Annotated in this window: 108 protein-coding genes and 1 tRNA gene (2 of these 109 running past the window's edge); 62 read left to right on the top strand and 47 right to left on the bottom strand. The window is 66.2% G+C overall.

The window, feature by feature from the left end; all coding sequences use genetic code 11:
* Positions 1-405 carry the 3' portion of an HTH-type transcriptional regulator XacR gene (gene xacR, locus EP28_RS07645; RefSeq protein ID WP_049983388.1) on the top strand. Its footprint begins 351 nt before the window's first position, so the window shows 405 of its 756 coding nt (coding positions 352-756); its start codon lies off the left edge, out of view; it ends in the stop codon at positions 403-405.
* Between the two features lie 489 nt (positions 406-894).
* On the opposite strand, the gene EP28_RS07650 is transcribed toward xacR, so the two are convergent.
* Positions 895-2,070, bottom strand: a complete 1,176-nt coding sequence (locus EP28_RS07650) for a mandelate racemase/muconate lactonizing enzyme family protein (protein WP_049983389.1) — start codon at positions 2,068-2,070, stop codon at positions 895-897.
* Between the two features lie 114 nt (positions 2,071-2,184).
* Between EP28_RS07650 and EP28_RS07655 the strand changes: the two genes are divergently transcribed.
* The 6 genes from EP28_RS07655 to gfo6 (EP28_RS07680) all read left to right on the top strand — a co-directional run bounded on the left by EP28_RS07655 (position 2,185) and on the right by gfo6 (EP28_RS07680) (position 8,529).
* A complete protein-coding gene (locus EP28_RS07655) occupies positions 2,185-3,333 on the top strand; it encodes an ABC transporter ATP-binding protein (protein WP_049983390.1) in 1,149 nt (382 codons plus the stop codon).
* A gap of 128 nt (positions 3,334-3,461) precedes the next feature.
* On the top strand, positions 3,462-4,844 hold the full coding sequence (locus EP28_RS07660; RefSeq protein WP_155118442.1) for an ABC transporter substrate-binding protein: 1,383 nt from the start codon (positions 3,462-3,464) through the stop codon (positions 4,842-4,844).
* Positions 4,845-4,874: 30 nt separating this feature from the next.
* Positions 4,875-5,840, top strand: a complete 966-nt coding sequence (locus tag EP28_RS07665) for a carbohydrate ABC transporter permease (protein ID WP_049983392.1) — start codon at positions 4,875-4,877, stop codon at positions 5,838-5,840.
* Position 5,841: 1 nt separating this feature from the next.
* Positions 5,842-6,774, top strand: a complete 933-nt coding sequence (locus tag EP28_RS07670; protein WP_049983393.1) for a carbohydrate ABC transporter permease — start codon at positions 5,842-5,844, stop codon at positions 6,772-6,774.
* A gap of 143 nt (positions 6,775-6,917) precedes the next feature.
* Positions 6,918-7,328, top strand: a complete 411-nt coding sequence (locus tag EP28_RS07675; protein ID WP_049983394.1) for a hypothetical protein — start codon at positions 6,918-6,920, stop codon at positions 7,326-7,328.
* 112 nt (positions 7,329-7,440) lie between these two features.
* Positions 7,441-8,529, top strand: coding sequence for a D-xylose 1-dehydrogenase Gfo6 (gene gfo6, locus EP28_RS07680; protein WP_049983395.1), 1,089 nt, complete (start codon positions 7,441-7,443; stop codon positions 8,527-8,529).
* A gap of 55 nt (positions 8,530-8,584) precedes the next feature.
* On the opposite strand, the gene EP28_RS07685 is transcribed toward gfo6 (EP28_RS07680), so the two are convergent.
* The gene (locus EP28_RS07685; RefSeq protein WP_049983396.1) at positions 8,585-9,421 is read right to left on the bottom strand and encodes an aldo/keto reductase; all 837 of its coding nucleotides are present in this window, start codon (positions 9,419-9,421) and stop codon (positions 8,585-8,587) included.
* Positions 9,422-9,668: 247 nt separating this feature from the next.
* Between EP28_RS07685 and EP28_RS07690 the strand changes: the two genes are divergently transcribed.
* Together EP28_RS07690 and EP28_RS07695 are read left to right on the top strand one after the other, a co-directional pair.
* A complete protein-coding gene (locus EP28_RS07690) occupies positions 9,669-10,535 on the top strand; it encodes a fumarylacetoacetate hydrolase family protein (RefSeq protein ID WP_049983397.1) in 867 nt (288 codons plus the stop codon).
* A gap of 60 nt (positions 10,536-10,595) precedes the next feature.
* Positions 10,596-11,585 carry an aldo/keto reductase gene (locus EP28_RS07695; protein WP_049983398.1) on the top strand — a complete coding sequence of 330 codons (990 nt, stop codon included), beginning with the start codon at positions 10,596-10,598 and terminating at the stop codon, positions 11,583-11,585.
* Between the two features lie 40 nt (positions 11,586-11,625).
* On the opposite strand, the gene EP28_RS07700 is transcribed toward EP28_RS07695, so the two are convergent.
* Entirely contained in the window at positions 11,626-12,498 is an 873-nt protein-coding gene (locus EP28_RS07700; RefSeq protein ID WP_049983399.1) for a DMT family transporter, read from the bottom strand.
* Between the two features lie 105 nt (positions 12,499-12,603).
* Here EP28_RS07700 and EP28_RS07705 point away from each other — a divergent pair, with 105 nt between their 5' ends.
* Entirely contained in the window at positions 12,604-13,068 is a 465-nt protein-coding gene (locus tag EP28_RS07705; RefSeq protein WP_049983400.1) for a universal stress protein, read from the top strand.
* 239 nt (positions 13,069-13,307) lie between these two features.
* On the opposite strand, the gene EP28_RS07710 is transcribed toward EP28_RS07705, so the two are convergent.
* Positions 13,308-14,543: a mandelate racemase/muconate lactonizing enzyme family protein gene (locus tag EP28_RS07710; RefSeq protein ID WP_049983402.1), complete on the bottom strand. Its 1,236-nt coding sequence runs from the start codon at positions 14,541-14,543 to the stop codon at positions 13,308-13,310.
* A gap of 246 nt (positions 14,544-14,789) precedes the next feature.
* Here EP28_RS07710 and gfo6 (EP28_RS07715) point away from each other — a divergent pair, with 246 nt between their 5' ends.
* Positions 14,790-15,863 (top strand): D-xylose 1-dehydrogenase Gfo6, encoded by a 1,074-nt coding sequence (gene gfo6, locus EP28_RS07715; protein ID WP_049983404.1) that lies wholly within the window; start codon positions 14,790-14,792, stop codon positions 15,861-15,863.
* Between the two features lie 46 nt (positions 15,864-15,909).
* On the opposite strand, the gene EP28_RS07720 is transcribed toward gfo6 (EP28_RS07715), so the two are convergent.
* From EP28_RS07720 to EP28_RS07745, 6 genes are all read right to left on the bottom strand, one after another.
* Entirely contained in the window at positions 15,910-16,671 is a 762-nt protein-coding gene (locus tag EP28_RS07720; RefSeq protein WP_049983406.1) for an HpcH/HpaI aldolase family protein, read from the bottom strand.
* A gap of 71 nt (positions 16,672-16,742) precedes the next feature.
* Complete coding sequence (gene kdgK1 / locus EP28_RS07725) at positions 16,743-17,699, bottom strand: bifunctional 2-dehydro-3-deoxygluconokinase/2-dehydro-3-deoxygalactonokinase (RefSeq protein ID WP_049983407.1); 957 nt, start codon at positions 17,697-17,699, stop codon at positions 16,743-16,745.
* Positions 17,696-18,334, bottom strand: coding sequence for a bifunctional 4-hydroxy-2-oxoglutarate aldolase/2-dehydro-3-deoxy-phosphogluconate aldolase (locus EP28_RS07730; RefSeq protein ID WP_049983408.1), 639 nt, complete (start codon positions 18,332-18,334; stop codon positions 17,696-17,698). Before EP28_RS07730 ends, kdgK1 begins: the two co-directional genes overlap by 4 nt.
* Positions 18,335-18,487: 153 nt before the next feature.
* On the bottom strand, positions 18,488-18,745 hold the full coding sequence (locus EP28_RS07735; protein WP_049983409.1) for a DUF7968 family protein: 258 nt from the start codon (positions 18,743-18,745) through the stop codon (positions 18,488-18,490).
* A gap of 60 nt (positions 18,746-18,805) precedes the next feature.
* Positions 18,806-19,903: a Gfo/Idh/MocA family protein gene (locus EP28_RS07740; RefSeq protein WP_049983410.1), complete on the bottom strand. Its 1,098-nt coding sequence runs from the start codon at positions 19,901-19,903 to the stop codon at positions 18,806-18,808.
* A gap of 1 nt (position 19,904) precedes the next feature.
* The gene (locus tag EP28_RS07745) at positions 19,905-21,080 is read right to left on the bottom strand and encodes a mandelate racemase family protein (protein ID WP_049983411.1); all 1,176 of its coding nucleotides are present in this window, start codon (positions 21,078-21,080) and stop codon (positions 19,905-19,907) included.
* A gap of 83 nt (positions 21,081-21,163) precedes the next feature.
* Between EP28_RS07745 and EP28_RS07750 the strand changes: the two genes are divergently transcribed.
* From EP28_RS07750 to EP28_RS07760, 3 genes are all read left to right on the top strand, one after another.
* Complete coding sequence (locus tag EP28_RS07750) at positions 21,164-21,970, top strand: SDR family NAD(P)-dependent oxidoreductase (protein ID WP_049983412.1); 807 nt, start codon at positions 21,164-21,166, stop codon at positions 21,968-21,970.
* A 2-nt stretch (positions 21,971-21,972) separates the two neighbouring features.
* Positions 21,973-22,842, top strand: coding sequence for an amidohydrolase family protein (locus EP28_RS07755; RefSeq protein ID WP_049983413.1), 870 nt, complete (start codon positions 21,973-21,975; stop codon positions 22,840-22,842).
* 175 nt (positions 22,843-23,017) lie between these two features.
* Positions 23,018-23,473: a universal stress protein gene (locus tag EP28_RS07760; protein ID WP_049983414.1), complete on the top strand. Its 456-nt coding sequence runs from the start codon at positions 23,018-23,020 to the stop codon at positions 23,471-23,473.
* 238 nt (positions 23,474-23,711) lie between these two features.
* Here the strand turns inward: EP28_RS07760 and EP28_RS07765 are convergent, their stop codons facing one another.
* From EP28_RS07765 to EP28_RS07775, 3 genes are all read right to left on the bottom strand, one after another.
* On the bottom strand, positions 23,712-24,473 hold the full coding sequence (locus EP28_RS07765; protein ID WP_049983415.1) for an IclR family transcriptional regulator: 762 nt from the start codon (positions 24,471-24,473) through the stop codon (positions 23,712-23,714).
* A gap of 67 nt (positions 24,474-24,540) precedes the next feature.
* Complete coding sequence (locus EP28_RS07770) at positions 24,541-25,512, bottom strand: carbohydrate kinase family protein (RefSeq protein ID WP_049983416.1); 972 nt, start codon at positions 25,510-25,512, stop codon at positions 24,541-24,543.
* Positions 25,513-25,563: 51 nt separating this feature from the next.
* A complete protein-coding gene (locus tag EP28_RS07775; RefSeq protein WP_196219618.1) occupies positions 25,564-26,220 on the bottom strand; it encodes a transaldolase family protein in 657 nt (218 codons plus the stop codon).
* A 213-nt stretch (positions 26,221-26,433) separates the two neighbouring features.
* On the opposite strand from EP28_RS07775, the gene EP28_RS07780 reads away from it, so the two are divergent.
* The 4 genes from EP28_RS07780 to EP28_RS07795 all read left to right on the top strand — a co-directional run bounded on the left by EP28_RS07780 (position 26,434) and on the right by EP28_RS07795 (position 30,516).
* Positions 26,434-27,642 carry a sugar ABC transporter substrate-binding protein gene (locus EP28_RS07780; protein ID WP_049983418.1) on the top strand — a complete coding sequence of 403 codons (1,209 nt, stop codon included), beginning with the start codon at positions 26,434-26,436 and terminating at the stop codon, positions 27,640-27,642.
* Positions 27,643-27,649: 7 nt separating this feature from the next.
* Positions 27,650-28,657, top strand: coding sequence for an ABC transporter permease (locus EP28_RS07785; protein ID WP_049983419.1), 1,008 nt, complete (start codon positions 27,650-27,652; stop codon positions 28,655-28,657).
* Positions 28,654-29,481 (top strand): ATP-binding cassette domain-containing protein, encoded by an 828-nt coding sequence (locus EP28_RS07790; RefSeq protein WP_049983420.1) that lies wholly within the window; start codon positions 28,654-28,656, stop codon positions 29,479-29,481. The genes EP28_RS07785 and EP28_RS07790 overlap by 4 nt, the downstream gene beginning before the upstream one ends.
* 138 nt (positions 29,482-29,619) lie before the next feature.
* A complete protein-coding gene (locus EP28_RS07795) occupies positions 29,620-30,516 on the top strand; it encodes an SMP-30/gluconolactonase/LRE family protein (RefSeq protein ID WP_049983422.1) in 897 nt (298 codons plus the stop codon).
* A 6-nt stretch (positions 30,517-30,522) separates the two neighbouring features.
* Here the strand turns inward: EP28_RS07795 and EP28_RS07800 are convergent, their stop codons facing one another.
* Positions 30,523-31,488, bottom strand: a complete 966-nt coding sequence (locus tag EP28_RS07800; protein ID WP_049983423.1) for a mannonate dehydratase — start codon at positions 31,486-31,488, stop codon at positions 30,523-30,525.
* A gap of 83 nt (positions 31,489-31,571) precedes the next feature.
* Between EP28_RS07800 and EP28_RS07805 the strand changes: the two genes are divergently transcribed.
* Positions 31,572-31,916 carry an L-rhamnose mutarotase gene (locus EP28_RS07805; RefSeq protein ID WP_049983424.1) on the top strand — a complete coding sequence of 115 codons (345 nt, stop codon included), beginning with the start codon at positions 31,572-31,574 and terminating at the stop codon, positions 31,914-31,916.
* A 27-nt stretch (positions 31,917-31,943) separates the two neighbouring features.
* On the opposite strand, the gene EP28_RS07810 is transcribed toward EP28_RS07805, so the two are convergent.
* The 6 genes from EP28_RS07810 to EP28_RS07835 form a co-directional block, all read right to left on the bottom strand.
* Positions 31,944-32,969 (bottom strand): aldo/keto reductase, encoded by a 1,026-nt coding sequence (locus EP28_RS07810; protein ID WP_049983426.1) that lies wholly within the window; start codon positions 32,967-32,969, stop codon positions 31,944-31,946.
* Positions 32,970-33,015: 46 nt separating this feature from the next.
* Complete coding sequence (locus EP28_RS07815) at positions 33,016-33,804, bottom strand: SDR family NAD(P)-dependent oxidoreductase (RefSeq protein WP_049983428.1); 789 nt, start codon at positions 33,802-33,804, stop codon at positions 33,016-33,018.
* A 20-nt stretch (positions 33,805-33,824) separates the two neighbouring features.
* Complete coding sequence (gene rhcF / locus EP28_RS07820) at positions 33,825-34,673, bottom strand: 2,4-diketo-3-deoxy-L-rhamnonate hydrolase (protein WP_049983429.1); 849 nt, start codon at positions 34,671-34,673, stop codon at positions 33,825-33,827.
* 764 nt (positions 34,674-35,437) lie between these two features.
* The gene (locus EP28_RS07825; RefSeq protein WP_196219619.1) at positions 35,438-36,424 is read right to left on the bottom strand and encodes a sensor histidine kinase; all 987 of its coding nucleotides are present in this window, start codon (positions 36,422-36,424) and stop codon (positions 35,438-35,440) included.
* 316 nt (positions 36,425-36,740) lie between these two features.
* Positions 36,741-38,528, bottom strand: coding sequence for a PAS domain S-box protein (locus tag EP28_RS07830; protein ID WP_049983431.1), 1,788 nt, complete (start codon positions 38,526-38,528; stop codon positions 36,741-36,743).
* Positions 38,529-38,714: 186 nt separating this feature from the next.
* Positions 38,715-40,889 (bottom strand): methyl-accepting chemotaxis protein, encoded by a 2,175-nt coding sequence (locus tag EP28_RS07835; protein ID WP_049983433.1) that lies wholly within the window; start codon positions 40,887-40,889, stop codon positions 38,715-38,717.
* 455 nt (positions 40,890-41,344) lie between these two features.
* Here EP28_RS07835 and EP28_RS07840 point away from each other — a divergent pair, with 455 nt between their 5' ends.
* The 3 genes from EP28_RS07840 to EP28_RS07850 all read left to right on the top strand — a co-directional run bounded on the left by EP28_RS07840 (position 41,345) and on the right by EP28_RS07850 (position 45,199).
* Positions 41,345-42,841 carry an ATPase domain-containing protein gene (locus tag EP28_RS07840; RefSeq protein WP_049983435.1) on the top strand — a complete coding sequence of 499 codons (1,497 nt, stop codon included), beginning with the start codon at positions 41,345-41,347 and terminating at the stop codon, positions 42,839-42,841.
* A 10-nt stretch (positions 42,842-42,851) separates the two neighbouring features.
* Positions 42,852-44,261: an ATP-binding protein gene (locus tag EP28_RS07845; protein WP_049983436.1), complete on the top strand. Its 1,410-nt coding sequence runs from the start codon at positions 42,852-42,854 to the stop codon at positions 44,259-44,261.
* A gap of 326 nt (positions 44,262-44,587) precedes the next feature.
* Positions 44,588-45,199, top strand: a complete 612-nt coding sequence (locus EP28_RS07850; RefSeq protein ID WP_049983437.1) for a class I SAM-dependent methyltransferase — start codon at positions 44,588-44,590, stop codon at positions 45,197-45,199.
* Between the two features lie 343 nt (positions 45,200-45,542).
* Here EP28_RS07850 and EP28_RS14565 read toward each other — a convergent pair whose 3' ends face one another.
* Positions 45,543-47,120 (bottom strand): GAF domain-containing sensor histidine kinase, encoded by a 1,578-nt coding sequence (locus EP28_RS14565; RefSeq protein ID WP_049983438.1) that lies wholly within the window; start codon positions 47,118-47,120, stop codon positions 45,543-45,545.
* 266 nt (positions 47,121-47,386) lie between these two features.
* Between EP28_RS14565 and EP28_RS07860 the strand changes: the two genes are divergently transcribed.
* From EP28_RS07860 to EP28_RS07890, 7 genes are all read left to right on the top strand, one after another.
* Entirely contained in the window at positions 47,387-48,457 is a 1,071-nt protein-coding gene (locus EP28_RS07860; protein WP_049983439.1) for a beta-ribofuranosylaminobenzene 5'-phosphate synthase family protein, read from the top strand.
* A 25-nt stretch (positions 48,458-48,482) separates the two neighbouring features.
* A complete protein-coding gene (locus EP28_RS07865) occupies positions 48,483-49,319 on the top strand; it encodes an RAD55 family ATPase (RefSeq protein ID WP_049983440.1) in 837 nt (278 codons plus the stop codon).
* A gap of 85 nt (positions 49,320-49,404) precedes the next feature.
* Complete coding sequence (locus EP28_RS07870) at positions 49,405-50,325, top strand: hypothetical protein (protein ID WP_049983441.1); 921 nt, start codon at positions 49,405-49,407, stop codon at positions 50,323-50,325.
* Positions 50,322-50,894 (top strand): DUF8135 domain-containing protein, encoded by a 573-nt coding sequence (locus EP28_RS07875; RefSeq protein WP_049983442.1) that lies wholly within the window; start codon positions 50,322-50,324, stop codon positions 50,892-50,894. The genes EP28_RS07870 and EP28_RS07875 overlap by 4 nt, the downstream gene beginning before the upstream one ends.
* Positions 50,895-51,013: 119 nt before the next feature.
* Positions 51,014-52,117, top strand: coding sequence for a putative sulfate/molybdate transporter (locus tag EP28_RS07880; protein WP_049983443.1), 1,104 nt, complete (start codon positions 51,014-51,016; stop codon positions 52,115-52,117).
* Positions 52,118-52,552: 435 nt separating this feature from the next.
* Positions 52,553-52,882, top strand: coding sequence for a transcription factor S (locus EP28_RS07885; RefSeq protein ID WP_049983444.1), 330 nt, complete (start codon positions 52,553-52,555; stop codon positions 52,880-52,882).
* Positions 52,883-53,306: 424 nt separating this feature from the next.
* Positions 53,307-54,551 carry a glycosyltransferase family 2 protein gene (locus EP28_RS07890; RefSeq protein WP_049983445.1) on the top strand — a complete coding sequence of 415 codons (1,245 nt, stop codon included), beginning with the start codon at positions 53,307-53,309 and terminating at the stop codon, positions 54,549-54,551.
* A gap of 114 nt (positions 54,552-54,665) precedes the next feature.
* Here the strand turns inward: EP28_RS07890 and EP28_RS07895 are convergent, their stop codons facing one another.
* Both EP28_RS07895 and EP28_RS07900 read right to left on the bottom strand, forming a co-directional pair.
* On the bottom strand, positions 54,666-55,292 hold the full coding sequence (locus tag EP28_RS07895; protein ID WP_049983447.1) for a CocE/NonD family hydrolase: 627 nt from the start codon (positions 55,290-55,292) through the stop codon (positions 54,666-54,668).
* A gap of 25 nt (positions 55,293-55,317) precedes the next feature.
* Positions 55,318-55,716 carry a DUF5778 family protein gene (locus tag EP28_RS07900; protein ID WP_049983448.1) on the bottom strand — a complete coding sequence of 133 codons (399 nt, stop codon included), beginning with the start codon at positions 55,714-55,716 and terminating at the stop codon, positions 55,318-55,320.
* Positions 55,717-55,947: 231 nt separating this feature from the next.
* Here EP28_RS07900 and EP28_RS07905 point away from each other — a divergent pair, with 231 nt between their 5' ends.
* From EP28_RS07905 to EP28_RS07930, 6 genes are all read left to right on the top strand, one after another.
* The gene (locus EP28_RS07905; protein ID WP_049983449.1) at positions 55,948-57,021 is read left to right on the top strand and encodes an MBL fold metallo-hydrolase; all 1,074 of its coding nucleotides are present in this window, start codon (positions 55,948-55,950) and stop codon (positions 57,019-57,021) included.
* Positions 57,022-57,109: 88 nt separating this feature from the next.
* On the top strand, positions 57,110-57,451 hold the full coding sequence (trxA, locus tag EP28_RS07910; protein ID WP_049983641.1) for a thioredoxin: 342 nt from the start codon (positions 57,110-57,112) through the stop codon (positions 57,449-57,451).
* A gap of 30 nt (positions 57,452-57,481) precedes the next feature.
* Positions 57,482-58,594, top strand: coding sequence for an aminotransferase class V-fold PLP-dependent enzyme (locus tag EP28_RS07915; protein WP_155118443.1), 1,113 nt, complete (start codon positions 57,482-57,484; stop codon positions 58,592-58,594).
* A gap of 107 nt (positions 58,595-58,701) precedes the next feature.
* The gene (locus EP28_RS07920; RefSeq protein WP_049983451.1) at positions 58,702-59,262 is read left to right on the top strand and encodes a class I SAM-dependent methyltransferase; all 561 of its coding nucleotides are present in this window, start codon (positions 58,702-58,704) and stop codon (positions 59,260-59,262) included.
* A 77-nt stretch (positions 59,263-59,339) separates the two neighbouring features.
* A complete protein-coding gene (locus tag EP28_RS07925) occupies positions 59,340-59,852 on the top strand; it encodes a DUF5813 family protein (RefSeq protein ID WP_049983453.1) in 513 nt (170 codons plus the stop codon).
* Entirely contained in the window at positions 59,849-61,117 is a 1,269-nt protein-coding gene (locus EP28_RS07930; RefSeq protein ID WP_049983454.1) for an AGE family epimerase/isomerase, read from the top strand. Before EP28_RS07925 ends, EP28_RS07930 begins: the two co-directional genes overlap by 4 nt.
* Positions 61,118-61,157: 40 nt before the next feature.
* On the opposite strand, the gene EP28_RS07935 is transcribed toward EP28_RS07930, so the two are convergent.
* The 3 genes from EP28_RS07935 to EP28_RS07940 all read right to left on the bottom strand — a co-directional run bounded on the left by EP28_RS07935 (position 61,158) and on the right by EP28_RS07940 (position 63,186).
* A complete protein-coding gene (locus EP28_RS07935; RefSeq protein ID WP_049983455.1) occupies positions 61,158-62,201 on the bottom strand; it encodes a sulfite exporter TauE/SafE family protein in 1,044 nt (347 codons plus the stop codon).
* The gene (locus EP28_RS14395; RefSeq protein WP_196219620.1) at positions 62,202-62,360 is read right to left on the bottom strand and encodes a DUF7512 family protein; all 159 of its coding nucleotides are present in this window, start codon (positions 62,358-62,360) and stop codon (positions 62,202-62,204) included.
* 229 nt (positions 62,361-62,589) lie between these two features.
* Positions 62,590-63,186 (bottom strand): DNA-3-methyladenine glycosylase family protein, encoded by a 597-nt coding sequence (locus EP28_RS07940; protein ID WP_049983456.1) that lies wholly within the window; start codon positions 63,184-63,186, stop codon positions 62,590-62,592.
* 73 nt (positions 63,187-63,259) lie between these two features.
* On the opposite strand from EP28_RS07940, the gene EP28_RS07945 reads away from it, so the two are divergent.
* Positions 63,260-64,036, top strand: a complete 777-nt coding sequence (locus EP28_RS07945; RefSeq protein ID WP_049983457.1) for a Nif3-like dinuclear metal center hexameric protein — start codon at positions 63,260-63,262, stop codon at positions 64,034-64,036.
* Positions 64,037-64,122: 86 nt separating this feature from the next.
* Positions 64,123-65,604: a tRNA guanosine(15) transglycosylase TgtA gene (tgtA, locus tag EP28_RS07950; protein ID WP_049983458.1), complete on the top strand. Its 1,482-nt coding sequence runs from the start codon at positions 64,123-64,125 to the stop codon at positions 65,602-65,604.
* A gap of 29 nt (positions 65,605-65,633) precedes the next feature.
* On the opposite strand, the gene EP28_RS07955 is transcribed toward tgtA, so the two are convergent.
* Together EP28_RS07955 and EP28_RS07960 are read right to left on the bottom strand one after the other, a co-directional pair.
* Positions 65,634-66,083, bottom strand: coding sequence for a pyridoxamine 5'-phosphate oxidase family protein (locus EP28_RS07955; RefSeq protein ID WP_049983460.1), 450 nt, complete (start codon positions 66,081-66,083; stop codon positions 65,634-65,636).
* A gap of 100 nt (positions 66,084-66,183) precedes the next feature.
* Positions 66,184-67,353, bottom strand: coding sequence for a sensor histidine kinase (locus EP28_RS07960; protein WP_049983462.1), 1,170 nt, complete (start codon positions 67,351-67,353; stop codon positions 66,184-66,186).
* 181 nt (positions 67,354-67,534) lie between these two features.
* On the opposite strand from EP28_RS07960, the gene arcS reads away from it, so the two are divergent.
* A complete protein-coding gene (gene arcS, locus EP28_RS07965; protein ID WP_049983464.1) occupies positions 67,535-69,370 on the top strand; it encodes an archaeosine synthase subunit alpha in 1,836 nt (611 codons plus the stop codon).
* Positions 69,371-69,383: 13 nt separating this feature from the next.
* On the opposite strand, the gene EP28_RS07970 is transcribed toward arcS, so the two are convergent.
* Positions 69,384-70,466 (bottom strand): pyridoxal-phosphate-dependent aminotransferase family protein, encoded by a 1,083-nt coding sequence (locus EP28_RS07970; protein ID WP_049983465.1) that lies wholly within the window; start codon positions 70,464-70,466, stop codon positions 69,384-69,386.
* A 133-nt stretch (positions 70,467-70,599) separates the two neighbouring features.
* Here EP28_RS07970 and EP28_RS07975 point away from each other — a divergent pair, with 133 nt between their 5' ends.
* Complete coding sequence (locus EP28_RS07975) at positions 70,600-71,217, top strand: metal-dependent hydrolase (protein WP_049983466.1); 618 nt, start codon at positions 70,600-70,602, stop codon at positions 71,215-71,217.
* Between the two features lie 39 nt (positions 71,218-71,256).
* On the opposite strand, the gene EP28_RS07980 is transcribed toward EP28_RS07975, so the two are convergent.
* From EP28_RS07980 to EP28_RS07995, 4 genes are all read right to left on the bottom strand, one after another.
* Positions 71,257-72,219 carry a carbohydrate kinase family protein gene (locus EP28_RS07980; RefSeq protein ID WP_049983467.1) on the bottom strand — a complete coding sequence of 321 codons (963 nt, stop codon included), beginning with the start codon at positions 72,217-72,219 and terminating at the stop codon, positions 71,257-71,259.
* A 111-nt stretch (positions 72,220-72,330) separates the two neighbouring features.
* Positions 72,331-73,674: a DHH family phosphoesterase gene (locus tag EP28_RS07985; protein ID WP_049983468.1), complete on the bottom strand. Its 1,344-nt coding sequence runs from the start codon at positions 73,672-73,674 to the stop codon at positions 72,331-72,333.
* Between the two features lie 89 nt (positions 73,675-73,763).
* Complete coding sequence (locus EP28_RS07990; protein ID WP_049983469.1) at positions 73,764-74,228, bottom strand: universal stress protein; 465 nt, start codon at positions 74,226-74,228, stop codon at positions 73,764-73,766.
* Between the two features lie 51 nt (positions 74,229-74,279).
* Complete coding sequence (locus EP28_RS07995) at positions 74,280-75,887, bottom strand: heme-binding protein (RefSeq protein WP_049983470.1); 1,608 nt, start codon at positions 75,885-75,887, stop codon at positions 74,280-74,282.
* 196 nt (positions 75,888-76,083) lie between these two features.
* Here EP28_RS07995 and EP28_RS08000 point away from each other — a divergent pair, with 196 nt between their 5' ends.
* Entirely contained in the window at positions 76,084-76,293 is a 210-nt protein-coding gene (locus tag EP28_RS08000; protein WP_049983471.1) for a DUF8149 family protein, read from the top strand.
* Between the two features lie 51 nt (positions 76,294-76,344).
* Here the strand turns inward: EP28_RS08000 and EP28_RS08005 are convergent, their stop codons facing one another.
* The 3 genes from EP28_RS08005 to EP28_RS08015 form a co-directional block, all read right to left on the bottom strand.
* Positions 76,345-76,575, bottom strand: a complete 231-nt coding sequence (locus EP28_RS08005; protein WP_049983472.1) for a hypothetical protein — start codon at positions 76,573-76,575, stop codon at positions 76,345-76,347.
* Between the two features lie 117 nt (positions 76,576-76,692).
* Positions 76,693-77,466 (bottom strand): GTP cyclohydrolase III, encoded by a 774-nt coding sequence (locus EP28_RS08010; protein WP_049983473.1) that lies wholly within the window; start codon positions 77,464-77,466, stop codon positions 76,693-76,695.
* A 94-nt stretch (positions 77,467-77,560) separates the two neighbouring features.
* Entirely contained in the window at positions 77,561-77,995 is a 435-nt protein-coding gene (locus EP28_RS08015) for a pyridoxamine 5'-phosphate oxidase family protein (protein ID WP_049983474.1), read from the bottom strand.
* A gap of 54 nt (positions 77,996-78,049) precedes the next feature.
* On the opposite strand from EP28_RS08015, the gene EP28_RS08020 reads away from it, so the two are divergent.
* From EP28_RS08020 to EP28_RS08045, 6 genes are all read left to right on the top strand, one after another.
* The gene (locus EP28_RS08020; protein WP_049983475.1) at positions 78,050-78,829 is read left to right on the top strand and encodes an HAD-IIA family hydrolase; all 780 of its coding nucleotides are present in this window, start codon (positions 78,050-78,052) and stop codon (positions 78,827-78,829) included.
* Between the two features lie 465 nt (positions 78,830-79,294).
* A complete protein-coding gene (locus EP28_RS08025) occupies positions 79,295-80,644 on the top strand; it encodes a DUF92 domain-containing protein (RefSeq protein ID WP_049983476.1) in 1,350 nt (449 codons plus the stop codon).
* The gene (locus EP28_RS08030) at positions 80,641-81,177 is read left to right on the top strand and encodes a GNAT family N-acetyltransferase (protein WP_049983477.1); all 537 of its coding nucleotides are present in this window, start codon (positions 80,641-80,643) and stop codon (positions 81,175-81,177) included. Before EP28_RS08025 ends, EP28_RS08030 begins: the two co-directional genes overlap by 4 nt.
* A gap of 67 nt (positions 81,178-81,244) precedes the next feature.
* Positions 81,245-81,691 carry a phosphoribosyl-AMP cyclohydrolase gene (hisI, locus tag EP28_RS08035; RefSeq protein ID WP_230455276.1) on the top strand — a complete coding sequence of 149 codons (447 nt, stop codon included), beginning with the start codon at positions 81,245-81,247 and terminating at the stop codon, positions 81,689-81,691.
* Positions 81,692-82,897, top strand: coding sequence for a DUF7118 family protein (locus EP28_RS08040; RefSeq protein WP_049983478.1), 1,206 nt, complete (start codon positions 81,692-81,694; stop codon positions 82,895-82,897).
* A 73-nt stretch (positions 82,898-82,970) separates the two neighbouring features.
* Positions 82,971-83,369 carry a DUF7975 family protein gene (locus EP28_RS08045; RefSeq protein WP_049983479.1) on the top strand — a complete coding sequence of 133 codons (399 nt, stop codon included), beginning with the start codon at positions 82,971-82,973 and terminating at the stop codon, positions 83,367-83,369.
* Positions 83,370-83,456: 87 nt separating this feature from the next.
* Here the strand turns inward: EP28_RS08045 and EP28_RS08050 are convergent.
* Positions 83,457-83,529: transfer RNA gene (locus tag EP28_RS08050), tRNA-Arg, on the bottom strand.
* A 219-nt stretch (positions 83,530-83,748) separates the two neighbouring features.
* On the opposite strand from EP28_RS08050, the gene EP28_RS08055 reads away from it, so the two are divergent.
* Entirely contained in the window at positions 83,749-85,344 is a 1,596-nt protein-coding gene (locus tag EP28_RS08055) for a PAS domain-containing protein (protein WP_049983480.1), read from the top strand.
* Positions 85,345-85,423: 79 nt separating this feature from the next.
* Here the strand turns inward: EP28_RS08055 and mutL are convergent, their stop codons facing one another.
* Complete coding sequence (gene mutL / locus EP28_RS08060) at positions 85,424-87,166, bottom strand: DNA mismatch repair endonuclease MutL (RefSeq protein WP_049983481.1); 1,743 nt, start codon at positions 87,164-87,166, stop codon at positions 85,424-85,426.
* On the bottom strand, positions 87,156-90,032 hold the full coding sequence (gene mutS / locus EP28_RS08065) for a DNA mismatch repair protein MutS (protein ID WP_049983482.1): 2,877 nt from the start codon (positions 90,030-90,032) through the stop codon (positions 87,156-87,158). Before mutS ends, mutL begins: the two co-directional genes overlap by 11 nt.
* A gap of 120 nt (positions 90,033-90,152) precedes the next feature.
* On the opposite strand from mutS, the gene EP28_RS08070 reads away from it, so the two are divergent.
* The gene (locus tag EP28_RS08070) at positions 90,153-90,710 is read left to right on the top strand and encodes a J domain-containing protein (protein ID WP_049983483.1); all 558 of its coding nucleotides are present in this window, start codon (positions 90,153-90,155) and stop codon (positions 90,708-90,710) included.
* 141 nt (positions 90,711-90,851) lie between these two features.
* Entirely contained in the window at positions 90,852-91,760 is a 909-nt protein-coding gene (gene pdxS, locus EP28_RS08075; RefSeq protein ID WP_049983484.1) for a pyridoxal 5'-phosphate synthase lyase subunit PdxS, read from the top strand.
* A gap of 4 nt (positions 91,761-91,764) precedes the next feature.
* On the opposite strand, the gene EP28_RS08080 is transcribed toward pdxS, so the two are convergent.
* On the bottom strand, positions 91,765-94,227 hold the full coding sequence (locus EP28_RS08080; RefSeq protein WP_049983485.1) for a heavy metal translocating P-type ATPase: 2,463 nt from the start codon (positions 94,225-94,227) through the stop codon (positions 91,765-91,767).
* A 100-nt stretch (positions 94,228-94,327) separates the two neighbouring features.
* Positions 94,328-94,525, bottom strand: coding sequence for a DUF8131 family protein (locus EP28_RS08085; RefSeq protein WP_049983486.1), 198 nt, complete (start codon positions 94,523-94,525; stop codon positions 94,328-94,330).
* Between the two features lie 97 nt (positions 94,526-94,622).
* On the opposite strand from EP28_RS08085, the gene EP28_RS14400 reads away from it, so the two are divergent.
* From EP28_RS14400 to EP28_RS08105, 5 genes are all read left to right on the top strand, one after another.
* Positions 94,623-94,796: a hypothetical protein gene (locus EP28_RS14400; protein ID WP_196219621.1), complete on the top strand. Its 174-nt coding sequence runs from the start codon at positions 94,623-94,625 to the stop codon at positions 94,794-94,796.
* Positions 94,797-94,802: 6 nt separating this feature from the next.
* A complete protein-coding gene (locus EP28_RS08090; RefSeq protein WP_049983487.1) occupies positions 94,803-95,315 on the top strand; it encodes a cytochrome c oxidase subunit II in 513 nt (170 codons plus the stop codon).
* Positions 95,312-97,105 carry a b(o/a)3-type cytochrome-c oxidase subunit 1 gene (locus EP28_RS08095; RefSeq protein WP_049983488.1) on the top strand — a complete coding sequence of 598 codons (1,794 nt, stop codon included), beginning with the start codon at positions 95,312-95,314 and terminating at the stop codon, positions 97,103-97,105. The genes EP28_RS08090 and EP28_RS08095 overlap by 4 nt, the downstream gene beginning before the upstream one ends.
* The gene (locus EP28_RS08100) at positions 97,102-97,317 is read left to right on the top strand and encodes a hypothetical protein (RefSeq protein ID WP_049983489.1); all 216 of its coding nucleotides are present in this window, start codon (positions 97,102-97,104) and stop codon (positions 97,315-97,317) included. Before EP28_RS08095 ends, EP28_RS08100 begins: the two co-directional genes overlap by 4 nt.
* Before the next feature lie 87 nt (positions 97,318-97,404).
* Complete coding sequence (locus tag EP28_RS08105; RefSeq protein ID WP_049983490.1) at positions 97,405-97,668, top strand: DUF7542 family protein; 264 nt, start codon at positions 97,405-97,407, stop codon at positions 97,666-97,668.
* A gap of 15 nt (positions 97,669-97,683) precedes the next feature.
* On the opposite strand, the gene glmM is transcribed toward EP28_RS08105, so the two are convergent.
* Positions 97,684-99,048, bottom strand: coding sequence for a phosphoglucosamine mutase (gene glmM / locus EP28_RS08110; protein ID WP_049983491.1), 1,365 nt, complete (start codon positions 99,046-99,048; stop codon positions 97,684-97,686).
* Between the two features lie 118 nt (positions 99,049-99,166).
* On the opposite strand from glmM, the gene EP28_RS08115 reads away from it, so the two are divergent.
* Positions 99,167-99,763, top strand: a complete 597-nt coding sequence (locus EP28_RS08115) for a hypothetical protein (RefSeq protein ID WP_049983492.1) — start codon at positions 99,167-99,169, stop codon at positions 99,761-99,763.
* Between the two features lie 24 nt (positions 99,764-99,787).
* Here EP28_RS08115 and EP28_RS08120 read toward each other — a convergent pair whose 3' ends face one another.
* The 4 genes from EP28_RS08120 to EP28_RS08135 form a co-directional block, all read right to left on the bottom strand.
* Positions 99,788-100,396: a DUF7504 family protein gene (locus EP28_RS08120; protein WP_049983493.1), complete on the bottom strand. Its 609-nt coding sequence runs from the start codon at positions 100,394-100,396 to the stop codon at positions 99,788-99,790.
* 43 nt (positions 100,397-100,439) lie between these two features.
* Entirely contained in the window at positions 100,440-100,832 is a 393-nt protein-coding gene (locus EP28_RS08125) for a DUF8057 family protein (RefSeq protein WP_049983494.1), read from the bottom strand.
* A complete protein-coding gene (locus EP28_RS08130; RefSeq protein WP_049983495.1) occupies positions 100,832-101,527 on the bottom strand; it encodes an RAD55 family ATPase in 696 nt (231 codons plus the stop codon). The genes EP28_RS08125 and EP28_RS08130 overlap by 1 nt, the downstream gene beginning before the upstream one ends.
* A 173-nt stretch (positions 101,528-101,700) precedes the next feature.
* Positions 101,701-102,195, bottom strand: coding sequence for a chemotaxis protein CheW (locus tag EP28_RS08135; RefSeq protein WP_049983496.1), 495 nt, complete (start codon positions 102,193-102,195; stop codon positions 101,701-101,703).
* Positions 102,196-102,297: 102 nt separating this feature from the next.
* Here EP28_RS08135 and cheB point away from each other — a divergent pair, with 102 nt between their 5' ends.
* The 5 genes from cheB to EP28_RS08160 are packed head-to-tail and all read left to right on the top strand — an operon-like array spanning position 102,298 to position 108,603.
* Positions 102,298-103,431, top strand: a complete 1,134-nt coding sequence (gene cheB / locus EP28_RS08140) for a chemotaxis-specific protein-glutamate methyltransferase CheB (RefSeq protein ID WP_196219622.1) — start codon at positions 102,298-102,300, stop codon at positions 103,429-103,431.
* Positions 103,431-105,728: a chemotaxis protein CheA gene (locus EP28_RS08145; RefSeq protein ID WP_049983498.1), complete on the top strand. Its 2,298-nt coding sequence runs from the start codon at positions 103,431-103,433 to the stop codon at positions 105,726-105,728. The genes cheB and EP28_RS08145 overlap by 1 nt, the downstream gene beginning before the upstream one ends.
* Positions 105,725-106,528 carry a CheR family methyltransferase gene (locus EP28_RS08150; RefSeq protein ID WP_049983499.1) on the top strand — a complete coding sequence of 268 codons (804 nt, stop codon included), beginning with the start codon at positions 105,725-105,727 and terminating at the stop codon, positions 106,526-106,528. Before EP28_RS08145 ends, EP28_RS08150 begins: the two co-directional genes overlap by 4 nt.
* Positions 106,528-107,736, top strand: coding sequence for a HEAT repeat domain-containing protein (locus EP28_RS08155; RefSeq protein WP_049983500.1), 1,209 nt, complete (start codon positions 106,528-106,530; stop codon positions 107,734-107,736). The genes EP28_RS08150 and EP28_RS08155 overlap by 1 nt, the downstream gene beginning before the upstream one ends.
* Entirely contained in the window at positions 107,737-108,603 is an 867-nt protein-coding gene (locus tag EP28_RS08160) for a CheF family chemotaxis protein (protein WP_049983501.1), read from the top strand. It abuts the gene before it with no gap.
* A 32-nt stretch (positions 108,604-108,635) separates the two neighbouring features.
* Here EP28_RS08160 and EP28_RS08165 read toward each other — a convergent pair whose 3' ends face one another.
* On the bottom strand, positions 108,636-110,039 hold the full coding sequence (locus tag EP28_RS08165) for a PAS domain-containing sensor histidine kinase (protein ID WP_049983502.1): 1,404 nt from the start codon (positions 110,037-110,039) through the stop codon (positions 108,636-108,638).
* Between the two features lie 274 nt (positions 110,040-110,313).
* On the opposite strand from EP28_RS08165, the gene EP28_RS08170 reads away from it, so the two are divergent.
* Positions 110,314-112,368 carry a hydantoinase/oxoprolinase family protein gene (locus EP28_RS08170; protein WP_049983503.1) on the top strand — a complete coding sequence of 685 codons (2,055 nt, stop codon included), beginning with the start codon at positions 110,314-110,316 and terminating at the stop codon, positions 112,366-112,368.
* On the top strand, positions 112,365-112,430 hold the start of the coding sequence (locus tag EP28_RS08175) for a hydantoinase B/oxoprolinase family protein (protein WP_049983504.1). The gene runs 1,548 nt beyond the window's last position; 66 of the gene's 1,614 nt are visible here — the first part of the coding sequence; its start codon is at positions 112,365-112,367; its stop codon lies beyond the right edge, outside the window. The genes EP28_RS08170 and EP28_RS08175 overlap by 4 nt, the downstream gene beginning before the upstream one ends.

Genomic DNA, 112,430 nt, shown 5'->3' on the forward strand with positions numbered 1-112,430 from the left:
GGAGAAGATGCGGTCGACCTCGACACGTATGCCGGTCTCAGAACCCACCTTCACACGACTGCGCTGGGGAAAGCGGTTCTCGCTCATCTCCCCGAGTCGCGGGTCGAAGCGATCATCGAGCGGCACGGACTCGAACCGAAGACGCCCCGCAGTATCGGCTCCCGCGAGGAACTGTTCGACGCGTTGGAGTCAGTTCGAGACCGGGGATACGCGATCGACGACGGCGAACGCCTCGAAGGACTGCGGTGTATCGGAGCTCCCGTCAAGTCCTCATCGGACGAAGTGCTCGGCGCAGTGAGCATCTCTGCCCCTACGAGCCGCGTCAGCGACGAGGAACTTCACGGCGAACTCTCCGAGCGGGTTCTCAGCGCGGCCAACGTCATCGAACTCAACATCAACTACTAGCACAGTGTTCTGTCTTCCAGAACAGTCGTTCGCGATCAGAGATACGCTCATCTCAACTCGACCGACCCACCCGCCGAATCGTTCCCGTGGCTCGCCTCTTCTCTCATAAGCGTTCAGTGTATAGTACGCTGGCAACCGGTGTCCCGCAAAATAGTGGTTCACGTCTCGCATCGTATTACAATCGTACTATTGTAATTCTTAGTGACCGCGCGTTAGACAATGTTCTCTAAATCAGAACGTTGTGTGGGTGAGGGACGACCGCTTCGGTCATCGGATCGGGGGCTGCGGGGTCGCGACCGCCGACGGGATGGACGGACGCCGAGGACACGTTCAGCGGAGCCGTTGTGGATAGCCAGAGGCCGCCGTGTCCCGACGATTCGGGGGACGTGTGGGTAGCGGATCGAGTGAGTTAGATAGACGCGAAAGGGCGGGGAGCCGAAAACGAAGCGGAACGCGGAATCGTCGAGGCGGAGGGCAGAACGCCGTATCTTACCGCCGCTGGACCTCGCGTTTCTCCCAGTCTTTCTCGAAGAGGTTGATCGTGTGGACGCTGTCTTCGGTGTACTCGTGTTCCCTGACGACGTCGTGGTTCAGTTCGATGCCGTACCCCGGCCCCTCGGGCATCTGGACGTAGCCGTCCTCGACCTCCAGGGGATCGACCAGTAGATCGTCGACCCAGTCGACGTCGTACGTCTGGAACATCTCTTGGATCCGGAAGTTCGGGATAGACGTACAGAAGTGCGAGTAGATCGCGCCTGCAACGGGGCCTTGCGGGTTGTGCGGGGCGATATCGACGTGGTCGGCCTCCGCGAGGCCGGCGATCTTTTTGCCTTCGGTTATCCCTCCCGTGTTCATGAGGTCGGGCTGGAACACGTCGATGTCCGTCCGAGTGACCAGTTCGAAGAAGTCATGTTTGGTCATGTGGCGCTCGCCGGTCGCGACGGGGATCGGGGACTTCCGTGCGACCTCCGCGAGGCTGTTGATCGAGTCGGGCGGACACGGCTCTTCGAACCACGTCGGATCGAACTCGTCCAACTCGCGCGCGATTTCGACGGCCTGTCCGGCGGAGAAGCGGCCGTGGCACTCGATGAGCAGGTCGACGTCGGGGCCGACGGCCTCGCGGACCGCACGCACGATGTCGACCGCCTTGTTCTGTTCTTTGCGGCTCATGGACTGCCAGGCGGTGCCGAACGGATCGAACTTCATCGCGTCGTAGCCGTCGTCGACGACGCGTTCGGCGGCACGGGCGAACCCCTCGGGCTCGCCCCCCGTGTCGGTGTACCAGCCGTTGGCGTACGCGCGGAGTTCGTCGCCGTGGACCGATCCCCCGAGGAGGTCGTAGACGGGCTTGTCGAGGAGTTTTCCTTTGATATCCCAACAGGCCATGTCGACCGCGGAGCAGACGGTGGTGTTGATGACGTTTTTCGAGAACCACTCGTCGCGGTACATTTCGAGCCAGAGTTTCTCGGTGTCGAAGGGGTCCTTGCCGATGAAGAAGTCGGACATCTCTTCGATGGCGGCCGCGACGGTCCGCGGTTTGTCGTGTGTGGTGGCCTCGGCGATTCCGGTCACGCCGGCGTCCGTCTCCAGTTCGACGAACACCCACGGCTTCCACGGATTCGCGACGAGGTACGTCTCTACACCGGTGATTTTTGCGTCAGTCATACGGTTACATCGCCGATACTAGGATATTAAACCTATCGGAACCCATCGTCTCGCCGTCCCCTCTGCCCGGATCAGATCAAATAAATATATGAAGGGAAAGAACCATGAGTTACCATGTCAAACCTCTCGTTGCGAGACGCGACGAAGACATTCAACGACGACGGCGACGAGATCGTCGCGGTGGACAACCTGAACCTAGAGATCGAAGACGGTGAGTTCCTCGTCCTCGTCGGCCCATCAGGCTGTGGGAAGTCGACGACGCTTCGAATGGTCGCTGGATTGGAGACGCCGACCAGCGGGTCGATAAACCTCGGCGACGAGCCCATCCATCGGAAGACGCCCCAGGAACGCGACATTGCGATGGTGTTCCAGTCGTACGCGCTGTACCCGCATATGACCGTATACGAGAACATGGCGTTCGGCCTCGAGGAGTCGAGCGATCTCCCGGACGACGAGATCGACGAGCGGGTCCACACGGCAGCGGAAATGCTCGGTATCACTGACCTCCTCGACCGCAAACCCGGTGAACTCTCGGGCGGGCAACAACAGCGCGTCGCGCTGGGTCGAGCGATCGTCCGCGATCCGAAGGTGTTCCTGCTCGACGAACCGCTCGCGAACCTCGATGCGAAGCTTCGAGCGGAGATGCGGACGGAACTCCAACAGCTTCAGGAGGACTTGGGAACGACCACAATTTACGTCACTCACGACCAGACCGAGGCGATGACGATGTCCGACCGGATCGCGATCCTGGACGGCGGAACGCTCCAGCAGGTCGGGACGCCGATGCAATGTTACCACGAACCCGCGAACGTGTTCGTCGCCGGGTTCATCGGGGAACCGTCGATGAACTTCTTCGACGTGACACTGGAGGACGGCGTCCTCGTCGGGGACGGGTTCGAGTATCCGCTTTCCGAGGAGGCGCTCGCGAGCGTCGAGGGAACGACCGAGTTGGTGTTGGGAATTCGCCCGGAGAACGTCGAGATCGGCGATGACGCCTCCGATCTGAAGGAGTTCCCGGGAGTCATCGACGTGATCGAACCGCACGGCAACGAGAATGCCGTCCACCTGCGATTCACCGAGGCCTCCAATGACGAGACGTTCACGTCGACCGTTGACGGGATGCGACACCTCACCGGGGGACAAGACGTCGGCGTCTCGTTCCCCGAGGACGCGATCCACCTGTTCGACGCCGCGACCGGCGAGGCGCTTCGGAACCGTATCGTCGAGGAAGTCGAGCAGGTCCAAGAAATCGGGACAAAGTAGGACTACCGACCGTTCGGACGCCGGCAAGGGAGTGAAAAGTGGCACGTCGAGTCGGATCGAACGTTTCTCACACGGTTTTTGGTGCGAAAACAAAATCATTATATATGAGGAATACAAGGAGCTATGGTATGCCTAATCAAGGTAATTCGGGCAGGAACGGTGACTACCTGACACGGCGGAAAGTACTCGGTACCGGAGCGGCTGGCGTCGGCGTGATGCTCGCCGGCTGTAGCGGGGGCGACGGCGGCGACGGGTCAAGCGGTGACGGATCGAGCGGCGATGGGTCGAGCGGTGACGGGTCGAGCGGCGACGGGTCGAGCGGCGACGGACAGGAGCTGACGGACAACCCGATGGAAGCGCTCCACGGGTGGACCGGCGGCGACGGTGCCGAGGCCGCCGCGGAGATCGTCGCGATGTACGAGGAGCGGTACCCCGACTACGAACACCAGATCGAGCCGATCGGCGGCGACGCGAACGAGAACCTCAACGCGACGGTCGCTCGACGGCTCGCGAACCGCAACCCGCCGGACGCGTTTGCCGGCTGGCCCGGCCTCAACATGACCCAGTACGGCGGTACGCTGGACAGTCTGACGGACATCTTCGAGGAGAAAGGCTGGGAAGACGTGATGGCTCCCAAAGCGCTCGATGCCTGCGAAATGAACGGCGAGTACCGTGCCGTTCCGCTCGGCTCCCACCGGCTGAACAACCTCTTTTACAACGTCAACGTCTTAGAGGAAGCCGGTGTTAACCCCGACGACATCACCGATTGGGACTCCTTTACCACCGCCCGTCAGACTATCGCCGACGAGACGGACTACATCCCGGTGACGACGACGTCGATCGCGCCGTGGACGGTCCTCCAGTACTGGGCGCAGATCATGCTGGGCACCGAGGGTCAGGAGGCGTACGAGGCGTGGCTCGCGGGGGACGGCGATAGAGCGGCGATCGCCCGAGCGCTGGAGAAGACGCAGGACTTCGTCGAGACCCATACGAACGAGGACCGGGCGACCCTCAGCTTCCCGGAGGCCAACGACAAACTCATCAACGGCGAGGCTGGCTTCTTCACGATGGGTAACTGGGCCGCCGGGATGTATCGGAACGCGGATAACTTCGAGTTCGAGGAGGACTGGGGATGGCTTCCGTTCCCGGGCACAGAGGGCATGTACGTGTTCCATCTCGACTCGTTCATGTTCCCCCAAGACGGGAATGCGCCGGTCAAGGCGCAGGCCTTCGCCGAACTGATCGGCGACGCCGAACTGCAAGTCAGGTTCAACAACCTCAAAGGGTCTATCCCGCTCCGGACGGACATCGACGACAGCCAACTGGATGACTTCCTCACGATGAACGTCGAGCACCTCAACAACCACGACCAGTTCCCGCGGACGCTGGCTCACGGGCTCGCGTGTACCCCGGAAGAACTCGACGAGTGTAAGGGCGCGATCTCGGCCAACTTCATGGGTCCCTTCAACGTGGACGATGCGGCGGACGCCCTGATGGCCGTGTTCGAGTAACCTCGGGATCTCACCCTTCAAAATATATTCATGGCACGTTCAGAAGACACAGTTTCTGGGTCTCAGTCCGTCTCCGCGAGCGCGACTCCGGAGGACTGGCGAGACCGGTTACGACGATTCTCGAAGAGCGACTTCGTTCGGAGTTTCCCCTACTGGTTCATCCCGTTCAGCATCATGGGGCTCGGTGTCTACGGTGGGATCGGCTGGAACACGCTGATCTCTCTTACCGACTACGAAGGGTTCCTCGAGCGCCCGGACTTCACGAACCTCGATCTGGAGATGTACGTCCAGGCGATACAGGATCCAGCGGTGATCCTCACCACCAAGAACACGTTCATGTTGATGATCGTCTTCACGACGGTCACCATGCTGTTGGGGCTGTTCCTCGCGATCCTGCTCGACCGAGAGATCCGGTATAAAGAGAAAATACAGACGATCTACCTGCTCCCGATGGCGCTGTCGTTCGTCGTCACCGCGCAGTTCTGGCTCTGGATGTACAACGTCAACAACGGGATGGTAAACGCCATTGTGGGGCTATTTGGGTTGGGACCATACAACTGGATCGGCAATCCCGACCTTGTTTTGGGGTCCGTGATCTTCGCGCTTATCTGGCAGTTCAGCGGCTACGCTATGGTCGTGTTTCTCGCCGGACTCCAGTCGCTTCCGGACGACCAGTTTGAGGCCGCGCGAATCGACGGCGCGAGCACGTTCAAGACCTACTGGCGCGTGATCATCCCACAGCTGAAGTCGTCGTCGGTCAGCGCGGCGGTCATCCTGTTGATCTTCGCGTTGAAGGCGTTCACCTTCCTCTACTCGATGTTCGGGCAGTACCGTGTGCCGCAGGCCACGGACATCCTCGCGACCCTGATGGTTCGCGAGGCGTTCCAGCTACAGAACTGGGCGTACTCGGCGGCGATCGCGACGATACTGCTCGTCATGTCGCTCGCCATCATCGCACCGTATCTCCACTACCAGCACAAACAGGGGAGCCTCTGATATGAGCAAACCAACCCACTCCCGGGCGGAAAGCATCGCGCGGATACTGCCGGCGCTCAACTACACGAAGATCGGGATCGCGCTCGTGGTCATGTTCTTTTTTGTCTTCTTCATCTCGCCGATCTGGACCGGGTTCGTGACCGCCTTCAAGACCACCAGCGCGGTCACGTCGACGACGCCGTTCATCCCGCCGGGGCCCAGCGGATTCACGTTAGAGAAGTGGACCGTGGCGTTCGATTACCTCTCAAGAGGGATGGTGAACAGCCTCATCATGTCGGTCCCGTCGACGATAGCCAGCGTGTTCCTCGGGAGCATCGCGGCGTACGGGCTCACCCTGGTCGACTGGAACGAGCGCCTTCAGTTCTCGATCCTCGTGTTGTTCTTGGTCGGCATCTTCATCCCGTATCAGGCGGTGTTGGTCCCGCTCTCCGACTTCTGGATCAACATGGTCGGGGTCGACGGCCTGCTGGAGCCGCTGGGGAACCTTCCGTTCTTCACCGCTCGACACTCGCGGCTGTTCGCAGTGACGGTCACCCACGTCGTCTACGCGATCCCGATCTGCATGCTGCTGTTCCGGGGGTACTACATGTCCCTCTCGGACGAACTCATCGAGGCCGCCAAGATCGACGGGGCGAGCATCACCAACATCTACCGACGGATCGTGCTCCCGCTGTCGAAGCCGATGATCGGCGTTGTGTTCATCTACCAGTTCACGATGATCTGGAACGAGTTCCTGTTCTCGTTGACGCTCATCGGGAGTTCGAGCAGTCCGGCCGCGACCGTGACGCTCGTGTTGTCCGGACTCGGAAGCGACCTTTCCGGCGTCGACTTCGGGCTCCGGATGGCGGGAGCGTTCGTCGCCGCGCTTCCGACGCTCATCATCTACGTCCTCTTCGCGGAGCAGTTCGCAGAGGGGCTCGCCTCCGAAAACTAATCCCGGTTCCGTTTTTTTAGCGGCTCACCCCGAACGCTCCCGAAAGGGTTACACGGATGCCGCCGATGTGCCGTTACCATGCTGACCGACCCGAGCCGGCGTGACCGACCGATGAGCCACCGGGGCAACGAGCAGCGAGGACGATGAACCGGGGACTGGCGACCTCGTGGGCGATCGGTCTGGGGCTGTTCACCGGTGCGCTCGTGGGGACGATCGTTCCCTCCGAAACCGGTGTCCAAGAGGTCAGACAGATGGCCGGATTCACGCTCGTGTTCATCCCGGTCCTGTACGCGGTTGTCACGAGTCGCTGGAGCTACTGGCGGCGGACGAATTCGTACATCCGGTTTGCCGTCTATCAGCTGTCGCTTCTGCCCGCCGCGTACGTCCTCGTTCGGATCGCTGGCCTCGTCTTCGGCTCCACCGGGGCACTCGGTCAGGTCGCGGAAGTGGTCGCTGCGCTGGCGGCGTTCGCCGTCGCCACATGGATGACTTTCTACGGCGGTGCCGACCGAGCGTGGGAGGAACTGATCGATCGAACCGACATCGAGTGGTGACGAGAGTCGCCTTCGGCGGATCTCACAACCGACGGCTGCGCGAGCCACCGGAGTCAGCCTCTGGCCATCCGAGTCGGCAAGATATTATAACACGGTCTCAACAGGGATCCGTATGGGAGATCTGACCGAATACGTCGACGGCTTCACCAACCGAGACTGGCAAACCCGGGACCCGACCGCTGTCGACGGCCCGGTCCGAATCGCGGTGGTCGGGCTCGGGTGGTTCACCCGCGATTGGGCCCTTCCGGGGATCGCCCGGTCGTCGTTCACCGAGGCGACCGTGGTGACGGACATCGACTCGGACGCCACCGAGGCGGTCGCCGATGAACACGACCTGATCGGCGTGGCTCCCGAGGAGTTCCGCTCGGGGAGCGTCGCCGACGAGTACGACGCGGTGTACATCGCGACGCCGAACGCGACCCACTTCGAGTACGTCGCGGCCGCGGCCGACCAGGGGAAAGCCGTTCTCTGTGAGAAGCCCGTGGCGGCGACCGTCGAGCGCGCAGAGCGGATCGTCTCCGTCTGTGAGGACGCGAACGTCTCGTTGATGGTGGGGTATCGGATGCAGACAGACCCCGCCGTTCGGCGGCTTAGAGACCTCCTTGCGGACGGGTTCATCGGGGACGTGACTCACGTCCATGCCACAATGTCGCAGACAATGCTCTCCGAACTCACCGAGGCGGCCGACCAGTGGCGGCTGGACCCGGAACTCTCCGGTGGCGGTGCGCTCATGGACATCGGAATCTACCCGATTAACACCGCGCGGTTCGTCCTCGGGACGGATCCGGTCCGCGTCTCTGGGCGAACCCGCACGGAGCACGAGGCGTTCGCCGGCGTTGACGAGCACGCGTCCTTCCGACTCGAGTTCCCGGGCGGCGTCGACGCGATGTGTACGGTCAGCCAAAACGCTCACCACGCCAGCCGGCTCGAACTCACCGGCACCGAGGGGCGGTTGATTCTCGACCCGGCGTTCTACGAGCGCGAGGACCGAGCGGTCGCGGTCGTCCGCGGCGGGACGCGGCTTGACGTGGAGTTCGAGGCGGTCCATCAGCTCGAAGAAGAGTTCGCATACTTCGGCCATCAGCTGCTCACCGACGGCGACATCTACCCCGACGGCAGCCACGCGCTGACGGACATGCAAGTGTTGGACGCGATCTACGAGTCTGCGGAGACCGCGGACGAAGTCGTTCTCACGGAGTGAGGCGATCGGCGGGGCGCAGGGAAGCGCCCCCGCCGGTAGCGGTTTCGGGGTCGCGTTACTGCTCGATCCCGTAGACGTCGGTCGTCCAATCTCGTGTCGGGGTGTCGTACACGGGGTGGTTGCGGTCACGCTCGTCGAGCCGTCGCAGGTCGTCTTCCTCGATCTGCCAGTCGAGGTCAGCGTTCTGACGGATGTGATCGGGGGTCCCGGAGCGCGGGAGAGCGACCACGTCGCGTTCGATCGCCCACTTGATGACGATCTGCGCGGGCGACTTGTCGTAGGTTTCGGCCAGCTCTCGGACGGCCTCGTCGTCGAAGATCTCGGTCCGCGCCAGCGGTGCGGAGGCCTCAACGACGGTGTCGGTGTCACGGCAGTACTCTACCAGCTCGGACCGCTGGAACCAGGGGTGGTACTCGATCTGGTTGACGGCGATGGGAACGTCGCTGATATGCTGGGCACAGCTCAGCTGATAGCCACTGAAGTTGGACACGCCGACGTTTCGGACGAGCCCCCGATCGTGAAGCTCCGCCATCGCGTGGAGGGACTCCCGCAGGGAGATCGCCGGGTTCGGCCAGTGGATCAAGTAGAGGTCGAGATAGTCCGTTCCCAATCGTTCCAGAGACCCTTCACACGCATCGATAAGCGACTCGTAATTAAGATTCTTTGCGAGTACCTTCGACGTGAGGAAGAGATCGTCGCGGTCGTACTCGGCGATCACTTCGCCGATCTCCCGCTCGTTTCGATACCCCTCGGCGGTATCGATGTGGGTGTAGCCGGCGTCGAGCGCGGCTCGAACGCTTCGTTTGACCGTTCCGCTACCGAGGTTCCACGTCCCGAATCCCAGTGCGGGGAGTTCGTCTCCGCTCGGCAGTGTGTGTGATGGCACGTTCATGGCACGCAATGGCATTGTATCGAACACCAATTGAAGATACTGGTTCTCTTGTCGAGGCGGTCGGGGGAGACGGCGGTCGTCTCACACGGCCGCCGGTAGTGGCCCGACACCACCGTCGTGGAACTCGGCCGAGCGTTGGCCGTCAGGTGTCGCGGCGTCTATCGATCCGTGAATTTATTAGTGATGTCTATAGTAATAAGGTAGGTTCACGCATGCGGGACTCCCGCATGAGACGACCGACTAGACCATGCAGTATTACAACCTCGACACCGCTGACACAGGACTGGCTGTTGAAATCGACGGGACGGTGTACGACCTCGGAACGGCTGACGATCCGGTTGACACGTTCCGTGAACTGGCGAAGGCCGCGGCCGTGAGCGAGACGTCCATCGACCAAATCGGAAGGCGGCTGAGCGAATCTGCAGAGACACTGTCGCCCGCGGTACTGGAGGAGAGCTTGGACCGACCGATCGTCCCCGACGAGGTCTGGGCGGCCGGGGTCACGTACGAAATAAGCGAAGCGGCTCGGGAGGCGGAAAGCGATCGTCCGGACGTGTACATGGACGTGTACGACTCCGACCGACCTGAGCTGTTCTTCAAAGCAACCGCCAGCCGCACCGTCGGAGACGGGGCGGCCGTTGGGATCCGCGAGGACTCTACGTGGGACGTCCCGGAGCCGGAACTGGGGATCGTTCTGTTCAGAGGGGAGATCGTCGGATACACCGTCGGCAACGACATGAGCAGCCGGTCGATCGAGGGTGAAAACCCGCTGTACCTCCCACAGGCGAAGGTGTACGATCGGTGTTGTGCGATCGGCCCCGGCGTCACCTCGGCGGAGGCGGTCTCAGACCCCCACGATCTCCGAATGGAGATGCACATCGAACGGGACGGTGACCAACTGTACGAGGACTCCACGACGACCGCTAACATGAAGCGGAACTGCGAGGAACTCGTCTCGTACTTCTGCCGTCACAATGCCGTTCCCGAACTCGCGGTCCTCCTCACCGGCACGTCGCTCGTGCCGGAAGACGATTTCACGCTGACGGAAGGCGACGCAATCTCAATCGACATCGACGAACTCGGCACGCTCGAGAACTCAGTCACGCAGGTATAGCTGGGTGAGAGGATCGCCGCTTTCCCGGTCGTTATTTGTTCGCGTGTACCACAGAGCGGTATGGATTCTCGTTCACTCGGGTCGATCGGATCGGTAAGTGAAGTTGGATACGGATCGTGGGAACTCGGTAGTGCGTGGGGGGACGTATCCGACGCCGAAGCACAACGCGCGGTCGAGGCCGCGTTAGATGCCGGAATCGACTTCTTCGACACCGCCGACGTGTACGGCGATGGCCGTTCCGAACGAGTCCTCGGCGAAGCGCTGGCCTCCCCTATCGAGAACAACGCGGTGACGGTCGCGACAAAGGCGGGTCGGCGGCTCGACCCACACGAAGCCGACGGGTACACCCTCGATAACCTGCGGCGGTTCGTGGACCGCTCCCGAGAGAACCTCGGCGTCGAGACGCTTGATCTGCTCCAGCTCCACTGTCCGCCGACCGATGTCTACTACCAGCCGTCCGTCTTCGACGGGCTTGAGACGCTACACGAGGAGGACCGTATCGACGCCTACGGCGTCAGCGTCGAACGCGTCGAGGAGGGACTGAAAGCGATAACGTATCCCGGCGTCGAGTCGGTTCAGATCATCTTCAACCCCTTCCGGCAGCGACCGGCCGATCTCTTCTTCAGAGAGGCCGCCGCTCGGGACGTGGGCGTGATCGTTCGTGTCCCACTGGCGTCCGGCCTTCTAACCGGGACGCTCTCCCGGGCAGACACCTTCCCCGAGGACGACCACCGGAATTTCAACCGCAACGGAGAGGCCTTCGACGTCGGCGAGACGTTCGCGGGAGTCCCCTTCGAGGCCGGACTCGACGCTGTCGATGCACTGCAGGAGCAGGCCGTACCGGACGAAATGTCGACAGCCGCGTTCACGCTGCGGTGGATCCTCGACCACGACGCGGTTTCGACGGTCATTCCGGGCTCTTCGACCCCAGAGCACATCCGTGCCAACGCGGCCGCAAGCGATCTCGATCCGCTCGACGAATCGACTCACGACGCCGTCACGGAGGTATACGACGCGCACGTCCGGGAACACGTCCACCATCGCTGGTGAATGGAAGGCGGCAACGGCGCACGTCGCGCGTTCGCAGCCGTCAGAGCGCGATGAGCGTCACTCCGAGGACGGCCATGACGGCCGCGAAGAGCCGAAGCCGGAAGTAGCGTTCTCCGAGTAGGACGCCGCCGAGGACCACCGCGATGACCGCTTGCGTGTTTACGATGGGGGACGCGATGCTCGCGGGGAGAATCGCGAAGGCCGTCGTCGTCGTGTGCTCGGCGAGCGCGACGATTGCCGCGACGCCGACGAATCGGGGAATATCCCTGCGAGTGAGCGAGGGGGGATGACGCACGGCGCTCGGAAGCAGTATGAGCGAGATACCAACGAGCAGTGTTGGAACCCACAGAGCCGTCGGCATCCCGATCTCCTGTAGCACGACGCGTTTCCCCACGTCGCCGGCTGCGTAACACATCGCGCTCAACAGCGCGAACTGTGCCGGTCGGGAGTGATACACGTTGACGATCGGTCCCAGCAGGTTCCCCGGCTCGTAGTTCACGACGTACACCGCGACCGTCGCCACGACAACCCCGAGAACTTGGATTCTAGTCAACACTTGGCCGAGCAACAGGACCTCGACCGGGAGGACGAACACCGGAACGATCTTGCTGATCGGCGTGACGTACGAGAGGTCTCCGTCGTCGATAGCCCATAAGAACAGCATGAACGCTATTGCGTGCATGAGGACGGTCAGAGCTACGATACCGGACTCGACGGGCTCGATCCCGGCAACGAGTTCCCGAGAGACGTCGGTTCGAGAGACCACGACAGGGACGTACCAGACGACCGCACACGAGTTGAGAAGCACCGTGAGTGCCGCCGGCGAGACGTCGCTGAACAGCCGCTTGAGCGAGAAGATGTAACCGCCCCAGGCGACAGCCGCGAGCACCGCGAACGAGATCCCGGGATCCATTACCAAGACGAGACGGTTCACCACACATCAATAGTTCGATACTGCCGTTCGCGGGGATCGGAGGCCGGACATACTCTTAAGAGTCTCCGGGGTAATACACGGCCCATGGCACTTGAGACCCTTCTGCTCGCGGTCGGGCCGGAAGAAAGCGACCGAACCGACCAACTGGCTCGGACGGCGGCCGACATTGCGGGACCGGCCGGGGCAACGGTCGTTCTCCTCCACGTATTCACTCAAGCGGAGTACGATTCCACGACCAGCAACTTGGGTGTCGCCAACTCGTCCGAGGTCACCGTCGACGACGTGGCGAGACGGCACGGGACGATTCGATCGATCTCGAAGGTGTTCGAGGAGGACGGGATCGACTACGAGATACGGGGTGCTATCGGCACACACGCCGACGAGATCGTCCGTCTCGCAACGGGCACCGAAGCTGACCTCGTGATCGTCGGCGGACGCCGGCGATCGCCGACGGGAAAGGCGATCTTCGGTTCGACCGCACAGCAAGTGATACTCGACGCCCCCTGCCCCGTGACGCTGGTCCGAAGCGATTCGAACGATCGCAGCTGATCGGCTGTTTCAACGGCTCCAAGTCGTTTCTCGGTGCGGTCACGACGGACGGGTCGCAGTCGACGTGACGTACGCTTCCCGTTCGACGTGACGCACGCCTCTCAAACGCCGGTGCCAAATCGGGGGGCCGGATACGACGAAGCTACGCGTCGTCGAACAGCGTGAATCGAAGAATCACTGGCTCGACGAGGCGTGAGCCTCGTCGAACTGCGCCTGACAGTCAGGCGAGCCCGACGAAGCTACGCTTCGTCGAACAGCTCCTCGCCGTCTGCGAGGTGGGCGTCGACGGCGTCGAGGTCCAGCGTCACCCCGAGCCCCGGCTCCTCGGGGATCGGCATGTATCCGTCCTGGATGAGGTCGTCCTCCTCGACGAGGTCCTCCCACCAGCCGAGTTCGTAGGAGTGGTACTCGACGGCCAGCGAGTTGGGGATCGCCGCGCCGACGTGTGCGGACGCCAGTGTCCCGATCGGCGAGGAGACGTTGTGCATCGCCACCGGGACGTAAAACATGTCCGCGAGCGTCGCGATCTTCGCCGTTTCGCGCATGCCGCCGACCTTCGGAACGTCCGGGGCGACGATGTCGACGGCCTGTTCCGTGAGCAATCGCCGTTGACCGTGAGTCCGGTAGACGTTCTCGCCGACGGCGATGGGCGTCCCGGTCGACTGGGTGACCTCGCGCTGGACGTCGTGGTTCTCCGGAGGAACCGGGTCTTCCAACCACCAGACGTCGTACCGTTCGAGCCGACGCGCCAGCCGCTTGGCGCTGCCGGCCGTGAACGCCCAGTGGCAGTCGAAGGCCACGTCGGCCTTATCGCCGACGCGGTCTGTCACCTTCTCGACGATCTCGGCTTTATGCTCGATCTCGGGACCGCGAAGGTGGCGGTTCGCGCGGTCCTTCTCGTGGCCCGACGGGACGTCGAGGTCGAACTTCAGCGCGTCGTAGCCGAGATCGTCGACGACCCGTTCCGCCTCGTCCGCACAGGCGTCCGGGTCGGCCTCGTCCTCTGTGTGACAGTCACAGTACGTCCGGACCTCGTCGCGGTACTTGCCGCCCAGCAGTTGGTAGGCGGGAACGTCGAGGATCTTCCCGGCGACATCGTGGAGCGCCAGTTCGATACCGGAGATCGCAGCGATGTCTTTGCCCGCGATCGATCCCTCGCCGGACATCTTCTGTACCATGTGTTCGTAGAGCCGGTCGATGTCGAGGGGATTTTCGCCGACGACGAACGGCTTCAACCGTTCGATTATCTCCGGGATAGCACCGCCCCAGTACGCCTCGCCGTCGCCGACGCGCCCGTCGTCCGTGTACACGCGAACGAGCGTCCACGGATAGTTGCCGTCCACGATCACCGTTTGTACGTCTGTGATCTCCACGTCGTGTCCCTCGCTGCGGGGGCGAGAGAGGCCCATCGTCTCCGCCGAGAGGTCGCGCATGGTGTACTCCGCGTTTGGATCCCGAAGATGCTCATAGCTCATGGATCAACGGCAGTTCGGAGAGTGCCACTAAAATGGTTCCGGAGGTGACGCGGGCGGACAGGACCAATTCGGTGGGTCGTATTCGCCGACGGCCGCGGAAACCACATCCTCGGTGTCCGACGCGGTCGGCGACGCGGATGGAGAGCGGATGACCGAACGAGCGTCGATCGACGACCGCGTGTGCGAACGACTGAGTCCGCCCGGGAGGTGGGAACGCTTTTGTGGTCGAGCGCCGATCGAATCGACATGTCTCCGAACACGCTGTTCAGGGAGTACGAGTCTCGCGACTGGCAGACGGCGACCGACGGGACGGTCCGCTATGCGCTCATCGGCCTCGGCTGGTGGACGACCGACGTCGCGATCCCGGCGATCGAAGAGTCGACGTTCTGTGAGACCACCGTGTTGGTCAGTAGTTCGGCCGAGAAAGCGACGCGTCTCGCGGACGAAAACGACGTTGAGCGGGCGATCACCTACGAGCAGTACCACGACGGAGTCGCCGCCGACGAGTACGACGCGGTGTACGTGGCGACCCCGAATGCGTACCACCTCGACTACGCCGAGACCGCCGCGGAACTCGGCAAGGGCGTCCTCTGTGAGAAGCCGATGGAGGCGTCGGTCGAACGAGCCGAGCGGCTCGTCGAGGCGTGCGAGCGCCACGACGCCCCGTTGATGGTGGCCTATCGGATGCAGACGGACCCGTTCGTTCGGATCGCGAAGTCGCTTCTCGACGACGGCGTCATCGGCGACCCGGTTCAGGTATACGGCGACAACACGCAGCCGTTACTCGAGATGATCCCCGACGAGGACCAGTGGCGGATCGACCCGGATCTCACCGGCTACGGTACCTCTGTGATGGATCTTGGGATTTACTCCATCAACACGACACGGTTCCTGCTCGACCGCGAGCCGACCGAGGTACAGGCGAGCATGGCGTCGACGCATCCGCCGTTCGATAGGGTCGATGACGAGCGGTCGTCGTTCCTCCTCGCATTCGAGGATGACATCCAGTTCATCTCGACGGCCTCCCAGGGGGCTCACGAGGACACGCAGTTGAAGATCACGGGCACCGAGGGACAGATCGAGTTGCGGCCGGCGTTCCACGGCGAGGTGGAACTGCGCGTCGAGGCCGGCGATCTCTCGGTCGAGATGGCACACGCGACTGCGGATGAGGTCGACGAGATGTGCGAGGAGTTCGACTACTTCGCCGATCGCCTTCTCACCGGGGCGGAGATCGGTCCAGACGGTCGCCACGGGCTCCGGGATATGGAGATCATCGAGGCAATTCACGAGGCGGCGGAGGAACGCGGACTCCCGCTTTGAACCGGCAGCCAGTGAGAGACGGGCCAGACGGCGGCGACCGGTCCCGCTAGGTCGTGTCGACGTCCGCAGCCAGCGACGACAGGTGCTCGGTGAACAGACCGGCTTCGACGCCGAGGGTCACGTACTGGACGCCGGCGTCGATCCAGCGGTTCGCGATCGCAGGCGTGTCGGCGAACGCGCCGACCGCGACGCCGGCCTCGGCGGCACGCTCACAGACGTCTTCCATCAGTTCCTCGACCCGCTCGTGAGTCACTTGGCCGGGGATCCCGAGCGACTGTGAGAGGTCGTAGGGGCCGAGAAAGACGGCGTCGATTCCGTCGACGCCGAGAATGTCCTCGATGTTCTCGACTCCGCGTTCTCCCTCAACTTGGACGATGAGGACGACGTCCTCGTTTTGATCTTCGGTGTACGTGTCGCTACCCCAGTAGTCGCCGGCTCGGACGTACTGCGAGAGCCCGCGGCTCCCAAGCGGGTCGAACCGGGCGGCGTCGACGGCGGCCCGAGCGTCGGCCTCCGTTTCGACCTGTGGGACTTGAACGCCGGCCGAACCGATATCGAGCGCCCGTTGGATCTCGGCTTCCTCGTTCGAGCGGACGCGGACTATCGGGGCGACGCCGCGGTTCTGTGCGGCCGCGGCAAGTTCGAGGGTGGTCTCGGCGCCGAGCGGTCCGTGCTCTTGATCGTAGACAATGAAGTCCATGCCCGCGACCCCGATCATTTCGGAGACCATCGCCGAGTCGAGCAGCTGGAAGGTGCCGACAACGGTCTCGCCGTTCAAGAGACGGTCGCGGAAAGTCGTGTTCGCCATAGTCGGGGATGTTTGGGGCCCTACAAAGCTTTTGTTGTCGATCCACCTTACCCGGTGAGATCGGCCGGCCGTTACCGGGCGATTCCGCCGGTTCCGTTCTCTAACACTCGGTCGACTTCGTCGGGTGTGACGACAGCGAGATCGCCCTCGATGGTGCGCTTGAGCGCGGCGGTCGCTGCCGCGTACGAGAGCGCGCTGGAGACGCCATCACCAGCGATGCGTCGAGCGAGATAGCCGCCGACGAACGCGTCACCGGTTCCGATGGCGTCGACGGTGTCGGTTTCGAAGGCTGGCTGTTCGACGACCGTCCCGCCGTGGGTCGCGAGCGCTCCGTTCTCGCCGCGAGTGATGATGACCGTCTCGAAATCGAAGTCCGCGGCTACTGCGGTGGCGATTTGGCGCGCCGACCCCTTTCGATCGAGGACGGCGTTGACGTCGCGCTCGGCCGCGATGAGGACATCAACGTCGGGGAAGAGCGATTCGCAGTGACGTTTGGCCTCGGCCGTCGACCAGAGCTTCGAACGGTAGTTGAGGTCGAACGCCGTCGTCGTGCCGGCCCGCTTTGCGTCGGCCAACAGCGTCGCCGTCGTCTCCGCAAGCGTCGACGAGAGCGCGGGCGTGATCCCGCTCGTATAAAATACGTCCGCGGTACGGATCGCGTCCCGATCGAGTTCGCCCGGTCTGGCCGTCGTGATCGCCGCGTCGGCACGGTCGTAAATAACCGTGGTCTCCCTGGGGGCGGAGCCTCGCTCGATGTAGTACGCACCCTGCCGCGCCCCGTCGGCCCACGCGACACGCGGTTCGACGCCGTGTTGTCTGACCTCGTTCGTGACCCGACGTCCGAGCGGGGAGTCGGGGAGCTTCGAGAGCCACACCGACGACGCGCCGAGCCGGGAAGCGGCGATGGCGACGTTGCTTTCAGCGCCGGCCGTCCGGAACTCCAACGAGGTCGCGGTCTCCAACCGTTCTCCGGCCGGCGGGTTCAAGCGGAGCATCGTTTCGCCGAAGGTAACGAGCCCGCCCGTCATCTATGCGCCTCTGCCAGTGTCGTGAACTCGCTCGCTGCCGCAGTCAGAGCGGCGAAATCCCCGTCGTCTATCGCCTCGCTGTCGACGATTGCGCTGCCGACGCCGAGGGCGACGGCGCCGGCTTCGAAGAACGCCGCCGCGTTGTCCAGCGAGACCCCACCTGTTGGAATGAGTGGAACCTGGGGGAGCGGCCCGTTGATCGCGCTCACCTGCTCTGGACCCGCGCTTGAGGCGGGGAATAACTTGCAGAAATCGGCACCCGCCTCCGTCGCTTTGAGCGCTTCCGTCGGCGTCATCACGCCGCTCGCGATCGGCGTCCCGTACCGGTTACACGTTTCGATGACGTCTGTATCGACCGTCGGTGTGACGACGAACTCCGCCCCGGCTAGCTGAACTGCCCGCGCGGTTTCGGCATCCAGAACGGTTCCTGCACCGATGCTGACATCGGAGTGCTCGGCGGACATCTGTCGGATCAGTTCGACTGCACCGGGTGTATTGGCTGTTATTTCGATTGCATCGACACCACCCGCCGCAATCGCGCTGACAACCTCGCTGCACACGTCCGGTTCGATCCCGCGAATGATCGCGACGATACCTGTCTTTTCGATACGCTTGCGCGCGGCAACTCCGCTCATTTCTCTACGTATCTACACCGTGTGATCATACATAACGTCGGTGATGCGAACACGACCCAATCGAGTCCGCCGTTGCAGTGGGTCCGTATCGGCCCTCCTCTGCCGATGGTGTCTGCGATGGCCTTACCCACAGTACCGACCGGCCGAGTACGTTCACTCGTCGGCCCGTTCGTATTCGATCTCCGTTTCCGGACCGATCCGCCGACCGCCATCGACCACGCGCACGGTCAGTGTGACCTGCGTCGTCCGGCCGCACCCGTTCGAGACCACCACCAACCACTCGTCTCCGACCGCGACCGGGCCGGCCTTCGACCGGCGGAGGTACTGCATGTACGCAGTCGTGCGTAACTTCTCGGCGACGGTCGCATCGCCGGTGTGCGCAAGTAGCACTCGGTCGGCGTCGGCGGTCATACGGACAGGAGACGCCGAACCAAAATGTATCTTTGTCGCCCGCTTGCGCGGACGACGACCTCACCACGACGTGACAGTCACGTCCCGCAGCGGCCGAGCGAGCGGGACTGACACCTGTCCGTCGGTGTAGTGTGAGACGTAGAAGCCGATGATGATCTCCAGCGAGCGAGTCGCTTCCTCGCCCGTCGAAGGGTTCTCGACGGTCCCGTCTAGGACACCGACGGCGTCGGCGGCGGCGTTGGCAAAGGCGTCGCGATAGTCCTCGTCCCACGTCCACGCACCCTCGATCTCGGGGAGGTCGTCTTCAACGTGGGTGCCGTCGTCGAGCCGCCAGTACCGCCATTCCCCGTCGTCGTTGTTCAGGTAGAGTTTACCCTCGCTGCCGATGAACTGGAGCGTCATCGACGAGGCCTCCCGGGGGATGGTACAGTCGATGGTGACGAAACTCCCGTCGTCCATCACCACGAACCCGCCGCCGCCGGCGTCGTCGACCCGTTCTTCGGCTTCGAGAGAGTCGACCGCCTCGTTCTCGCCGGTGATGTAGCCGGAGACCCGTTCTGCACGGGCGTCAAGCAGGTACACCAGTGTATCAAGCAGGTGCGTGGAGTTGCGCAACAGTTCCATCCGGAACTGCGTGGCGACGGAGTGGATCTCACCCAACAGGTCCTCGCTCTGGATACGTTCCCTGAGCTGCTGGAGCTTCGTCGTGAACCGGAAGGAGTGGTTTATCAACAGCTCCGTGTCCGTCTCGTCGCAGACGTCGACCATCTCCTCGGCGTCGGTGACCGACGACGCGATGGGCTTTTCACACCAGATCAGTCCGGGGTCGGCCGCTGACTCGGCGGCGGCGATAACGTGGTCTGCATGGAGATACGACGGCGTACAGACGGAGACGATATCGAGATCCTCCGCGGCGAGCATCGACTCGTGGCCGACGTATCGGCGATCGGGTGGTATCTCCCACGCTTCACCGAACCGTTCGAGTTTGGTCTCGTCGACGTCGGCGACAGCCACCAGTTCGACGTCGTCGGTGGCCTGGTACCCGCCGGCGTGACTAGCCTTGACCTTTTTTTCGCCGATATCCTCCTCGTCATGCATTCCGAGGATCCCCATCCCAGCGATACCGCCCGTTCCGATGATGCCGGCTCTGTAGGTCATCTCAGTTGTAGGTGTGGACGCTTCCGGTCGTGTTGTCTTCGATGTACTCCCAGTCGTAGTCGACGCCCAGCCCCGGCCCGTCGGGCACCTCCACCATCCCATCGTCGTCGACGGTGTCGAGCATATCCGAGTAGCCCCCCTTGTACACCGGCGGCTGGGTGTTCGGGCAGTCGGGGTGAACCAAGGCGAGTTCGTAGTAGTTCGTGTTGCGAATTGCCGCGATACAGTGACGCTGGGCCGGCCCCGGCGCGTGGAACTCCACGTCCAGTCCGAACCCTTCTGCCACCTTCGCCCGTTTCATCGCGCCGGTAATTCCGCCGTCGTACTCCGGGTCCGCGCGCAGGAAGTCCGTCGACTCGTTGGCCACGAAGTCCGTCGCAGGCTCCAGTCCCCGGACGTGCTCGGTCTGGAGGATGGGTGTGTCGAGGGCCTGTCTGAGTTTGCGGTGGCCGTGCTGTGAGATGCCGCCGTCCCGGTAGGGGTCCTCGTACCAAAAGAAGCCCTCCTCGTCGAGCGCGCGTCCGAGCGTCAGGGCGTCTGCGTAGGTCTCCAGTTCGCAGGCGGGGTCGTGCATCAGGTCCATTTCGTCGCCGACCCGCTCGCCGACTGCGTGGACGGCTGCGACCTCCCGATCGAGGTCACGGGACCCCTCGCTACCGCCCCAGCCGTGGATTTTGAAGCCGCCGTACCCCATGTCGAGACACTCCTCGGCGAAGTCCGCGAAGGCTTCGGGTGTGTCGAGCCCGCCGTTCTCGTCCCCATGGTAGGTCGATGCGTAGGCGGGGAACCGCGTCCGGTAGGTGCCGAGTAGTTCGTGGATTGGTGCGTCGTACTTCTTGCCGGCGTAATCCCACAGGGCGATGTCGATGGGACCGATCCCCATCCGGTCGTACTTCCTCATCGCACGTTTCATCTCGCTCCAGTGACGCTCTCGTTCGAGCGGGTTCTTGCCGACGAGGTAATCGGCGAACGTGTTGATCTGCGCTGCACCGGGCGAGTTACCGCCGACGTACTCCCCGGTGATTCCGTCGTCAGTGTGTATCTTGATGCCGAATAGCTTCCGCTCAGTCACGGAGCCCGGTTCGTACACGAGGTTGAACCCGTGGTGGTCTGTCCCGACGTCTTCGATCGGGTAGGCGAACTCGGTGGACTCAATGCTGGTTATCTCTGGCGCCATGACGGTGTATGTGACACGATAGAAGATAAACATAGGGCTTTTCATCGATGGTTTCATCTCGCTGCAGTGAGTTATCGAGCGGTATGGTCGGACACACGCAGTACGACTTCAGCGGCGAGACCGCCATCGTCACCGGCTCTACGAAGGGTATCGGTCGGGGCATTGCTGCCGGGTTGGCCGACGCCGACGCCAACGTCGTCGTAAACTCCCGGACGGAGTCAGAAGTGAATGCCACCGCCGCAGAACTGGACGAGCGCGGCGCGGGCCGCATCGTCGGTATCACCGCAGATGTCGGGTCGACCGACGACATCGACACGCTCGTTGACCGGACGATCGACGAGTTCGGGCAGATCGATCTGCTGGTCAACAACGCGGCCGTCTGGCCCGAGGAGAAGTCGCTGGTCGACTCCGATCTCGAACAGTGGAACCACACGATGGCCGTCAACGTCCGCGCACAGTACTACGCCGCAAAGCGAGTCGCACGGCATATGATCGACGAGGACGTCGAGGGCTGTATCGTCAACCACACGAGCCAAGCCGGCGACCGCCGGACGGGTCCCTTCGGGCTGTACGGCATCTCGAAGACGTCTATTAACGGGCTGACTTGGCGGATGGCACAGGAGCTAGCCGAACACGGCATCCGGATGAACGCGGTCTCGACAGACGTGACCGAGACCGCCCAGCTCCGCCATGAGGCCGAGCAAGAGGCGGCGGACGACCCAGACCGAACCGCCGAGGAGATTCTTCGAGCCCGGGGCGAGCGGCGACCGCTCGGCCGACTCGGACAGCCCGAAGATCTCGCCGACGCGGTGCTGTGGCTCGCGAGCGACCGCGCGGACTACGTCGTCGGCGACACCGTCCGTGTCAGCGGAGGCGGCAATCTCGAGTAACCATGCGCCTCATCGACACCCACACTCACACCTGGGGACCCGACACCGCGGAACTTCCCTGGCCCGAGTCGGTCCTCCCGCCGGGGTGGGACGGTCCGTACACCGCCCACGACCTCGTCGGAGATATGGACGCGGCCGGCGTCGAGGAGGCCGTGATGGTGACGTCGCCGATATACGGCCGCGGCGTTCGGGCGAACGAGTATACGATGCGTTCCATAGAGGCGTATCCGGACCGCCTGTGGGGGGTCGGCCTGATGGACTTCTACGGCGACCCCGACGACGTACGGACGGCGCTCCGCCGGGTCGTCGGCCACGACCGAATGTTGGGCGTCCGGATGCACGCGTGTCTCGAGTACGAGGAGCACTCGACGGAGTTGGATCGGACCGCCGACTGGGTCCTCGACGACGAACTGGAACCGGTCTGGACCGAGGCCGCTCGACAGGGAGCGTCCGTGTTCATCTTTCCGAAGGCCGAACAGCTCTCGATGGTCGCGACCCTCGCGGAGCGGCACCCGGACGTCCAGCTGATCGTGGATCACATGGCGTTCCCCGACGAGACGACGAGTCCCGACGCGGCCCCCTGGGCGGACTTCGAGATGGTGGCCGATCACGAGAACGTCGCAGTCAAGGTGAGCTCTCTTCCGCGCTCTAGCGAGGAGGGCTGGCCCTACGAGGACCTGTGGGGATACGTCCGCAACCTCGCGGACTGGTTCGGCACCGACCGCCTGCTGCTCGGGTCGGACTACCCGTGGATGGACGACTGGGCTGAATACGAGACGTGTCTCTCGTGGGTCGAAGAGGTTCCCTTCCTGTCGGCACGCGATTACTCGTATTTGGCCCACCGGACCTTCGAGTCGATACTGAGGGGCTGACCGCATCTCCCACGTAGATGTTCACCGAACCTCCGAGGTGAAATTCCACGACGCTTCCACAACGAAGCAGATACTACCGACGGGTGGTCGAGATCGTTCGCTGGTATCGGCTCGTCTGAACGCGCTCTCCGCTGTGATCCCAAACACCTAATTGTCTCTCACACGACGTTCCGGTATGGCATACGATCGCATACTGCTCGCAATCGGCCCGGATGATCGGGACAGTCTGGATACGCTGGTGGACGCCGCCATCAACCTTGCGGAGCCCTCGAACGCGAGTGTGTCACTCCTGTACGCCTTTCCGAGAGACGACTACGAGGCAGTGATGGAACAGATGAGTATCGATACGACGACCAGCGGTCTCACACCCGACGAGGTCGCACAGCGTCACGAGAGCGTCAGAGAACCGGGCGATCGGCTGGAGTCGCTGGGAATCGACTACGAGATCCGAGGTGTCTCGGGTGGGAACCTCGCGGATCAGGTCGTGCGAACGATAGAGCGGAGCGGTGCCGACGTGGCCGTTGTCGGGGGGACCAAGCGGTCCCCGGCCGGGAAGGCGATGTTCGGCGATCACGCCCAACAGGTCCTCCTAAATGCGCCCGTGCCGGTGGTGTACGTCAAGCGAGAGTAGCGAGCCGTCCGCCGGTCGTCGTGCTTTCGTTGGTCTGATACCGATCAGCGTGGTACTCTGCAGGTATCGAACCGACCCAGTGTTCTGTAGAGGTGAACGAACAACTGACGAACGAGAACGCTAACCGGGGTATACATTACAAATGTACGTCTGTCATACCTAACGGCAATTCGTCCCGTGAGAGGTGTTACCACTGGTATTCAGCAGAACGAAACGCCATCGCACACCTACTGAACGATCAGGAGTACGCCAGATTGATTTCGATGACGTTGGCAGCAGACCGCAGGAGTTCGGGGATATCTGTGTGGAATAGGTCCCCCTGCATCCGAGTCGTCGGTCCAGAGACGCTGAGCGCCGCCACGAGACCGCCGTCTTCCGGGACGACTGGGGCAGCCACACAGCGCAGGCCGGAGAGCCGCTCCTCCCGGTCGTACGCGTACCCTCGCTCCCGGATCGTCGCAAGCTCCGCTTGTAATTCTTCTCGATCCGTGATGGTGTTCTCCGTCCGGGCCGGGAGGCCGTGGGTGTCGAGGATCTCGTCGACGCGTTCTTCGGGCAGTTCTGCGAGGATCGTCTTCCCGAGCGCGGTGCAGTGGAGTTTCACCCGCTTGCCCGCGTACGTATCGACCGTGACGGCCTCAGTCCCTTCGGCACGGGTAATGTAGACGCCTTCTCCGTGTTCCTCGACGGCCGCGTTGGCCGTCTCACCCGTCTTTTCCGCCAGTGCTTTGACCTCCGGTCGGGCCTTTTCGTAGATGTCCATCCGGTTCCGCTTGTACTCTCCCAGTTCGAGAAACCGCAGGCCGACGCGATAGGTGGTGCCCTCGTTCGTGACGTACCCCTCGTCTTCCAGCGTTTTGAGGTGGTTGTGGACCGTGCTCTTCGTCATGTCGAGATCCTTCGCCACCGCTGTCACGCCCGCCCCGTCTAACCGTTTCAGGGCCTCGACGATCCGCAGCGACGTCCTCGTCGCGGTGATCGTATTTTCGTCTGTTGGCATACCCCGAAGAGGATCCCCAACCCACATAACTCTGTTCACTAGAGCGGAACAACCCCCAGTGTGGTCGCTACGACAGCCAGGGGATGTCGTCGTGGAACCGTCGGAGCGCGTCGGGGCCGGTCAGCGCCGTCACGGCACCGGCCTGAGTCGTCGCGACAGCGCCGGCGGCGTTCGCGAGTGCGAGCGCACGGTTCGGGTCTTCGACTCCGTGTGTCAGCGCCGCAACAAACCCCGCGAGGAACGCGTCGCCGGCACCAGTGGCGTCGGCGGGATCGACCTCGTATCCCTCGTGTCGGGCCTGTCCGGTCACTGGGCTGTCGTCGGTACCGAAACAAAACGCGCCCGCCTCTCCGAGAGTCAGCACCACGGTGTGTGGCCCCTCGTCGGCGACGGAACGGGCTAACGCCGCCGGCTCGCCGGCCTCGAAGCCCGCGACCGACAGCTCATCCGGTGTCGCTTTGACGACGTCGACATCCGGCAGCGCGCCTCGGACGACGGCACGGAACTCGTGGGGGCTGTGCCACATCTCCGGCCGCCAGTTTGGATCGAGCGACACCGTACAGCGGTCGGCGGCTCGCGATTGGAGTTCGAGCGTCGCAGAGCGACTCGGCTCGACGCTCATCGTCACCCCGGTCGTGTGGACCCACGACACCGACTCCAGGGTGTCGTCGGAGACAGTACCCTGTCGCAGTCTGGTGTCTGCCCCTCGCTCCCGGTAGAAGGCGAACGACGGCCCCCGTTCGGCGTCGTGTGTGACCAGCGCGACCGTCGTCCGCGCGTCGTCGTCCGTCACGAGCAGGTCGTCCGGGATGGCAGAGGCCGCAAAGTGTTCCCGGAGGAACACGCCGAGATCGTCGGTCGCCAGCCGCGTCCAGCACAGAGGCGGGACGCCGAGGCGTTCGAGCGCCATCGCAGCGTTCGCACCGGAACCTCCGAAGGGGGGTTCATACCCGCCGGTGTCACCCGGCGGCCCGGGGGTGCGTGGGACGAAGTCCACGAGAGAGTCGCCAGCGACCAGAATCGTCGGATTCATGCCCATGCGACTAGATAACATTCCCCGGTATTTAGGGGTTCGTTCGGACCCGACTCGTCACTCCGAGAGCGGGGGGTCCCTGTCGCCCCAGGCGGACGCGAATCCGGCGACGCTCTCTGCTGTCTCCGGAGAATCAACGTGTGCGTCGAGCACGGACGGCGACATCGTGATCGCGTCGATTCCGGCCTCGTAGAGGGCGGTCGCCTGTGTGGTGTTTCGAATACTTGCCGCCAACACCTCGGTCTCGAACCCCTGCGCGTCGAAGATCGATTGGATGCGACGGGTGGTCGCGACCCCGTCGTCGCCGGAATCGTCGATGCGACCGACGTACGGAGCGACGAAGGTCGCGTCGTTTTCTGCGGCCACCACCGCTTGCTCGACGGTGAATATCACGGTCGCCCCCGCAGGAACTCCGTCAGCACGAAGCCGACCCAGCGCCTCGAATCCCGCCCGCGTCGCCGGGATCTTCGCGATGACGTGGTCCGCCCACTCCTGATAGCCACGCGCCTCGCGGACCATCCCGTCGGCGTCCTCGGCGAGAACCTGCGCGAACACCGGACCGTCGGTGATCGCGGCTGCGTGTTCCACGACATCTCTGTATCGGCGGTCCGTCTCTGCGACGATAGACGGGTTCGTCGTCACGCCGGCCAGTCGGACGCGTCTGTCGGCGGTCCGTATCTGTTCCGGCGACGCCGAGTCGATATAGATATTCATACGGTGACCCTCGGAACCGAGTCGCATGAAACTATTGCCAAGACGGAAGATCCGAATACACGCGCTGATCCATGTTCGAACCTACCGCCCGCACTGAGGCGTATCTCGACACAGAGGGCGGTCAAATAACCAACAGATGGCCGCTGTGTCACTCGGTTGTAGACGTTCAATTATCAACAATCTTTATATGGCGCTGGTTTAATTGACGAATGTATGCGAAGTAGTAACAGGCGGAAAATCCTAAAGTCGACCGGCGCAGCAATCACAACTATCTCACTTGCGGGGTGTAGTGGAAACGGAGGAGGCGACGGCGGCGACGGCGGCAGCAGCGACGGCGGCAGCGGCGACGGCGGTACCACCGGCGACGCCGGAAGCGGAGGCGGGGAGAACTCTCTCGACAAGATCGGGATGTCCGCCTACGTCCGTGGCGGATCGTGGATCACGGCCTACATCGAGGCGGCTGAGTTCTATGCCGAGGACCAGGGCATCGAACTCGACGTTCGACCGAACCAACAGAGCGCCCAAAAGCAGGTCTCGGACATCCGCGAGTTCGCCAACGGCGACCACGACGCCATCCTCGTCGGGGTCTGGCAGACCGGCGCGGCAGAGGGGGCGATTAACCAGGCGATCGAGGGCGGTACTCCGGTGTTCGCGACGAACGCCGACACCGCCAGTTCGGAGATCCCACTGTACGTCGGATTCAGTAACTACGATGGCGGCGCGAGTTCGGGCGAACAGATGCTCAACGCCCTCGAAGAGCAGTACCCCGACAAGGACACATGGCGCGTGCTGAACATCCGCGGCCCCCAGGGGAACCAGTCGGCCAATCAGCGTTCACAAGGGTTCGTCGACGTGATGGCCGAGGAGGATCGCGTCGAACTCGTCCAGACGCTTAACGGGGAGTTCGCTCGCGACGTTGCCCAGTCGACCGTCCAAGAGTTCATCCAAGCGAACGGTCGCGTCGACGGTATCTACTCCGGGAACCTCTCGATGGGGCTGGGCGTCGTCGGGGCGCTGCGTAACCTCGATATGCTGGTCGAACGAGGCGAAGACGGGCACATCTGCCTGACCCAGATGGACGGCAGCCCTGAGGTGAATCCGCTGGTCGGCGAGGGGATGATCGACGCGGCGGTCGACCAGCCGAACTACTTCTATAACCCGATCGCGATGTACTACATGCGGGAGTACGTCGAGAGCGGGATGGACGACAGCGTCATCCCGGAGGTGGGGTCGGAAGTCACGTCCGATCAGCTGTCTATCGAGCCCGGCCAGCACAAGGACGTTGAACTGTGGTCGGAGCCCATCTGGGAGCCGGGAGTCATGCGCGAACAGAACGGCCACCCGTGGTTCCGGACCAACAGCGTTGTCATCACGCAGGACAACTTCGACCAGCCGTTCCTCTGGGGCAACGTCTGGGGCTAACGCTAGGATGGCAACAGAACAAGGGTTTTTTGAACGGACGTTCGGGGACCGCGACGACGCACTGCTGACGCTGCTGGACAACATGATCTGGCCGATTCTGGGCATCGTCCTGATCGGGGTCTTGGCGTTCGTCCCACAGACGTTCAGGTCGGCCCAGCTGATCTTGTGGGGCGCTGTCCCGATCGGGTTGCTGGTGTTGGCCGAGAGCCTCTGTCTCCTGTCGGGACACTTCGACCTCTCGATCGGGTCGATAGCCGGCTTCTCGGCGATGTTCACCGGGATGATCCTCGGAACCTGTCCGAGTTGCTGGGCGCTGACGACAAGCCCGTGGATCGGCTTCGCGATCATCCTCCTCGTCGGGTCGCTTATCGGCCTCGTCAACGGTGTGATGATCGCGAAGGTCGGGTTGAATCCGTTCTTGCAGACGCTGGCGTTCCTCATCATCTTCGAGGGCGCGAAGACGGCGATGCAGACCCAGCCAGTCACCGGGCTTCCGTCCCTGTACACGCAAGTCGGGTCGACGCCGTGGTTCGCCATCGGGGTCATGCTGGTTGCGTTCCTGATCGCCGGGCTCGTGTTGCGGTACACCTCGTTCGGGCAGGCCGTCTACGCGCTCGGGAGTTCCGAGCACTCCGCCCGTGAGGTTGGGATCGACACCGAACGTCTCATCATCATTATTTACACCATCAGCGGTATTCTGTCGGCGCTCGCCGGGCTGATGTTGACCGGCTTCGTCGGCGTCGTCCCGCCGCTGATCGGCGAAGGACTGGTGTTCCAAGCGTTCGCCGGCGCGGTCATCGGCGGTATCAGTCTCTTCGGCGGCCGCGGGAAGATCACCGGCGCCCTCGGTGGCGTCATCCTCATTCAAGTCATCCAGTCGGCGCTAAACAACAGCCCGGTCATCGGCGCGACACAGATTCAGATGATAAACGGAATCGTCCTGTTGACGGCGATCCTCCTGTACAGCACCCAGAGTAAGCTTCGCGCTCGCATTCTCGCGAGTGGTTCGGTATGAGCGTCGAAGACGAGGCCACGACGGAACAGCAGCAGGCAGGGAGCGTCGACGCCGATACGGCCGGGACGCCGAAGCTCCGAGTGGAAAACCTCACCAAGCAGTTCGGTCGTATCGTCGCCGTCGAGGACGTCTCACTCGACATCCGTCCCTCGGAGGTGTTCGCGCTCGTCGGTGACAACGGTGCCGGCAAGTCGACGCTGATGAACATGCTCAGCGGCGTCCACGAACCGACGGAGGGACAGATCTACAAGGACGGCCAACCGATGAGCTTCGGCAACCCGTCCGACGCCCGCAACAACGGCATCGAGACCGTCTACCAGGACCTCGCGTTGATGGACGACCTCGACATCGCGACGAATATCTTCATGGGCCAGTTCCCTCGGGCTGGCTTTGGTCCACTGAAGGTCATCGATTGGGACGAGACCTACGAGCGGGCCGAACGGATCATGATGGACCGGCTCGGCCGAGACTTAGACATCAAAACCGAGGTGGAGTTCCTCTCGGGCGGCCAGCGACAGCTCGTCGCAATCGGTCGGTCGCTCGCGTTCGATCCTGACGTCATCATTCTCGATGAGCCCACGAGCGCGCTGTCGGTCGACGCGACCCGGCTCGTCCAGGACACCATCGACACACTGGCCGACCAAGGGATCACGATCGTTATCGTCAGCCACAACATCGAGTCGGTGCTGACACACGCCGACCGCATCGGCGTCCTGTTCCGGGGCTCGCTCGTCGATATCAAACAGCCGGAGGAGACCGACTTAGAGGAGTTGAACGAGCTAATGACGACCGGGACGGTGGCGAGCGGTCGTCTCGACGACTAACGAGGACCGCTGCCTGCGTCCGCGGTTCTCGGCTTTTGCCCTGCTGTCCTCGGCTCCCGTGAACGGAAAGTGCCGCGACCCGCGGGACGCACGGAACCACCCCTCGGTTTTTCAACCCCACCGGCCGTGAGTGGTGGTATGAGCACGCCCGAACGAGTCGTCGACATCGAATGTGAGACCGGTGAGGGGCCGCTGTGGCATCCCGACGACGAACGGCTCTACTGGTGTGACATCCCGAAAGGGCGGATCTATCGCTACGATCCGGCGGTCGACGACTACGAGTGCGTCTATCGGGACGACAACGAGCGGATCGGCGGCTTCACCATCCAGCGGGACGGGTCGCTGTTGCTGTTCCAAGAGGCGGGTGCGGTCCGGCGGCTCTCTCGGGGTGACTGGACGGCTGAAACCGTCCTCGATCCGGACCCCGACCGGTTTCACGAGCGGTTCAACGATGTCACCGCGGACCCGGAGGGGCGGGTTTTCGCCGGCGTCATGCCGGACACCGAGCGCGGACTCCCCGGACAGCTGTACCGGCTGGACACCGACGGGACAGTCACTCTCGTCCGGGAGTCCTGCGTGCTCCCGAACGGGATGGGGTTCACGCCCGACCTGTCGCACCTGTACTTCACCGACACCTGCGAAGTCGACCCGGCGGAACCGGGGTACATCTACCGATACGACTACGACCGCGCGAGCGGGAGACTGTCCGACCCGGAGGTGTTCGTCGACGCGAGCGACATCGACGGGTACCCCGACGGGATGACGGTCGACAGCGAGGGGCACGTCTGGTCGGCGTTCTGGGACGGGAGCGCTATCCACCGGTTCGCGCCCGACGGGACCCACGAGCGGACCATCTCGTTTGACGCTCGGAAGGTGTCGTCGCTGACCTTCGCCGGCGACGACTACGACTCGGCGTACGTGACGACGGCGTGCGTCGACACCCGCGAAACCGAAGGCGCGGGCGCGGGAAGCCTCTACCGCGTGGATCTCGGTGTGACCGGTCGGCCCGAGTTCCGCTCCGCGATCGACCTCTGACCGGCGTTAACCCTCGGCTTGGACCTGTTCTCGCAGTCCGCGCATGTATCCGATGGCGAACAGGCGCCCGTTCGTGTGGTAGCCGGGGTTGGAGTTGTCCTCGCCGGCCATCGTCGGGACGTGGTCGGGTCGCATCGGGACGTCGTCGCCGACGTGGCGTTCGTAGGCTCGCATCGCGGCGAGCATGTCGGTCGGTCCGTCGTCGTGCCACGTCTCGACGAAGCTGTCGGCGTCGCCCTCGATGTCACGGAAGTGAACGAAGTTGATTCGGTCGCCGAACCGCGCTATCGTCTCTGGAATGTCCGCCCCCATCGCGGCGAAGTTACCCTGACAGAACGTGATACCGTTGTATTCGCTGTCGTAGATGTCCAGCACGCGGTCGTAGTTCTCGACGCTCGTAACGATACGAGGGATGTCACGCAGCGACGCTCGGGGCGGGTCGTCGGGGTGGAGGCCGAGTTTCACCCCCGCCTCCTCCGCGACGGGGACGACCTCCTGCAGGAAGTGTTCTAACCCCTCCCAGAGGTCCTCGTGTGTGGCGTCGGGGAGCGTCTCGGGACCACCGTGGGTCTTGGTGATATCGAACTCGGTGACGGAGGAACCACCGCGGGCCTCGACGTGGGCCGCAGTCCGCGCCCAACGGACGCCCGCCATCCAGTCGTAGCAGACCACCGGGATACCGACCTCCCCGCAGTTCCGGAGGAACCGTTTGAAGACCGCGATATCTTCGTCCCGGCCCTCACGGCCGAGGCGGACGCGATCCGAGATGGGAACGCTTCCCTCTAGGACGGAGAAGTTCAATCCGACGTCGGACAGCCAGTTCGAGAGCCCCTGCAGGTCGTCGTAGGTCCACTGCGTCCGACCGTCGCCGATCTCGAGCGGGTGGATGACGGCGTCTGTGACACCCATCTGTCGGGCGAGGTGCCAGCGTTCGTCCGGTTCGTGTGGCAGTATGAGTGCGGGCGAAACCATATGTTCCGGTCGTGTGCGGACCACTAATACCCACCGCCGTCGCCGCCGTAACGCTGATTTGTCCGCCCCGAGACGATTGGCGTATGGCAGATACCGAGCGCGCCGTCTACGTCCAGCGACTCGACCCCGACCAGCGCGAGGCGTACGTCGAAGCCCACGACGACGTCCCCGAGGGAGTGACTGACGCGATGGAACGTGGGGGAGTCGAAACGTTCGAACTGTACGTCCGCGACGATATCGCGGTCTGTATCCTAGAATGTGCAGATCTCGATGCCTATCTCGAGGCCGTCGACGGCGACGAGGCCGTCGCCGACTGGGAGCGGTACACCAGCCGATTCAAACAGTCGGGCGTCGACGCCGATGCCGACCCGAAAGACGGCATCCCGTTCATGGAGCGGGTCTGGCGGTTCGACCCCGACGCCGAATGAGACACGGCGGGTCGCGAGGCGGCCCCGTCAGTGTCCCCAGAGGTTCCCGTCGGGGTCGTACCGCGCATCCATGATGCGGTCCCACTGGGCGTCCGAGAGGTCGATATCGGTCGCCGCGACGTTCTCGTCGAGTTGGTCGACCGTACGGGCCCCGACGATAGGGATACAGGTGATCTCGTCCCAGTCCATCAGCCAGCGCAGGGATACCTGTGCGGGCGTGGCGTCGACCTCCGTCGCGACAGTCCGGATCTCATCGAGCACGTGCCAGCCCCGCTCGGAGAGGTAGTAGTCGTCGAAGAAGTCGTCGAAGCTCCCCCGAGACCCGTCGGGAGCCTCGACCGCTTCCGGGTCGTCCGGATCAGCGCGTTCGTACTTCCCAGTGAGGAAGCCACCCGCAAGCGGTGAGTACGGACAGACCGCGATGTCTTGGTCGGCACAGACATCGAGGTACTCTTTCACGTCGTCGTAGTAGCCGGCGTGGTGAAGCGGCTGTGTCACCTCGAACTGTTCGAGGCCCTCCGTATCGGACTTCCAGAGGGCCTTGGTCAGTTGCCAGGCCGCCATAGTGGAGGCACCGAGGTAGTGGACTTTCCCCTCGCGCACGAGGTCGTTTAGTGTCCGCAGGGTCTCCTCGATGTCGCTGTTCTCGTCCCAACGGTGAATGTAGTACAGGTCCAGATAGTCGGTCCCGAGGCGATCCAACGTCCCTTCGACCTGAGCGCGGATGTGCTTGCGGCCCAGTCCGGAATCGTTCGGACCGGGCTCACCCCACCCGTCGAACGGGAAGTACACCTTCGAGGCGATGACGAAGTCCGTCCGGTCGTGGTCCGCAAGCCACTCTCCGATGTACTCCTCGCTGGTCCCGTGTGGTGAGCCGTAGACGTTCGCCGTGTCGATGAAGTTGACACCGCGATCCCAGGCCGCGTCCAGCAGTTCGTGGGCCTCCTCTCGCCCAGTCTCGACCACGCCGTTTGTCTCCTTGCCGAAGCGCCACGTCCCGAGACAGAGCTCCGAGACGCGAGTCCCCGTACTGCCGAGCTGTCGATAGTCCATCGTATCACCGGTGCGAACGGCGCTGTAAAACTGTTTCGCCGAACTGTCACAGCCCGCTGTGTGCGAGCCAGCCACCGTCGACCGGGAGGTTCACACCGGTGATGAACGCCGCCTCGTCGCTGGCGAGGAACACGGCGGCGTCGCCGACATCTTCAGGTTTCCCGAACCGGGGCAAAAGCGTATGTTCTTCGGCCTTGGCGACGTCCTCGTCGGTGTTGATGTCCTGCAGCGGCGTCTCGATGTATCCGGGATTGATACAGTTGACTCGGACGCCGTCCTCGCCCAGTTCTATCGCTAAGTCCCGGGTCATGTTGACGACGCCGCCTTTCGCCGCCGCGTACGGTGGCCCCCCGCCGCCTTCGAAGCCTCGCACGGAGCCGATGTTGATTATCTGTCCGCGGCGTTCGACGAGGTGCGGGACCGCGAACTTGGCGCAGTAGAACGCCCCGCTCAGGTCGATGTCGATGGACCGCTGCCACTCCTCGATGGTCGTCGACTGCGAATCCCCGACGATCTGGATGCCGGCGTTGTTGACGAGGACGTCGATGCCGCCGTACGTATCGACCGCACTCTCGATCATCGCGGCGACGCTGTCGGGATCGCCGACGTCAGTTTCGACGTACGTGGCCTCGCCGGGCGTTTCCTCGGTGATAACGACGTCCGTCGGGGTGGTCACGTCGCTGTCGTATCGGGCACCCTGCTTCGGCTCCCGCTGGATGTCGGCTACAACGACGTTCGCGCCCTCGTCGCCGAATCGTCGTGCGATGCCGCGTCCGATGCCACTCGCCGCGCCGGTGACGACGACCGTTCGATCGGTGTGTCGCGTTCTGGACATGGTGTGCGGTTTCTCGGTCGTCAGTCTCGCTCGGCGACGACGGGATTCGTCAGTGTCCCAATGCCTTCGATTTCGACGTCGACCGAATCACCCGGTTCGAGCAGCTCCGGCGGGTCGCGGAAGATGCCGACTCCGCCGGGGGTCCCCGTCGAAATAACATCGCCCGGGCGAAGCGTCGTAATTCCGCTGATGTAGGAGACGACCGATTCGACGCCGAAAATGAACTCCTCGGTGTTCGACGACTGCATCGTCTCGCCGTTGACGCGGCAGGCCACGTCTAGGCTCTCCGGGTCGAGTCGTTCGTCGGGGACCAGCGTCGGCCCCATCGGTGCGAAGGTGTCGTAACTCTTCCCACGGAAGAACTGGCCGTCGTCGAACTGTGCGTCCCGTCCGCTCACGTCGTTGATCGCGGTGTAGCCGGCGATGTAGTCGCGCGCATCTGCGGTCGAGACGTCCTTTGCGGTTCGGCCGATGACCACGCCGAGCTCGACTTCGAAGTCGACCTCGTCAAGTTCGGCGGGGTGGACGATCGGATCGCCGGGATTGGTGACCGCGGTTCCCGACTTCCCGAACAGGAGGGGGCGTTCGGGTACGTCCTCGTCCTGCTCTTCCGCGTGGTCGTGGTAGTTCAGTCCCACGCAGATGATCTTGCCCGGCCGTGGAACCGGGGCGAGGAGATTCGCTTCCGACACGGGGACGGCTTGTGCGGCCATCGCATCGGCGGCGTCTTCCACGACTCGGAGGAAGCCCTCGTCGGTCAACTGTTGGTACGTGACCGTTTCTCTGAGTCCCGCCAGTGGAATGATCTCCGCGTCGCGGCGGATACCCCATGCTGGTGAACCGCTGGTCGTGTATCTGACGAACTGCATCACCGGCTACTGTCGAGCGCTTCTAGGTAACTGTTGTGGTCACTTGCTATCATGGATCGCTGCTCCGGTGAACTCCGCACTCGTTAGTGAGTGTTCGTAGCTGTGCTGAAACGAGAGTATTTCACAATGTATGTCTACTCGTGTAGTGCGTTGTGCATGATTCCACCAGACAACGGGAAAGTGCAACCACGCTTCCGCAATCGACGAACCGAGATGATCAGGAGTATTTGAAATAATATACTTTCCTTATCTTATAATTTTTGTTATATGTATGGCTGGCTTTCTGAATTCGGATCTCTGATGCAGTAACTGCAGGTTTCACAGCAGCGACCGCCGATCACATCGTCTGCGTTATCGACGAGAGACAGAGCGTTTTCGATCTCGTGTTTCCCGGCTGATGCAGTGAACGATTCTCATGTGATCGGAGCCATACGTGGCGAAACCAGCGTATTTCGGAGTGTATCTGCTCGTCTTCGAAACGACTGCGGCGTACAGCCAACACTGCTCGTCGGTGGTTCGGATCGCGTTCGTGTTGACCGCAACGCGATCTGACCCTCACCATCTGCTGGCTATCGCTCGGTCTTTTGCATCTACGTGCGAACGGAAACACGACGTGGGTCGATAGCCAATTAATCAAAAGTAATAATTGTATTTGAATTTGTCACGATAACACGGTGGGTAGGTATCGATCGGTGAGTCAGCGACCGCTCTGATCGGACTCGGAAACGGCGCGGTCGCGAGACGTGGCCGGTTACACCACTTGCTCAGGCCGATGGCGCGTGCGGAAGGTGCATCCGGACGATCGTTCCGGTCGGTTCGTTCGCCTCGAACGACAGCGTCCCATCCGACGCATCGACCACCCATTTGATGAACCACAGGCCGACGCCCTGCCCGTGGGTGAGCGAGTCCTCATCGGCCCGCTCAAGCGCCTTGAGTTCGATCGCGGGAATTCCCGGTCCCGTGTCAGCGATCTCGACGGTGACCCGGTCGGCCGCCGCGCGGACGCGGATGCGCACTGTCAGCTCGGAGTCGGGGGCGTGGACCAACGCGTTATGGAGCGCTTCGATGATGGCCGACCCGATAAGTGGGTGCGCTACGACGGGGGCGGCGTCTGGCGTCTCAAGCGTCACTCGGTCGGGCGTGGAGAGCACGGCGTCCGAAATAAGAGACGCCCGGATGAAGACGGCAACGTCGACGGTTGTCGTCTCGGAGCCGAACAGCCTCTCCGAATCGAGCTGAATCAGCTTTTCAGTGTGGGTTCGGAGCCGATCAAGGGCCGCTGTTGATCGGCGGTACCAGTCGCGACTCTGGTCGCTTGTGAGGTCCATCTCGACGAACTCCAGTCCGCCGAGCGCGACGTTCAACTCGTTGCGGACGTTGTGCCGTAACACCCGATTGAGCACGCGAAGCCGTTGATTGAGCTGTCTGGTCTGTCGGTACTCTGATTCGAGTGACTGCTGATAGAAAGCCAGCGAATCGAACCCGAAGCCGATCGGGACCCCCACGATTGCCCCGGCACTCATCGCGGCAGTGAACGCGAACAGCCAATCGAAGGTCGACTGCAGTTTGTCAGCCTCTAATAACAGCACCATAGCGACCGTTCCCGTCGCAGTCGCCATTAACAGAACGGCCATCAGCGTGCCAGCCGCCTGTTTCTCTGCCGGCCGGGCCGCGAGGGTCGTCCAATAGCCACACACCGCGAGAAACGCCGCCGTGACCCCTGGAACGATCGTCTGCAGGATATCACTCAACGGGGCTCCCAGAGCTGGCAGCTGGATCGCAGCAAGCACGCCAAATACGAGTGACAGGCCATACAGGACGACCGGCGGCGGAGCTGGAATCAACGTGTAGCCGGACACGAACTCCTCCAACAGCGATTGGGCGAAGCGCCCCCGACGCGTCACGAATGTCCTCGACAGGCTCGACCGACGGAGCGATTGCTCGGGTCCATCAGTCGATCCGTCTGTGTCCATATCACCATATCAAATTCCAACCGGTTATATCGGTCCCGTCTGGTTTTTATACCCAGTGGGCGATGTCGCGTGCTGATTCGTCGAGGACAACGACTCAAGTCGCTTTGGGAAGTCGCAGAGTGAACACTGCTCCTTCTGTATCGGCATTCCGTACCGCGATATCGCCGCCATATTGTTCAACGATCATCTGAACGAGATACAGTCCGACCCCGGTCCCACTACTCTCGATACTTTGCTCTCCTTTCCCGAAAATTGTCTCTTGCCGACTCTCTGGGATGCCCGGACCGTTGTCTCTAATGGCAATTTCCACGTTGTCGGCGTGTTCTTCAGCCAGTACCTCGACAACGGGCCGGTCTTTGTCGTTGTGCTGGACAGCGTTATTCAACAGGTTTCGAAACACCGATGACAGCATCTCGTTGGCCTGCACTTCGACACACGGAATCGATCCGACGGTGTGGATGTCTGCATCCGGATAGGACTCTTGTCGGAGAGTGATCTCAGTGTCCAGAACTGACCGTACTGGTGTGGGCTTGATTTCAACCGTTTCTTCGCTCGTAATCGTCTCCACATAATCACGAGCGATTTCTGTAAGTTCGACAATGTGTTTACCACTCGTGAGAATCTTTGTGAGGTGATCCGAGCCGGTATCGTCGACGTGCTCTTCGAGGAATTCGGCCCAGCCGAGAATCACTGCCATGTCGTTGCGAATGTCGTGACGAACAACGCGATTCAACATCTCGAGTTCCTCATTGGCCTGTCGCAATTTCTGCTCGTGTCTCTTCTGATCGGTAACATCGACGAACGAGGACATCATGGCGATCGGTTCGCCGGCATCATTTTCCACGTAGCTGGCCGAACAGTACGCGGTAAACGTCGTTTCGTCTTGGCGGACGGCATGGAGTTCTCCTTTCCAGCTCCCGGTTTCTCGAATCGTGGTGACGACGTCTGCGGCGGCCTCCGGATCACTCCAGAACTCGGTGACTGATCTCCCACGGACGGTTTCGTGATCATCGTACCCCCACATCTCACAGAATGCAGGATTCACCGACTGTAATTCGCCGTCCAGACTGGCAATTGCAATCCCACTGAGGGCTGAATTACAGGCGTACTCATAGATCTGGAGCTGCTCTTCGCGCGCTTTCCGCTCGGTGATATCTCGGTTGATCGCAACGAAACCCTCTATATCCCCATCCGCAGTCTGGATCGGTGCAATCGTCTGGTCAAGAATGATCCGCTGGCCGTCCTTCCGTTCATCGACCATTTCGTGTTTCCAATTCTCTCCTGCAAGAATAGTCTCCCAAAGGGTAGCATAGAACGTCTCGTCGTACGTTCCCGAACTGAGAATAGCAGGAGTGTCACCGATCGTCTCTTCGGCAGTGTACCCCGTAATCACCTCAAATGCTGGATTGACATATTCGATTGTCCCGTCGGTGTCAGTAATGTAGATGGCGTGAGCGGCCTGCTCAACGGCCTCACTGAATTGCCGGAGTTCTCGCTCCCGCTGTTTGCGTTCAGTGATGTCATGCAACACGCCCCGAACGAGCGTGGTGTCTCCGTGTTCGTCGGTGTTCACTTCCCCCAGAGCACGGACGTCCCGAACGGTACCGTCAGGGCGAACGATACGCAGTTCACGATCGTACGGTTCCCCCTGTTCAACCGCTCGATTCACAACGTCTTTGATCTCGTCGCGGTCGTCCGGGTGGTAGAACTCGAGTGCCTCCTCCCAAGTCGGCTCGTACGCCTCCTCCACGTCGTGTATCTGGTGGATACCAACGGACCAGCTGAGAGACGCCGTCTGTAGATCGTACTCCCAGATACCGATGTCAGCGATATCCTGAACGCGACGAAAGAGGATATCGGTATCAGTATCCGGAGTAGACATATCTATGTAAAGGCAGAGCACACAGATAAGGATGGTGAAGGGCTGAACCCTCGAATTGGACGAGCTAACGGCAAAGACGCGATTATAGTACAGTCTCGGTGCGACCAACGAATCGTTCGATCAGCCTGTCAAACCAAGGACGTACTTCGTTGGTGCGTGCCGTAATTGTCAGTTCGATGTTAGTATCTAGGACTGATCGTCAGGCTGTGTCGGTTCTCGATCCTCACCTCCGTCTGTCGCGCTGACCGCCTGTGTCGCACTTGGTGTGCCGGCTGTTGCCGTGTCAACTGTTGTCGTAGTATCGAGTTCGAACTTTGCAACCTGCTTGCGGAGCGTCTCCGACGCCGTCGAGAGCTGCTCCGCGGTTGACGCGTCCGAGAGGGCCGATAGATGTTCGGCCGTTTCTGCCACCTCCGACAGGGACGATGTTTGCTCTTCCGTAGCCGCCGAAACCGTACTCGCCTCGCTCGCGGTTTGATCGCTCACGCTCGCTACTTCTTCGACTGTCGATACGACCTCCTCGGTCGAAGCGGCCTGATCGTCGGTCGCACTGCTGATCTCCTGGACGCCCGACTCGGCTTCGTCGACTGCCTGTGCGATCTCGTCGAACATCTCGATCGCGTCCTCGATCGTTTCCGCACCGCGATCGACGCGTTCCGTCATCTCTTCCATCCCCGCAACCGTCTCGCTCGTCGTCGATTGGATGTCTTGGATTTGGGTTTCGATTTCGGTCGTTGCCTCGTCCACCTCCTCGGCAAGTGTTTTGATTTCGTCTGCGACGACGGCGAATCCTTCGCCAGCTTCACCGGCGCGGGCCGCCTCAATCGAGGCGTTCAGCGCAAGTAGGTTCGTCTGCTCGGCGATGTCCGTGATGAGGTCGACGATCTCGTTTATTTCGGTGATTTTGTCATCGAGCGCTTTGACCTGCGCCGCAGCTTCAGTCGCCTGTGATTCGATCGCGGCGATCTCGTCAGTAGCCTCGGAGGCCGCCGCTTGCCCTTCGAGACCGCGTTCGACGGCGTTCTGTGCGGTCATACTCACCTCTTCAGCCGAGGAGGCGACCTCCTCGACGGCCGCCGACAGATCGCTCATCTCGTTGGCCACACGTTGGAGGTCGTCACTCTGTTCGGTGGCTCCGGCGCTGATTTCTTGAACCGATCGTGCGACGTCCTCGCTCGCCTGCTGAAGTTCATCGACGGACGTCGCGACCTCGTCACTCGCGTCGTCAAGTTTGGCCGCGGTTGTTGCCGTCTCCTCGCTGGCCGCTGCGACCTCGTCGGTGGTTCGCTGGACGGCGACGAGACTCTCGTTGAGTTGGCTGATTCCGGCATCGAGTGAGACCAGTATTTGCCCGTAGTAGCCGGGCATGTCCGTGTCGATATCCTGATTGAGCTGCCCGTTTTGGAGGTTCTCGCTGGCCATCCGTATCTCTTCGAATCCGGAGACAACTTGATTCGCACCGTGATCCAAATTGGCCATGATCTCGCCGTACAGCCCCGGGAAGTCCGTCTTCCGCTCACGGGTTCGAAGTCCGTCGTCGCCGGTTGCCAGATCTGCACTGAACGTATCGACTTCGTCGAACACCGCGTTGAGGTTCGCCTGCATCTCCTGGAACGCATCGATCATCCGACCGAGCTCGTCGTTTTCGGGGTGGTCGTCGATATCGGTGTTGAACTCGCCGTTACTGGCGGCGACGGTGGCCTCGGTGAGTTGAGAGACGGGTGAGGTGATCCGCTTTGCGACGAACAATCCGATCACGAGCGCGACGACAAACGCACCGATCGTGAGTCCGATTACCCTCATCTGTGCCGTTTGAGTCGTGCTATCAGCAATCGCTACTTGGGATTCCAGGTTAGCTTGTGCCGATTCCTCGATTGCGTGTGCCTGTCCCTCCATCTGGGTTCTCAATGACGCCATTTCGCCGGCCGTCTGGGTCGCTAGTTCGGTGTCCCCCTCTTGGCGTGCTTCAAAGAACTCGCTTCCGAGCGTATTGTACTCCTCATGTTGAGACATGAGCGTTGAGAACCGCTCTTCCTGTTGTGGGCTCAACTCCGCTTCTTGGAGATGTTGTGCCTCTTCGTTGAACTGTTGACGAGCTTCTTCGAACTGTTGGTGTGCGTTTTCGTCACCAAGTTGGGCGGCCTGTATCGCCCCATGCTGCTGTTCGATGGCAACAATCATCTCCGCGCTCGCGTCCATTTTCTGTCCATCTTCCGCGATGATGTGTGCTTCCTCGTCAACGGCGGCGACCGAGGTGTAGCCGATGGCCCCGGTAACGGCGACTAAAACAGCGACAATGACGAAGGCGAGTATGATTTTCGGTCGGAGATCGATACTCCGTAAGCGCGCCTTGTCAAGCATACCCAATATCTGCGAACAGACACGGATAAAAACTGACACCAAGTTATCACACATGATACCACATACCAAACAACAGGGTCTCGATGGGTGGACTCTGCCCGTGGAAACCGACGGTATTCTCTCCGTGACGAAGACAGACAGAACGTCCCGCCGTTTGGGACAACTCGGCAAGTGAATCGTATCGAACAGTTACTCGGGGCAGCGGATCGCTCGCAACGACAGGTCCTGCGGCGGTTGCAGCGATCAAAGACAGCGCGGTGAGCGACCCTCACGTCTCGAACATGTCGATCCAGGCGAAGTCGATCAGCGATTCAACCGACAGCGGACTCGGAACGCCAACGAAAAGTGGGGAGAGTCACCGTCTGACACGCTGATTTTCCCGTGACTGTCCATGCTGACGGGGCAATCACTATCAACCCCCGGCCGAACAACTACGGAAAGCGATCAGCACCGTCATGACAGATACAAACGCATCTACAACGAAGACGGACGAAGCACCGAATCGCATCTCGACAGGTGTCGCTGGAGTTGACGAGATTCTCCACGGCGGACTCGTTCCCGAACGGAGCTATCTGGTTCGCGGCGAGCCCGGGACAGGAAAGACGATCCTCGGACTACACTATTTGACGAACGGGACCGCCGACGGAGAGACGGCATTATTCATCAACCTCGAAGAAGCTACCGAAGACATCAAGCAGAATGCGGCGCAGTTGGGATTCGACCTTGGCGACATCCACTTCCTCGATTTGAGCCCAAAGTCGGACTTTTTTGCAGGTGATCAAAGTTACGATATCTTCGAGTCGAGTGAGGTCGAGCGCGATCCCATCGTAGAGAAGATCTCTGAGCGAGTGACTGAACTCACTCCCGACCGAGTGTTCGTCGATCCGATCACCCAGATTCGATACCTCTCGACGGATGAGTATCAGTTCCGGAAGCAGGCCCTGTCGTTCATGCGGTTGCTCAGCGAGGAAGGGGCGACAGTTATGTTCACCACGCAGGCGACGGACGATTCCCCAGATGACGATCTGCAGTTCATGAGCGACGGGACGATCGAACTCGGCTACGCATCGACGGGCCGCACGCTTCGCGTCCCGAAGTTCCGCGGCTCGGCCACGATGGACGGCGATCACGCGCTCAATATCACCGATGAGGGACTGCAGATCTATCCGCAACTCACTCCGGGTGAGCACAACCGGGCATTCGTCGACGAGCCGATCTCATCGGGAGTCCCGGAGATGGATGAACTCCTCAACGGGGGACTCGACCGCGGGACAGTCACAGTCATTTCCGGCCCGACCGGTGTGGGGAAGACGACGACCGGGACCCAGTTCATGAAAGAAGCCGCAGGACGCGGCGAACGGTCGGTGATGTATCTCTTCGAGGAATCAGAGACGACGTTCATGCGCCGGTCGGAGGCAGTCAACATTCCCGTCGAGAAAATGCGCGAACGAGGGACGTTGAACGTTGAGGAAATTGAATCACTAACCACCTCGCCACAGGAGTTTGCGAACATGGTCCGGCGGGAAGTCGAAGAGAAAGAAACGGAGATCGTGATGATCGATGGGATCGCGGGGTACAAACTCGCCCTCCGAGGGAACGAGGACGAACTCCTGTCGAACCTCCACGCACTCAATCGATATCTGAAGAACATGGGCGTGACCGTCGTGTTGATCGAGGAGGTTTCAGACATCACGGGAGAGTTTCAGGCCACCGATGTCGGGATCAGCTATCTCGCTGATAACATCGTCTTTCTCCGCCATCTCGAACTGCGTGGAGAAATGCGGAAAGTCATCGGCGTGTTGAAAATGCGGACCAGTGACTTCGAGCGAACGCTCCGCGAGTTCGCGATCACCGAACACGGGATTACGGTCGGCGAACCACTCACGCAACTCCGCGGAATCCTGAGCGGGACGCCAGAATGGGCTGACGACGCCGATCGGCCGGAACGGTGACTGATCAATAATGTGCGCTACAAGCACCGACGAGACCCAACAGACGACCCTTCTTCTGCTGGTCGAGAGCGACCGGAACCGAGAACTGCTGACCGAGCAACTCGAACAAAAGTACAGTGTTCTGACACCCACCGAGACCCAGTTTGAAGACCCGCAATTCGATCTGTGTCTGCTCGATACCCGGTCACTGGGGAAATTCAGGGATGAACTACGCAATATAAAAACGGACACAACTCCGACGTTTTTGCCGTTCCTCTTACTGACTGGAGAGGCATCTCCAGACGAGTTTGGCACTGAAGTCTGGGAGGTTGTCGATGAAGTTATCCAGCGTCCCGTCAGCAAAAGAGAATTGAACTCGCGGATCCAGAACTTGCTGCAGCGACGGCAACTGTCGCTCGAACTCACACGACAGAAAGAACAGAGCGATCGTCGATTCAAATCGCTCTTTCAGTCCACGCCGGACCCCGTTGTTGTCGTGGAACCGGATGGCACCGTCACCGAGGCGAACAACGCTTTCGCGGAGGCGTTTGGGATCGATATCGAAAACCTGGAGGGCCGGCCGATAACCGACTTCGAGTTCACCCCGTCCGAGTCGTTAGAACGCGTTCTGCTGAAGATCGATGACGAGGGCTCGACGACGACAGTTCAGTGGGGACACGATGACGAGAATTCCATGGTTATGGAAGTGAATACGGACGCCATCGCTGGGTTGGGTGATGCCGCCGAGCGGATCGGGATTTTCAGAGACATCACGGCGCGGGCCGAACGCGAACAGGAACTCACAAGACAGAACGAGCGGCTTCAGGAGTTCGCGAGTACGATTGCACACGACCTGCGTAACCCTCTCAGCGTCGCGCGTGGGCGTTTCGAATTAGCACGGAAATCAGGCAATGCGGAGCATTTCGAGGCGGTCGAGCAGGCACACGCGCGAATGGAACAGATGATCGACGAACTCCTCTCACTCGCGGAGCAGGGACAATTGGTACTTGACCCGGATTCAGTCACAATCGCCGAGGTCGTCACCCAAGCGTGGAAGCACGTAGAGACGCCGAGTGCCACCCTCAACTGTGAGGTGGACTCCTCCGTCGAGATACTGGCGGACGAAGGGCGGCTGTTAGAACTCTTCGAGAACCTCTTCCGAAATGCCATTGACCACGGTGGAGCGGACGTCACTGTCACCGTGGGGCTTCTCGACGACAGCGCGGGATTTTACGTTCAAGACGATGGACCAGGGATCTCCGCCGAGATACGGGACGAGGTATTCGAAGCGGGGTATACCGATGATCCGGAAGGCACCGGATTTGGCCTCTCGATAGTGCGACAGATTGTAGACGGGCACGGGTGGGAGATAACTATTTCAGCGGAGACCCAAGACGGAGCGCGATTCGAGATCAGCGATGTCGAACTTAATCGAGGATGAACCGCCTCGAGACGTGACCCCAAGCGGTTCACCATCTCACTCCCCGGGCACCTCGACCGACTCAAAACCGGGGTGGGTCTTGTCGAAAACGTTCACCTCTGCGTAGCGCTCCGCAGCTGTCGTCCCGATTTGTGCTGTGTATCCCTCGATGACGGTAGACTGATCAAAAGCTATCCTCACAGTTGTGCTCGGCTGTCAGCGACACTCCGACATCATTCGGGACGGAACATATTGACGTCCCCTCCCACCTTCAGGGCGGAGAGAATGGCAAACGAGCAGAGAGACGGAGAGACAGTTCCAAGAGGAGAGGCCGCCATCGTAGACCTATGGTTTCGTGGAACGAACGCTTTCGAACTGGAGAGTACCCGTCCCATCCGGACCCCTCACCAGTCGTACGGGAGTACGTTGACGAGACAGCCGACGGACGGGCGCTCGATGTCGCCTGTGGGACGGGCCGTAACGCGGTCTTTCTCGCCGAACGGGGCTACGAAGTCGATGCACTCGACCAGTCTATTGAGGGACTCCGTATCACTGAATCGAACGCCGAAGAGCGTGGCGTCGACGATCGAGTGAATCTGATCCAAGCAGACGCAACGCAGTTCGAGTATCCGGAGGCTCATTACGACGTCGTGACGATCAGTTTTTTCCGAGTGCTCGACCGGCTGAGTGATATCAAGCGGGCACTCCGCCCCGACGGCCTGTTCTTCTACCAGCATCACCTTCGTTCAGCGCCTCCTGCAGGAGTCGGTCCGAGTGCTGATCGGTACCGGTTTGGTGCGAACGAACTCCTCCGGGCGTGCCTCGACCTGACTGTCCTCTATTATGAAGAATCGAGTGAAAAGCGGGACGGAAAACTCTCAGCGACCGTCGAACTCGTCGGTCGCAACAGCCACGGCGACGCTCAGTCGTACCCCGAAACGCGGTGGCGACAAAGCTGAGGGAGACCGGCGAACGCTTTCTGTCGACATCGGACGACCGGCTAGGACGTGAGTCACGGGCGAGACAGCGACGCCGGCGCGGTTGTCGGCGAGTAGCGGTCGAGGACGGACCGACCCTCGAACCGGAGCACGACCGGGACGACGACCGGGCCACACTGTTTCATAGCAATTCAAGGCGGAAACCCACGGCTTACGGAGAATCGAGGAGACCGCCGCGCGCTTCAGCCCGGAGAGGATGTCAACAGTAGGTGCCGAAGTACCGAAAAAACCGGCTTGATCGGCCCTTCGCAACGACGAGGAACGGAACGCAATTGACTCTCACCAGTGCTTCGGCACCGACTGCTTAGGGGCGGGTTGCTGACTCGCCAACGTCAACACCGGCTATCTCGAATCGTGCACCGCCCGTCTTGCTTTCCGCCACAGAGACGGTCCATCCGTGTGCATCAGCTATCTCTTTGACGATAAGCAACCCAAGGCCAGTACTGCCGTGTTTCGTGGTGTGTTCCGGTTCGAATATGCGGTCGCGCTCATCATCGGGGACTCCGGTACCATCGTCCGCAACGTAGAATCCGTCTCGGTCGGGAAGCGCCCCAACTCGAATTGTTACGTCTTCTCCCCCGTGTTTGACCGCGTTTTCAAATAGATTCTCAAGCAGTTGTTGCAGTTGGCTCTCGTCGGCGTAGATCGTTAGCTCTGTCTCGATTTGAAGCGACGCCGATGCCGTCGGAACCGTTTGCCAGCACGCGGTCGCCACCGATGCCATTTCGATGGGTTTGACCTGATCGATTGCTCCACCGCTCCGGGCTAATGTTAACGCGTCATCGATGATCTCCTCCATTCGGCCCAGCGAGGATTGCACCGTCACCAGCGAGTCGTTGTCACAGTCTTCCATGGCGATGGAGAGGCGTCCAGTCGCCACATTAAGCGGATTCTTGAGGTCGTGTGAGACGATGCTGGCGAATCGATCGAGTCGTTCGTTCTCCCGGATTCGAGCCTGTTCCTCATGGATGGTATGGATCGCATGGCCGAACGTTTCTCCGAGTTCAGCGAGCGTATCCTGTTCTCGATCGTTAAACGCATTCAGCCGGTTCGCGTAAATATTCAACACGCCGTAGGTCGTATCTTGATAAACGATCGGAACGGCGAGACTGGACTGAAAGCCGTACTCGATAGCCTCGTCCCGCCACGGTTCGTATTCGGGGTCCTCGCGGATGTTTTGGGTACCGTGCGGTTCGCCTGTCCGAATGGCCTTGGCAGTGGGTCCATGCGCTGTGGCTTCATCATCCACGTTGATCGTAATCGAGTCAAGGTACTCGTCACCGATCCCAGCGGCGACCCGCGGGACAACTTCGCCCGTTGAGGCATTCAGATTGCCAATCCATGCAAAGAGGTACGGCTCCGACTCCGCCAGTGTTTCACAGACGTGTTGTTCGAGACTGGATTGCGTTTCTGCGGTAACGATTCCTCGGTGAATCTCACGCACCGTATCAAGGATTCGTGTCTCGACGTTCAATCGGCGTTCCTGCTGTTTTCGCCCGACGTCGTACATTCCGACTAGAATTCCGAGGCCCACGGATCCGATTATGGTATTTATTATGATATGATTGAAATGGACGAGCATGCTGCCATGCGCTTGCACGTAGATTCCGAGCGACGTCGCAATGCCGACACCAACCGGGATGAAGATCGCCATCCATCCAATAATACGCCACCCATCCTGAATAGGGAAATCGTACCGATACACAACCACACCGGTTGCGATAATGCATAGCGCTATCAGTCCGGGAATGACGGAGCCAAAAAGGAGCGCTTGGACGGGTTCTCCAGACAGGGCGTGCCAGCTAGTGGAATACAGAAAGGAAGCGCCGACTCCGCTGATAAAAGCGGCGTTCAACAGCTTCGTAGTGCTCTTTTGAACCATCTCGGGAGTACCCAGATAACATAAATATCTCGTTAGGCTGAATAATACTTTTCGCTCCGCGCGCACCGGCAAAAGCAGATCTTCGAATCTACCCGCCGCGTGAACGCCATGTCATCGGAACGCATAGAACTCTAAGTGGCTCACGAGACGCAGACTTCCCTCGCGAACGACTCACCGTCCAGTCCGGTGCGGTTCCGTGACCGGTCCGGCAACGCCCGCCAAAGCCATGCACCATTTAGCGCTCGGGCGCGAAGTATCCGTCATCCATGGCACGCGCGAGCGCCGGAGCCCGAATCCACTTCGGTTTCTGTAACCTCAGTCTCTCACACGGGCGCCTGTACGGCGCGCTCGGACTGGGTCTCCGCGAACCGCGCGTCGTCGTCGACGCCGAGCCGAGAGCGGACGTGAGCGTCGCGGTCGCAGACGAGACCGGGGTGCCGGACACCGCGGACGACGCCGCATCCGACACCGCGGCCGACCTTCGCGCGCACGCGACGACGGCGGTCGACTGTCTCGGCGTCGACGGCGCGCGGGTCGTCCTCCGCGAGTCGCTCCCGCGGCACGCCGGGCTCGGGAGCGGCACGCAGCTCGCCGCGGCGACGCTCGCGGCGGTCGCGGCCGCACACGGCGAGCCGGCTCGCGTCCGCGAGCGCGCCCCACTTTTCGGACGGGGTGGGCGCTCCGGCGTCGGCGTCGCGACGTTCGAAGACGGGGGATTCGTCCTCGACGCCGGTCACCCGACCGCGCGGTTCACGACCGACCGGCCGGACGACGGCGAGTGGACGGTACCGCCGGTCGCCGCCCGACACGCCGTGCCGGACGACTGGCGCTTCCTGCTCGTGCGGCCGGACGCCGATCCCGGGCGGAGCGGTGACGGCGAGGACGACGCGATGCGCGCGGCGGTCGAGCGGGCCGAGCCGGGGCTGGCCGACCGGATCGGGGGGATCGTCACGCGGCGCGTGCTCCCCACCGTCGCGACCGGGAACGCCGAGCGGTTCGGTGCCGCGGTCGCGGAGATCGGTCGGCTCAACGGTGCGTGGTACGCCGACGAACAGGGCGGCGTCTACCGCCCGCCGGTCGGCGACGTGGTGGCGTCGCTGTCGGGGGCCGCGAGCGTGTTCGGTGCCGGGCAGTCCTCGTGGGGACCGACCGTCTACGGCGTCACGGACGCGGCCCACGCCGCGGCGGCCGCCGACGCGGGCGAGCGGGCCCTCGACGAGGCGGGCGTCGAGGGGACGGTGTCTGTCGTCCGCGCGGCGACGCGGGGGGCGCGAGTGACGCGCGGGTCGCGACGGATGACCTGCGGCGACGCGACGATAGACGAGCAACAACACTAAGCGGAGCGGCGACTCCATGAGTGACATGACGAGCCTGCCGTTCGGCGTCGCTCGCCTCGACTCGATCCTCGACGGGGGGGCACCGCCGGGGAGCGTCGTGCTTCTCGCCGGCGAGTCGGGAGCCGGAGCGCGGGAGTTCCTCTACACGAGCGCGGCGATGAACTCGCTCGCGCGCGCCGACGAGGAGCTGTTCGATCTGTACTACGGCGACCTCCCCGAGGGGGCGAGGCTCCCCGAGGCGGTGCACTACCTCTCGTTTACCGCCGGCAGGGGGCCGATCACGCGGGAGATGGGGTACACGATGGTCGACGAGATAGTCGACGCCGCGATCGGCGAGATCGCGTTTCGGGACCTTTCTGCGGAGTACTTCCAGCTCAGCCCGATCCCGCGGGACTGGTACGAAGACGAGACGGCGTCGATCACGGATTTGGGGGATCGCGGGGAGTACGAGGACGTCCTCACGGCGTTCGGCGACTACCTGTCCGCGAACGCGGAAGGGAGCCTCGTCTGTATCGACTCCGTGACCGACCTCGTCTCGATGGTCTCCGGCGACACCGAGTGGAGCGACATCGCGACGGTGCTGAAAGGGCTGAAGAAGGCGGCCTACGAATGGGGCGGGCTCATCCTCGTGTTGGTGAACACCGACTCGATAACCGACCGCGAGTTCGGCGCGCTGACCGACGCCGCCGGCGGCACGTTCCAGTTCGCGTGGGAGAGCGGCGGCTCGAAACGCGCCAGAACGATGTTCGTCCGGGAGTTCCGCGGGGTGCTCTCGCGGCTGGAAGCGGAGAACATCGTCCGGTTCGAGACGGAGATACACGACGGCGGCTTCGATATCAGCGACGTGCGGAAGATCAGATGACGCGGCGAGTCTCGATTCCGAGAACGGCGCGGCAGGTTACTTAAGTCTCCCACCACTACGAGCCGTAGATGACGGGGGATTCGCGATGAGCGACCTCGATCCGACCGACGGCGTCGGCGACGAGTCTGACGTCAGCGACGGATCCGGCGTCGGCGACGAGTCGGACGTTGGCGGCTGGTCGGACCCAGAACGGGGCCGCGCGATCACGGCCGCGGCCGACGAGGTCGACGTCGACCGCGAGGAGGCGTTGAAACGCGCCATTGTCGGACTCGCGGAATCCGAGGGGATAGCGGTCCCGGACGCGGACGAGGTGGCGTCGATACGCTCTCGGATCGACGAGCTCGACGCCGACGTCGACGAGAAGGTGGCCGACCTCAGAGAGCGGTTCGTGGAGCTGTATCGCGACCTCGAATCGAAGGCCCCGGCGGACCACGTCCACGAGGAGACGATCGACCGCCTCGATTCGGTCGAAGACGATCTCGATTCGATCGAAGGCGATCTCGATGACGTGACGGCGGAGGTCGGCCGCCACCGAGCCGACCTCGATGCGACCCAAACCGATCTGATCGAAGTGGAGGGCCGCCTCGCGGAGGTGGAAGCGGAGGTCGGCGACCTCGACGTCGACGCGGTCGAGGACAAACTCTCTCGCGTCGCGAGCGCGATCCTCCGCGTTCGCCGACGGCTGGAGACGCTCGAAGACGAGCGAGACGACCGCCAGCGGCTCGACGCGTTGACGACCGTCGCGAACCGCCACGGCATCGAGACCGCGGCGTGTAGCGACTGCGGCGAGACGGTCAGGCTGGGGCTTTTGACGACTCCCGAGTGTCCGCACTGCGGCCGAGCGTTCGTCGACGTCGACCCGCGAACGTGGTTTTTCAGAAGCTCTCGGCTCGTCGTCGCCGATCCGCCGGCGCTCGACGGCGACGTGGACGCGGACGGAGCCGACACCCCAGCGGGGACTGGAGACGACGCGGGGAGAACGGACGGAGGCGGAGCGGAGCCGTGATCGACGACGACGAGACGCCCGACGCAGACGACGCCAGTGATGACGAGATCGAGTTCGACGAGCCCGATCGGGACGGCCCCGGCCCGGCGTTGGGATCCGGCGGGGCGACGGACGCCTTCGATGACGAGGCGATAGGCTCCCCCGATGACGAGGCGACGGATCCGTTCGACGAACTCGGTCCGGCCTCGGAGGATGCGGGCGACACCGGCGACCGCAGGGACCTCGACGACGCGTTCGAACAGATGGAGGTCGGTGACCTCGACGACGAGGACGTCTGGGAGTCACTCGACGAGGATGGCGACGCGATCGGTGCTCCGACGTCCGAGGTCGATCCGGTCGCGGCCGCGCCGAGTCGAGGCGACGCACCCGACGCGGGACACGCCGACCGCACCGTCGATAAGCGTACGTACTGCCAACAGTGTCCACACTTCACCGCGCCGCCCGAGGCCGCCTGTACGCACGAGGGGACGGAGATCGTCGAAGTCGTCGACGTCGACGAGTTCCGCGTTCGCAACTGTCCGGTGGTCTCTAAGGCGGATCGGGCGGCAGAGTCGGCGCGAGACACGTAATTCGGGCGGCCGAGTCGGCTCGCAACACGTAACGGTTATCAGTTACACACGCCAGCGGTGAGATCGCCTTCGGTTTCTGAACACACTCAAGCGCGTTCGGCTCCGAACAGCCCTTGTCCGTGTTCGAACCGGTCACGCAGCGACATCACGAGATCCGATTCGACAGGCAGTCGGTGACCGGTGCGATAGGTGATTCGATTACTGTTGTACCGCTCGTCGTCGCCCTCGCGCTCCTGACTGACGTGTCGCTGCCGCATGTGCTCGTCGCGTTCGGCGTCTTTCAGGTCGTCTGGGGAGTGCGGTACGGGCTGCCCGTTTCCGTCGAGCCGATGAAGGCGCTCGCGGCGCTCGCGATCGCCGGGGCGTTGACGTACGCGGAGCTGGCGCTCGCCGGTCTCGCGCTCGGCGTCCTCTTGCTCGCGATCGGACTCACGGGGACGCTCGCGCGCGTCGAGCGCTGGATCGGCGAGCCCGTGATCCGCGGCGTGCAGTTCGCGGTCGGACTGATCCTCCTCCAGACGGGCGTCGACCTCGCGCTCGGCGACCCCGTCCTCGCGCTCAGCGGCGTGGCGATCGCGGCCGCCGCGGCGCTCGCGGGACACCGAAAGGCGAGCGCGCTTTCGGTGGCGGTCGCCGGTGTCGCCGTCGCGCTCGCCGCCGCTGGGGTCCCGACGCCGCGGCTCCCGGGTGCGCCGCCGCTGCCCGCCCTCGGTGCGGCCGTCACTCGGAGCACGATCGACGGGGTGTTCGCGCAGCTCGCGATGACGATCGGCAACGCCGCGCTGGCGACCTCCCTGCTGTTCGCCGACCTGTTCGACGCCGACGTGACGGCGGACGAGCTATCGACGAGCATGGGCGTGACGAACCTGCTCGCGGTGCCGATGGGGGGGATACCGATGTGTCACGGCTGTGACGGCGTGGCCGGCAAGCACGCGTTCGGCGCGCGAACAGGAGGCGCGAACGTCGTTCTCGGGGCCGGCTACCTCGTCGCCGCCCTCTTTGCGACCCCCGCGCTTCTCGCCGCGTTCCCCGTGGCGATGCTCGGCGCGCTGCTCGCGATCGTCGCCGTCTCGCTCGCGCGCAACGTCACCGACTCCGGAAACCTGGCGCTCTCGGTTGGGATCGGCGTCGTCGCGCTGGCGACGAACCTCGGCGTGGCGTTCCTGCTCGGGGTCGTCATGCACCTCGCGTGGGAGCGCGTCGAGACGGAGCGCGCTGCGTGAGAGATGAGGCGTGCGAGGGGACAGGCTCCGGTGGCGCGCCTCCGAGTGGTCGCCGGCGGCGGCGGCCACGAGGAGCCCGCGAGGGACGCCGCGAGCGCCTAATAACGGCGCGAGCGGCGAGGCTGGGGAGGTGTGTGGTGTGGGACGGTCGTAGGGCGGTCGCGGAGCGGTCGCAGGGCGGTCGCGGAGCGGTCGCAGGGCGGTCGCGGAGCGGTCGCAGGGCGGTCGCGAGGCGAGGTGGGACTCAACGGAGTCGCCTCGCGGCTGGGGCGTTGGCAGCGTGCTTCGCGTCAGCGGCTGGTCGGTACTCGACGGAGGAACAACCGACCGGTGTGACCCGGTACTTCCGGCTGCATCGGCGCTCACCAGATATCGAGCTGCGTCCGGCGCGCAGTCAGGGAAGCTAAACCGCTCGCCGACCTACGTAATTTACATATGCAGTTCTGTGACGACTGCGGCTCGATGATGGTCTCGGTCGATGGCGAGATGGTGTGTCAAAACGACGATTGCGGTGCGACCACCGAACGCGACGAGGAACTCGCCGCGCAGTTCGAATCCACCGCCGAACAGACCGGCGACGAGGTGATCGAGACGGAAGAGGGCGCGAACTTCGAGGGGAAGCCCACCGCGACCGACGTCGTCTGCGAGGAGTGCGGCCACGGCGAAGCGTGGTACACGATCAAACAGACGGGCGCGGCCGACGAACCGCCGACGCGATTCTTTAAATGCAAGGAGTGCGGGCGGCGCTGGCGCGGCTACAACTGACCGCGACGGGGAGTGGTCACGGGGTGGAGGCTTCGTCCACCCGCCCGATCACCTCACCGGCGACTGGCAGGTCCACGTCCGGCAGTTCCCCGCGCTCGATAGTGTGGATCCTATGGGGCGGATCCATCGTCGCGCCGCTGGCGCACCTGCGTACGGGGGCGCTCGCCTCCCCGCGGCAGACGGCTGGCGGCGGAGCGGCTCGGACCCCCGACGCGCGCGACGTGGTCGCCCCGCCTGATCGGTGGTTTACTCCTTGATCGAGCGGCCCGATGCCTTGACACACACAAACACACACCATGGCTTTGCAGTCTATCGATTTATTCGAGTTAGTCCGGATTACCGTCGTAAATCCGATCGAAACGCGGCCTAATCCCGGTACAGCGTTTCGGCGGTTCATATGGCTCGGCGCGGGAGGGGAGCCACGATGAACACCGAACGCATCGCACTGGTCGCGGTCACGCTGGCACTCGTCGTCGGCGGTCTCGCGACGCTTTTCGCACCGACCGTTGTCTCCGGACCGGGCAGCGCTCCCGCCCAAGCGGCGACCACCACCGCCGTCGCCGACGGCGGACTCGGGTCGCTGTTCGGAATCGTGCTCTGGGGCGTGACGCTCCTCTTCGGGGCGACCGCGCTCGTCTGGTTCGTGCTCACGGGGATCGTGGGCGCGGGCTACGAGCCCCCGCCGAACGAGTACGGCCTCGACGAGATACAGGTTCGTATCATGACCGTCGACGCCGCCGAGGTCGTTCAGGACACCGTCGATTCCCTGCCCGATGGGCTCGACGACGTCCACGTGATCGCGGAGTCGGACATTGACGTGACCGGGGCAACGGTCCACGCCGTCCCGGAGGAATTCACCTGTCGCGCGGTCCGCAAGGGTCGCGCGCAGGAGTGGGCCCGGCAGGCGCTGGACTGTCAGACGGAGTTCATCCTCTATCTCGACGAAGACAGCATCGTCGAGTCGTTCGACGGGCTGCCGGACGCGGACGTCGTTCAACTCCGCGAGAAGCCCCGACTCACGGGGTCCAACCTCAGCTATCTGGCCGACATGTACCGGATGGGCGTTCAGATCGAACAGCGTGCGTTCGCGCGTCTCTCGATCCCGCTGTTCGCGTGGGGCGGCGGCATCGCTGTCCGCACCGAGGTGGAAGACGCGACGACGTGGGACCGCGAAACGTTGGTCGAGGACACCGCGTTCGTCTGGGCAGCCTTCCGGGAACTCGACGTGACGTTCGCGCTGTCGGACGCGGTCTGCCGGAACGAGGCTCCTCCCTCGCTGTACGAGATCATTCAGCAGCGCCGCCGCTGGGCGGCCGGAAACCTTCAGGCGTCGGCGATGCTGCCGCTCCGGTACGAGCTGTTGACGAGGGTGCGCAACTACGCGTGGGCGCTCTCGCCGATCGTCACCCTGCTCGTCGTCCCGCTGTCGCTGTTGAGTGTGACGATCGCGTACAGCGGGCTGTTCTTCGCGGCGTCGATGGGGCTGGCGCTGTGTACGATCGGCTGGTTCCTCTTGGGCGTCGGCTACTACGGCGACAAGCACCACCAGTGGGCGATCGCGGTCCCGCTGGCCCCGCTGATCACCGTTATCCACTCTATGGGGACGGTCGCCGGAATCGTCAGCCCGCCGGAGACATTCCGAGTCACAACGAAAGTTGGAAGTGACTGAACCGGAGGAGGAACGGCTCTATCGGCGTCGAGCCACCCTCCACGTCGAGTCACGGAGGACGTCCGGAGAGCCCGGCCCGTCCGTCGAGCATCCCACCAGCCGACCGAAAACCGTCTATCGCCCATCGCGCAGCCGCGGTTCAAAAAACCCCGCTACGGCCTCGCCGACCTCCCCGGCGCGCCCCACAAAGAAGTGGTCGGACTCGAACGCGACCGTCTCTATCCCCAGTTCCTCCGCGCGCTCGACGACGGGCTTCCAGTCGGCCGTCGAGTCTCGGGTCGCATAACAGATTCGCGCGGGCACGCCGAGCCGGTCGACCTCCGCGAGCGCGCTCACGGCGTCGACGTCGGGATTCAGCCGCGCGGTCGGTGCGAGCGCGCAGACGCCGGCCAGTCCGGGGCGCGAGGCGGCCGCAACGAGCGCGACAGTTCCACCGAACGAGAACCCGAACAGCCCGACGGGGTCGTAGCGCTCGACCGCCCACGCGACCGCCTCGTCCGCGTCCGTGCTCTCGCCGTACCCCTCGTCCCAGTCGCCGTAATCGAACCGGAGGCAGTCGATCCCCCGATCGGTCAGGGCGTCGCTCACGGCGACCAGTCGCTCGCCGCCGCGGTGACCGCGCTGCTGCGGGTGCGGCGGACACGCGACGACGATGCGGTCCGACCGGCTCCCGTCGCTCGCAGCGGTATCGAGGCTGGCGCGCACGTCACGGCCGCCGGGGATGAGAACGGTGTCGGTCACGGATGTGCTGGGACGGCCTCCGCTCTCAGGGGACCTGCGTCACGCGATCGACGCCGTCCAGTGCGGCCAGCTCGTCCGTGAGCGCCGCCTGGTCGACGCCCGCCTCGTAGTAGAACACGAGGTCGAAGGTGCCGTCGCGGAGCAGCTGCTGGCACTCCCAGACGAACGCCTCGTCGTCGAGGGTGCGCCCCTGAAACTGGTTCGACGAGAAGTCGGTGTCGTCGTTTCCGGCCTCGATGTACGTCTCGCCCTTCTCAGCGTGCTCGGCGATGACGTCGTTGGCCGCGACCGTCAGCTCGTGCATCTCCAAGTCCTCCTCGCCGCCGAGGTCCGTGTGGACGATACAGCCGACGAGTTCGATATCGCCGGGTTCGAGCAGGGCCTTCGTCCGCGCGTAGAGGTCGGCGTCGACGGTCTCACTCATACCTACTCGTTCGCCTCCATTTATAAACGAATGACGGTTCGCGCGGCGGGCGATTCGAACTCCGCGCGGAGGTGCGGCACCTCGTCTCAAGGCGGACCAGCAGCCATCCGACGTGAACACCACTCGCTCGCGTGTGTTACCGAAATCCGTGGCGCGACCGCGACTCGGAGCCGTCCGCCGGCCGCGGTCCGCGGTGGAAATGCTGAAACAGACCGCCGTCGATGTGTACCCGTGAACCGCATCCAGCTGGGAAACACGGTCTTCGAGGGCGCGAACAACGTCTATCTGCTCGACGGGTCGACGACCGCGCTCGTCGACACGGGGGTCGCGCTTCCCGACGTTCGCGACGAGTTGCGGTCGGGACTCGCCGATCACGGGGTCGCGTTCGGCGACGTCGACGAGGTGGTGGTGACCCACTGGCACCCCGATCACGCCGGGCTGGCGGGCGAGATCCAAGACGAGAGCGGGGCCGACGTGTTCGTCCACGCGGCCGACGCACCACTCGTCGACGGGAGCGTGCCGCACCTGATGGCGGACGCCGACCTGCAACGAGAGACGTTCGAGGCGTGGGGGCTGCCGGACGACGCCCGCGAGGAGCTGACGAGCTTCTTCGCGTCTGTCAGTGCGGACATCTCGGGACCGCCCGCCGACGTGACGACACTGGCGGACGGTGACGAACTCAGGGTCGGAGGCGTGACGCTCGAAGCCGTCCACCTCCCGGGTCACACGGCAGGGCTCGCGGGGTTCGCGTTCGACCTGTCAGAGACAAACGAGACGGAGGCAAACGAGACGGATCCGATCGAAACGGCGTCGATCGAAACCCGGCACGAGGGGCTGTTCTCTGGGGACGCCGTCCTCCCGACGTACACGCCGAACGTCGGCGGGGCGGACGTCCGGGTGGACGAACCGCTGGCCGCGTACGTCCGGAGCCTCGTCCGGGTGATCGAGCGCGACTTCGCGGTCGCGTATCCGGGCCACCGCGACCGGATCGACGAGCCCGCGATGCGCGCGGCGACCATCCTCGAACACCACCGAACGCGGACGCGGCGGGTGGTGGACGTCCTCGCAGACGTCGGCCCGGCGACGCCGTGGGAGGTGTCCGCGGAGCTGTTCGGCGCGCTGAGCGAGATCCACATCCTCCACGGACCGGGTGAGGCGTTCGCACACCTCGATCACCTCGCCGCCGCCGGCGTCACAGCGCGCGACGGACGCCGCTACCGGCTCGTCGACCCGGACGTCGACGTCGGCTCGCTGTTCCCGACGGCCGACATCGAACGGGGCCTCACCGGCACCGGTGACGAGTGATCGGCCGCGACCCACACAGCAGGCCGAGCCGGGGTATTGTGCGATATGTCCAAAACTATTATCACCTCGGAGAGCGTATCGTGTGATGATGAGTTCTACCGAATCCGTCCCCACGGAACCGATACAGCTGGATGACGCCGCCGACTTCGACGACCTCGTCGCCGAGCACGACACCGTCCTCGTCGACTTCTACGCCGACTGGTGTGGGCCGTGTCAGATGATGGAGCCCGCAGTGGAGGCGGTCGCTGCGGACACCGACGCGGCGGTCGTGAAGGTGGACGTGGACCAGCATCAGGCCCTCGCCGGGGAGTACGGGGTGCAGGGAATCCCGACGCTGCTCGTCTTCGCCGGCGGTGAGCTGGCGGAGCGGATGGTCGGCGCACAGACCGAGTCGGCGCTTCAGGACGCAGTCACAAAACACGTCGCCTGAATGTCGCACGCCCACACCGAGGTCGAGGGCATGACGCCGCGGGAGCTTCGCGCGGACGTCCCGGCGCTTTCCGAGGCGGCGTACTTCAACTTCGGCGCGCACGGACCCAGCCCGCGCTACGTCGTCGAGGCCGCCGCGTCGTTCGTCGAGGACCACGAGTTCGGCTCAGCGACGACCGACCCGTACGAGTACGCTTTCGGGACGTACGACACGGTCCGCGAGCGGATCGCGGCGTTCGTCGGAGCCGATCTCGACGAGATCGCGCTGACCGAGAGCACGACGGACGGAATCACGCGGATCGCCGGCGCGATCGACTGGGAACCGGGCGACGTGGTCGTCCGGACCGACCTCGAACACCCCGCGGGGATCCTCCCCTGGAAGCGGCTCGAACGCGAGGGCGTCGAGGTCCGCGTCGTCGAGACCGAGAACGGTCGGGTCGACCGCGAGGCGTACGCCGACGCGGTCGCCGACGCGCGGCTCGTCTGCTTCAGCGCGATCACATGGACCCACGGGACCCGACTCCCCGTGGCCGACCTCGTGGAAATCGCCGACGAGGCGGGCGCGTTCACCCTCGTCGACGCGGTGCAGTCCCCCGGACACGTCCCGATGGACGTGTCGGCGTGGGGAGCCGACGCCGTCGCCGCGGCGGGCCACAAGTGGGTCTTGGGACCGTGGGGGGCCGGATTCCTCTACGTCGACCGCGACGCCGCGGCCGACCTCGCGCCGCGCGCGGTTGGGTACCGCAGCGTCGACGATTCCGGCGCCGACGAGATATCGTACGCGGACGGAGCGCGGCGATTCGAGATCGGCACGGCGACGGCGGCCGCCCACGTCGGGCTGATCGAGGCGCTCGACGCGATCGACGCGGTCGGGCTCGACACGATCGAAGCGCGGATCGAAGCGCTCACCGACCGGCTGAAAGACGGCGTCCCGGACGACAGGCTCCTGAGTCCCCGCGAGTACGAGACCGGACTCGTCACGATCGACGTCGACGATCCCGAGGCGACCGTCGAGCGGCTCGCCGAGGAGGACATCGTGGTCCGGTCGCTCCCCCATCCGGACGCGATTCGGGCGTCGGTCCACGCCGTCTGTACGGAGTCGGAGGTCGACCGGCTCGTCGAGGCGCTCGACGCTGAGTGGTGAGCGATCGGACGCTGAGTGGTGAGCGATCGGACGCTGAGTGGTGAGCGATCGGACGCGGAGTGGTGCGCGATCGGACGCGTTTTAGCACCTGGTGTGCAATACAGGGCATGGGTTTTCACACGTTCGACGCGGATCAGGCAGAGCGGCTGGAGCGGCCCGGCGTTCGCTACCGCTGGGTGTCGGCCGAGGAGGTGATCGGGGGGATCGCTCCCGCGGCCGACGCCGCTGTCGCCGATCTGGGAAGTGGCACCGGGTTTTACACCGACGACGTCGCTCCGCACGTCGGGACCGTCTACGGCGTCGACGTGCAAGCCGAGATGCACGAGTTCTATCGCGAGAAGGGCGTCCCGGAGAACGTCGAGCTCGTCGCGAGCGACGTGAGCGACCTCCCGTTCGGCGACGGTGACCTCGACGGCGCGTTCTCGACGATGACCTTCCACGAGTTCGGGACGCCCGAGTCGATCGCCGAACTCGCTCGCGTGCTCGCGAGCGACGCGCGGCTCGCGATCTTCGACTGGTCGGCCGACGGCGACGGAGACGACGGGCCGCCGGTCGACGAGCGATACGACGCCGACGACGCGGTCGAAATGCTGGAGACGGCGGGGTTCGCGGTCGAGGACGCGGCGACGCGCACGGAGACGTTCGCCGTCGTCGCCCGCGCACCCTGATCGCCGCGGGACGGACGAATGGACCGCTTCGATGTCGACGCAACGCGTTTTTACTCGCGGCTCACCTCCCTCATCGTATGACAGCAACCGACGCCGACGCCGAGCCCCCGGATCGGGCTCGTCGGGCGTTCGCCGCACACGACGCGTTCGAGCGCGACGAGGACGCCTGGCGCGTCGCGACGACCGCGTTCGACGCCGCAGTCAGCGCCGAGCCGGGGACGGACGAGCAGATCCGATTCACCGTGCGCGTCACTGTGCCGACGCTCTCTGCCGTGACGGCCGACGCGGTCGCCGACGTGGTCGAGGAGGGATGGACGGAGACGTTCGAGCGCCGCGTCGTCGACGTCGGCGGCGTCACGCGCGGCGACGGCGAGTTCGATCCGCACGTCGCGGTCGACGACGGCGCGATCACCGTGACCTTCGCGTTGCGTGACGAGAACGCGGTACGCGCCGTCGACGACGCCAAGGCGCTCGTCGACTTCGTCGAGGGGACGTACGTTCAGGGTGTCATCCCCGGCTACGAGTACACGGAACCGGTCTCCGACCTGCTCTCTGCGGCCCGCAGACAGGGCAACGACGGGGCGGTATGACCGGGACGCAGGCCGACGCCGAGCGTCGGGCGCGGACGAGCCGCGCGCGGCTGCTGGCGACGCTTCGCGTTCAGTATCCCGACGCGCTCGCGGAGCGGGGGTACCGGCTGGTACATCCCGAGACCGGCGACCGCTACACGGGCGACCGCAGACACCTCGTCGCCACCTGTCGGTCGATCGCGAACTTCGCGGCCGGGGCGCTCGCCGGCGGTCCCGACTGGTGCGTTGAGGCCGCGGAACACGGGCTATCGTTTCTCAGGGAGGCACACGCGAGCGACGACGGCGGGTATCGGCTCGTGGTCGAGGCGGACGGCACGCCCGTCGATCGGACGCGGTCGGCGTACGGACACGCGTTCGTGCTGTTGGCGTACGCCCGTGCGACGGCCGCCGGCGTCGAGGGTGCTCGCGAGAGCCTCGCGGCGACCCACGCGCTTGTCGACGACCGGTTCCGCGACGAGGCGGGGCTGCTCCGGAGCGACTGCGACCCCGACTGGTCCGAACTGGAGCCGTACCGCGGGCAGAACGCGAACATGCACGCCTGTGAGGCGTACGTCGCGGCCTACGAGGCCACGGGCGAGGCGACGTACCTGGACCGCGCACGCCACATCGCCGAGTCCATCACGGTCGATCTGGCGGCCGCCACCGATGGACTGTTGTGGGAACACTACACGGCAGACTGGGAGCACGACTTCGAGTACAACGCGGACGAACCGCGCCACCAGTTCCGCCCGCCGGGATACCAGCCGGGCCATCACGTCGAGTGGGCGAAATTTCTCGCGCTGCTCGACCGGTACGACGCCGCAGTCCCGGAATCGCTCAGAGGAGACGGGGACGCCGACGGAACCGCCGCCGACGGCTGGTACGGGCGCGCGCTCGACCTGTTCGACGCCGCGGTCGAGAGCGGCTGGGCGGAGAACGGGTTCGTCTACACCCACCGGGCGGACGGCTCGCCGATCGTCGACGACCGGTACGGCTGGGCGCTCGCCGAGGGCATCGGCGCGGCCGCGGCGCTGACCGAGCGCGCGGTCGACCGCGGCGACGCGGAGACGGCCGCACGACTCCGCGACTGGCACCGCCGGTTGCTCGTGTGTACCGACCTGTTTCGCGGCCCGGCGGGCGTCTGGTACGAGAAGCGCCTGCCGCCGGAGGCCGACGGCGACCTCGTCGCACCGGAGCCGCCGGGCGTCGAGCCAGACTACCACCCCGCGAGCGCGGCCTTCGAGAGCTGGCGATCGGCGCGCGCGGAGACGGACGACGCGCCCTGACACCGCTCGAACCGCGGCCGGGAAAGGGTGCGTCCCGGGGTTACGCCGGTGGGGTGGACCGGCGCTCGTCGCGCACGGCCAGCACGCCGTGATAGAGGATCACGGAACAGACGAACAGCGCGGAGCCGACGAGGAGCACGAAGCTGATCCGGTCGAATATCGGCATCGAGAGCCACGTCGCCGCCTCGCCGAGCGCGACCGCGAGGCTGGCGAGGAGCAGCATGACGCCGAAGTAAATCGTCACGTCGTCCTCGTCCACGTAGGCGGTCGCGCCCGAGCCGATCCGGGCACCGAGCGCGCTGCCGAGCAGGAGCGCGGTGACGACGCCGAGGTCGATCACGCCCGCCCGACCGTACGTGAACGCGCCGACAGCGCCGGACATCAGCCCGCCGAACAGGCTGGTGCCGACGGCCGCGGCGAGCGAGGTGCCGACGACGTAGTAGATCGCCGGCATCCGGACGAAGCCGCCGCCCACGCCGAGGAATCCGGACACGAGACCGACGCCGCCGCCCACGCCGGAGATCGTCCACAGCGAGGCTCTGCTCCCGTCGGAAAGCGTCATCATCGGCGGGATCTCGTACGACTGGATCCGCTTTGCGATCGCGGGGACGTCGTCGCGCTCGGACCCGTCACTTTCGGTGGCGCGCTCGCGTCCGTCGCCAGCGCCGTCGTCTCCCGCGTCCTCGGCCATCGCGCTCCGGGTGAACAGAGCACCGATTGCGGCGAGCAGGACCACGTACGCGGTCCCGACGACGACCTCGGCGATCCCGAGAACCTCCAGTCCGAACACCAGTCGGCTGCCGAGTTCGATGCCGACGGTGATCCCGACGAACATCAGCCCGCCGAGCCGGTAGTCCACCTGTCCGGCGTCGTGGTGTTTCAGCGTCGCGATCACGGCGGTCCCGAAGACGAACGTCATCGAGCTGCCGATGGCGACCGGCGCGGGGTACCCGAGGATGAGGAGCGCAGGCGTGACGAGGAACGACCCGCCCATCCCGAAGAAGCCGAAGAACACGCCGACCATGAATCCGAAGACGACGAAGAGACCGAACAGACCGGGACTCAGCCCGAGCAGTCCGAACATCTATATCCGCCTGAGTCGGTCGAACAGCGTCGGTCCGAGCCTGTCTTCGAGGAAACCGTATCCGGCGTACAAGAGCGCGGCCTCGGCGAGGACGACGGCGATGACGGCGAGCGCCGCCACCGACGGCGACGCGCCGGGGAGCAGTTCGGTTCCCGTCATCGACTCCCCTCCGCCGCGGGCCTCGCGAAGACTGCGACGCCACACGGCTGTACCGGGTCTGATTCGGTCATACACCCGACCGTAGCGGACGCGCGGTGATAATGGTTTTGGGATTGTCGCACAATACTATATCCGCATACCGGACGGAGAGCCACCCATAACGTATGGCTATTATTTCGATCGGCGTCACGGGTGACACGTCACGTCGACCCGTCACGTCGACCTGTCCTCACGACTCGTACTCGGCCCAGATGTATCTCGTTCCGTAGCTCCGGTAGGGCCGCCACGCCTCGGCGATCTCGCGCATCGCCGTGCGGTCGAGGTCGTCGCCGTCGGCGTACACCTGTCCGATCCCCTTGCGCACCGCCAGATCGCCGAGCGGCAGCACGTCCTCGCGGCCGAGCGCGAAGATGAGGTACATCCGCGCGGTCCACTGGCCGATCCCTCGGATCGCGGTGAGCGCCTCGACGACCTCGTCGTCGGTCGCGTCCGCGAACCCCTCGCGCGTGAGGTCGCGGTCGTCGCCGCGGAACGCCCGCGCCGCGGACCGCAGGTACTCGACTTTGGTGCCGCTGAGCCCGGTCTCGCGGAGGCGCTCCTCGTCGGCCGCGAGCACGCGCTCCGGCGTCACCTCGCCGTCGAGTCGGTCGAGAAAGCGGTCGTGGATGGCCGTCGCCGAGGCGGTCGAGAGCTGCTGGTTCACGATCGACGTGCAGAGTCGGGCGAACTCGTCCGTCGCGGGCTCCACGGTCAGCGGGCCGTGCCGGTCGACGAGCGACGCCATGGTCGGGTCCGCGCGCAGCGTCTCCGCGATTCGGTCGTCCATCGATCCGCGATCGGGGCCGGACGCACCTGTACGTTTCCCGGCTCTTTACGTCGCGGGCGGCGTACCGCCGCGCATGCAACTCTCCGAGTACGCAGGGCGACTCGACGACCGGCTCGACACCGCGGCCTACGCCGACGTGGACGCCAGCGCGAACGGCCTGCAGGTCGGTCCGGACGACGCCGAGATCGAGCGCGTCGCGTTCGCGGTCGACGCCGCCGCGGCGACGATCGAGGCCGCGGCGGAGGCGGACGCGGACGCCTTGGTCGTCCATCACGGGATCTCGTGGGGCGGGATCGACCGCGTCACGGGCGCGACGTACGACCGGATCGCGGCGCTCGCAGAGCACGACATCGCGTTATACGTCTCACACCTCCCGCTCGACGGCCACGCGGACCTCGGCAACGCGGCCGGCGTCGCGGAGGCGATCGGGCTCGGCGACCGCGAGCCGTTCGGCACGCTCGGCCCGGTCACGATCGGGACGATCGGCGAGACCGCGACGCCGCGGTCGACGACGGCGCTCCGCGAGACGCTCGACGCGTTCGAAGGCCAACCGGACGACGCGGACGCGCCGACGCGGGTCGTCGACTTCGGCCCCGACGAGATCGAGCGGGTGGCGATCGTGACGGGGTCGGGTGCCGACTGGCTCGACGAGGCGGCGGAGCGCGGCGCGGACGCGCTCGTCACCGGCGAGGGGAAAGGGAAGGTGTATCACGAGGCGCGCGAGGCCGGGATCACGGTCTTCCTCGGCGGCCACTACGCCACCGAGACGTTCGGCGTGCGGTCGTTGCAGTCGCTCTCCGAGGAGTGGGGGCTGGAGACGGTGTACGTCTCGCACCCGACGGGGCTGTGAGCGGGGCGTGACCCGGGCGACGCAGCGCGGTCTCTAGGCCCGGATCCGAACGCAACCCTTACCGCTCGGCTCCGCGGACACCGGATATGCGCGATCACTTCGAGATCCGGGACCACGACGCAGCCGGGCGGATCGGCCGGCTGTCGGTCCCGCGAGCGGGCGTCACGGTCGAGACGCCCGCGCTCTTGCCCGTCGTCAACCCCAACGTGCTCACGATCGAGCCGCGGCGGCTCCGCGAGGAGTTCGGCGCAGAGATGCTGATCACGAACTCCTACATCATCCGGAGCACGGACCGGATCCGCGACCGGGTCCTAGAGGAAGGGTTACACGACTTTCTGGGGTTCGATGGCGCTATCATGACCGACTCCGGGTCGTTCCAGCTCGCCGAGTACGGCGACATCGACGTGACCACCGCGGAGATCCTCGACTTCCAGCGCCGTATCGGCAGCGACGTGGCGACTCCCGTCGACGTGCCCACGCCGCCGGACGTCGACCGCGAGCGCGCGGAACGAGAGCTAGAGACCACGAAACAGGCGCTTGCGGACGCGGAGGACGCGGACACCGGCGAGATGCTGGTGAACGCGCCCGTGCAGGGGTCGACGTTCCCGGACCTGCGGGAGGCCGCTGGCAGACACGCGGCCGCGACCGATCTCGACGTGTTTCCGGTCGGCGCGATGGTACCCTTGCTGAACGCCTACCGGTACGCCGACGTGGTCGAGCAGGTCCGGGCGGCGAAACGCGGGCTCGCACCCGACGCGCCGGTGCACCTGTTCGGCGCGGGCCACCCGATGATGTTCGCGCTCGCGGTCGCGGCCGGGTGCGACCTGTTCGACTCGGCCGCCTACGCGCTGATGGCCCGCGACGGGCGGTACCTCACGGTCTCAGGGACCGAACACCTAGGCGAGATGACGTACTTCCCGTGCTCGTGTCCGGTCTGTGCGGACCACACGCCCGAGGACGTCCGCGAGCGCGGCGACGGCGAGACGGAGCGGCTGCTCGCCGAGCACAACCTCCACGTCACGTTCGAGGAGATCCGCCGCGTGAAAGCCGCGATCCGGTCGGGGACGCTCCTCGATCTGGTCGACCGCCGCGCCCGCGGCCACCCCGCGATGCTCGACGGGTACCGCGCGCTGCTCGACCACGCCGAGGAACTGGAGCGGACGGATCCGGTCTCGAAGGACGCGTTCTTTTACACTTCCCACGAGGCGGCGCGACGCCCCGAGGTCAGCCGCCACCACGATCGGCTCTCGCGGCTCGCGGTCCCGGACCGGCTGCTCCTCACAGAGTCGAACGCGCCCTCCTCGCACGACTACGACGCGGTCTGGCGCGTAAAACCGCCGTTCGGCCCGTTCCCGCGGGCGCTCTCGGAGACGTACCCGCTCACCGCGGAGGTCCCGGACCGCGTCGACGACGCGGCGCAGGTCGCGGCCGCGGCGGGCGTCGCGAGCCTCGCCGACGCCAACCCGGAGACGGCGATCACGCTCGGACACGACGACTGGTGTGCCGCGGCGCTCGAACGCGTTCCCGACGGCGTCGACACCGAGGACCTCCGAACGCTCGGACGGTAGTCCGACAGGTGGGCGGGGCCATCGCCCCGTCAGTCGTCGTCAACGCCGCCCATGCGCTCGCTGTAGTCCCACGTGTGGAGTCGCTTGGGATCGATCCGGATCCGGACCTCTTCGCGCTCGGGGAGGAGGAGCCGGTCGCCGACCGGATTGTCAACCCCGCCGAGGTACCGGACGAGGAGGGCGGAGAGCAGGTCCTTCCCCTCGTCGGGATCGACCGTCGCGCGCCCGCGTCCTCTGACGCCCTTGTACGGCGGATCGTTCGTCGACACCTCGAACGAGACGTGGTCGTCGTACGCGAGGAAGTCGACGAGGTCGGCGTTCGCGCTCGTCGCGCAGTGGACCGCGCCGTCCCAGCGAAACCACAGCGAGACGATCCACGGGGCGTCATTCGGGGTTCGACAGCCGATCCGAACCGGTACCCGTGCGTCGGTCAGGAACTCGTCGACACGTTCCCGATCCCACGGGCCGGTGATCTCCATGCGAACGGATCGGCCGCGAGCGGCCTAACGGTTCCGGCGGCCTCTCGGCCCGTCGTCTCCGTGCCAGTCCCGGGGCGGACGCCGCGTCGCAGGTCGCGTCTCAGGCCGCGGGCACGCCGAGCGTCACGGTCGTCCCGCTCTCGCCGTCCGCCGCGTCCTCGGACCGCGTCGTCTCGATCGCGAGCCAGCCGCCGAGCGCGTCGGCTGTCGCGCGCACGATCCAGAGGCCGAGCCCGCTGGCGTGTTCGAGCTGGGTCTCTGGGTCGCGACCGGTGATGACGCGGCTCTCTGCCTCGTGGATCCCCGGTCCGTCGTCGGCGACCCGGATCTCGACGTCGTCTCCCCGATCGCGGGCAGACAGCGCCACCGTGTCGGCCCCGTGTTCGACCGCGTTCGTCGCGAGCTCCTCGACTGCCGTCGCGAGCCGGTCGTCGGCGAGCGCCACCGCGTCGTCGCCGTCGACCTCGACGGACGCCGCCCCGGCCTCGCGGGCCGCCGTCGCGGCGTCGGCCAAGACCGGATCGACCGCCACCGGCTCGCGCGCGTCCGGGCGGCGCTCGAAGGCGGCCTGCAGCCGCTTCGCGTCCTCCGCGAGCCCGCCGATTGTCGCCGCGCTCTCCGCGACCTTCTCCGCGGACTCGCGGAGGTCGGGGTCGTCGGCGCGCTCCGCGATGATCGAGGCGTGTCCGCCGAGCACGGTGGTCTCGTTGCGGAGGTTGTGTCTGATCACGCGGTTCAACACGGCGAGCTTGCGCTGCTCTTTCGCGAGCTGCTGGGCGCGGACCCGGCGGGCGTCGTAGACGCCGATGATGACGTGCGCGACCGCACCGATCGCGAGCACCTTCGCGACCGTGAACGTCGGCGCGATCATCGGCGAGCCGAGCGCCGCCTGATACCGGAGGACGCCGGCCATGATACCGCCGAGAACGACGATCCCGAACAGGCTCCAGACGGCGATCCGAACGGCGTTTCGCGTCGTGAAGGTGCTCCGGTACAACAGCGCGCCGACGAGTATCAACGCGAGCGACAGCACCGTCCCCAGCACGGACAAGGCGATCCCGATCGGCGGCTCGCCGCCGGTCGCGAGCGGAGTGACGTTCGGTATCAGGAGCGCGAACCCGGCGAGCGAGACGAACAGGGCGGCGGCGACTCTCGCCGGGCCGCCCGTCGGCGTCTCGGCGACCTGATCGGGGGCGGTCACCCCGAGCGCCTCCAGTAGCTCTCGCAGTCGATCCGCGCCCGCCTCCCGCGTGTCGAACCGGTTCCTCATCGGTCACGGCGAAGTCGGTGGGAGGGATAACGTTTGCTCCGCCGGTGTCGGACACGAGGCCGAGCCGGAACGCAGGGGATGAAACCGGACCGGAACGCGGAGGATGAAACCGGACTGGAACGCGAGCGGAGAGATCGGACCGGAACACAAGAGAGTTGACCGTCCCCGCGCGAGGAGGCGTATGACCGAGTACTTCGAGGTCCACGAACGCGACGGCGCGGCCCGGCTCGGGGAGCTTCGTCTCGCCGAGCCGGTGACGACGCCCGCGCTCGCGGACCCGTTCCTCACGGACGCGGGGAGCCTCTGGGCCGCCGACCGCGAGGTGCCCGACGGCGACGACGACGCGCTCACCCTCTTGCCGCACCGAGCGTTCCCGGCGGGCACCCGCGGGGAGGTGCGCGAGTCGTTCGCGGTCGAGCACCCGGACGTCGACTTCCCGGCTGCGGCCGTCGTCGACAGCGAGAGCGCCCGTGATATCGGCGTCGACGCGTACCTGCTCGCGGACGCGAGCGGTTTCGTCGGCCACGGCGAAGCGTTCAGAGACGCCATCGTGCGGGCGAAATCGGCGCTGCCGGCCGACACCGCTCTCGGCCTCTCCGGCGTCGCGACCCCGCGAAACGTTGCGCTCCTCGCGTACGCCGGCGTCGACCTCGTGGACGCGTCGCTCGCGCGGACGAAGGGCACGCAGGGGATGTACCTCACGAGTGACGCCGAACACTTCCTCGAAGACCTCGACGAACTGCCCTGCGCCTGTCCGGCCTGCGCGCAGTCCCGCGAGTCGTTCACCCGCGCGGACTGTGCCGATCACAACGAAACCGCCCTGCGGGCCGAGCTTCGGCGCGTCCGCGAGCGGATCCGGTCGGGTCGCCTGCGCGATTACATCGAGGGACAGACGCGCCACGAGCAGTGGCTCACGGCGGCGTTCCGCGAGTTCGACGACCAGTGGTCGTACCTCGAAGAACGGACGCCGCTGATGCGCGACGCGGAGGTGACGGCCGCGAGCGCGGAGACGCTCGACCGCGTCGAGATCCAGCGGTTCGCCGACCGCGTGACGAGCCGGTACCGGAACCGCTTTTCGGACCAGCCGCTCGTGTTAGTGCCCTGTTCGGCGACCAAGCCGTATAGCGACTCGCAGAGTCACCGCCAGTTCCACGACGCGATACAGTGGCGCGGCCACACCGTCTCGATGACCTCGCCGATCGGCGTGGTGCCCCAAGAGTTGGAGACGACGTACCCGGCGCAACACTACGACGCGGTCGTCACCGGCGACTGGTCGGAAGACGAGATCGCGTTCGTCGCGGAAGTTCTCCGCCGCTATCTCACGCGCAACGACTACTCACGGGTGATCGCGCACGTCCCCGACGGCGGCTACCGCGAGATCTGCGAGCGCGTCGAGCGCGACCCCGCGACCGACGTCTCCTTCGAGTACACCTGCGTCGGCCACCCGACGGGAGACGAGTCGCTCGGGGAGTTGAACGCCGCCCTTCAGGGCGAGCCCGCCTACAGCAAGCGCGAGCGCGAGCACAACACCGTTCGGGCGATAGCCGATTACCTCCTCGGCGACGGCGCGGGCGACGAGCTGTTCGGCGGCGACGCGAGCGGGACCGGAGACGCGCACGGCGGAGACGGCGCGGCCGACATCCGCACCACCGGCCGCTACCCGAAACTTCAGGTGTGGGGCGACGACCCCGACGCCGGCCGCGAGGGCGAGCCGGGTGAGCAGCTCGCGACGATGGTGCCCCAGTACGGTACCCTCTCCTTTACGCTCGCCGGCGCGCGCCGGTGGCTCGCGAGCGACGCGCCCACCAAGCGCGTCGAGATCGACGCCTTCGTCCCGCACGGCTCCGTGCTCGCGCCGGGCGTCGTCGACGCGGACGACGAGATACGCGTCGGCGACGAGGTCGTCATCGAGGGGCCGAAGGCGTTCGCGGTCGGCCGCGCCGAGATGTCCGGCCCGGAGATGGTCGACTCGACGCGCGGCGTCGCGAGCGAGGTCAGACACGTCGACGAGCGCTGACTCCGTAGCTCTCCTATTCGTCGAGGACGGCGGCGAGCGCGTCCATCGCCTCGTCGACGCGCTCCGTCCGGGCGTTGTGTCCCATGTGACCGATGCGCAGGATGTCGTCGGCCAGATCGCCGAGCCCGGTTGCGACGGTCACGTCGTGGTCCTCGCGGAGCGCGCGCTGAAGCGCCGGGGCGCGTCCGGGGACGTGAAACGCCGTCACCGTGGGCGAACTACGCTCCGGGTCGGGATACGGGTCGAGCCCCAGTACAGCGCCGCGCTCGCGGCAGCGGGCCGCGGCCGCCTCGTGGCGCGCGTTCGCCTCGTCGAGCCCCTCCTCCAGCAGCAGCGAGAGCGCCTCGTCGAGCGCGACGACGTTCGTGGTGAGGTGGGTGTACGGGAACCCCTCTGACGTGTCGCGCCACGGGAGGAAGTTGGTGTACAGCGAGTCGGAGTCGCGCGCTTCCATCGCGGCCCACGCGCGATCGCTGATCGCGGCGGTGGCGAGTCCCGGCGGCGCGCTGAAACACTTCTGGGAGGCCCCGAGACAGACATCGATCCGCTCCGTGGGGACGGGCGTGCCGCCGAGCGAGGAGACAGCGTCGACGACGGTGAGAATCTCTCCGTCGGCCGCTTCCAAGCGGTCGAGCACGGGGGCGAGGTCGTTGAGCGTCCCCGTCGGCGTCTCGCAGTGGACCATCGTCGCGAGGTCGAACGCGCGGTCGCGGTCGGCGAGGACGGCGTCGAGGTCGTCGAGGGGAAGCGGCTCGTCGTACGCCGCCGAGACGAGCGTCGCCTCGCCGCCGTACGACTCGACGAAGTCGGCGAAGCCGTCGCCGTAGAGCCCGTTCGAGAGACACACCACCTCGGTACCGGGCTCGACGAGCGAGGCTATCGCGGCCTCCAAGCCGAGGATCCCCTCGCCGCCGAGGACGGCGACGTCGCGGGCGGGGGTGGAACCGTCCGCGACGCCGTACACCCGACTCAGCCGGTCGACGAGGTCGGCGTAGATCGCGTCGAACTCCGGGTCGACGTCGGGGTTGATCAGCTCGCGGCTCATCGCGTCGCGGACGGGCTCGGGGACCGCGGTCGGTCCCGGCGTCATGAGCATATCCGTTCACGCGCGCCGAACGACATAAGCGCGCCGCGACGACCGTATGTCTCGAGATATCGATGCACACGAGAGAGTGACACTCGCGTGCGGCGATACGTTCATGTGTTTTCGTTGCTTCAATACGGACACGATGATGCTTCCGACACATATGCTCGGCGGGATGCTGCTCGCCGCGCCGCTGGTCCGCGTGGCCCCGGAGTTCGCGACCATCGGGTTTATCGCGGGCTTTCTCGGCGGACTCTTCCCGGACCTCGACATGTACGTCGGCCACCGGAAGACGCTCCATTACCCCGTCTACTACACTGCCGCCTCCGGGGTCGCCGTCGTCGCCGCACTCGTGTCTCCCTCCGCGCTCACCGTGACGCTCGCGCTGTTCGCACTCGGCGCTGCGGTCCACAGCCTCGCCGACATGTACGGCGGAGGACTGGAACTCCGTCCGTGGGAAGGGAACTCCGACCGCGCGGTGTACGACCACTACCGGAGGCAGTGGGTCGCGCCGCGCCGCGGCGTCAGGTACGACGGCGCGGTCGAGGACCTCGCGCTCTCCGTCGGACTGTCGCTGCCCCTGCTCGCCCTCCTCGACGGGCCGCTCCGCGTAGTCGTGGCCGCGACGCTGGCCGTCGCCGTCGTGTACACCGCGCTCCGCCGCCACCTCGCCGAACTGGCCGCGTACGCGATCTCGTTCGTGCCCGCGGCGGCGACGCCGTACCTCCCCGACCGGTACCAAAACGACGGCCCGCCGCGATAGCCGCGCGCCCCACGTCTATCGAGAGGGCTACTCTCCCATCTATCGACGCTCGGCGCGGAACGCCTCCACCGCCTCCCGTGTCGGGAGCGCCGTCATTCCACCGCGGCCCTGTACCGAGAGCGCGGCGGTCGCGTTCGCGAACCCGAGCGCCGCGTCGAGGTCGGTGACGCCCGCGGCGAGTCGAGCGATCAGCCCCGACGTGAACGCGTCGCCCGCTCCCGTCACGTCGACGGCGTCGACGGTGAAACCGTCGTGTCGGGCCGTCACGTCGCCCCACGGTGCCTCGGGCGACCCGACGGCGAGCGCGCCGGCCGCACCGAGCGTGACGACGACCGTGTGCGGTCCGAACTCCAGCAGGTCACGCCCCAGCGCAGCGCCTTGGCGAGAGGAGAGCCCCGCCGCCTCGACGTCCTCGTCGCTCGCGAACGCCACGTCGCTGTCGGCGAGGATCGACCGGACCGCGTCGCGGACCGCCTCACCGTCCCCGTCGGCCACGAGGTCCGGGCGGTAGTTGACGTCGAACGAAACGGTGCAGTCGCGGTCGCTGGCGGCCGCGGCCAGCGCTCGCATCGCGGCGCGGCCGTCTGGGTGCGTCAGGGCGACGCCGCCGAGGTGGACCCACGAGCAGTCGTCCAGCGCGGCGGTCGGTATCGCGTCCGGATCGAATCCGAATGTCACGTCACGGGAGCCGTAAAACCGGAATCGTCGGTCGTCGACGCCCGGTGGAGAGACCACCGCGAGCGTCGTGTTACCCGCGACGCGCTCGACGTGCGCGGCGTCGATCCCCTCGTCGCCGAGCGTCTCGTCGAGAAAGTCGCCGAATGGGTCGGCTCCGATCCGAGTCCAGAACGCCGGGTCGGCACCGAGCCGCGAGAGTCCGACGGCGACGTTGGCGGGCGCACCGCCGGGGCGGTGATTGAAGCCGTCGACATCGCGGAGCGTCTCGCCCGAATCGGGGAGCAGGTCGACGAGCGTCTCGCCGGCGACGAGAATGTCGGCCATTGGCTACAGGAGGACGGTGGGACGGTATCAAGGTGCGGTTCCGCGTCGCTGGATGTCGCGGGTGTCACCCGCGGAACGGTCCGCGTCGCAGGGGCGGCGACGCAAGCGATCCTACTCCGAGCCGTCGTCGTCGGCTTCGTCCGCCGCCTCGTTCGTCTCGCCGACCTCCTCGGCTTCCGATTCGCCGACCTCCTCGGCTTCCGATTCGCCGACCTCCTCGGCGACAGCCTCGAACGCCGCGAGGATCACGCGCTTGCAGGCCTGTCCTTCCGTGGTCCAGTGCTGAGCGTAATCCAGCATATCGTCGTAGATGTCGGGTTTGCAGCCGGCCGCCTGCGGGTGGCCCCCGCCGTTCACCTTCCCCGCGACCTCGTGGGCGTGCTCGAAATCCTCGGAGCCGCGGATCGACGCGGAGCCGGCCGGCTTGACGATCACGGCCGCGTCCGCGCCCTCCTCCCGAAGCGTCTCCGCGACCTCGTTTTGCGAGCACCGGCCGTACGTCACGGCGACGGTCCAGTCGCCGACCTCGTGGGTGACCGCGCGGGCGACGGCGGCGTCGATCCGCGCCTCCTTCTCGACGCGCCGCTCGGTGACGAACGCCTGCACCGTTTCGGGGAGGTCGGCCCCGTACGCTCCCACGACCGTCGCGTACTCCTCGCCGCCGGCCCAGTACGAGTAGTCGGCCAGGTCGTCCGATCGCGGGTCCTCCTTGATCCAGAGGTCGTGGTCGCGGGTGACTGCCGCCAGCTCCGAGAAGCGCTCGTCGAACGCGTGGTCGAGCGAGCGCAGGGCCACGTCGGCGGTACACTCCTCGTCGGACTCGCCGACGACGAGGTCGACGCCGAGGTCGCGCACGGACTCGGCGGTGGCCGAGTCCCACTGGTGGTGGTCGAACCAGCGGATCGAGTCGGTCGTCTCCGCGAGCGCCTCCAGCGGCTCTGCGATCCACTCGTAGTCGTCCGGACAGAGGTCACAGACGAAGAGATCGATCCCGTCGTCGGCGTACGCGAGCACGCGCTCCAACGACGTGTCGATCGAGTAGGGACCCGCCGAAACGAGTCCGACCGGCGACTCGGCGTGGGCGTCGGCCGTCGGATCGTCGGCGTCGCTCTCGGGATCGTTGGCATCGCTCTCGTCGCCGCCTTCCCCGTCCGCGTCGTCTCCGGTGTCTTCCCCGTCACCGTCGTCGCCGTCCGCCAGTCGGGCCGCGATGGCGGCCTCGAAGTCGGTCACGTCGAGCGCGGCGTCGTACGCCTCCCGTATCATCGCCGCGCAGGCGAGCCCGTCGGCGTCGCCGTCGGCGATGACGACCGCCTCGCTGCCCTCGATCGCCTCTTCTGCCCGCCGCTCGGCACGCTCCTCGTCCAGCGAATCAGGGTAGAAGAACCCCTTGCCGGGCAGGCGCGTGTACCGGGACCGGGGCGTGTCCCCCTCGTCGATGAGATCGTCGTCCATACCGACGAGGCGAGCGGGAACGGGAAAACTCCGCCGCTCTCGGATCGGACGCGCTCGGGGTTCGGTCAGATCGCCGTCGCGTGGGGTTCTCAGATCGTCGTCCGTCGGGGGTCCTCGTCCGTGAGTTGGCGCACGGTGAGGACGGGAACCGGGCAGGTCCGGACGACGCGCTCCGCGACGGAGCCGATGAGAAAGCGGTTCTCGCCGTGTCGCCCGCGCGTCCCCATCGCGACGACGTCGGCGTCGACCTCGCGGGCGTAGCCGGCGATCTCCGCGGCGGGACGCCCCTCGCGCACGTCGACGGTAACGTCGAGTTCGGGGTCGCGGGCGGCGGCGGCGTCTTCAACCTCGGCGAGCGCCGACTCGCCGTGATCGTCGAGCGCGTCGCGGAGGTCCTCGCGGACCTCGTCGGGCGTGGACTCGACCTCGCCGCTGTCGACGACGTAGACGGCGTGGACCTCCCCTTCGAACCGCGCGGCGATGTCGACCGCGACGTCGACGGCTCGCCGGACGCTGTCGGAGCCGTCCGTCGCGACCACGATCGTGTCGAACATAGCCGAGCGTTCGCCGCAGCGACACCTAAAACCCGGCGGTCGGACGCCGTCTCAGGCCAGGAAGACGTGTCGCGGCCGGTCGGCGAGGACCTCGCGGCCCCACTCGACCGTCTCGCGGAACTCGTCGGAGCCGAAGAACGCCATCGCGTCCTCCTTCGCCTCCCACTGGCTGGCGATGAACATGTCGTTTTCGTCCTCGACGTTCGACAGCAGGTCGGTCTCGACGTGACCGTCCATCTCGGCGAGGATCTCGCCGACGTCGTCGAAGGTGTCGCCGAACTCCTCGCGGTAGTCGGGCTTGACGGTGTAGAACATCCCCATCGTGCCGAAGTCGGACTCCTCGCCGGCGCGGGCGACGATCCCGGGAAGCTCCGAGAGGAAGCCGGCGGCGGTCTCCGCCGCGGAGGCCGTATCCCAGATGGAGACGACGGCGGCGCGGTCGGTCGCGCGGCCCTCGTAGACGGCCGTCTTCACATGCGTGCCGTAGTGGTCGAAGTTGCCGCGGAGCCCCTCGACCTCGTCGAACAGCTCGTCCACGTCGGCCTCGCTGTACAGCACCGTCGCGTACACGTCCTCGCCGTGCGGCTTCCCGGCGTAGATGTCGAGGTCGGCGAGTTCGCCGCGGATCTCCTCGTCCGAGACACCGTCGTCCGCGTCCTGTTCGCCGCCGTGGTGCGCTCCGCTCTCCTCGCCGTGCGGGTGGTCACCGTGCGCTGAGCCGCCCCCGCTCTCCTCGCCGTGCGGGTGGTCGCCGTGCGCTGAGCCGCCCCCGGCACCGGAGTGGTCGTGGCCCTCGCCGCGACCGCCGTCGTCGCCGTGGTGGCCCCCGCCGCGGCCCCCCTCACCGCGGTGGCCGTGCGCGCCGCCGTCCTCACCGTCGCCCGTCGGCACCGTCTCGCCGGCGAGGAACGCGCCGAGGTCGGCGGGCGGGAACCGCCGCCCGATGTAAAAGTCGCCGAACTCGCCGTATCGAGAGGAGGCGGGATCGAAGCGCATCTCGTAGACGATATCTTTGATGTCCGTGGGATCAGAGCCGAACAGCGTGACCCCCCACTCGTGGCTGTCGAAGCCGACGGAGGAGGCGATCACCTGCTTGATTTTGCCGGCGTACTCGCGGCCGACGTCGCCGTGGTCGGCCATGAGATCGGCGCGGTCTGAAAAGGAGAGGTCATACCAGTTGTACTCCTCGCCGCGGCGCTTGCTCATCGGATAGAAACAGACGTACTCGTCGTCGGGGATCTCCGGGGTGAGTTTCCCCTCGATGTAGCGACGAAGTCCTTCGTCGACGGCGTCGGGGTCCTCGAAGTACTCGTCAGAGACGTAGCCTGAAACCTCGGTGACGGAGACGTACGAGGTCGTCCGCTCGGTGAACCGCGCGAGCGCCGTGTCCTCAAACCGACGCTCGATAGCCGAGAGATCGTCGAGGGTCGGCCGGAAGTGAACGAAAAGCAGGTCGGCTTTGTGTCCGAGCACGGAGAACAGTCCGGAGTCGCCCTCGTCGGCGTCCGAGACCTGCTCGCGGTGGTTCAGGAAGGATATCCCCTCCTCTATCGCCCGGCGTCGCTCGCGTTCGGGGGCGTCACGCCACGCGTCCCAGTCGATCGACCGGAAGTCGTGCAGCGCGAACCAGCCCTCCTCGGTCTGTGGTGCCTCGACCATACGTCGTCTTGGGACGCCGCGACTTAGGGGTTTGTGAGTCGTCTCGGCTGACGGAAACGCGGGCCGAACGAGCGCGCGACGGGCACACGCGACGCGCCGCGGTCGTGACGGTGGCGGCGCGTCGTCGCCGCCGCCGGCGTCCCGTGTCGTCCGCGCTCCCGAAGGTTGATACCGGGCACCCGCAACTACCCGGACGATGCCCAGTGACGACCCGTCCGTCCCGATCGTGTGCACCGAGTGCGAGACGGAGACCCGCGTCCCGCTGTCCGACGTCGAAGGGGCACTCACCAGACACAACGACGGAAAACACGACGGAGAAGACGTGGCCGAGGTCGATCCGGCCCTGAAAGACCAGCTCGCCGACCTCGTCGCCGACGACCTCGGGTTGTTCGACGAGACGGCGTAGTCGTACGCTCACCGAGTGGACCGATCCGCGCTCGGCGCGTCGAGGGGCGACTCAGTCGTCCTGAGCGAGCGCACCCTGGGGATGTCCCTTGTGCTGGAGGTTCCGATTGTCGCGCTTCTGTGTCGCCGTCGCCGGAATGACGTCCGTCACGTCAGACCGGGGGTGCCCCGTGTAGCCGTGGCCGGAATGCTCGGCGCAGTGGGCCATCGCGTCGTGAGATCCCTCCCACGGCCCAGCATCACAGCCGTCTGCGGTACAGACGAATACGATATCCTCGGACATGTTGTTCGGTCGTTCTCCAGATGCGTATAAAAACGCTACACCCCAATTATCAGAGTAGATATTCTGACCCCGGCGGCGAGCGAACCGAGCCGCGACGCCGACGAGACCGCGTCGGTCTCAGTCGCCGATCGCGGGCGCGGCGAACAGCTCGACGCTCGTCCCGTCACGGCGGCAGTCTTCGAGCGCGTGTTTGGCCGCAAAGCCGGCCTCGTGCGCGGACGCGCCGCTGCCGACACCGACCTGTAGCTCAACGCCCACGTCGTCTTCGACGTGTGCGACCGCGTCCGTGAAGGCGCGTTCGGGGAGGTCCGGGCAGACGGAGATGATGTTGTCGCCGCCGACGAAAAACGAAAGCGCCCCATGGGTCTCGCGGAGATAGTGCATCAGCGAGGCGTACGCCCGCTCGACGTTAATGAACGTGTCGAACTCGTTGATCTGGTCGGTGTACTTTCCGGTGACGTCGACGACGTCGAAGTGTGCGATCTGGAGGTCGGTGTCCGTCGTCTCCGTGAGATACTCGCCGGCGAGCACCTCGGTCCGGCTCTCGTCTTGTGCGCTCCCCTCGGTCTGGAGCCTGTGGTTCGCCGCCGTGAGGGCGTCGACCGGGCGCTCCGCGACCGCGGTCCCGAGGCTGATACTCACCGGATAGCGGTTCCCGATCGATTCTTGCAGCGCCGCGTGGGCGGCGTCGTCGACCCCGTTCGTCACCGCGATCATGTTGTCGAAGCGCGTGAAGAAGACGTACGCGTCGCGGTGGCCGACGAACTGTGCGATGTCGGCGAAGAGCCGCGACTGAAGCGTCTGGAGGTCCATCTCGCGACGCGGCTCCGGGGTCACGGTCCACGGCCCGTAGTTGTCGATCTGGACGAGGGTCACCTGGGTCGTCGTCACAGTAGACACCGATACGGAGTCGTGCCGCTTTATGCTTCCGTTATCCCGAACGCGTTAGCGGTATCGGATCTGGGACAGAGGCCCCACCGCGTCGTCACTCTCGCGTCGTCTGCCGACCGATGACGGTCTCCATCTCTAGGGCGTACAGCGTGAATGCGACCTGTTCGACCGCTTCGTCGAACAGGCGAAAGGGCGGGAACCACTCGTTGAGGGTCGCCTCGCCGACGTCGCCGTCCCACTCTCGTATCGGTCCGCGGACGTGGACGCTCCACGACGCGTCCGCCGACGCGTCATAACAGACGAACGTGGCGGTGTCCGTCGCGTTGAGGAACCGTCGCTTCTCGCTGTCGCGGTCGTGGCCGCTGACGCGGATCAGGAGCCGCTCGCCGTCGTAGTGGTAGCTCAGCGGGACGGCGTACGCGTCGTCGTCGCGTGCCAGTCCGAGGACGCCGTGGTGACCCGCCCGCAAGTGATCGTCGACGTCCGCCTCGGTCATGCCGCTCGTGTAGACGTACTCGGCGTGCTCCATGCGCGGTAGACGCGACGACGACACAAATAGGGTCGTGGCGACCCGACGGAGACCATGTCATTCAGCGGAGCCGTCCTCGACGTGGACGGGACGGTCGTGCGAGGCGACGATCCGATCGGTGGCGCACCGGCGGGGTACGAACGACTGCGATCGGCCGGCATCGAGACGCTTTTCGTCTCGAACAACCCGACGAAGACGCCCGCTGCGTACGTCGACCGCCTCGGTGCCGCGGGGTATGCCATCGACGCGGAACAGGTGTTCACCGCCGGGACGGTGACGACGCGGTACCTCCGGGAGCACCACGGAGCAGACGATCTGTTGTGCATCGGCGACCCGGGGCTGCTCTCTCAGTTCGCCGACGCCGGACTCACCACCACGGACGACCCCGCGGCGGCGGACGCGCTCGTCGCCTCCGTCGACCGGGAGTTCGACTACGACGATCTGTGTACCGCGCTGTGGACCTTAGAGCGTGGGGTTCCGTTCGTGGGAACGGATCCGGACGTCGTCATACCCGCACCCGATCGCGACATTCCCGGGTCCGGAGCCGTGATCAACGCGATCGCGGGCGTCGCCGAGCGCGAGCCCGACGTCGTGCTCGGCAAGCCCTCCGATCCCGCGATCGAGATGGTCCGCGAGCGACTCCCCTATCCGCCGGAGGAGTGTCTCGTCGTCGGCGACCGTCTCAACACCGACATCGCGCTCGGCGAGCGCGCGGGAATGACGACCGCCCTCGTGCTGTCCGGGATCACAAACGAAGCGGACGTCGCGGACGCCGCCGTCTCGCCCGACTACGTGCTCGACGATCTCGGAGAGATCGACCGAGTGCTCGACTGATCCGGGGCGGATCGACCGCCGCGACGAAACCGTCGATTCCACCACGGATCGACCGCCACGACGAAACCGTCGATTCCACCACGGATCGACCGCCACGACAAAACCGTCGATTCCACCACGGATTGACCGCCACGACGAACACGCCGACGGCGGATCCGCCGACGGCACGCTCCGGTCGCACTTTCGCCATGTGGGTAACGTTTATATTGGATTCCAACTTCGACTACCGTATGAGTGTGAGAGACACACACGAGGACGCGAGAGACGACGGCGAGGACCCGGAGCGGTCCGTCCGGATCATCGAGGGGCACGCGGTGCAGTTCAACGAGTATCGGTACTGAGTGGTCTGACTGTCGACGGTGCGCCCGCAGTCCGGCCCGGGCGCTCGTCGTCGCCCGCGACCGCCGCCGCGGTGAGTCGACCGCTGTCGGGACCGTTAAGTGCGCGTCCCGGGTAGCCGAGTGTGTGACACGGAGGCTCCGACGCGCGAGCGCCTTCGCCGCGGTGGCCGCGCTGGCGGTCCTCGCTCCGGCGCTCGGCGACGCCGCGCTCGTGCCGTTTCTCGCCGTCGCCGGGCTCGCCTTTTTCGGCGTCCGCGACGGGGAGTGGTTCGAGACGCTCGCACTCCCCGGCGACCGGGACGAAGAGCGGCTCTACGGGTTCGTCGCCTTCTCGCTCGCCGCGGCCGGACTCGCGCTGTTCGCCTCCCTCCCCCGCGCCCCGCTTCCTCACTCGGCGTTCGCCGCGGCGACCCTCGCGGTCGGTGGCGGCCGCCTCGGCCGGGAACTCGTCGGCTCCCGGTCGACAGACGAGTTCGCACTCGTCGCCGGCTACGTCGCCGGCGGCACCGTAGGCGCAGTCGCCGGACAGGTCGGCGTGCTGGTTCAGACCAGCGGACTGGACAGTTTCGGCGCGGCCGTCGGCGGCGTCACCGCGACGCTCCCCGGCGTCGGGTTCCTCGCCGCGGTCGCGGCGCTGACGGCCGCGCTCGTCCGGTCGCTGGTGTTCGCCCGCGACGCACACATCACGGTCATCCTCGTCTCCTTCGCCGTCTGGGGGTTCATCGCGCTCGATCCGGGCGTGACTGTCGCGCTCGTCGCCTTCGGGCTCGGCGTGACCGTCGCGCTCGGCTACGTCTCCGTCGCGCTCGGCACCGCGTCGGTCTCCGGCATGTTGACCGGCGTGCTCTCCGCGCTGCTTGCGGTCGTGCTCGGCGGCGTCGGGTGGTTCCTCACGCTCATGTCGTTTTACGCCGTCGGCGGGCTCGCCTCGAAGTACCGGTTCGACGAGAAGGCGGACCGCGGCGTCGCACAGGAGAACGAGGGAGCTCGCGGCACGGGCAACGTGCTTGCCAACTCCGCCGTCGCGCTCGCCGCGGTCGTCGGCTACGCGGCGACGGCGCACGTCGACGCGCCGGCGGCCCCGTTCGCGCTCGCGTTCGCCGGCGCGACCGCGACGGCGATGGCCGACACCCTCTCCTCTGAGATCGGCGGGCTGTACGACGGTCCGCGGCTCGTCACGACGCTGCGACGGGTCGAGCCGGGAACGGACGGCGCGGTGACGTGGCAGGGCGAGGTGGCCGGGGGGACCGGCGGGCTCCTCGTCGGCGGGCTCGCCGCGCTCGGCATGCCGCTCGGCGACCCCGTCGTGGGCGGCGCGGTCGTCGTCTGCGCCGGCGTCGTCGGCATGACCGTCGACAGCCTCCTCGGCGCGCTGGTCGAGGGCGACGCGGTCGGAAACCAGGCGGTCAACTTCCTCGCGACGCTTTCGGGCGCGGCGGCCGCGGTGACGCTCTGGGCGGTGGTGCTGCGATGACGGGACGCGACCGCGGCGGCGACTCGGAGCCGTCGTCCGGGTCCGGACGCACGGGGACGTCTCGGGTCCGCGCCGCGCGCCCCGCCGACGCCGGCCGCATCCGCGAGCTACAGTCGCGCCTCCGCCAGCCGAGCCCGGACCTGCTGGAGTACGGGCTCGCGGTGGGAGCCGTTCGAGTGAGCCTCGCCGACGGCGGGCCGGCCAGCGACAGCGGGTCGGCGAGCGACGGCGGGCCGGCCAGCGACGCCGGGCCAGGCGGGCGGGTCGCGGGATACCTGTTGCCGGTCGACGCGCCGAACCGATCGGGCGTCCACATCGCGGAGCTCGTCGTCGCCCCGGACTGTCGTCGCGAGGGGCGGGCGAGCGAACTGCTCCGCGCCGTCGTCCGCGAGGCGTCGGGCCCCGTGACGCTGCAGGCGCACCCGAACAACGAGGCCGCGCTCGCGCTGTACGAGAGCCTCGGGTTCTCGGTCGTCGACCGCCGGGCGGACGCGTACGACGACGGCGACGCGCTGGTGTTGCGGCTGGAGTGAGCGACGGCGCGTTCCGACGGCGGAGACAGACAAAAGGCCTATTCGACATCCGCGCGTCCGGCGAGACATGAGCGATGTCGACGCGGACACCGGAGACGCCGACCGGGACGAGGCCGTCCGGGGCGGGGCGGACCGGAGCGAGACGGACTCGGCCGGGCCGATCGACGTCGACTTCGGCGACGACGGGCTCGTGCCCGCGATCGCCCAGGACGCCGACTCGGGAGAGGTGTTGATGCTCGCGTACGTCTCGCCGGAGGCGCTCGAACGGACCCGCGAGACCGGCGAAGCTCACTACTACTCGCGCTCTCGCGACGAGCTGTGGCACAAGGGCGCGTCGTCGGGACACACCCAAGCGGTCCGGGAGGTGCGCGTCGACTGCGACGCCGACACGCTGTTGTACCTCGTCGACCAGAACGGCGGCGCGTGCCACACGGGCCACCGATCGTGTTTCCACCGCACGATCGACGGCGAACACGTCGGCGACCGCGTGTTCGACCCCGACGAGGTGTACTGAATGGTCGCGTCGGAGACCGACGGCGGCTCGGAGGGAGCGGACGCCGCCGCGACGGAGGCGGACGCTGCGGCCGTCAACGACGGGCGGGTCGCCGAGGCGGGCGAGGCGGCGGCGACGCTCAGAGAGCGGTACGACGAACTCCGACGGATCGAGGATCGCATCGCCGGTCTCGGACGAGACCGCGTCGAGGCCGCCGCAGACGCCTACCGCCGAGCGCACCGCGTGCTCGACCAGTACGAGGAAGACGCGGTCGGGACCGGCGACTTCGGCTCATACGTTCAGTTCCGCGGCGAGTTCGCCGACGCCGTGGACGTCGACGACGACGCGCTCGCGGCCGACGCGTTCGAGGCCGCGGACGACGCGGTCGACAAGAAGCGGCTCTCCGAGAGCGACTTCGCCGCCGCCCGCGACGCGCTCGACCCCGCGGGCGAGTACGTCGACCTCCTCGACGCGTACGACGACGCCGTCGACGCGTACCGGATCGCCCGCAAGGAGACGAAGGCGGCGAAAAAAGACCTCGAATCGCGGCTCGACGAGCTTCACGAGGTCGCCGAGATGGCCGACGCAGACCTCGACGCCGACGTCGACCGCCTCCGCGAGCCGATCGAGTCGTACAACGAGTCGGTGCGCGAGGCGTTCGCGTCGTTTTACGCCTCGGCGTCCGCCCGCGAGGTGTTCGCTTTTCTCGAGAGGGCCGACGGGACCCCGTTCGTTGACGTCGACGTACCGCCGACCGACCTCGCCGATTACGTCGCCGACTACGAGGCGGGCGAGGAACCGCTGCCGACGCTCGTAGAGTACGCCGACTACTCGAACTCGAAGCTCGACCACTACGTCGACGATCCCGGCGCGCTCCGGACGGCGGTCGCGGTCCACCAGACCTACATCGATCGGCTCGACGGCCACCCGCTGACGCTCGACTGGCCCCCCGCCGGCGGTGACGAACTCGGCTACGAGATCGACGAGCTCATTCCGCTCGTCTCGCGGGTGGCAGACGACGAGACGGTCGCAACGCTGCGGTCGATCCGAGACCTCGCCCGCGAGGACGACTACGAGCGACTGCGGCGCGCGGCCGAGGTCCGAGACGCCTGCGACGAGGCCGAGGTAGCCCTCCTCGAACGCGGCGTCGTCGACGAGCGCGTGAAAGAGGCGGAACGGACGCGGTCGATCGTCGAGGCCGTGCTCGCGGAGACGGAACGGACGTGATCGACGGTCGCCTGCACGCGAGGCGTCGTCTGCGTGGCCGCTTTTTAAGAGGCATCGGAGCCGAGAGGAGAACATGACCCGATTCGACGCCGCGACGGAGGCGGAGCGGCTGAAGCTGTTCGCGGACGCCGCGGCCGCACACCGGAAGCGGTCGAGCGACGTGATGACCGTCGACGTCGATCCCGACAGCGACGAGACCGACGGCGGCGAGGTCCCGCCCTGGATACAGCTTGCGGGAACGGAGGTCGTACTCGACTGTACCGACGCGGAACTGGAGCGGTTAAAGGGCGTGCTCGGCGAGTTTCCGGAGTTCCGGATCGACGAACTCGTCAGTCCGGAGGAGGCCGAGGGGACGAACGCGGTGATCACCGCGCGGTCTGACGCGAACCGCGTGGCCGGGTTCATCGAACGCGCGTTCCGCGAGGTGTACGCGCTCGACGACGACTATCGGGCGTGGGTGACGGCGGTGTGACTCCGACAATCAGCGCGATTCCGGGTCGTCTCGGAGTCACCGTGGCATAAGCGCAGAGCCGTTGCTTCGGTTCGGTATGAAACGGAACGGGCGCGACGAGATTTGAACTCGCGGCATCTTGGTCCGGAACCAAGTGCTCTGTCCACTGAGCTACGCGCCCTCACGACGGGATATCGCCGGAGAGCGTTTAACGCTTCTGACTCCCGATCCCAGATGTGACAGGCGGGGACGGCGCGACGGAGCGAGCGACAAGTGTTCGAAACGAGTATCAGATCCGCAATCGACGAGACCTCGCCGCCGTCGACTACGATCCTGATTATCTGCTTTGATTCTCAGAGGGTGCGGATTTATGCGTCGTCGAACGAAGCCTGCCGCAAGCGTGACTTTCCGACCGACCGACAAAGCGCGAGACGTGGGGACCGGCAGTGGTATCGATCGTCCCCGTTCTGACGGGTCTCGTCGGTCGGGAGACCACACCGATCGGACAGTGGCCGACCGCGACCGCACGGAGCGTGTGTCGAGCGCCGACGGCGGATCGATCGCTCCGGACGCCGACCGGTTCGTCATGGCTGTCGCAGTCGACGGTGAGGTGCTGTTCGCGGGGCCGTCGATGCCTGGGGTCATCGGCGTCGGACGAGAGGCCGTGACCGGTGACGACCTGCTGGAGTACGTGCACCCGAACGATCGTGAAAGCGTCGCGGACGCGCTCTCTGCCGTCGCGACCGACCGGACCGTCACCCATCGTATCCGACACGCGAATGGGGGTTTCGTCTGGGTCGAGTCGGTCGTCGACGAGGAACTGGCACCCGAGTTCGGTGGCCGTGTCGTCACCGCACGTCGCGTCGACGTCGACAGGACGTTTCCGGAGCGGTTCCGACAGTTTCTGGAGTACGGCACCGACCTCGTGACCGTCGTCGACGGAGACGGTCGCGTCAGGTACGAGAGTCCGTCGGTCGAGGAGGTGCTCGGGTACGAACAGGGGTCGACCGTCGGTCGATCGCCGCTCGGATACGTTCATCCCGACGACCGCGAGCGCGTGACAGAGCGATTCTACCATGCGCTCTCGGACCCGGACGCGGCCCCGACGCTTGAGTATCGGTACCGCACCGCCGACGGCGACTGGGTCTGGTTGGAGTCGCAGACGCGGTCGCTCCCCGGCGACGACGTCGGGGGTCGGCTGCTTCTCAACTCGCGAGACGTTAGCGATCGGAAGGCCCGCGAACGGCGTCTCACCGACCGCAACGAGCGGCTCGACCGGTTCGCGAGCATCGTCTCACACGACCTGCGCAACCCGCTGTCAGTGATCCGCGCATCGATGGAGATGGCTCGGCTCAAAGACGACACGACGCCGCTCGCTCGCGGCGAGCGTGCGGTCGACCGAATCGACCAGCTCGTCACCGAGCTGTTGACCCTCGCGCGACAGGGGTCGGGCATCGACGAGCCGACCGAGTTCACGCTCGACGGCGTCGTCCGCGACGCGTGGGGGACCGCCGGGAGCTCCGACGCGACCCTGCTCGTCGACGCGGACGCGCGCGTCAGGGGCGACCGCGGGCGACTGCGACAGGCGTTCGAGAACCTGTTTCGGAACTGCATCGAGCACGGGCAGGACGGCCCGACGGCCCAAACCGGCCTCACGGTCGTCGTGGCCGCGACCGAGGCGGGCTTTCTCGTTGCGGACGACGGCCCGGGAGTCGATCCCGACCACCGCGAGCGCGTGTTCGAGCCGGGCGTCACAACCCGAGAGGACGGGACCGGGTACGGGCTTGACATCGTCCGGGAGATAGTGGAGTCACACGGCTGGGAGGTCACGCTCCGGGACGACGCGGTCGATATCGGAGACATCGCGAGCGAGGACACCGACGTGGGTGGCGAGCACGCTCCGGGTGCGGGCGACGAGATAGACGGCGCGTGCTTCGAGGTCCGCGCACCGGATCCGGAGGCCGCCGCCGAGGCCGACCTGTGGATCGATCGATAGCGTGTGTGCTCGGTGACGAGCCGGCTCTCGGCCGAGAGACCGAGGGACGGACGCGGAGACGTCACGGCGGCTGATGACTTCACCGATCCCGATCGAACGCCGCCGCGAACGTCGCTTCGTCGACAGCGAGAACAGTGGGCCGACCGTGCGGGCACGCGTACGGCCGGTCGCACTCGCCGAGCCGGGTCAGGAGCGCCCGCTGTTCGTCCGGGCGCAACGAACCGATATCGCCGCGTTTCAGAGACGGATGACACGCGAGATCCGCGAGCAGCACCTCGCGGGCGTCTCGGGGTCGCTCGCCGGCAGCGAGCGCGGCGAGTGCCTCGCGAAACCCGTCGCCGTCGAGCGTCCGGCCGAACGGCGCGGGGACGGAGCGCAGCCTGACCGTGTCGCCGCCGAACGGCTCCGTCTCGAAGCCGAGCGCGTCGAGCGCGTCCGCGTGTGTCGCCGCCGCCGCGGCCTCGTCGGCCGACAGCGAGAGCGTCGCCGGCGGGTCGAGCGAGGCCGTCGGGACGGACTCTCCGTCGAAGGCCCGAGCGAGCCGCTCGTAGTTCACCCGCTCGTGGGCGGCGTGGCCGTCGACGACGAGCAGTTCGTCGCCGGCCTCGACGAGGAGGTACAGGTCGCGGAACGGTCCGATCGGTTCCGCATCGGCGAACGCCGCCGGGCGGTCACCGCCGTCGTCCCCGACCGGCTCCAGCGCGGATTCTATCCCCGTGTCGACGTCGTCCCGCCGTCGGAGGTCCGCGCCGGTGAGCGCGTCGGCGACGGTCGTCTCGATCGCGTCGGCGACCCGATCGGCGTCGCGGAGCCCGACCTCGCGCTTGGCTGGGTGGACGTTCGGGTCGACGCGGGCGGGCGGGACCGTCACGTCGACCGCGGCGACGGGCTCGCGGTCGGCCGAGAGGAGCCGCCCGTATCCGGCGCGAACCGCGGCCGCGAGGCGGTCGTTACAGACGGGGCGACCGTTCACCGAGATCCGGACGTGGTCGCGCGAGGTGCGGGTGATCGAGGGGTACGCGAGGACGCCGGAAATCTCGATAGAGCCGGAGCCGTCTCCACCTCCGGAACCGAGAGCGGCCCTCGCGTCGATCTCGGTCGACCGGCTCGCGGTCTCACGGTCGTACACGCCGAGCAGCGCGTCGGTGATTCCTGATCCCGGCGTCGAGAGGGTCCGCGAGCCGTCGTGGTCGAGCGTGAATGCGACCGCGGGATTCGCGATCGCGTAGTCGGCGACGAGCGAGGAGATACGCGCGAACTCGGCGGCCGCTCCCGCGAGCGACTCGCGGCGCGCGGGACGAGTCGCGAACAGGTCCTCGACGACGACGGTGGTGCCCCGAGCGCGGCCGGCGTCCGAGACGGTCGGAGTCGGGTCGTCCGATCCCGTGTCCGTCCCCGAGCGGTCTGTCCCGTCGGCCACGATCCGCGTACCGACCGCACCGCCGTCGCTCGTGACGAGTTCGAGCCGCGAGGCGTCGGCGATCGCCGCCAGCGCCTCGCCCCGGAAGCCGAGCGAGTCGACGCCGACGACCTCGCCGTCGGGCGCGAGCTTGCTCGTCGCGTGACGTTCGATCGCCCGCCGAGCGTCCGGCCGACCCATCCCGCGGCCGTCGTCAGCGACTCGGATCCGGTCGGTTCCGTCGCCCGCGACCGCGATCTCGACGCGGGACGCGTCGGCGTCGAGCGCGTTGTCTATCAGCTCGCCGACGACGCGGGCCGGGCGAGTGACGACCTCGCCGGCCGCGATGCGGTCGACTGTGGCCGGATCGAGCCGGCGGACCGCCGACGCGTCCGAGTCGGCGTCGACGTCCTCACCCGTCATTGCGTTCGCCGTCGTCGGCTCGAGACTGGAGGTCGTGGAGGGCGTTCAACGCCTCGACCGGTGTCATGCGCGCGATGTCGAGATCGCGGAGGTCGGCGACGAGACCCGGGCTCTCCCCGGCGACGTCCGTGCTCTCGTCCCCGGCGTTCGGAGGCTCCCTGGACCGGTCTGGGTTCGCGTCATCCCGCTCCGGGACGTTCGCATCGTCGGCGTTCGCGTCGCCGGCGTTCTCCGAGACGAACTCGCCGAGAGTCGCGTCCGGCGTGTCTGCGGCCCGGGTTCCGTCGTCTTCGCCGGCCACGATCGAGCGGGCCCGGTCGACGACCGGCGCGGGGACGCCGGCGAGTTCGGCGACTTCGACGCCGTACGACGACGAGGAGACGCCGGGAACGATCCGGTGAAGGAACGTCACGTCCCCGTCTTCGCGGGTGGCGGCGAAGTGGAGGTTGCGGACGCGGTCGCGCCGGTCCGCGAGGTCGGTGAGTTCGTGGTAGTGAGTCGCAAACAGCGTCGTCGCGCCGAGCTCGTCGTGGACGAACTCGACGGCCGCGCGGGCGATGGCGCGGCCGTCGGTGGTCGCGGTGCCGCGTCCCACTTCGTCCAAGAGGACGAGCGAGTCCGGCCCCGCATCGTGGAGGATCTCCGTTAGCTCGCTCATCTCGCGCATGAACGTCGACTGGCCGCCGGCGATGTCGTCCGAGGCACCCACGCGGGTGAACAGCCGGTCGAACACGGGCAGTTCGGCCGCTTGTGCGGGGACGAACGAGCCCGTCTGCGCGAGCACGACCGCGAGCGCGACGGACCGCATGTACGTCGATTTCCCGCTCATGTTCGGCCCGGTGATCAGGGTGATTGACCCCCGAGGGAGGGTCGCGTCGTTCGGGACGAACGACGCCTCGGCGCGCTCGACGACCGGATGCCTGCCGCCCTCGATCGCGATCCCCGCGTCGGGGTCGTCGACGATCTCGGGCCGAACGTACCCGCCCTCGACGGCGACGGCCGCGAGCGAGACGAGCGCGTCGACCTCGGCGAGCGCGTCCGCGAGCGCCTGAATCCGCTCCGTCTCGCTCGCGACGCGCTCGCGGACGTCGACGAACAGTTCGTACTCGACGGCGTCCGCGCGCTCCGCGGCACCGACGATCTCCTCCTCGCGCTCTTTCAGCTCCGGCGTGACGTACCGCTCGCTGTTCTTCAGCGTCTGTCGTCGCCGGTAGTCGTCCGGAACCCGGTCGAGGTTGGCGTCCGTCACCTCGATGTAGTAGCCGTGGACCTGCGTGTGTCCAACCGACAGCGAGTCGATCCCGGTCCGCTCGCGCTCGCGCGCCTCCAGGTTCGCGATCCACTCGCGCCCCTCGCGCTCGGTCGCCCGCAGGTCGTCGAGGTCGGCGTCGAACCCCTCGCGTATCACGCCGCCCTCGGTGATCTCCTGTGGGGGATCGACGGCGATCGCCGCGTCGATCAGCTCGCGGATCTCCGCGAGTTCATCGAGCCGGTCGCGGAGGTCGCGGAGGTGCTCTGTCCGAGGAAGCGGATCGGGGTCGAGGGACGCGTCGACGGCGGCGGGCGCGTCTTCGTCCGCGGATGCATCGCCGTCTGGCTGCGCATCTCCGTCTGCGAGCCCGTCGCCGTCGGCGGGCGCGCCCGCGAGCACCGCCTTCAGCTCCGGGACGACGGCGAGCGTGGCGTGCAGCGACCGGAGGTCGCGCGCGTCGGCGCGGCCCCGAGAGACGCGGCCGACGAGCCGTTCGAGGTCGTACGCAGAGGTGAGCGCGTCGGCGACGGCCTCCCGGACCAGCGTGCGGTCTGCGAGTTCCTCGACGGCGTCGTGCCGGTCGGCGATCGTGTCGGCGTCGACGAGCGGTCTGCGGAGCCAGCGCTCCAGACAGCGGCGACCGAGCGCGCAGTTCGTCTCGTCGAGGACGTCGAACAGCGTGTCGCTCGCGCCCAGCCCGCGGTTCTCGAACAGTTCGAGGCTGCGCTGGGCGGCGGCGTCGAGCCGGAGCCGGTCCCGCGGGTCGTACCGCCGGATCCGGGTGACGTACGAGAGCGGCCCGTCGTCGCCCTGCGTGTACTCGGCGTACGCGAGCACCGCGCCCGCCGCGCGAAGCGTCGCGTCCGTGTCGAACCGGCGACCCGGTGCCGAGAGGTACGGCTCCAGCCGCTCTGTCGCGGCTCGGTGCTCGAAGATCGCCGGGTCGTGGTCGTGCGTCGTCCAGCCCCGGTCTGCGTCTGCGGGCTCGAACGCGGGCGCGTCGGGACCGGAAATGAGTTCTGCCGGCGCGATCCGCTCCAACTCCCCGGCTATCGTCTCCGGGTCGCCGGCGGTGACGAGACACTCGCCGGTCGAGACGTCGACGGCGGCGAGACCGACCGACGCGGCGTCGCCGGACGACGCGGCAGACGCCTCCCCGACCTCGCCGGCCACCGCCGCGACGTAGTTCGTGGTGCCGGACTCCAACAGGTCGGCCTCGACGACCGTGCCGGGCGTTATCACTTCTGTGACGGCGCGGTCGACGAGCCCGGACGCCTGTTCGGCGTCTTCCACCTGATCGCCGAGCGCGACGCGGTAGCCGGCGTCGAGCAGCGTTTCGAGGTAGGGACCGGCGTTGTCGATCGGGATCCCGGCCATCGGGTAGTCGCCGGTCGAGTCGGAGCGTTCCGTGAGCGTTACCTCACAGACCCGCGCGACCGTCTCTGCGGCCTCGCAGAACGCCTCGTAGAAGTCGCCGACTTGGAACAACACGAGCGCGTCCTCGTGGGCGGCACACAGGTCCGCGTACTGCGAGAGCATCGGGGTCAACTCGTCGCGGGCCGCGGCGATCCCCGGCGGGAGCCCCGTCACCGTCTCTCGGTCCGCCGTTGGCATACCACGAACCGAGTCGCCCGCAGGCATAAACGGTGCGGAGGCGGCCGCTCCCTCCCCCGTCACCGCTTCGCCGTACCGGTCCCCCGAGAGTTTTACACGCGTGCGTCCCCGATCACCGCCGTGCAGAACCGTTCGATCGTGGTCGGCATGGCCGCGACGTTCATCGGACTGACGGCCCTGCTCGTCATCTCCGGGATCGTCGTCTCGCCCGTCCTGCTGGCCGTTGCCCTCCCGTTCGGGCTCGTCTCGTACTTCCTTTGGTACCAGGCGAGCGGCCGGCTCCGCGACCGCGTCCGGCGCGAGGCCGGGCGCGTCGGCCCGAGAGAGCGCGAGCGCGCGCGACAGCGCGCCAGAGCCGCCGAACACCGGCGGGCGGCGCATCAGCGCAGCGGGGCGACCGACGGCGGGTTCGGGCGCGGTCGCGCCCGCCGCGGAGCCGCCGGCGGGCGTCGCGGGCAGGGGGCGTCCGGGAGCGATCCGCGAGACCGCGCGCCGCAGACGGGCGGGATGTCCGAGCGCGAGGCGTACGAGACGCTCGGGCTCGACCGCACGGCCGACCAAGAGACGGTCAGATCGACCTACCGCGAGCGGGCGAAACGGCTCCACCCGGACGGCGAAGACGGCGATGAGGAGGCGTTCAAGGAGCTGAATCAGGCGTACGAGGCGCTGAAAGAGTAGGGTCGGGGTTGTGTCGCGTCGCCGGGTGCGTCGACGGCGGCCCGTCGGCGTCGCCGCCGAGCGGCCAGATCACCCGTGTCAGTGCGACCGCCTGCCGCCCGAAAGCCACCCGTTAAGTGGTCGGCGGCCCTCTATTCCGTTATGGCAGAGGCCACGGATCTGGCAGATCTGAAGCGGGGGACCGACCTGATCAAGCGCGGCTTCGCGCAGATGCAGAAGGGCGGCGTCATCATGGACGTTGTCACCCGCGAACAGGCGCGGGTCGCCGAGGACGCCGGCGCGGTCGCGGTGATGGCGCTGGAAGCGGTCCCGGCCGACATCCGCAAGCGCGGCGGCGTCGCCCGGATGCCCGACCCCGGTAACGTCACCGAGATCATCGACGAGGTCTCCATCCCGGTGATGGGGAAATCGCGCATCGGCCACCGCAAGGAGGCGGAGATCTTAGAGTCGCTCGGCGTCGACATGATCGACGAGTCGGAGGTGCTCACGCCCGCCGACGACGAGTACCACATCGACAAGCGCGAGTTCGCGTCCCCGTTCGTCTGCGGTGCCCGCGACCTCCCCGAGGCGCTCCGGCGGATCCGCGAGGGCGCGGCGATGATCCGGACGAAGGGCGAGGCCGGAACCGGCGACGTGAATCAGGCCGTCCAACACCAGCGCACCATCAAAAACCAGATCCGGACGCTCACCGGACTCAACCACGAGGAGCGCGAGGCGTGGGCCCGCGATCACGGTGCCCCCCGCGATCTGGTCCACGAGACCGCGGAGGCCGGGCGGCTTCCCGTCGTCAACTTCGCCGCGGGCGGCATCGCGACGCCCGCCGACGCCGCATTGATGATGTACCACGGCTGTGACGGCATCTTCGTCGGCTCCGGTATCTTCGGCGCGGAGGACCCCGTGGAGATGGGGACGGCCATCGTCGAGGCCGTCAACAACTGGGACGACCCCGACGAGCTGGCCGAGATCGCGAGCGGGATCGGGAAGGGCATGAAAGGGCAGTCGAACGCAGACATGAAGGACGAAGAAAAACTCCAAGGCCGCGGCGTCTAACGGCTCACTCCGAGACCACGTTACGGGCCGAGTTCGTCACCACGAGGATGCTGCTCGTCGCCATCGCGAGCGCCGCGAGAAGGGGGTTGAGGACGCCCGTGACGGCCATGGGAATCGCGACCGCGTTGTAACAGAACGCCCAGCCGAGGTTCTGTTTGAGCCGGCGGTTCGTCCCGCGCGTGACGGCGAACAGCTCCGGAATCGCGGAGAGCCGGTCTTCGAGTAAGACGGCGTCCGCGGCGTCGGCCGCCAAGTCGGTCCCGCTCGCTATCGAGACGCCGATGTCGGCGGCCGCGAGCGCCGGCGCGTCGTTGCTCCCGTCGCCGACCATGGCGACACGCTCCGTCGCGGCGAGCCGCCGCACCGTCTCGGCTTTCGCCTCCGGCGGGACCTCGGCGAACACCTCGTCGATGGCCGCGTGCGCCTCGAACCGCCGGGCCGCAGCGGGCGCGTCGCCGGTGAGCACGACGACGCGCCGGCCGTCGGCAGCGAGGTCGTCCACCACGGCCTCCCACCCGTCGCGGACCTCGTCGCCGACGACGAGGACCCCTCGGACCGCGCCGTCCCAGCCGACGTACGCCGGGACGTTGCCGTCGCGTTCGGCCGCCTCGCCGGCCTCGCGAAGCGCGTCGGGAACCCGCCACGACGCGCCGTCGAAAAGCGACCGGTGGCCGACGACGACCTCGGCGTCGTCGACGCGGCCCGAGACGCCCCGGTCTGTCACCTCGACGGCGGCGGCGGACGGGACCGATGCCGACCCGAGATCTCCGGCCTCGGCCGTCGCCGCCGCGCCGCCGTCTGTCGCCGTCGGACGGCCGTCAGAATCGTCCGCCCCGCCGCCGCTCGCCGCGACGCCCTCGACTATCGCCTCGGCGACCGGGTGCGGCGAGGCGCGCTCGACGGCGGCGGCGCGGCGACGGACGTCGGCGGCGGCGGCCGGCTCGGTGTCTCCTGTGGACGCGTCAGCCGACTGTCCGTCCAGCGTCACCGTGTCGAGCAGCCGCATCTCGCCGTCGGTGAGCGTCCCGGTCTTGTCGAGGACGACCGTGTCGACGTCGTCGGCGTCCTCGAAGACGGCGTCGGAGACGATCACGATCCCGCGGCGCGCGGCGTCGCGGATGCCGGCGGCGATCGCGAGCGGCGTCGCGAGCCCGAGCGCGCAGGGACACGACACGATGAGCACCGTGAGCCCAACGAGCGCGGCGTCGGTCGGCGAGCCGCCGAGGGCGAACGTCGCGCCCGCGGCGAGGGCCGCGACGACGACGACGAGCGGGACGAACACGGTCGCGATCTTGTCGACGAGCCGCTGGACCCCGGACCGGGAACTCTGTATCTCCCACAAGAGGCGAACGAGGGTGTCGAGCGTGCTCGTGGCGTCCTCGCCGACCTCGACGACGACGGGCGCGTCCGTCACCACCGTGCCGCCGCGCACGGCGTCGCCCTCGCGTTTCGTCGCCGGTAGCGACTCACCCGTGACGAGCGCCTCGTCGACGGCGGCGGTCCCGGAGACGACGGTCCCGTCGACCGGCACGCGCTCGCCGGGGCGGACCAACAGGTGATCTCCCGGCTCGACCGCGTCCACCGGAACCGTCTCGCCCGACTCGGTGCGGGCCTCGCGGTCGCCCGCGGCCGTCAGGTCGCTGAGGACGCCGGTCGCCCGCCGCTTGATCCGCGACTCGTAGTGGTTACCGGCGGTGACGACGAGGATGACGGCGATCGTCACGTCGAAGTAGAGATCGGTCCGGCCGAGGAACATCGCGAGCGTGCTGTAGGCGTACGAACTCACCGCCGCGAGCGACACCAGAAGATCCATGTTCGGCTGGCGTGCGCGGAGGCTGACGTAGGCTCCCCTGAGTATCGGATACCCGGTGTAAAACAGCACGATGGAAGCGAACACCCACACCTGCGCGAACAGGTACGTCCCCGAGACGCCGCCGATGTCGAGGATCGGGTCGTAACCGAAGTAGGTCGGGTACAGAAAGAGGACGTACCACAGCATCGCCATCATCCCGAAAAATCCGCCGCCGATGAGGAACCGCACGACCGCCGCACCGTCGCCGTCGGGGTCCGGGTCCGCCCGGTCGCTCGCGGTGTACCCGGCGACCGACAGCCGGTCGGGAAGCTCCGCTTCGGTCACGGCGTCGGGGTCGTAGTCGACGCGGATCGTGTCCGTGGCGTAGCTGGCCTCGGCGGCCGCGACGCCCGACTGCTCGCCAGCGGTCATCTCTAAGAACGATTCGCAGGTCGCACAGTGCATCCCGTCGACGTGGAAGAAGGCCGTCTCTCCGTCGAAGTCCTCGTCGGGCTCCGCGTCCGGCCGGCGCTCCTCGACCTCGTCGAGGTCGTCGACATCGTCGAGCGAGCGCGCGACGGCGAGGCAGCCGCGACAGCAGAACTCGCCGTCGACGTCGGCGGCGGTGTGGGGATCGGCTCCCGTCGGCAGGTCACAGAGCGTGCAACTGGTCATTGGTGGCGCGCGTCGGGTTGGAGGGGCGACGGTCGGCTAGGCGTTATGGCCGGTCGCAGTTATGCGGCTCGCCGCCGATCGGAGCGGGCTCCGCGACCCGTCACGCCTCGTCGGGGTCCGCGCTTCCGCCGGCCGGTCCGAGGCTCCCGCCGGTGGCGATCCGGAGGCTCCCCCAGATGAGGAGCACGTTCACGAGCGTGATCGCCACGACGAAATCCGCTCGGTCGGCGATGAACACCACGGCGGGGATGAGCCCACCCAACACGAGCAACAGCGCCTGTTGGAGCGAGAAGTCCATACGAGAAGGCGGAACCGATGGGTGATAGGTAACGGCAAAGTTCCCACATCGTGAGAACGAGTCGATCGTATATGTCCGGGTACGCGTAATCCCGCCCATGGGTCAAAACGAGACCGCGCACGGCGTCGACGACGTGGGCGGTGACGACGCGGAGTTCGATCCGATCGGCACGCTCACGCTCATCGGGATCTACTTCGCGATCCTCGTGTTGTCGTGGGTGTATATCTACTACATCGAGTTTCTCGGTCGCGACCTCGTCGTGGTGGGGTGATCACGGATGCACATACACGCCTACGAGAAGCTCTGGCTCGCGTGCTCCGTCCTGTTGATCCTGCTTCTCATCGGTACGGTCACGTACGGAGCCGTCGGCCCGGGCATCGCGATGGTGGCGGACGACGAGCAGCCGATCGACTCGCAGAACCTCGACCAGACCGAGCGATTCGCCAACCCCGGCGTCGAGCAGGTCGGCGAAAACGAGTACGCGGCGTACGTCGTCGCCTACCAGTTCGGGTTCACCCCGGATCCGATTGTCGTCCCCGAAGACAGCACGGTGACGTTCTATGTCACCTCTAGGGATGTGACGCACGGCTTCGAGGTCGCCGGAACGAACGCGAACACCATGGTCATTCCGGGCGAGATCTCGACGCTCACCGTCGAGACCGAGGAACCAAAGGAGTACGGCCTCCTCTGTAACGAATACTGCGGCGCTGGGCACCACGTGATGGAGGGGAAAGTCAACGTGGTCTCACAGTCCGAGTTCGAGTCTCAACAGGGAGGTGACAGCCAATGAGCGAGGCGCTCGAAGGCGATCGGAGCTTCATCGATAAGTACCCCGAAGAGGCGCGAATCGTTCGATCCGCGCTGCTCGGGGCGTTCCTCGCGCTCACCCTCGGCGCGATCTTCGGGATCATCCAGACGCTCCACCGAACCGGCGTGTTCCGGGGGTTCATCTCCTCTACCGACTACTACACGTCATTGACCGCACACGGCGTGTTCCTCGCGATCAGCTTCACGACGTTCTTCCTCGTCGGCTTGTACACATGGGCGCTCGTTCGGAGCCTCGACCGGCCGCTCATCAACATCAAGATCACATGGACGTGGTACGCGCTGATGGCGATCGGGATGACGATGACCGGCATCTCCATTCTCGCCGGCTTCGTCGACGCGATCGAGATGAGCGCGGACGTGTTGTTCACCTTCTACGCGCCGCTGCAGGCGCACCCGCTGTTTTACACGGGACTCGCCGTGTTCATCGTCGGATCGTGGATCGCCGGCGCGGACTGGTTCCGGACGTTCCTCGCGTGGAAGCGCGAGCACCCCGACGAGCGGATCCCGCTGCAGACGTTCATGGTGCTGACGACCATGGCGATGTGGTACATCGCGTCGTCGGCGGTCGCGGCGTCCGTGCTGATATTCCTGCTCCCGTGGTCGCTCGGCTTCATCGACCAAGTGAACCCGACGCTCACGCGGACGCTGTTCTGGTTCTTCGGTCACCCCGTCGTGTACTTCTGGTTAATGCCGGCGTACCTGCTCTGGTACACCGTCTTACCCAAAATCGCCGGCGGGCGGCTGTTCAGCGACCCGCTCGCGAGGGTCGTGTTCGTGTTGTTCCTCCTGCTCTCGACGCCGGTCGGGATCCACCACCAGTACCTCGACCCCGGCATCGCGGAGGGATTCAAGTTCATCTCGATGACGAACACGATGTTCCTACTGCTTCCGAGCCTGCTCACGGCGTTCACGGTGGTGGCGAGCGTCGAGTATGGTGCCCGTCAGCGGGGCGGCACCGGGCTGCTCGGCTGGCTCACGGACCTCCCGTGGCGCAAGCCGGAGTTCACCGGGATGATGCTCGCCGGGCTGATGTTCGCGGCCGGCGGGTTCTCCGGGATGGTGAACGCCGGAATGAACATCAACTACATGATCCACAACACGATCTGGGTCCCCGGTCACTTCCACCTCACCGTGGGGACCGCCGTGGCGCTCACGTTCATGGCGGCGACCTACTGGATCTGGCCGCAGATCTCGAACAAACCGATCTACAGCCGGACGATCGGGCTGTTCCAGGTCGTCGTCTGGTTCATCGGCATGGCGCTCATGTCCAACGCCATGCACGCGCAGGGGATCATGGGCGTCCCGCGCCGGACCGCCGAGCCGGAGTACTCCGGCTTCGACTACCCGATGATGTTCGGCGGGTTCGAGGAACTCAACATCCAGATCGCGATTGGCGGGACGCTGCTTTTCGTCTCGACAGTGCTGTTCATCGCGAACCTCGTGCTCACGATGGGGAACCCGAAGGTCTCCGGGCTCGCGGACCCGCTTCCGCCGGCGCTCTCCGGTCCCGACGACGCGCCGCAGGTCCTCGACAACCTCCGGCTGTGGGTCGGCATCGCGCTCACCCTCGTCGTCCTCGCGTACGCGCTCCCGCTCGCGGCGATCATCAACCGCGGCGGGCTCCTCGGGTCTGGGGTCGGCTCGTATCCCGTGTGGCTCGGGCCCGCGTTCGACGCGCTGGTGAGCGCCCTGACTCCGCTCGCTGACGGAGCACGCGACGTGGCGGCCGCGCTCGTGGGGGTGGGCAAATGAGCCTCGACGTGAGCCGCGGCGGACTCCTCGTGACGCTCGCCATCTTCGGCGTGATCATCTACGAGATGCGGACCGTGCTGGATTTCATCGGGATCGAACTGCCGCTCATCCCGTACATGGCCGCGGTCTTCGCGCTCGCCGGGCTGACGCTCTGGGTCATCTCGCTCACCGGCGGCTGGCGGACCGACACCGGCGGCAACGACCCGGCGTAGCGCCGGTTCTCTCGCGCCGTCCCGGATCCGGGTCCACCGGCTCGTGTACCGACAACCGTACGTTTCTCCCGAACCTACCGGTACCGCATGGACCGCACCCGCGTCACCGTCATGTGTGCCGACTGTTCGTTCGAGTCCGAACACGAGCGACTCCGTGACGCGCGCGTCGCCCTCGACGACCACGCGGCGACGGGTCACGACGTGCAGTGGGAGATCGAGTCGCTCGCGGCCGGCGTGACGCAGGCCGGAGCCGACGCGGGCGTCTGCGGTCGACCGGAGTGTACGACCGCCGACTCGCCGCTCCTCGATCCGCCGGGGGCGGACTCGTCAGAAGGCGACGACGGACGGTGAGCGGCCGAACGCCCGCTAGCGGCCGCTCTCGACCGCGACTCGCATGTCCATCGCGAGCTGTTCGGCGCGGTCGGCGTCGGCGGACTCGGCGTAGATCCGTATCTTCGGTTCCGTGCCCGACGGGCGTACGAGCACCCACGCGTCGCCGTAGTCGAGCCGGTAGCCGTCGGTGGTGTTCGGCTCGGCGTCGGCGGTCTCCACGTACGCTCGCGCGGCGGAGAGCATCTCGTCGCGCTCGTCGCCGTCCTCGTACTCGACGTTGAGTCGCACGAAGTGGTAGTCGGTGTAGGGGGCGACGACCTCGCTCGCGGGCGCGCCGTCCGCGGCCGCGAGCAGTTCGAGGAATCGCGCGCCGATGTACGCGCCGTCGCGGGAGAGCCGATACGGCGGGAAGAACACCCCACCGTTGCCCTCGCCGGCGATGGGCACGGTCGTGCCCTCGGCGTGGAGTTCGCGCGTGCGGGTGATAATGTTCGTCGCGCCGATGGGCGTGAGTTCGAGGTCGGCGTCGTTGTTCGCGCAGACGTCGACGAGGCGCTGGGAGACGTTGACCGCGCTGACGACGGCGTCGTCGGGGGCGAGGCAGGCGTCGGCCATCGCCGCAAAGGAGGTGTCACCGTCGACGAACGCGCCCGTTTCGTCGACGAAAACGGCGCGGTCGGCGTCGCCGTCGTGGGCGATCCCCACATCGGCCTCGGAGGTCGCGACGAGCCGCGAGAGGTCGGCGAGGTGCTCCGGGACGGGCTCGGACTCCCGGCCCGGAAAGTGACCGTCGGGCGTCGCGTTCACCGTCAACACGTCACAGCCGAGCTCACGGTAGATCCGGGGAGATGCAAGCGAGGCCGCGCCGTGGCCCGGATCGATAGCGACCGTGAGGTCGGCGTTGGCGATGGCCGCGGCGTCGACCGCGTCGACGAGCTGATCGACGTAGTCGTCGACGACGCCCGCGACGGCGGTCGTCGCGCCGGCGGTCCGCCAGTCGGCGTGATCGTATTCGTCGTCCAGCACGCGGCGCTCGACGCGTTCGAGCACGTCGACGGACAGCTCAACGCCGTCGCCGCCGACCAGTTTGATCCCGTTGAACTCCGGCGGGTTGTGCGAGGCGGTGACCAACACGCAGGGGACCCCCGCGGACTCACAGTAGTTCCCGACCGCGGGCGTCGGCACCACGCCGAGCCGGTCGACGTCGCAGCCGACAGCGGCGAGACCGCTCGCGGCCGCGTTGGCGAACAGCTCGCCCGTGGTGCGGGTGTCGCGGGCGACGGCGACCCGGTCTGTGTCCCACACCGTCCCGGCCGCCTTCGCGATGTCGAGCACGAGTTCCGGGGTGAGATACCGGAGCGCGACCCCGCGAATGCCGCTGGATCCGAACAGCTCCATGGGCGGTCACAGACTTCCCGACGGGAAAGCGGTTCCGAACCGGGAGAGGGCGGACGTCGCGGCGCGACGGCGGAGGCGTCGCCGTGCGGTTCAAACCCGTGCCGTCCCCACGAGACGTATGGAACGCACGCGACGCGAGCTGTTGGGACGCGGTGCCCTCGCCGCGGTCGGCACGGTCGGTATCGCCGGCTGTCTCGACTTCGCTGCCGGCGACGGCCCGCAGGGACCAGCGGGAACGCCGGAGACGCTGACCTGTGAGGACGAGGCGTTCGTTCGGCTCGATCCGCCGATCGACGGTCCGGTCGAGGGCACGGTCGTCGACGCGCCCGAAACCCGACTGGAACTGTCGAGCGAGGGCACAGCAGAGACCTACGGGCAGTCCGTCCGCGTCGTGCTTCGGAACACCGGCGACGCGGCGACGACGACGCTCGGCAGGTACGCGTACGCGATTCAACGCGAGACGGACGCGGGGTGGCTCGACGTCAGAGGCTCGACGACGGGCGAGCCGGCCGAGCTCCCGCGGGCGGAAGAGGAGTTCGGAACCACCGGCGCGTACAGCTGGGAGATACGGCTCGACGAGGCGGCGGTCGCGTCGGCGGTTCCCGACCTCGACCTCGCCGTCTGTCCGCCGCTCGGAGCGGGGACCCACCGGTTCGTCTACTGGGGGGCCGTCGACGCGCCGCCGCTCGGCGTCGAGTTCGATCTGATCGGCTGAGCAGACCGGAGGTCGAAAAAGCGGTTAGTACGGTGCCCACTGAGAGGGCTGTTCAACGCGTCCGCGGACGCGGAACTCTCGGTCGTCGCCGTCGACGCGCGTTTCGAGGACGACTTCGAACGGCTCGTGAAGCGTGTGGACGACTTGCTCGTCGTGGGCGGTCGAGTTGAGCACCCCGACGAAGGGCCAGCCCTCTCCGGAGGTCTGAGAGGTCAGCACGCGGGTGAACTGGTAGATGCGCTCTGGGTCCCAGTACATCAGAAGCTGCGAGAGCGAGTAGACGCCGACCGCGCGCTGCTTGCCGGCCGAGGACTCGACGATGTCCGTGAACTTGATTCCGATGTCCGTGAGGTTCCCGGCGCTTGCGACGTACTTCGTCGAGGGGGTGTCCGGACGCTTGTCGCCCTGCTCGTGGGTGACACAGTCGATGACGATCACGTCGTCACCGTCGCGGCCGGTGATCGACTCGTAGTCGGCGCGGACCTTCTCCGCGGTTCGGCCCGTCGAGATCACGACCGGCTCGTCGACCCAGTCCGCGAGCAGGCGGGTGAAAAGATCGTACTTCCCGCTCATCGGCGGACCGCTGAGGAGGACGCTGTCCGCGTTCCGGACAGCGTCTGGAAGTACGCTCATTGATGTTGATTGGAGCGAGGGTGGGTAAAACCCTTCCGAGGATTCACTTCCGAAGCATCGACGGGAACGCGAGCGAGGACGGCGGCCCCTCCCGCGGTCGCTTCGTGAGCGACAGTTCGGTCAGCGCGCCGGGCAAGGCGGCGGAGATGGGGGCGACTCGGGGCGTGCCGCCGCCGTCGACCAAGGCGTCCCACACCGTCTGCGGGTCAGAGTCGTCGGATTCGGCCGCCGCTTCGAGCGCCTTCGTCCGCCCCTCGTCGTAGGCGAGCTCGACGAGACTCCGGTCGTACGCGCCCTCGAACGCGTCGAGCACGCGGTCCAGCTCCGCCGGGCGCGCGCGGCCGATCTCGGCGGCGACACCGAGTGCGAACGCGCGCTCGACCGCCTCCTCGCGGGCGAGGTCCTCCCAGTCGGTTCCGAAGGTGCGGTCGTACATTAGTGCGTCACCGTCGCGGCCGCACCGACGCGAAGCCCGCCGTCGGTGAACTCGACGTCTTGGATGTCCGTGTTCACGTCGGTACCGCGCATCTTCAGCACCTGTATCCCGCGGCGCATCCCCTCGTCTTCGAGGTAGTTGTGCATGAAGACGACGCCGTGTGCGAGGTAGTGTTCCTCGGAGTAGGCGCTCGGGTCGGTCATTTCGGAGATGAGGAGGGTGGTCGCGTCGGTCCGCTTCAGCGAGGAGAGCAGTTGGACCATGGTGTCTTCGTCGTCGTCGAGGAGAAAGCGCAACAGCATCGTAGAATCGAACACGACGCGGTCGATGTCGCGCGAGTTGATGAATCCGGTGAGGCGGTTCGTGACGCCGGAGTGGTCCCGGCGCTCGCCCGGGAGCCCGAAGAAGCGACGACCGTCCGACGAGAACGAATCAAGGAACGTGACGCGGTCGGTGTCGAGCGCGCGGTCGAACCCGAAGTCGTACTCGCCCATGTCTCGGCGGATCCCCGCTTTGGTCTCGTGCATGCTGATATACAACACGTCCTCGCCGTTGCGAGCGCCCTGTGCCGCGAACTGCGAACAGAACGTGGTCTTTCCGCTGCCCGGCGGACCGCTCACGACGTAGAGGCGGTTCTCCGGGAACCCGCCGTCGACGAGGTCGTCGAACCCGGGGACGCCGCTTGGTGCGCGCATACCGAGTGACTCGGCGGTCACCGCATAAGGATTGGCACCCGGTTCTCACCCGTGAGAACGGTCTGACTGACGCGCCGAAAGCGGGCTGTGCGAGGCGGGAGTGCAACCAGTTCGTCGCGGCGGCGCACCCGACGCTTCGACCGACGCCGCCGTGCGGTTCGACCGAACCCGGCTTACGCTTCGACCGACTCGCCGCCCGCGTCGTCGGGTGAGGAGTCAGCGACGTCGCCGATGTCGATGCCGTCGACGTCCGGCGAGACCCAGACGACGAACCGGTCGTCCGACTTGACGATCCCGCGGACGCCCTCGTCTTCGACGGTCGTTCCCTGATCGACGTCTTCGGGCGCGACGTCGCGGACCTGGAACACCTCGTCGACCATCCAGCCGACGGTCCCACCCTCGTCGATCTCGTCGTCGTCGAAGACGACGATCCGCTCTCGGGGGCCGTCCTCCTCGATGGCGAACAGCGTCTTCGGATCGACGATCGTCGTCGTCCGTCCGCGGAGGTCCATCACGCCCTCGACGTGATCGGGCGAGTTCGGGATGCGCGTGAGCTCGCCGGCGTCGACGATCTCGTCTATCACACCGATATCCAGACAGTACGTCCCGTCACCTAAGCCGAACTCCAGTACCTTCGTCGGTTCGGCGTCTGCTTCCGTGGCTGCCATACGAACTCCTGCGGTGAAGTCACCAATAACCGTGTCCCCTGAATTATCAGCAGTGATTAGCGGGGGCGTGCATTTATGCTGATTCTGCGACCGCTTTTGGGTATGAGCAGGACGACGGATCGGCGGGGGAGCCGCGACGGGTCACCACGGGTGGTGGTCGTCGACGACTCGCCGTTCATGCGCGGGTTGATCGCCGATCTATTGACAGACGCCGGTGTCGCGGTCGTCGGCGAGGCGGGCGACGGCGCGGAGGCGCTGTCGGTGGTCGCCGAGACGACGCCCGACGTAGTGACAATGGACGTAGAGATGCCCGGAATGGGCGGGTTGGAGGCCGTCGAACGGCTGATGGAGGAGACTCCGACGCCCGTTCTGATGCTGTCAGCGCACACGGACGAGGGGGCCGAGGTGACCTTCGAGGCGCTCGAACGCGGCGCGGTCGACTTCTTCTCGAAGCCCGGCGGCGAGGTCTCGACCGGCGTCTCCCGGGAGTCAGAGCGGCTCGTCGAGGCCGTGCGGTCGGTCGCGGACGCGGACCTCGCGGCGGCGGCATGGGACCGAGACGGCTCGACGAGCGCGGCCACGACGGCGGCCGCGTCGGGCGGGTCGGCGGCCGCGGGCGCAGCCGCGTCGGCGAGCGCGTCGACGACGACACCGGACGGCGACCTCGACGAGCCGCTGACGGTCGTGATCGGGGCGTCGACCGGCGGGCCGAACGCGGTCGAGCGCGTCATGTCGGCGCTGCCGATGGCCGACTGCCGGATCGTCATCGTTCAACACATGCCGGAGGCGTTCACGCCGCGCTTCGCCGACCGGCTCGACGACGCCTCGGCGTACGACGTACAGGAGGCGAGCGACGGGGCGCGGATCGGTGCCGGCGAGGCGCTCGTCGCCCGCGGCGGGAGCCACACCCGGATCGACAGCTACCGCGCGGGTCGGCTCCGCGTCAAGCTCGACGAGGACGACTCACAGTCGGTGTCGCCCGCCGCCGACGTGACGATGCGCTCCGCGGCCGAGGTCGTCGACGACCCGCTCGTCGGCGTCGTGTTGACCGGCATGGGTTCGGACGCCGCCGAAGGGATCCGCGCGATGGCCGACGCCGGCGCGCGGACGATAGCACAGAGCGAGGACACCTGCGTGATCTACGGGATGCCGAAGCGCGCGGTGGAGTCCGGCGGCGTGGACGAGGTACACGACCTCGACGACGTCGCCGGCGCGATCGTGGGGGGTGAGGCCTGATGGACTCACACCGCGCCGCGTTCGTCGCCGAGGCGGAAGACGGGATCACGGACCTCAACAACGCGCTGCTCGCGCTCGAGTCCGACCCCGAGGACGCCGCGGCGATGGACGACGTGTTCCGCGTCGCACATACCCTGAAGGGGAACGCGGCGGCGATGGGGTACGAGGACGTCTCGTCGTTCGGCCACGCGCTGGAGGACCTGCTCGACGCGATCAGGCAGGGCGACCGCGAGGTGACGCCCGAGGTCATGGATCTCCTCTTCGAGGGGGTCGACGCCGTCGAGGCGATGGTCGACGAGATCGCCGACACCGGCGAGGTGACGACAGACCCGTCGGACCTCGAAGCGCGCCTCCGCGAGATGGAAGAACACGGGACCGTCGGCGGCGAGGACGCGGCTGGAGACGCCGCTGCTGGAGACGGAAACGAAGGTAGCGATGACGCCGAAGACGCTGACGCCGGTGACGACGCGTCCGGCGAGGCGGGCGAGAGCGACGACGCGGCCGACGACGTCGCCGTCCCCGATCACCCGCCGGGCGTCGCGGACCTTCCGGAGCCCGTCGTGTACGCGGACGTGACGATTGGCGAGAGCGCGATGGCGGGCGTCGACGCCACGCTCGTCGTGCAGGCGCTCGACGGGCAGTTCGACGGCTTCGTCACCGACCCCGACCCGGCCGCGCTCGAAGACGGCGAGTACGACGAGGGGTTCGACGCGTTCGTCGGCGGCGCGGCGGCCGACGTGGTCGCCGAGGGGCTCGGCGCGCTCACGCAGGTGGAGTCGATCGCGACGGCTCTCGTCGGAGCCGACGAGGACGACGAGAGCGAGGCGGACGCGACCGCCGAGGAACCGCTGGAGGCGACCGCGGACGCCGGCGGCGATACCGAATCCGACGCCGATCCGGCCGCGGACGAGGAGAGCGCGGACACCGGCAGCGACTCCGACGAGACGGGAGACGCGGGAGACGCAGGATCCGACTCCGGCACCGAATCGGACTCCAAGTCTGGCGACGAGATCAAATCGATCCGCGTCGACGTCGATCAGGTCGACGAGCTGTACGGGCTCGTCGAGCAGCTGGTGACGAGCCGGATCAAGCTCCGGCGGGAACTGGAGGGCATGGATGCGCAGTCCGACGCCTTAGACGAGCTCGACAAGCTCGCCTCCAGTCTGCAAGACACCGCGATGGACATGCGGCTCATCCCCTTCTCGCAGGTGTCGGACTCGTTCCCGCGGCTCGTCCGCGACATCTCGCGGGACCTCGACAAGCGGATCGACTTCGAGATCGAGGGCGACGACGTCGAACTCGACCGGACGATCCTCACGGAGATGCGCGACCCGCTCGTCCACGTCCTCCGGAACGCGGTCGACCACGGGATCGAGTCTCCAGACGAACGCGAGGCCGCCGGCAAGGACCCGACGGGCACCGTGCGGCTCACGGCCGAGCGCGAGCGCGACCACGTCATCATCGAGGTCGCTGACGACGGCGGCGGCCTCGACCCGGATCAACTCCGCGAGAAGGCGGTCGACGAGGGCGTAAAGAGCAGGGAGGCGGTCGAGGCGATGGAAGACGACGAGGTGTACGACCTGGTCTTCCATCCCGGCTTCTCAACCGCGGAAGAGGTGACCGACGTCTCCGGGCGCGGCGTCGGCATGGACGTCGTGCGGACGACCGCGCGCGACCTCGACGGCTCCGTCGCCGTCGAGAGCGAACCCGGCGAGGGGACGACCGTTCGCTTCCGGCTCCCGGTGACCGTCGCCATCGTGAAGGTGATGTTCGTCGACGTCGGCGGCACCGAGTACGGGATCCCGATAAAGTCGATCGCGGAGGTCGCCCGCGCGGACGACGTAGAGGAGGTCCACGGCGACGAGATCGTGCGCCACGAAGACGATCTCTACCCCGTGATCAGGCTGAACGATCGGCTCGCCGAGAGCGGGGCCGCCGCGGTCGGCTCCGGCGTTGGCGGGTCTGATCCGGACGAATCGACCGCGGGAGGGGCGGCCGCGGGCGGACCTGACGAGGCCGCGGGCGGACCCGACGAGGCCGCGACGCCGGACGGCGGGACCGTCGCCGACGCGGACGCCGCTGGCGACGCTCCGGAGTCCTCCGATGACGTGGGGATGCTCGTCCGGATTCGCGAGGAGACGCGACAGGTGGCGCTCCACTGCGACGCGGTGTTGGACCAAGAAGAGGTCGTCGTGAAACCGCTCGACGGACCGCTGTCGGGGACGCCGGGCCTCAGCGGCACGGCGGTTCTCGGCGACGGCGACGTCGTTGCCGTCCTCGACGTGGTGAGCCTATGAGCAGTGAAACACCCTTCGAAGGCGTGTTGCGACAGATAGACGACACGGTGCCGTTCGAGCCCGGCTACTACAACGAGTCGTACCTCGACCGGCGGATCACGGCGCGGATGCGCCGTCGCGACACCGAGTCGCACGCGGAGTACGAGCGGCTGCTCCGCGACGACGACGAGGAGCGACAGGCGCTGATGGACGCGCTCACGATCAACGTGACCGAGTTCTTCCGCAACCCCGAGATGTGGGACGTCCTCCGCGGCGTGCTCCGCGAGAAAACGGACGAGAAGCGCCGAGTTCGGGTCTGGTCCGCCCCGTCGGCGGACGGGCGTGAAGCGTACTCGATCGCGATGCTGGCCTGTGACGATCCCGAAATCGACGAGTCGCGCGTCGAGGTGCTCGGCTCCGACATCAGCGAAGAGGCGCTCGATAACGCCCGCGACGGCACGTACCACACCACCAGAACGACGGACATCGCGGCGGAGCTCGAACCGCTCTCCGACCCCGGCCGGTACGTCGAGCAGGACGGAGACACCTTTCAGGTCAAGCCCGCCGTCCGACGGCTCGTCAACTTCGAGACGCACGACCTGATCCGCGACGGTGCGCGCGACCCGTTCGACGTGGTGTTGTGTCGCAACCTGCTGATCTACATCGACGTCGACCACAAGGGTGCGCTGTTCGATACGCTCGAGGCGTCACTCGCCGACGACGGCGTCCTCGTCCTCGGGATGACGGAGAGCGTCCCGCCGGACCGTTCGGACCGGTACGAACCGATCGACAAGCGACGGCGGGTGTTCGAGAGGGTCTGATGTCCCTGTACCAGCACGCGCGGGATGGAAACGTCGAGCGGCTCAGGGACGCGATGGGAAGCGACAGCGCCGCGGTGCGGCGGCGGGCTGCCGAGTTCCTCGGCGAGGTCGGCGACGGGACCGAACAGGCGACCGTCGACGCCCTGCTCCGCGCGGCGACGGACGACGAAGACGAGGAGGTCCGCGGTGCCGCGGTCGACGCGCTCGACGAACTCGGTGACGGGGCGCTCGAACAGCTGCTCTCGGAACTCACCGGGACGACGGGGTCGGAGGCCGAGTGGGTGACCGCACGGAAGTTCGCCCGCGCACTGCAGGCTGACCGGCCCGAGCTGCGGATGGCCGCGGCGAACGCGCTCGGACGGCTCGACGACGCGAGCGGTCTCTCGCATCTCGTCGACGCGCTCGACGACGACGACCCCCGCGTCAGGCTCCGCGCCGCGCAGGCCTGCGGAACGTTCGCGGACCCGCGTGCCGTCCCCGGCCTCACCGCGCGGCTCGACGACGAGCCGCGCGTCAGGCGAGCCGCGGCGAACGCGCTCGGAGGCATCGGCACAGACCAGGCGCTCGCGGCGCTTTTGGATCTGCTCGACGAGCCCGACGAGTCGCTCCGGCGGATCGCGGCCGGCGCGCTCGGCAAGGCGAACAACCCGGAACCGGTTGAGCCGCTCGCGCGGGCGCTCGGCGACGAGAGCGCGGTCGTGCGCAACGCCGCGGTGTACTCGATAATCGAACTGCTCTCGAACGTCCCGACCCAACAGAGCCACGCGGTTCGGGACCGCGTCGTCTCCGAGCTGAAGTCGGCCGACGACGAGACCGTGGTCGAGCCGCTAGTCGAGATCTTGACCGACGGCCAGCAGAGCCGACAGCGGCGGAACGCCGCGTGGATCCTCGGACGGGTCGCGGAGCCGGACACCGAACTCGCGGTCGAGGCGCTCGCGGAGGCGCTCGCGGACGACGACGCACAGACCGCGCAGTTCGCGGCCACGAGCCTCAAGAACCTCGGCGGGCCGGTCGTCGAGGACCGGCTTCTCGACCGACTCGGGACCGAACACCCCGAAGACGCCCGCGCGAAGGCGGTGTTCGTGCTGGGACAGGTGGGCGGACAGGAGACGCTGAACAGGCTCGAAGACCTCACCGACGACGAGAGTTCCGCGGTCAGAAAGCGGGTGTTCTCCGCGGTCTCGAAGCTCCGGGCGGGGGGTCCGTAGATGTCCGACGGCGAGTACAAGGTCACGGACACGCAGGGGCGGTTCGCGGTGGCCGTCCGCGACGGTCGCAAAATGAACGACGTCTCGTGGACGGCGGGGCGGATACTCCTCTCCAACCGACGGCTGATCTTGGCCGGCAACGACGGGAAGCGGACGATCCCCCTCTCGGACCTTCGCGGACTCGGCGGCCGACACGACGCCAACCAGTCGGTTGCGCGCGTGTCGAACTACGTGAGCTTCGATCTGGGCGATCAGGTGTTGCTTGTCGCGGCGAGCGAACACGAGGAGTTCGAGCGCGACGTCTACCGGGCGCTCCTCGACCAGCGGACGGTGATGGCGAAACACCCGGCGATCGAGGGCGGCGTCGTGCAGGATTCGAAGTGGGAACAGGCCCGGGTGAAGATAGACGAGAACGGGCTCAACGCGGCGATGGAAGGCGGCGCGTTCGTGAAGTTCGATCTCGACGACATCAGCGGACTTGACGCCGCCAAACGCACCGTCAACGGCGAGAAAAAACCCGTCATCGAGGTGTCTCACACCGACGACGAGGGGACGAGCATCGAGACGCACATCGCGGGCGACCCGAACAGGATGCGCTTCGTCGAGGCGTGGCTCCACAAAGGAGAGGAGCGAAGCTCGACGAACGTCGATCTGTCCAGCCGGGATCGTGAGGTGTTGATGGCGCTTTACTCCGGCGTGTCGCCGTTCGAGATCCCGTCGTTTCTGGGGATGGACGTCGACGACGTCGAGGAGACGTTCGAGCGGCTCATCGATCTGGAAGTGGTCGAGGAGGTGCGGGTGCGCCGCGAGGTCGCGCTCAACTCCCGCGGACGCAACATCGCCAGCGAGGCGATGAACGAGCAGTGACCGCCGTTAAGAGGCGAGCGACACGCCGGTGACTACGGGGCGGTGGAGACGTCGGTGATCTCGAATCTCGCACCGCCGTCGTCGCTCTCGGTGACGGTGATCTCCCAGCCGTGCGCGTCGACTATCTCCTGGACGATGGAGAGCCCGAACCCCGTGCCGTCGTCCGTGCTCGTGTGTCCGGCTTCGAACACCTGCGAGCGCTCGCTCTCCGGGATCCCGGGGCCGTCGTCCGCGACGTAGAAGCCGTCGTCGAGGTCGCCGACGGTGACCGTCACCCCGTCGCCCCCGTGTTCTATCGCGTTTCGAATGAGATTCCCGAACAGCTGGCGAAGCCGGCTCTCGTCGGCGTCGATCGCCGTCGCGGTCTCGACAGCGAGCGCGGCGTCTCCCGTGTCGATGGTCTCCCAGCTCCGAGAGGCGCAGGCGTCCAGCTCGACCGGTTCCGTCTCATCGACCGACCGGCCCTGTTTCGCGAGCATGAGAATGTTCTCGATCAGCTCTTGCATCCGCGTGTGCGCGTTCCGGATCGTGTCGACATGGGGGCTGTCACACTCCGCCGCGAGGAGGTCGAGGTGGCCCGACGCGACGTTGAGCGGGCTTCTGAGGTCGTGGCTGACGACGTTGGCGAAGTTTTCGAGTTCCTCCGTCTGCCGTTCGAGTTGTCGGCGGGCCTCGTTCCGGTCCGTGATGTCGATGTACGTCGCCAAGACGTCGGTCTCGTCGCCCCACGCGAGGGACGCGGCGGTCAACAGGAACTCTCGCCTGTCGCCGGCCGCAGTCTGCCGTGTCACTTCCCTGTCGATCCGCTCGCCGTCCCGTACCTGCGCGTTTATTTCGTGTGCCTCCCGTGACGTCTCGTCGTCGACGATGAACTTGTCGAGCAACGAGCCGCCGAGTTCGCAGCCGGAGAAGCCGAACGTCTCGCGGAACGCGTCGTTCGTCTGTTTGACCACCGGGTCGTCGCCGTCGAACGTCGCGAGCACGAGCGGAACGGGCACGGCGTCGAGCAGGGTCGCGAAGCGGTCGCGCTCGCGTTCGAGCTGTTCTTGGTGGTTTCGCAGTTCGGTGATGTCCTCGTTGACCGCGACGAACCGCGTGATCTCCCCCGACTCGTCCGTGACCGGCGAGATCGTTTGCGTGGCGACGTACCGCTCGCCGGACCGGCGCTCGTTGATTATCTCTCCCTCCCAGACGTCGCCGCTGAGGATGGTGTCCCAGAGCCGTTCGTAAAACAGGTCGTCGTGAACCCCGGACTGTAAGATGTTTGCGTTGCTGCCGACGGCTTCGTCGGCGGGGTAGCCGGTCTGTTCTTCGAACGCCGGATTGACGTACTCGATCCGCCCGTTCAGATCCGTCCAGTAGATCGAGTGGCCGGCGCTTTCGACCGCCTCTCGGAACGCACGCAAATCCGTGGCTACGCCGTCCTCAGAGGCCATTACTGGTCACTACCCGAGGCGGTGTGTTAAAACGACCGGAAGGTTCGAGAGCGGCGCAGCGAGTGGTCGAATCGTGGATGAGGCCCGAGATTAAGTTCACCCGGATCCGAACACGGCTATGATAGTCGCGCGGACGGCCGCCTTCGGCGAGGGCACAGCGATCACGCGTACGAGACGAACCGGCGGGCGTGAGGGAAGACGAACTGGCGGGCGTGAGAAGAGACGCAAGCGACCTCGGCCGATCCCGCAGGTCGACGGAGCCGAGGTGATCTAGGTGGTGACGCGTCGGATCGGCGTCGACGTCGGCGGGACGTTCACCGACGTGGCGCTGTCGCTCGACGGCGCGCTCGTCACCGCGAAGGTGCCGACCACCGCGGACCAGAGCGAGGGCGTGATCGCCGGGATAACCAAGGCCTGCGCGGAGGCGGACGTCGACCCGGAGCGCGTGGAAGAGTTCTCACACGCGATGACCGTCTCCGTCAACGCGCTCCTCGAAGGCGACGGCGCGCGGACGGCGCTCGTCACCACGGCGGGGTTCAGAGACGTGCTAGAGATCGGCCGACAGGACCGGCCGTCCCTGTACGACCTCGACGCCGAGAAGCCGACGCCGCTCGTTCCCAGACGCCGCCGGTTCGAGGTGGACGAGCGGGCGACGACCGACGGGATCGAGCGACCGGTCGACGCCGACGAGGTGCGCGCGCTCGCCGCGGAGATACGCGAGAGCGACGCCGACTCGGTCGCCGTCTCGCTTCTGCACGCGTACGCGCACCCGGAGAACGAGCGGCGGGTCGCGGAGCAGCTCCGGGCGGAACTCGACGTGCCCGTGTCGGCCTCCCACGAGGTGCTCGCGGAGTTCCGCGAGTACGAGCGCACCTCGACGACGGTCGTCGACGCGTACGTGCGGCCGGCGATCGACCGCTACGTCGGCCGGCTCACGGAGCGCGCGAAAGCGATCGGCGTGCCGCAGCCACGGATCATGCAGGCGAACGGCGGGCTCACGGACGCCGAAACCGTCAGGCGGAACGCGGTGACGACCGTGCTCTCTGGACCCGCCGCGGGCGTCGTCGGCGCGAGCGCGATGGCGACCGGCGAGCGCGGCGAGGCCGACCCGAGTCGACCCGACGATAGCCCGGGGCTCGTCACCCTCGACATGGGCGGCACGTCGAGCGACGTGAGCCTCGTCCGCGACGGCGACGTGGAGCGGACCACGACGGGCGCGATCGACGACCGACCCATCGGAACGCCGATGGTCGACGTCGAAACTGTCGGGGCCGGCGGGGGGTCGATCGCGTGGGTCGACGCCGGCGGAGCGCTCCGCATCGGCCCGCACTCGGCCGGGAGCGACCCCGGTCCCGCCTGCTATGGGAACGGAGGAACGAAGCCGACCGTCACCGACGCGACCCTCGTGTTGGGCTACATCGGGGAGAACACCAGTCTCGGCGGGGAGCTGTCGCTCGACGCGACCGCCGCCCGCGACGCGCTCGCGGCGCTCGCCGACGAGGCGGGACTGAACGGTCCGCTGGCCGCCGCGCGCGGCGTCTACCGCGTCGCCACCGCAGACATGACCCGGGCGATCCGATCCGTGACCGTCGAGCGAGGCCACGATCCGCGAGCGCTCGACCTCGTCGCGTTCGGCGGTGCGGGACCGATGCACGCGCTCGCGATCGCGGACGACCTCGACGTCGACCGGGTCGTAGTCCCCCGCGCCTCGGGCGTCTTGTCGGCGTACGGGCTGCTCGCCGCAGACGAGAAGCGCGACGCGGTTCGGACGTATCAGCGCCCGCTCGCCGCGGTCGATCCCGACGACATCGACGCCGTGTACGAGGATCTGCGCGCAGAGCTGCTGGACGAGGTCAGCGACCGCGACGCGGCGACCCTGCGTCACGCCGCAGATCTCAGATATGCCGGCCAGAGCTTCGAACTCACCGTGGACGTCGACCCGCCGTTCGACGCCGCGGACGCCCGCGAGCGGTTCGCGGCGGCTCACGAGTCGGCGTACGGTTACCGCGCCGACGAGCCGGTCGAGTTGGTGAACTGTCGGGCGACGGCAACGATAACGCGGGACGCGCCGCCGGTCGCGTTCGCGGCCGACGGCGACCCGCTGACTGACACTCGAGAGGCGGCCTTCGCGGGCGAGGTCCGCGAGACACCCGTGTACGACCGGGGTCGGCTGTCGCCGCGGGACGGAAGCGAGTCGTCCACGCCCCGGCCGCCGATCGACGGTCCCGCGGTCGTCGAGGGCGACGAGAGCACGGTCGTCGTCCCGCCGGGGTGGAACGTGACGGTGCGCGACGACGGCGCGCTGATCGCGGAGGTGAGCGACGCGTGAGCGACGTCGACCCGGTGACTCTCGAAATACTCCGAAACCAACTGGAAGGCGTCGCGGCCGAG

The organism is Halorubrum sp. BV1, from assembly GCF_000746205.1.
GTDB lineage: Archaea > Halobacteriota > Halobacteria > Halobacteriales > Haloferacaceae > Halorubrum.

What these genes read in the sequence shown, in the direction of transcription:
- EP28_RS07650 (WP_049983389.1), bottom strand. Translation starts at nt 2,070, where the DNA reads ATGACTGACGCAAAAATCACCGGTGTAGAGACGTACCTCGTCGCGAAT.
- EP28_RS07655 (WP_049983390.1), top strand. Translation starts at nt 2,185, where the DNA reads ATGTCAAACCTCTCGTTGCGAGACGCGACGAAGACATTCAACGACGAC.
- EP28_RS07660 (WP_155118442.1), top strand. Translation starts at nt 3,462, where the DNA reads ATGCCTAATCAAGGTAATTCGGGCAGGAACGGTGACTACCTGACACGG.
- EP28_RS07665 (WP_049983392.1), top strand. Translation starts at nt 4,875, where the DNA reads ATGGCACGTTCAGAAGACACAGTTTCTGGGTCTCAGTCCGTCTCCGCG.
- EP28_RS07670 (WP_049983393.1), top strand. Translation starts at nt 5,842, where the DNA reads ATGAGCAAACCAACCCACTCCCGGGCGGAAAGCATCGCGCGGATACTG.
- EP28_RS07675 (WP_049983394.1), top strand. Translation starts at nt 6,918, where the DNA reads ATGAACCGGGGACTGGCGACCTCGTGGGCGATCGGTCTGGGGCTGTTC.
- gfo6 (WP_049983395.1), top strand. Translation starts at nt 7,441, where the DNA reads ATGGGAGATCTGACCGAATACGTCGACGGCTTCACCAACCGAGACTGG.
- EP28_RS07685 (WP_049983396.1), bottom strand. Translation starts at nt 9,421, where the DNA reads ATGAACGTGCCATCACACACACTGCCGAGCGGAGACGAACTCCCCGCA.
- EP28_RS07690 (WP_049983397.1), top strand. Translation starts at nt 9,669, where the DNA reads ATGCAGTATTACAACCTCGACACCGCTGACACAGGACTGGCTGTTGAA.
- EP28_RS07695 (WP_049983398.1), top strand. Translation starts at nt 10,596, where the DNA reads ATGGATTCTCGTTCACTCGGGTCGATCGGATCGGTAAGTGAAGTTGGA.
- EP28_RS07700 (WP_049983399.1), bottom strand. Translation starts at nt 12,498, where the DNA reads ATGGATCCCGGGATCTCGTTCGCGGTGCTCGCGGCTGTCGCCTGGGGC.
- EP28_RS07705 (WP_049983400.1), top strand. Translation starts at nt 12,604, where the DNA reads ATGGCACTTGAGACCCTTCTGCTCGCGGTCGGGCCGGAAGAAAGCGAC.
- EP28_RS07710 (WP_049983402.1), bottom strand. Translation starts at nt 14,543, where the DNA reads ATGAGCTATGAGCATCTTCGGGATCCAAACGCGGAGTACACCATGCGC.
- gfo6 (WP_049983404.1), top strand. Translation starts at nt 14,790, where the DNA reads ATGTCTCCGAACACGCTGTTCAGGGAGTACGAGTCTCGCGACTGGCAG.
- EP28_RS07720 (WP_049983406.1), bottom strand. Translation starts at nt 16,671, where the DNA reads ATGGCGAACACGACTTTCCGCGACCGTCTCTTGAACGGCGAGACCGTT.
- kdgK1 (WP_049983407.1), bottom strand. Translation starts at nt 17,699, where the DNA reads ATGACGGGCGGGCTCGTTACCTTCGGCGAAACGATGCTCCGCTTGAAC.
- EP28_RS07730 (WP_049983408.1), bottom strand. Translation starts at nt 18,334, where the DNA reads ATGAGCGGAGTTGCCGCGCGCAAGCGTATCGAAAAGACAGGTATCGTC.
- EP28_RS07735 (WP_049983409.1), bottom strand. Translation starts at nt 18,745, where the DNA reads ATGACCGCCGACGCCGACCGAGTGCTACTTGCGCACACCGGCGATGCG.
- EP28_RS07740 (WP_049983410.1), bottom strand. Translation starts at nt 19,903, where the DNA reads ATGACCTACAGAGCCGGCATCATCGGAACGGGCGGTATCGCTGGGATG.
- EP28_RS07745 (WP_049983411.1), bottom strand. Translation starts at nt 21,080, where the DNA reads ATGGCGCCAGAGATAACCAGCATTGAGTCCACCGAGTTCGCCTACCCG.
- EP28_RS07750 (WP_049983412.1), top strand. Translation starts at nt 21,164, where the DNA reads ATGGTCGGACACACGCAGTACGACTTCAGCGGCGAGACCGCCATCGTC.
- EP28_RS07755 (WP_049983413.1), top strand. Translation starts at nt 21,973, where the DNA reads ATGCGCCTCATCGACACCCACACTCACACCTGGGGACCCGACACCGCG.
- EP28_RS07760 (WP_049983414.1), top strand. Translation starts at nt 23,018, where the DNA reads ATGGCATACGATCGCATACTGCTCGCAATCGGCCCGGATGATCGGGAC.
- EP28_RS07765 (WP_049983415.1), bottom strand. Translation starts at nt 24,473, where the DNA reads ATGCCAACAGACGAAAATACGATCACCGCGACGAGGACGTCGCTGCGG.
- EP28_RS07770 (WP_049983416.1), bottom strand. Translation starts at nt 25,512, where the DNA reads ATGGGCATGAATCCGACGATTCTGGTCGCTGGCGACTCTCTCGTGGAC.
- EP28_RS07775 (WP_196219618.1), bottom strand. Translation starts at nt 26,220, where the DNA reads ATGAATATCTATATCGACTCGGCGTCGCCGGAACAGATACGGACCGCC.
- EP28_RS07780 (WP_049983418.1), top strand. Translation starts at nt 26,434, where the DNA reads ATGCGAAGTAGTAACAGGCGGAAAATCCTAAAGTCGACCGGCGCAGCA.
- EP28_RS07785 (WP_049983419.1), top strand. Translation starts at nt 27,650, where the DNA reads ATGGCAACAGAACAAGGGTTTTTTGAACGGACGTTCGGGGACCGCGAC.
- EP28_RS07790 (WP_049983420.1), top strand. Translation starts at nt 28,654, where the DNA reads ATGAGCGTCGAAGACGAGGCCACGACGGAACAGCAGCAGGCAGGGAGC.
- EP28_RS07795 (WP_049983422.1), top strand. Translation starts at nt 29,620, where the DNA reads ATGAGCACGCCCGAACGAGTCGTCGACATCGAATGTGAGACCGGTGAG.
- EP28_RS07800 (WP_049983423.1), bottom strand. Translation starts at nt 31,488, where the DNA reads ATGGTTTCGCCCGCACTCATACTGCCACACGAACCGGACGAACGCTGG.
- EP28_RS07805 (WP_049983424.1), top strand. Translation starts at nt 31,572, where the DNA reads ATGGCAGATACCGAGCGCGCCGTCTACGTCCAGCGACTCGACCCCGAC.
- EP28_RS07810 (WP_049983426.1), bottom strand. Translation starts at nt 32,969, where the DNA reads ATGGACTATCGACAGCTCGGCAGTACGGGGACTCGCGTCTCGGAGCTC.
- EP28_RS07815 (WP_049983428.1), bottom strand. Translation starts at nt 33,804, where the DNA reads ATGTCCAGAACGCGACACACCGATCGAACGGTCGTCGTCACCGGCGCG.
- rhcF (WP_049983429.1), bottom strand. Translation starts at nt 34,673, where the DNA reads ATGCAGTTCGTCAGATACACGACCAGCGGTTCACCAGCATGGGGTATC.
- EP28_RS07830 (WP_049983431.1), bottom strand. Translation starts at nt 38,528, where the DNA reads ATGTCTACTCCGGATACTGATACCGATATCCTCTTTCGTCGCGTTCAG.
- EP28_RS07835 (WP_049983433.1), bottom strand. Translation starts at nt 40,889, where the DNA reads ATGCTTGACAAGGCGCGCTTACGGAGTATCGATCTCCGACCGAAAATC.
- EP28_RS07840 (WP_049983435.1), top strand. Translation starts at nt 41,345, where the DNA reads ATGACAGATACAAACGCATCTACAACGAAGACGGACGAAGCACCGAAT.
- EP28_RS07845 (WP_049983436.1), top strand. Translation starts at nt 42,852, where the DNA reads ATGTGCGCTACAAGCACCGACGAGACCCAACAGACGACCCTTCTTCTG.
- EP28_RS07850 (WP_049983437.1), top strand. Translation starts at nt 44,588, where the DNA reads ATGGTTTCGTGGAACGAACGCTTTCGAACTGGAGAGTACCCGTCCCAT.
- EP28_RS14565 (WP_049983438.1), bottom strand. Translation starts at nt 47,120, where the DNA reads ATGGTTCAAAAGAGCACTACGAAGCTGTTGAACGCCGCTTTTATCAGC.
- EP28_RS07860 (WP_049983439.1), top strand. Translation starts at nt 47,387, where the DNA reads ATGGCACGCGCGAGCGCCGGAGCCCGAATCCACTTCGGTTTCTGTAAC.
- EP28_RS07865 (WP_049983440.1), top strand. Translation starts at nt 48,483, where the DNA reads ATGACGAGCCTGCCGTTCGGCGTCGCTCGCCTCGACTCGATCCTCGAC.
- EP28_RS07870 (WP_049983441.1), top strand. Translation starts at nt 49,405, where the DNA reads ATGAGCGACCTCGATCCGACCGACGGCGTCGGCGACGAGTCTGACGTC.
- EP28_RS07885 (WP_049983444.1), top strand. Translation starts at nt 52,553, where the DNA reads ATGCAGTTCTGTGACGACTGCGGCTCGATGATGGTCTCGGTCGATGGC.
- EP28_RS07890 (WP_049983445.1), top strand. Translation starts at nt 53,307, where the DNA reads ATGAACACCGAACGCATCGCACTGGTCGCGGTCACGCTGGCACTCGTC.
- EP28_RS07900 (WP_049983448.1), bottom strand. Translation starts at nt 55,716, where the DNA reads ATGAGTGAGACCGTCGACGCCGACCTCTACGCGCGGACGAAGGCCCTG.
- trxA (WP_049983641.1), top strand. Translation starts at nt 57,110, where the DNA reads ATGAGTTCTACCGAATCCGTCCCCACGGAACCGATACAGCTGGATGAC.
- EP28_RS07915 (WP_155118443.1), top strand. Translation starts at nt 57,482, where the DNA reads ATGACGCCGCGGGAGCTTCGCGCGGACGTCCCGGCGCTTTCCGAGGCG.
- EP28_RS07920 (WP_049983451.1), top strand. Translation starts at nt 58,702, where the DNA reads ATGGGTTTTCACACGTTCGACGCGGATCAGGCAGAGCGGCTGGAGCGG.
- EP28_RS07925 (WP_049983453.1), top strand. Translation starts at nt 59,340, where the DNA reads ATGACAGCAACCGACGCCGACGCCGAGCCCCCGGATCGGGCTCGTCGG.
- EP28_RS07930 (WP_049983454.1), top strand. Translation starts at nt 59,849, where the DNA reads ATGACCGGGACGCAGGCCGACGCCGAGCGTCGGGCGCGGACGAGCCGC.
- EP28_RS07935 (WP_049983455.1), bottom strand. Translation starts at nt 62,201, where the DNA reads ATGTTCGGACTGCTCGGGCTGAGTCCCGGTCTGTTCGGTCTCTTCGTC.
- EP28_RS14395 (WP_196219620.1), bottom strand. Translation starts at nt 62,360, where the DNA reads ATGACGGGAACCGAACTGCTCCCCGGCGCGTCGCCGTCGGTGGCGGCG.
- EP28_RS07940 (WP_049983456.1), bottom strand. Translation starts at nt 63,186, where the DNA reads ATGGACGACCGAATCGCGGAGACGCTGCGCGCGGACCCGACCATGGCG.
- EP28_RS07945 (WP_049983457.1), top strand. Translation starts at nt 63,260, where the DNA reads ATGCAACTCTCCGAGTACGCAGGGCGACTCGACGACCGGCTCGACACC.
- tgtA (WP_049983458.1), top strand. Translation starts at nt 64,123, where the DNA reads ATGCGCGATCACTTCGAGATCCGGGACCACGACGCAGCCGGGCGGATC.
- EP28_RS07955 (WP_049983460.1), bottom strand. Translation starts at nt 66,083, where the DNA reads ATGGAGATCACCGGCCCGTGGGATCGGGAACGTGTCGACGAGTTCCTG.
- EP28_RS07960 (WP_049983462.1), bottom strand. Translation starts at nt 67,353, where the DNA reads ATGAGGAACCGGTTCGACACGCGGGAGGCGGGCGCGGATCGACTGCGA.
- arcS (WP_049983464.1), top strand. Translation starts at nt 67,535, where the DNA reads ATGACCGAGTACTTCGAGGTCCACGAACGCGACGGCGCGGCCCGGCTC.
- EP28_RS07970 (WP_049983465.1), bottom strand. Translation starts at nt 70,466, where the DNA reads ATGCTCATGACGCCGGGACCGACCGCGGTCCCCGAGCCCGTCCGCGAC.
- EP28_RS07975 (WP_049983466.1), top strand. Translation starts at nt 70,600, where the DNA reads ATGATGCTTCCGACACATATGCTCGGCGGGATGCTGCTCGCCGCGCCG.
- EP28_RS07980 (WP_049983467.1), bottom strand. Translation starts at nt 72,219, where the DNA reads ATGGCCGACATTCTCGTCGCCGGCGAGACGCTCGTCGACCTGCTCCCC.
- EP28_RS07985 (WP_049983468.1), bottom strand. Translation starts at nt 73,674, where the DNA reads ATGGACGACGATCTCATCGACGAGGGGGACACGCCCCGGTCCCGGTAC.
- EP28_RS07990 (WP_049983469.1), bottom strand. Translation starts at nt 74,228, where the DNA reads ATGTTCGACACGATCGTGGTCGCGACGGACGGCTCCGACAGCGTCCGG.
- EP28_RS07995 (WP_049983470.1), bottom strand. Translation starts at nt 75,887, where the DNA reads ATGGTCGAGGCACCACAGACCGAGGAGGGCTGGTTCGCGCTGCACGAC.
- EP28_RS08000 (WP_049983471.1), top strand. Translation starts at nt 76,084, where the DNA reads ATGCCCAGTGACGACCCGTCCGTCCCGATCGTGTGCACCGAGTGCGAG.
- EP28_RS08005 (WP_049983472.1), bottom strand. Translation starts at nt 76,575, where the DNA reads ATGTCCGAGGATATCGTATTCGTCTGTACCGCAGACGGCTGTGATGCT.
- EP28_RS08015 (WP_049983474.1), bottom strand. Translation starts at nt 77,995, where the DNA reads ATGGAGCACGCCGAGTACGTCTACACGAGCGGCATGACCGAGGCGGAC.
- EP28_RS08020 (WP_049983475.1), top strand. Translation starts at nt 78,050, where the DNA reads ATGTCATTCAGCGGAGCCGTCCTCGACGTGGACGGGACGGTCGTGCGA.
- EP28_RS08030 (WP_049983477.1), top strand. Translation starts at nt 80,641, where the DNA reads ATGACGGGACGCGACCGCGGCGGCGACTCGGAGCCGTCGTCCGGGTCC.
- hisI (WP_230455276.1), top strand. Translation starts at nt 81,245, where the DNA reads ATGAGCGATGTCGACGCGGACACCGGAGACGCCGACCGGGACGAGGCC.
- EP28_RS08040 (WP_049983478.1), top strand. Translation starts at nt 81,692, where the DNA reads ATGGTCGCGTCGGAGACCGACGGCGGCTCGGAGGGAGCGGACGCCGCC.
- EP28_RS08045 (WP_049983479.1), top strand. Translation starts at nt 82,971, where the DNA reads ATGACCCGATTCGACGCCGCGACGGAGGCGGAGCGGCTGAAGCTGTTC.
- mutL (WP_049983481.1), bottom strand. Translation starts at nt 87,166, where the DNA reads ATGACGGGTGAGGACGTCGACGCCGACTCGGACGCGTCGGCGGTCCGC.
- mutS (WP_049983482.1), bottom strand. Translation starts at nt 90,032, where the DNA reads ATGCCAACGGCGGACCGAGAGACGGTGACGGGGCTCCCGCCGGGGATC.
- pdxS (WP_049983484.1), top strand. Translation starts at nt 90,852, where the DNA reads ATGGCAGAGGCCACGGATCTGGCAGATCTGAAGCGGGGGACCGACCTG.
- EP28_RS08080 (WP_049983485.1), bottom strand. Translation starts at nt 94,227, where the DNA reads ATGACCAGTTGCACGCTCTGTGACCTGCCGACGGGAGCCGATCCCCAC.
- EP28_RS08085 (WP_049983486.1), bottom strand. Translation starts at nt 94,525, where the DNA reads ATGGACTTCTCGCTCCAACAGGCGCTGTTGCTCGTGTTGGGTGGGCTC.
- EP28_RS14400 (WP_196219621.1), top strand. Translation starts at nt 94,623, where the DNA reads ATGGGTCAAAACGAGACCGCGCACGGCGTCGACGACGTGGGCGGTGAC.
- EP28_RS08090 (WP_049983487.1), top strand. Translation starts at nt 94,803, where the DNA reads ATGCACATACACGCCTACGAGAAGCTCTGGCTCGCGTGCTCCGTCCTG.
- EP28_RS08095 (WP_049983488.1), top strand. Translation starts at nt 95,312, where the DNA reads ATGAGCGAGGCGCTCGAAGGCGATCGGAGCTTCATCGATAAGTACCCC.
- EP28_RS08100 (WP_049983489.1), top strand. Translation starts at nt 97,102, where the DNA reads ATGAGCCTCGACGTGAGCCGCGGCGGACTCCTCGTGACGCTCGCCATC.
- EP28_RS08105 (WP_049983490.1), top strand. Translation starts at nt 97,405, where the DNA reads ATGGACCGCACCCGCGTCACCGTCATGTGTGCCGACTGTTCGTTCGAG.
- glmM (WP_049983491.1), bottom strand. Translation starts at nt 99,048, where the DNA reads ATGGAGCTGTTCGGATCCAGCGGCATTCGCGGGGTCGCGCTCCGGTAT.
- EP28_RS08115 (WP_049983492.1), top strand. Translation starts at nt 99,167, where the DNA reads ATGGAACGCACGCGACGCGAGCTGTTGGGACGCGGTGCCCTCGCCGCG.
- EP28_RS08120 (WP_049983493.1), bottom strand. Translation starts at nt 100,396, where the DNA reads ATGAGCGTACTTCCAGACGCTGTCCGGAACGCGGACAGCGTCCTCCTC.
- EP28_RS08125 (WP_049983494.1), bottom strand. Translation starts at nt 100,832, where the DNA reads ATGTACGACCGCACCTTCGGAACCGACTGGGAGGACCTCGCCCGCGAG.
- EP28_RS08130 (WP_049983495.1), bottom strand. Translation starts at nt 101,527, where the DNA reads ATGCGCGCACCAAGCGGCGTCCCCGGGTTCGACGACCTCGTCGACGGC.
- EP28_RS08135 (WP_049983496.1), bottom strand. Translation starts at nt 102,195, where the DNA reads ATGGCAGCCACGGAAGCAGACGCCGAACCGACGAAGGTACTGGAGTTC.
- cheB (WP_196219622.1), top strand. Translation starts at nt 102,298, where the DNA reads ATGAGCAGGACGACGGATCGGCGGGGGAGCCGCGACGGGTCACCACGG.
- EP28_RS08145 (WP_049983498.1), top strand. Translation starts at nt 103,431, where the DNA reads ATGGACTCACACCGCGCCGCGTTCGTCGCCGAGGCGGAAGACGGGATC.
- EP28_RS08150 (WP_049983499.1), top strand. Translation starts at nt 105,725, where the DNA reads ATGAGCAGTGAAACACCCTTCGAAGGCGTGTTGCGACAGATAGACGAC.
- EP28_RS08155 (WP_049983500.1), top strand. Translation starts at nt 106,528, where the DNA reads ATGTCCCTGTACCAGCACGCGCGGGATGGAAACGTCGAGCGGCTCAGG.
- EP28_RS08160 (WP_049983501.1), top strand. Translation starts at nt 107,737, where the DNA reads ATGTCCGACGGCGAGTACAAGGTCACGGACACGCAGGGGCGGTTCGCG.
- EP28_RS08165 (WP_049983502.1), bottom strand. Translation starts at nt 110,039, where the DNA reads ATGGCCTCTGAGGACGGCGTAGCCACGGATTTGCGTGCGTTCCGAGAG.